The organism is Novosphingobium sp. RL4 (assembly GCF_035658495.1).
Taxonomy (GTDB): Bacteria; Pseudomonadota; Alphaproteobacteria; order Sphingomonadales; family Sphingomonadaceae; genus Novosphingobium.
In genome coordinates this window covers 3,389,548-3,499,935 of record NZ_CP141944.1, presented here as the reverse complement: position 1 = coordinate 3,499,935, position 110,388 = coordinate 3,389,548, and the positions used below count along the sequence as shown (strand labels likewise).

116 protein-coding genes, 1 tRNA gene and 1 riboswitch (2 of these 118 cut by a window edge) are annotated in these 110,388 nt (G+C 66.5%); of the genes, 78 read left to right on the top strand and 39 right to left on the bottom strand.

Annotated features, from left to right (window positions below; genetic code table 11):
• A protein-coding gene (locus tag U9J33_RS16805) for an NAD(+) synthase (RefSeq protein ID WP_324696871.1) crosses the window boundary here: on the top strand, positions 1 to 677 show its 3' portion. The gene continues 1,387 nt to the left of window position 1, outside the view; the window shows 677 of its 2,064 coding nt (coding positions 1,388-2,064); the start codon falls outside the window, past its left edge; its stop codon occupies positions 675 to 677.
• Positions 678 to 1,151: 474 nt separating this feature from the next.
• On the opposite strand, the gene U9J33_RS16800 is transcribed toward U9J33_RS16805, so the two are convergent.
• The 7 genes from U9J33_RS16800 to U9J33_RS16770 all read right to left on the bottom strand — a co-directional run bounded on the left by U9J33_RS16800 (position 1,152) and on the right by U9J33_RS16770 (position 4,011).
• Complete coding sequence (locus U9J33_RS16800; protein ID WP_185998657.1) at positions 1,152 to 1,391, bottom strand: hypothetical protein; 240 nt, start codon at positions 1,389 to 1,391, stop codon at positions 1,152 to 1,154.
• The gene (locus tag U9J33_RS16795; RefSeq protein ID WP_054434782.1) at positions 1,388 to 1,735 is read right to left on the bottom strand and encodes a hypothetical protein; all 348 of its coding nucleotides are present in this window, start codon (positions 1,733 to 1,735) and stop codon (positions 1,388 to 1,390) included. The genes U9J33_RS16800 and U9J33_RS16795 overlap by 4 nt, the downstream gene beginning before the upstream one ends.
• Before the next feature lie 19 nt (positions 1,736 to 1,754).
• Positions 1,755 to 2,051, bottom strand: coding sequence for a hypothetical protein (locus U9J33_RS16790; RefSeq protein WP_324696866.1), 297 nt, complete (start codon positions 2,049 to 2,051; stop codon positions 1,755 to 1,757).
• Positions 2,048 to 2,344 carry a hypothetical protein gene (locus U9J33_RS16785; protein ID WP_054434760.1) on the bottom strand — a complete coding sequence of 99 codons (297 nt, stop codon included), beginning with the start codon at positions 2,342 to 2,344 and terminating at the stop codon, positions 2,048 to 2,050. The genes U9J33_RS16790 and U9J33_RS16785 overlap by 4 nt, the downstream gene beginning before the upstream one ends.
• Positions 2,345 to 2,372: 28 nt before the next feature.
• Positions 2,373 to 2,798, bottom strand: coding sequence for a PspC domain-containing protein (locus tag U9J33_RS16780; protein ID WP_054434762.1), 426 nt, complete (start codon positions 2,796 to 2,798; stop codon positions 2,373 to 2,375).
• 161 nt (positions 2,799 to 2,959) lie between these two features.
• Complete coding sequence (pspA, locus tag U9J33_RS16775) at positions 2,960 to 3,814, bottom strand: phage shock protein PspA (protein WP_054434764.1); 855 nt, start codon at positions 3,812 to 3,814, stop codon at positions 2,960 to 2,962.
• Positions 3,811 to 4,011: a hypothetical protein gene (locus U9J33_RS16770; RefSeq protein WP_054434766.1), complete on the bottom strand. Its 201-nt coding sequence runs from the start codon at positions 4,009 to 4,011 to the stop codon at positions 3,811 to 3,813. The genes pspA and U9J33_RS16770 overlap by 4 nt, the downstream gene beginning before the upstream one ends.
• 162 nt (positions 4,012 to 4,173) lie before the next feature.
• On the opposite strand from U9J33_RS16770, the gene pspF reads away from it, so the two are divergent.
• From pspF to U9J33_RS16720, 10 genes are all read left to right on the top strand, one after another.
• A complete protein-coding gene (pspF, locus tag U9J33_RS16765) occupies positions 4,174 to 5,265 on the top strand; it encodes a phage shock protein operon transcriptional activator (RefSeq protein WP_324696861.1) in 1,092 nt (363 codons plus the stop codon).
• A gap of 205 nt (positions 5,266 to 5,470) precedes the next feature.
• Positions 5,471 to 5,947: a helix-turn-helix transcriptional regulator gene (locus U9J33_RS16760; RefSeq protein ID WP_243692638.1), complete on the top strand. Its 477-nt coding sequence runs from the start codon at positions 5,471 to 5,473 to the stop codon at positions 5,945 to 5,947.
• Between the two features lie 91 nt (positions 5,948 to 6,038).
• A complete protein-coding gene (locus tag U9J33_RS16755; RefSeq protein ID WP_054434772.1) occupies positions 6,039 to 6,371 on the top strand; it encodes a hypothetical protein in 333 nt (110 codons plus the stop codon).
• 18 nt (positions 6,372 to 6,389) lie between these two features.
• Positions 6,390 to 6,893 (top strand): hypothetical protein, encoded by a 504-nt coding sequence (locus tag U9J33_RS16750; RefSeq protein ID WP_132469148.1) that lies wholly within the window; start codon positions 6,390 to 6,392, stop codon positions 6,891 to 6,893.
• Entirely contained in the window at positions 6,890 to 7,240 is a 351-nt protein-coding gene (locus tag U9J33_RS16745) for a JAB domain-containing protein (protein WP_243692637.1), read from the top strand. Before U9J33_RS16750 ends, U9J33_RS16745 begins: the two co-directional genes overlap by 4 nt.
• A 358-nt stretch (positions 7,241 to 7,598) precedes the next feature.
• A complete protein-coding gene (gene rimP / locus U9J33_RS16740) occupies positions 7,599 to 8,159 on the top strand; it encodes a ribosome maturation protein RimP (protein WP_054438005.1) in 561 nt (186 codons plus the stop codon).
• A gap of 3 nt (positions 8,160 to 8,162) precedes the next feature.
• Positions 8,163 to 9,794 (top strand): transcription termination factor NusA, encoded by a 1,632-nt coding sequence (gene nusA, locus U9J33_RS16735; protein ID WP_132469146.1) that lies wholly within the window; start codon positions 8,163 to 8,165, stop codon positions 9,792 to 9,794.
• A complete protein-coding gene (locus tag U9J33_RS16730) occupies positions 9,775 to 10,503 on the top strand; it encodes a DUF448 domain-containing protein (RefSeq protein WP_132469145.1) in 729 nt (242 codons plus the stop codon). Before nusA ends, U9J33_RS16730 begins: the two co-directional genes overlap by 20 nt.
• Positions 10,504 to 10,526: 23 nt before the next feature.
• Entirely contained in the window at positions 10,527 to 13,415 is a 2,889-nt protein-coding gene (gene infB, locus U9J33_RS16725; protein ID WP_132469144.1) for a translation initiation factor IF-2, read from the top strand.
• 231 nt (positions 13,416 to 13,646) lie between these two features.
• Entirely contained in the window at positions 13,647 to 14,177 is a 531-nt protein-coding gene (locus U9J33_RS16720) for a DUF1697 domain-containing protein (protein ID WP_324696852.1), read from the top strand.
• 58 nt (positions 14,178 to 14,235) lie between these two features.
• Here the strand turns inward: U9J33_RS16720 and U9J33_RS16715 are convergent, their stop codons facing one another.
• Positions 14,236 to 14,595: an RcnB family protein gene (locus U9J33_RS16715; protein WP_324696850.1), complete on the bottom strand. Its 360-nt coding sequence runs from the start codon at positions 14,593 to 14,595 to the stop codon at positions 14,236 to 14,238.
• A gap of 109 nt (positions 14,596 to 14,704) precedes the next feature.
• On the opposite strand from U9J33_RS16715, the gene rbfA reads away from it, so the two are divergent.
• Positions 14,705 to 15,112, top strand: a complete 408-nt coding sequence (rbfA, locus tag U9J33_RS16710) for a 30S ribosome-binding factor RbfA (protein WP_054437981.1) — start codon at positions 14,705 to 14,707, stop codon at positions 15,110 to 15,112.
• Positions 15,113 to 15,147: 35 nt separating this feature from the next.
• Here the strand turns inward: rbfA and U9J33_RS16705 are convergent, their stop codons facing one another.
• Positions 15,148 to 16,743, bottom strand: coding sequence for a DUF1963 domain-containing protein (locus U9J33_RS16705; protein ID WP_324696847.1), 1,596 nt, complete (start codon positions 16,741 to 16,743; stop codon positions 15,148 to 15,150).
• 124 nt (positions 16,744 to 16,867) lie between these two features.
• Between U9J33_RS16705 and U9J33_RS16700 the strand changes: the two genes are divergently transcribed.
• From U9J33_RS16700 to pnp, 5 genes are all read left to right on the top strand, one after another.
• On the top strand, positions 16,868 to 17,458 hold the full coding sequence (locus tag U9J33_RS16700) for a thymidine kinase (RefSeq protein WP_054437978.1): 591 nt from the start codon (positions 16,868 to 16,870) through the stop codon (positions 17,456 to 17,458).
• 43 nt (positions 17,459 to 17,501) lie between these two features.
• Positions 17,502 to 18,188 (top strand): site-2 protease family protein, encoded by a 687-nt coding sequence (locus U9J33_RS16695; RefSeq protein WP_185998664.1) that lies wholly within the window; start codon positions 17,502 to 17,504, stop codon positions 18,186 to 18,188.
• 58 nt (positions 18,189 to 18,246) lie between these two features.
• On the top strand, positions 18,247 to 19,179 hold the full coding sequence (gene truB, locus U9J33_RS16690; RefSeq protein ID WP_324696843.1) for a tRNA pseudouridine(55) synthase TruB: 933 nt from the start codon (positions 18,247 to 18,249) through the stop codon (positions 19,177 to 19,179).
• 5 nt (positions 19,180 to 19,184) lie between these two features.
• Positions 19,185 to 19,454: a 30S ribosomal protein S15 gene (gene rpsO, locus U9J33_RS16685; protein WP_021232261.1), complete on the top strand. Its 270-nt coding sequence runs from the start codon at positions 19,185 to 19,187 to the stop codon at positions 19,452 to 19,454.
• Positions 19,455 to 19,621: 167 nt separating this feature from the next.
• A complete protein-coding gene (gene pnp / locus U9J33_RS16680; protein WP_054437972.1) occupies positions 19,622 to 21,937 on the top strand; it encodes a polyribonucleotide nucleotidyltransferase in 2,316 nt (771 codons plus the stop codon).
• 133 nt (positions 21,938 to 22,070) lie between these two features.
• On the opposite strand, the gene U9J33_RS16675 is transcribed toward pnp, so the two are convergent.
• Positions 22,071 to 23,348, bottom strand: a complete 1,278-nt coding sequence (locus tag U9J33_RS16675) for a sensor domain-containing diguanylate cyclase (protein ID WP_324696839.1) — start codon at positions 23,346 to 23,348, stop codon at positions 22,071 to 22,073.
• 332 nt (positions 23,349 to 23,680) lie between these two features.
• On the opposite strand from U9J33_RS16675, the gene U9J33_RS16670 reads away from it, so the two are divergent.
• The 6 genes from U9J33_RS16670 (at position 23,681) to paoC (ending at position 31,946) form a co-directional block, all read left to right on the top strand.
• Positions 23,681 to 25,960, top strand: a complete 2,280-nt coding sequence (locus tag U9J33_RS16670; RefSeq protein WP_324696837.1) for a TonB-dependent receptor — start codon at positions 23,681 to 23,683, stop codon at positions 25,958 to 25,960.
• Positions 25,957 to 26,517: a hypothetical protein gene (locus U9J33_RS16665; RefSeq protein WP_420719847.1), complete on the top strand. Its 561-nt coding sequence runs from the start codon at positions 25,957 to 25,959 to the stop codon at positions 26,515 to 26,517. Before U9J33_RS16670 ends, U9J33_RS16665 begins: the two co-directional genes overlap by 4 nt.
• Positions 26,517 to 27,986 carry a PepSY-associated TM helix domain-containing protein gene (locus U9J33_RS16660; protein WP_324696835.1) on the top strand — a complete coding sequence of 490 codons (1,470 nt, stop codon included), beginning with the start codon at positions 26,517 to 26,519 and terminating at the stop codon, positions 27,984 to 27,986. The genes U9J33_RS16665 and U9J33_RS16660 overlap by 1 nt, the downstream gene beginning before the upstream one ends.
• 152 nt (positions 27,987 to 28,138) lie before the next feature.
• A complete protein-coding gene (paoA, locus tag U9J33_RS16655; protein ID WP_324696833.1) occupies positions 28,139 to 28,804 on the top strand; it encodes an aldehyde dehydrogenase iron-sulfur subunit PaoA in 666 nt (221 codons plus the stop codon).
• Complete coding sequence (locus U9J33_RS16650) at positions 28,801 to 29,751, top strand: xanthine dehydrogenase family protein subunit M (RefSeq protein ID WP_324696831.1); 951 nt, start codon at positions 28,801 to 28,803, stop codon at positions 29,749 to 29,751. Before paoA ends, U9J33_RS16650 begins: the two co-directional genes overlap by 4 nt.
• A complete protein-coding gene (gene paoC / locus U9J33_RS16645; RefSeq protein ID WP_324696829.1) occupies positions 29,748 to 31,946 on the top strand; it encodes an aldehyde oxidoreductase molybdenum-binding subunit PaoC in 2,199 nt (732 codons plus the stop codon). The genes U9J33_RS16650 and paoC overlap by 4 nt, the downstream gene beginning before the upstream one ends.
• Here the strand turns inward: paoC and U9J33_RS16640 are convergent.
• The gene (locus tag U9J33_RS16640) at positions 31,943 to 33,223 is read right to left on the bottom strand and encodes a cobyrinate a,c-diamide synthase (RefSeq protein ID WP_324696827.1); all 1,281 of its coding nucleotides are present in this window, start codon (positions 33,221 to 33,223) and stop codon (positions 31,943 to 31,945) included. The two genes, paoC and U9J33_RS16640, sit on opposite strands and share 4 nt — an antisense overlap.
• A gap of 156 nt (positions 33,224 to 33,379) precedes the next feature.
• A riboswitch (cobalamin riboswitch) is annotated at positions 33,380 to 33,572 on the top strand.
• A 164-nt stretch (positions 33,573 to 33,736) separates the two neighbouring features.
• Between U9J33_RS16640 and U9J33_RS16635 the strand changes: the two genes are divergently transcribed.
• From U9J33_RS16635 to cobU, 9 genes are read left to right on the top strand one after another with little or no spacing between them, the layout of a single operon-like run.
• Positions 33,737 to 35,674: a TonB-dependent receptor plug domain-containing protein gene (locus tag U9J33_RS16635; protein ID WP_324696825.1), complete on the top strand. Its 1,938-nt coding sequence runs from the start codon at positions 33,737 to 33,739 to the stop codon at positions 35,672 to 35,674.
• On the top strand, positions 35,674 to 36,081 hold the full coding sequence (locus U9J33_RS16630; protein ID WP_324696823.1) for a DUF1636 domain-containing protein: 408 nt from the start codon (positions 35,674 to 35,676) through the stop codon (positions 36,079 to 36,081). Before U9J33_RS16635 ends, U9J33_RS16630 begins: the two co-directional genes overlap by 1 nt.
• Positions 36,078 to 37,124 carry a nicotinate-nucleotide--dimethylbenzimidazole phosphoribosyltransferase gene (gene cobT, locus U9J33_RS16625; protein ID WP_324696820.1) on the top strand — a complete coding sequence of 349 codons (1,047 nt, stop codon included), beginning with the start codon at positions 36,078 to 36,080 and terminating at the stop codon, positions 37,122 to 37,124. Before U9J33_RS16630 ends, cobT begins: the two co-directional genes overlap by 4 nt.
• Complete coding sequence (locus U9J33_RS16620; protein ID WP_324696818.1) at positions 37,121 to 37,702, top strand: histidine phosphatase family protein; 582 nt, start codon at positions 37,121 to 37,123, stop codon at positions 37,700 to 37,702. The genes cobT and U9J33_RS16620 overlap by 4 nt, the downstream gene beginning before the upstream one ends.
• Entirely contained in the window at positions 37,699 to 38,448 is a 750-nt protein-coding gene (locus tag U9J33_RS16615) for an adenosylcobinamide-GDP ribazoletransferase (protein ID WP_324696816.1), read from the top strand. The genes U9J33_RS16620 and U9J33_RS16615 overlap by 4 nt, the downstream gene beginning before the upstream one ends.
• Positions 38,445 to 39,416 carry a threonine-phosphate decarboxylase gene (locus U9J33_RS16610; RefSeq protein ID WP_324696814.1) on the top strand — a complete coding sequence of 324 codons (972 nt, stop codon included), beginning with the start codon at positions 38,445 to 38,447 and terminating at the stop codon, positions 39,414 to 39,416. Before U9J33_RS16615 ends, U9J33_RS16610 begins: the two co-directional genes overlap by 4 nt.
• Positions 39,413 to 40,351 carry an adenosylcobinamide-phosphate synthase CbiB gene (cbiB, locus tag U9J33_RS16605; RefSeq protein WP_324696812.1) on the top strand — a complete coding sequence of 313 codons (939 nt, stop codon included), beginning with the start codon at positions 39,413 to 39,415 and terminating at the stop codon, positions 40,349 to 40,351. The genes U9J33_RS16610 and cbiB overlap by 4 nt, the downstream gene beginning before the upstream one ends.
• Positions 40,339 to 41,793 (top strand): cobyric acid synthase, encoded by a 1,455-nt coding sequence (locus tag U9J33_RS16600; RefSeq protein ID WP_324696810.1) that lies wholly within the window; start codon positions 40,339 to 40,341, stop codon positions 41,791 to 41,793. Before cbiB ends, U9J33_RS16600 begins: the two co-directional genes overlap by 13 nt.
• The gene (gene cobU / locus U9J33_RS16595) at positions 41,790 to 42,296 is read left to right on the top strand and encodes a bifunctional adenosylcobinamide kinase/adenosylcobinamide-phosphate guanylyltransferase (RefSeq protein WP_324696808.1); all 507 of its coding nucleotides are present in this window, start codon (positions 41,790 to 41,792) and stop codon (positions 42,294 to 42,296) included. Before U9J33_RS16600 ends, cobU begins: the two co-directional genes overlap by 4 nt.
• Positions 42,297 to 42,354: 58 nt before the next feature.
• On the opposite strand, the gene U9J33_RS16590 is transcribed toward cobU, so the two are convergent.
• From U9J33_RS16590 to U9J33_RS16565, 6 genes are all read right to left on the bottom strand, one after another.
• The gene (locus U9J33_RS16590) at positions 42,355 to 44,223 is read right to left on the bottom strand and encodes a methyl-accepting chemotaxis protein (protein WP_324696805.1); all 1,869 of its coding nucleotides are present in this window, start codon (positions 44,221 to 44,223) and stop codon (positions 42,355 to 42,357) included.
• Between the two features lie 298 nt (positions 44,224 to 44,521).
• The gene (locus U9J33_RS16585) at positions 44,522 to 45,397 is read right to left on the bottom strand and encodes a flagellin (RefSeq protein WP_054437935.1); all 876 of its coding nucleotides are present in this window, start codon (positions 45,395 to 45,397) and stop codon (positions 44,522 to 44,524) included.
• 252 nt (positions 45,398 to 45,649) lie between these two features.
• Positions 45,650 to 46,426 (bottom strand): flagellar basal body L-ring protein FlgH, encoded by a 777-nt coding sequence (gene flgH / locus U9J33_RS16580; RefSeq protein WP_054437934.1) that lies wholly within the window; start codon positions 46,424 to 46,426, stop codon positions 45,650 to 45,652.
• Between the two features lie 43 nt (positions 46,427 to 46,469).
• Complete coding sequence (gene flgA / locus U9J33_RS16575; protein ID WP_054437932.1) at positions 46,470 to 46,907, bottom strand: flagellar basal body P-ring formation chaperone FlgA; 438 nt, start codon at positions 46,905 to 46,907, stop codon at positions 46,470 to 46,472.
• Positions 46,908 to 46,911: 4 nt separating this feature from the next.
• Positions 46,912 to 47,697, bottom strand: a complete 786-nt coding sequence (flgG, locus tag U9J33_RS16570) for a flagellar basal-body rod protein FlgG (RefSeq protein WP_054437930.1) — start codon at positions 47,695 to 47,697, stop codon at positions 46,912 to 46,914.
• A 40-nt stretch (positions 47,698 to 47,737) separates the two neighbouring features.
• Complete coding sequence (locus U9J33_RS16565) at positions 47,738 to 48,481, bottom strand: flagellar hook-basal body complex protein (RefSeq protein WP_054437928.1); 744 nt, start codon at positions 48,479 to 48,481, stop codon at positions 47,738 to 47,740.
• A 141-nt stretch (positions 48,482 to 48,622) separates the two neighbouring features.
• On the opposite strand from U9J33_RS16565, the gene U9J33_RS16560 reads away from it, so the two are divergent.
• The 4 genes from U9J33_RS16560 to U9J33_RS16545 are packed head-to-tail and all read left to right on the top strand — an operon-like array spanning position 48,623 to position 51,403.
• Positions 48,623 to 49,132 carry a flagellar basal body-associated FliL family protein gene (locus U9J33_RS16560; RefSeq protein ID WP_132469137.1) on the top strand — a complete coding sequence of 170 codons (510 nt, stop codon included), beginning with the start codon at positions 48,623 to 48,625 and terminating at the stop codon, positions 49,130 to 49,132.
• Positions 49,129 to 50,148 (top strand): flagellar motor switch protein FliM, encoded by a 1,020-nt coding sequence (gene fliM / locus U9J33_RS16555; protein ID WP_054437926.1) that lies wholly within the window; start codon positions 49,129 to 49,131, stop codon positions 50,146 to 50,148. The genes U9J33_RS16560 and fliM overlap by 4 nt, the downstream gene beginning before the upstream one ends.
• Entirely contained in the window at positions 50,145 to 50,756 is a 612-nt protein-coding gene (locus tag U9J33_RS16550) for a DUF6468 domain-containing protein (RefSeq protein ID WP_054437923.1), read from the top strand. The genes fliM and U9J33_RS16550 overlap by 4 nt, the downstream gene beginning before the upstream one ends.
• Positions 50,753 to 51,403 (top strand): MotE family protein, encoded by a 651-nt coding sequence (locus tag U9J33_RS16545; protein ID WP_292637052.1) that lies wholly within the window; start codon positions 50,753 to 50,755, stop codon positions 51,401 to 51,403. Before U9J33_RS16550 ends, U9J33_RS16545 begins: the two co-directional genes overlap by 4 nt.
• Before the next feature lie 110 nt (positions 51,404 to 51,513).
• On the opposite strand, the gene U9J33_RS16540 is transcribed toward U9J33_RS16545, so the two are convergent.
• Positions 51,514 to 51,945, bottom strand: coding sequence for a hypothetical protein (locus tag U9J33_RS16540; protein ID WP_324696799.1), 432 nt, complete (start codon positions 51,943 to 51,945; stop codon positions 51,514 to 51,516).
• Between the two features lie 89 nt (positions 51,946 to 52,034).
• Between U9J33_RS16540 and U9J33_RS16535 the strand changes: the two genes are divergently transcribed.
• Positions 52,035 to 52,310, top strand: coding sequence for a hypothetical protein (locus U9J33_RS16535; RefSeq protein WP_054437921.1), 276 nt, complete (start codon positions 52,035 to 52,037; stop codon positions 52,308 to 52,310).
• Positions 52,307 to 54,127, top strand: coding sequence for a hypothetical protein (locus U9J33_RS16530; protein ID WP_324696797.1), 1,821 nt, complete (start codon positions 52,307 to 52,309; stop codon positions 54,125 to 54,127). Before U9J33_RS16535 ends, U9J33_RS16530 begins: the two co-directional genes overlap by 4 nt.
• A gap of 108 nt (positions 54,128 to 54,235) precedes the next feature.
• Here the strand turns inward: U9J33_RS16530 and U9J33_RS16525 are convergent, their stop codons facing one another.
• The 3 genes from U9J33_RS16525 to flgE form a co-directional block, all read right to left on the bottom strand.
• On the bottom strand, positions 54,236 to 55,144 hold the full coding sequence (locus tag U9J33_RS16525; RefSeq protein WP_185998681.1) for a flagellin: 909 nt from the start codon (positions 55,142 to 55,144) through the stop codon (positions 54,236 to 54,238).
• Between the two features lie 10 nt (positions 55,145 to 55,154).
• Positions 55,155 to 57,251, bottom strand: a complete 2,097-nt coding sequence (flgK, locus tag U9J33_RS16520) for a flagellar hook-associated protein FlgK (RefSeq protein WP_324696794.1) — start codon at positions 57,249 to 57,251, stop codon at positions 55,155 to 55,157.
• 64 nt (positions 57,252 to 57,315) lie between these two features.
• Positions 57,316 to 58,632, bottom strand: coding sequence for a flagellar hook protein FlgE (gene flgE, locus U9J33_RS16515; protein ID WP_132469135.1), 1,317 nt, complete (start codon positions 58,630 to 58,632; stop codon positions 57,316 to 57,318).
• A 179-nt stretch (positions 58,633 to 58,811) separates the two neighbouring features.
• On the opposite strand from flgE, the gene U9J33_RS16510 reads away from it, so the two are divergent.
• The 6 genes from U9J33_RS16510 to U9J33_RS16485 all read left to right on the top strand — a co-directional run bounded on the left by U9J33_RS16510 (position 58,812) and on the right by U9J33_RS16485 (position 64,781).
• On the top strand, positions 58,812 to 59,249 hold the full coding sequence (locus U9J33_RS16510) for a flagellar biosynthesis repressor FlbT (protein WP_132469134.1): 438 nt from the start codon (positions 58,812 to 58,814) through the stop codon (positions 59,247 to 59,249).
• Between the two features lie 19 nt (positions 59,250 to 59,268).
• A complete protein-coding gene (gene fliI, locus U9J33_RS16505) occupies positions 59,269 to 60,630 on the top strand; it encodes a flagellar protein export ATPase FliI (protein ID WP_324696791.1) in 1,362 nt (453 codons plus the stop codon).
• Positions 60,627 to 61,055 (top strand): hypothetical protein, encoded by a 429-nt coding sequence (locus tag U9J33_RS16500; protein ID WP_054437911.1) that lies wholly within the window; start codon positions 60,627 to 60,629, stop codon positions 61,053 to 61,055. Before fliI ends, U9J33_RS16500 begins: the two co-directional genes overlap by 4 nt.
• A complete protein-coding gene (locus U9J33_RS16495) occupies positions 61,052 to 62,068 on the top strand; it encodes a peptidoglycan-binding protein (protein WP_324696789.1) in 1,017 nt (338 codons plus the stop codon). The genes U9J33_RS16500 and U9J33_RS16495 overlap by 4 nt, the downstream gene beginning before the upstream one ends.
• Positions 62,069 to 62,237: 169 nt before the next feature.
• Positions 62,238 to 63,116 carry an RNA polymerase subunit sigma-70 gene (locus U9J33_RS16490; RefSeq protein ID WP_054437908.1) on the top strand — a complete coding sequence of 293 codons (879 nt, stop codon included), beginning with the start codon at positions 62,238 to 62,240 and terminating at the stop codon, positions 63,114 to 63,116.
• Positions 63,117 to 63,350: 234 nt separating this feature from the next.
• A complete protein-coding gene (locus tag U9J33_RS16485) occupies positions 63,351 to 64,781 on the top strand; it encodes an alginate export family protein (RefSeq protein ID WP_324696786.1) in 1,431 nt (476 codons plus the stop codon).
• 101 nt (positions 64,782 to 64,882) lie between these two features.
• On the opposite strand, the gene U9J33_RS16480 is transcribed toward U9J33_RS16485, so the two are convergent.
• The 3 genes from U9J33_RS16480 to flaF form a co-directional block, all read right to left on the bottom strand.
• The gene (locus U9J33_RS16480; protein WP_054437906.1) at positions 64,883 to 65,503 is read right to left on the bottom strand and encodes a response regulator transcription factor; all 621 of its coding nucleotides are present in this window, start codon (positions 65,501 to 65,503) and stop codon (positions 64,883 to 64,885) included.
• Complete coding sequence (locus U9J33_RS16475; RefSeq protein ID WP_324696784.1) at positions 65,500 to 68,178, bottom strand: PAS domain S-box protein; 2,679 nt, start codon at positions 68,176 to 68,178, stop codon at positions 65,500 to 65,502. The genes U9J33_RS16480 and U9J33_RS16475 overlap by 4 nt, the downstream gene beginning before the upstream one ends.
• A 206-nt stretch (positions 68,179 to 68,384) precedes the next feature.
• Positions 68,385 to 68,747 carry a flagellar biosynthesis regulator FlaF gene (flaF, locus tag U9J33_RS16470; RefSeq protein WP_132469174.1) on the bottom strand — a complete coding sequence of 121 codons (363 nt, stop codon included), beginning with the start codon at positions 68,745 to 68,747 and terminating at the stop codon, positions 68,385 to 68,387.
• A gap of 192 nt (positions 68,748 to 68,939) precedes the next feature.
• Between flaF and motA the strand changes: the two genes are divergently transcribed.
• From motA to U9J33_RS16405, 13 genes are read left to right on the top strand one after another with little or no spacing between them, the layout of a single operon-like run.
• On the top strand, positions 68,940 to 69,824 hold the full coding sequence (gene motA, locus U9J33_RS16465) for a flagellar motor stator protein MotA (protein ID WP_054437902.1): 885 nt from the start codon (positions 68,940 to 68,942) through the stop codon (positions 69,822 to 69,824).
• Positions 69,808 to 70,146 carry an STAS domain-containing protein gene (locus tag U9J33_RS16460; RefSeq protein ID WP_185998687.1) on the top strand — a complete coding sequence of 113 codons (339 nt, stop codon included), beginning with the start codon at positions 69,808 to 69,810 and terminating at the stop codon, positions 70,144 to 70,146. The genes motA and U9J33_RS16460 overlap by 17 nt, the downstream gene beginning before the upstream one ends.
• Positions 70,143 to 70,508 (top strand): response regulator, encoded by a 366-nt coding sequence (locus tag U9J33_RS16455; RefSeq protein WP_324696780.1) that lies wholly within the window; start codon positions 70,143 to 70,145, stop codon positions 70,506 to 70,508. Before U9J33_RS16460 ends, U9J33_RS16455 begins: the two co-directional genes overlap by 4 nt.
• Positions 70,505 to 72,724: a chemotaxis protein CheA gene (locus tag U9J33_RS16450; RefSeq protein ID WP_324696778.1), complete on the top strand. Its 2,220-nt coding sequence runs from the start codon at positions 70,505 to 70,507 to the stop codon at positions 72,722 to 72,724. Before U9J33_RS16455 ends, U9J33_RS16450 begins: the two co-directional genes overlap by 4 nt.
• A complete protein-coding gene (locus tag U9J33_RS16445) occupies positions 72,721 to 73,212 on the top strand; it encodes a chemotaxis protein CheW (RefSeq protein WP_054437897.1) in 492 nt (163 codons plus the stop codon). Before U9J33_RS16450 ends, U9J33_RS16445 begins: the two co-directional genes overlap by 4 nt.
• The gene (locus U9J33_RS16440; RefSeq protein WP_324696775.1) at positions 73,212 to 74,099 is read left to right on the top strand and encodes a CheR family methyltransferase; all 888 of its coding nucleotides are present in this window, start codon (positions 73,212 to 73,214) and stop codon (positions 74,097 to 74,099) included. The genes U9J33_RS16445 and U9J33_RS16440 overlap by 1 nt, the downstream gene beginning before the upstream one ends.
• On the top strand, positions 74,096 to 75,127 hold the full coding sequence (locus U9J33_RS16435; protein WP_132469132.1) for a protein-glutamate methylesterase/protein-glutamine glutaminase: 1,032 nt from the start codon (positions 74,096 to 74,098) through the stop codon (positions 75,125 to 75,127). The genes U9J33_RS16440 and U9J33_RS16435 overlap by 4 nt, the downstream gene beginning before the upstream one ends.
• Positions 75,128 to 75,139: 12 nt before the next feature.
• The gene (locus U9J33_RS16430; protein ID WP_054437997.1) at positions 75,140 to 75,529 is read left to right on the top strand and encodes a response regulator; all 390 of its coding nucleotides are present in this window, start codon (positions 75,140 to 75,142) and stop codon (positions 75,527 to 75,529) included.
• A gap of 5 nt (positions 75,530 to 75,534) precedes the next feature.
• Positions 75,535 to 76,065, top strand: coding sequence for a chemotaxis protein CheD (locus U9J33_RS16425; protein ID WP_054437892.1), 531 nt, complete (start codon positions 75,535 to 75,537; stop codon positions 76,063 to 76,065).
• A 35-nt stretch (positions 76,066 to 76,100) separates the two neighbouring features.
• Positions 76,101 to 76,412 (top strand): hypothetical protein, encoded by a 312-nt coding sequence (locus tag U9J33_RS16420; RefSeq protein WP_324696768.1) that lies wholly within the window; start codon positions 76,101 to 76,103, stop codon positions 76,410 to 76,412.
• Between the two features lie 12 nt (positions 76,413 to 76,424).
• A complete protein-coding gene (locus tag U9J33_RS16415) occupies positions 76,425 to 77,291 on the top strand; it encodes a flagellar motor protein MotB (RefSeq protein WP_054437888.1) in 867 nt (288 codons plus the stop codon).
• Between the two features lie 27 nt (positions 77,292 to 77,318).
• The gene (locus tag U9J33_RS16410; RefSeq protein ID WP_324696765.1) at positions 77,319 to 77,756 is read left to right on the top strand and encodes a hypothetical protein; all 438 of its coding nucleotides are present in this window, start codon (positions 77,319 to 77,321) and stop codon (positions 77,754 to 77,756) included.
• A 13-nt stretch (positions 77,757 to 77,769) separates the two neighbouring features.
• Positions 77,770 to 78,402 (top strand): PilZ domain-containing protein, encoded by a 633-nt coding sequence (locus tag U9J33_RS16405; RefSeq protein WP_054437886.1) that lies wholly within the window; start codon positions 77,770 to 77,772, stop codon positions 78,400 to 78,402.
• 62 nt (positions 78,403 to 78,464) lie between these two features.
• Here U9J33_RS16405 and fliP read toward each other — a convergent pair whose 3' ends face one another.
• Genes fliP through U9J33_RS16390 form a run of 3 tightly spaced genes read right to left on the bottom strand, consistent with a single transcriptional unit; the run spans position 78,465 to position 79,771 of the window.
• Entirely contained in the window at positions 78,465 to 79,211 is a 747-nt protein-coding gene (gene fliP / locus U9J33_RS16400) for a flagellar type III secretion system pore protein FliP (protein ID WP_054437884.1), read from the bottom strand.
• A complete protein-coding gene (locus U9J33_RS16395) occupies positions 79,204 to 79,533 on the bottom strand; it encodes a flagellar biosynthetic protein FliO (protein ID WP_324696760.1) in 330 nt (109 codons plus the stop codon). The genes fliP and U9J33_RS16395 overlap by 8 nt, the downstream gene beginning before the upstream one ends.
• Positions 79,534 to 79,537: 4 nt before the next feature.
• Positions 79,538 to 79,771, bottom strand: coding sequence for a FliM/FliN family flagellar motor switch protein (locus tag U9J33_RS16390; RefSeq protein WP_054437881.1), 234 nt, complete (start codon positions 79,769 to 79,771; stop codon positions 79,538 to 79,540).
• A gap of 118 nt (positions 79,772 to 79,889) precedes the next feature.
• Here U9J33_RS16390 and flgC point away from each other — a divergent pair, with 118 nt between their 5' ends.
• The 8 genes from flgC to U9J33_RS16350 all read left to right on the top strand — a co-directional run bounded on the left by flgC (position 79,890) and on the right by U9J33_RS16350 (position 84,711).
• Positions 79,890 to 80,297 (top strand): flagellar basal body rod protein FlgC, encoded by a 408-nt coding sequence (gene flgC, locus U9J33_RS16385; protein ID WP_054437879.1) that lies wholly within the window; start codon positions 79,890 to 79,892, stop codon positions 80,295 to 80,297.
• A gap of 11 nt (positions 80,298 to 80,308) precedes the next feature.
• The gene (locus tag U9J33_RS16380) at positions 80,309 to 80,647 is read left to right on the top strand and encodes a flagellar hook-basal body complex protein FliE (protein WP_054437877.1); all 339 of its coding nucleotides are present in this window, start codon (positions 80,309 to 80,311) and stop codon (positions 80,645 to 80,647) included.
• 15 nt (positions 80,648 to 80,662) lie between these two features.
• The gene (locus U9J33_RS16375) at positions 80,663 to 80,926 is read left to right on the top strand and encodes a flagellar biosynthetic protein FliQ (protein ID WP_054437876.1); all 264 of its coding nucleotides are present in this window, start codon (positions 80,663 to 80,665) and stop codon (positions 80,924 to 80,926) included.
• Between the two features lie 4 nt (positions 80,927 to 80,930).
• Positions 80,931 to 81,716, top strand: a complete 786-nt coding sequence (fliR, locus tag U9J33_RS16370) for a flagellar biosynthetic protein FliR (RefSeq protein WP_324696754.1) — start codon at positions 80,931 to 80,933, stop codon at positions 81,714 to 81,716.
• 3 nt (positions 81,717 to 81,719) lie between these two features.
• Complete coding sequence (flhB, locus tag U9J33_RS16365) at positions 81,720 to 82,790, top strand: flagellar biosynthesis protein FlhB (RefSeq protein ID WP_185996708.1); 1,071 nt, start codon at positions 81,720 to 81,722, stop codon at positions 82,788 to 82,790.
• Positions 82,791 to 82,872: 82 nt separating this feature from the next.
• Positions 82,873 to 83,985: a flagellar basal body P-ring protein FlgI gene (locus U9J33_RS16360; RefSeq protein ID WP_324696751.1), complete on the top strand. Its 1,113-nt coding sequence runs from the start codon at positions 82,873 to 82,875 to the stop codon at positions 83,983 to 83,985.
• Positions 83,986 to 83,987: 2 nt separating this feature from the next.
• Positions 83,988 to 84,299, top strand: coding sequence for a rod-binding protein (locus U9J33_RS16355; RefSeq protein WP_324696749.1), 312 nt, complete (start codon positions 83,988 to 83,990; stop codon positions 84,297 to 84,299).
• Positions 84,289 to 84,711 carry a flagellar biosynthesis protein FlgN gene (locus U9J33_RS16350; protein WP_054437868.1) on the top strand — a complete coding sequence of 141 codons (423 nt, stop codon included), beginning with the start codon at positions 84,289 to 84,291 and terminating at the stop codon, positions 84,709 to 84,711. The genes U9J33_RS16355 and U9J33_RS16350 overlap by 11 nt, the downstream gene beginning before the upstream one ends.
• A gap of 84 nt (positions 84,712 to 84,795) precedes the next feature.
• On the opposite strand, the gene U9J33_RS16345 is transcribed toward U9J33_RS16350, so the two are convergent.
• The 5 genes from U9J33_RS16345 to U9J33_RS16325 form a co-directional block, all read right to left on the bottom strand.
• Positions 84,796 to 86,076: a bifunctional diguanylate cyclase/phosphodiesterase gene (locus tag U9J33_RS16345; RefSeq protein WP_324696747.1), complete on the bottom strand. Its 1,281-nt coding sequence runs from the start codon at positions 86,074 to 86,076 to the stop codon at positions 84,796 to 84,798.
• Between the two features lie 148 nt (positions 86,077 to 86,224).
• On the bottom strand, positions 86,225 to 87,343 hold the full coding sequence (locus U9J33_RS16340) for a helix-turn-helix domain-containing protein (protein WP_082370352.1): 1,119 nt from the start codon (positions 87,341 to 87,343) through the stop codon (positions 86,225 to 86,227).
• A 118-nt stretch (positions 87,344 to 87,461) separates the two neighbouring features.
• Positions 87,462 to 87,827: a hypothetical protein gene (locus tag U9J33_RS16335; protein WP_324696745.1), complete on the bottom strand. Its 366-nt coding sequence runs from the start codon at positions 87,825 to 87,827 to the stop codon at positions 87,462 to 87,464.
• A gap of 190 nt (positions 87,828 to 88,017) precedes the next feature.
• Positions 88,018 to 88,443 carry a flagellar basal body rod protein FlgB gene (locus U9J33_RS16330; RefSeq protein WP_054437862.1) on the bottom strand — a complete coding sequence of 142 codons (426 nt, stop codon included), beginning with the start codon at positions 88,441 to 88,443 and terminating at the stop codon, positions 88,018 to 88,020.
• Positions 88,444 to 88,455: 12 nt separating this feature from the next.
• Positions 88,456 to 91,137 (bottom strand): hypothetical protein, encoded by a 2,682-nt coding sequence (locus U9J33_RS16325; RefSeq protein WP_324696743.1) that lies wholly within the window; start codon positions 91,135 to 91,137, stop codon positions 88,456 to 88,458.
• A gap of 129 nt (positions 91,138 to 91,266) precedes the next feature.
• Between U9J33_RS16325 and fliG the strand changes: the two genes are divergently transcribed.
• From fliG to U9J33_RS16285, 8 genes are all read left to right on the top strand, one after another.
• Positions 91,267 to 92,295: a flagellar motor switch protein FliG gene (fliG, locus tag U9J33_RS16320; protein WP_054437859.1), complete on the top strand. Its 1,029-nt coding sequence runs from the start codon at positions 91,267 to 91,269 to the stop codon at positions 92,293 to 92,295.
• 230 nt (positions 92,296 to 92,525) lie between these two features.
• Positions 92,526 to 93,185: a flagellar biosynthesis protein gene (locus U9J33_RS16315; RefSeq protein ID WP_231635888.1), complete on the top strand. Its 660-nt coding sequence runs from the start codon at positions 92,526 to 92,528 to the stop codon at positions 93,183 to 93,185.
• A 96-nt stretch (positions 93,186 to 93,281) separates the two neighbouring features.
• Entirely contained in the window at positions 93,282 to 94,895 is a 1,614-nt protein-coding gene (fliF, locus tag U9J33_RS16310; protein ID WP_054437854.1) for a flagellar basal-body MS-ring/collar protein FliF, read from the top strand.
• A gap of 11 nt (positions 94,896 to 94,906) precedes the next feature.
• Positions 94,907 to 95,269 (top strand): flagellar motor switch protein FliN, encoded by a 363-nt coding sequence (gene fliN / locus U9J33_RS16305; RefSeq protein ID WP_054437989.1) that lies wholly within the window; start codon positions 94,907 to 94,909, stop codon positions 95,267 to 95,269.
• The gene (locus U9J33_RS16300) at positions 95,266 to 95,712 is read left to right on the top strand and encodes a helix-turn-helix domain-containing protein (protein WP_324696739.1); all 447 of its coding nucleotides are present in this window, start codon (positions 95,266 to 95,268) and stop codon (positions 95,710 to 95,712) included. The genes fliN and U9J33_RS16300 overlap by 4 nt, the downstream gene beginning before the upstream one ends.
• A gap of 23 nt (positions 95,713 to 95,735) precedes the next feature.
• Complete coding sequence (gene flhA / locus U9J33_RS16295) at positions 95,736 to 97,835, top strand: flagellar biosynthesis protein FlhA (protein ID WP_054437852.1); 2,100 nt, start codon at positions 95,736 to 95,738, stop codon at positions 97,833 to 97,835.
• Positions 97,836 to 97,935: 100 nt separating this feature from the next.
• A complete protein-coding gene (locus tag U9J33_RS16290) occupies positions 97,936 to 99,342 on the top strand; it encodes a flagellar hook-length control protein FliK (RefSeq protein WP_324696737.1) in 1,407 nt (468 codons plus the stop codon).
• A gap of 12 nt (positions 99,343 to 99,354) precedes the next feature.
• On the top strand, positions 99,355 to 100,026 hold the full coding sequence (locus U9J33_RS16285) for a flagellar hook assembly protein FlgD (RefSeq protein WP_185996716.1): 672 nt from the start codon (positions 99,355 to 99,357) through the stop codon (positions 100,024 to 100,026).
• A gap of 62 nt (positions 100,027 to 100,088) precedes the next feature.
• On the opposite strand, the gene U9J33_RS16280 is transcribed toward U9J33_RS16285, so the two are convergent.
• The 3 genes from U9J33_RS16280 to U9J33_RS16270 form a co-directional block, all read right to left on the bottom strand.
• Positions 100,089 to 100,301, bottom strand: a complete 213-nt coding sequence (locus U9J33_RS16280; RefSeq protein ID WP_324696733.1) for a hypothetical protein — start codon at positions 100,299 to 100,301, stop codon at positions 100,089 to 100,091.
• Between the two features lie 532 nt (positions 100,302 to 100,833).
• Positions 100,834 to 101,535, bottom strand: a complete 702-nt coding sequence (locus U9J33_RS16275; RefSeq protein WP_420719889.1) for a peptidylprolyl isomerase — start codon at positions 101,533 to 101,535, stop codon at positions 100,834 to 100,836.
• A gap of 13 nt (positions 101,536 to 101,548) precedes the next feature.
• A complete protein-coding gene (locus tag U9J33_RS16270) occupies positions 101,549 to 102,250 on the bottom strand; it encodes a GcrA family cell cycle regulator (protein WP_054437845.1) in 702 nt (233 codons plus the stop codon).
• A 96-nt stretch (positions 102,251 to 102,346) separates the two neighbouring features.
• Here U9J33_RS16270 and U9J33_RS16265 point away from each other — a divergent pair, with 96 nt between their 5' ends.
• Both U9J33_RS16265 and U9J33_RS16260 read left to right on the top strand, forming a co-directional pair.
• Complete coding sequence (locus U9J33_RS16265; RefSeq protein ID WP_054437843.1) at positions 102,347 to 103,252, top strand: ABC transporter permease; 906 nt, start codon at positions 102,347 to 102,349, stop codon at positions 103,250 to 103,252.
• Between the two features lie 197 nt (positions 103,253 to 103,449).
• On the top strand, positions 103,450 to 105,684 hold the full coding sequence (locus U9J33_RS16260) for a putative bifunctional diguanylate cyclase/phosphodiesterase (protein ID WP_324696727.1): 2,235 nt from the start codon (positions 103,450 to 103,452) through the stop codon (positions 105,682 to 105,684).
• 12 nt (positions 105,685 to 105,696) lie between these two features.
• Here U9J33_RS16260 and hspQ read toward each other — a convergent pair whose 3' ends face one another.
• Entirely contained in the window at positions 105,697 to 106,077 is a 381-nt protein-coding gene (gene hspQ / locus U9J33_RS16255) for a heat shock protein HspQ (protein ID WP_054434385.1), read from the bottom strand.
• Positions 106,078 to 106,230: 153 nt separating this feature from the next.
• On the opposite strand from hspQ, the gene U9J33_RS16250 reads away from it, so the two are divergent.
• Together U9J33_RS16250 and U9J33_RS16245 are read left to right on the top strand one after the other, a co-directional pair.
• A tRNA-Ser gene (locus U9J33_RS16250) sits at positions 106,231 to 106,320 on the top strand.
• Positions 106,321 to 106,693: 373 nt separating this feature from the next.
• Positions 106,694 to 108,469: a hypothetical protein gene (locus U9J33_RS16245; RefSeq protein WP_324696725.1), complete on the top strand. Its 1,776-nt coding sequence runs from the start codon at positions 106,694 to 106,696 to the stop codon at positions 108,467 to 108,469.
• 49 nt (positions 108,470 to 108,518) lie between these two features.
• Here U9J33_RS16245 and U9J33_RS16240 read toward each other — a convergent pair whose 3' ends face one another.
• Genes U9J33_RS16240 through U9J33_RS16230 form a run of 3 tightly spaced genes read right to left on the bottom strand, consistent with a single transcriptional unit; the run spans position 108,519 to position 109,762 of the window.
• Positions 108,519 to 108,980, bottom strand: a complete 462-nt coding sequence (locus U9J33_RS16240) for a c-type cytochrome (protein ID WP_324696723.1) — start codon at positions 108,978 to 108,980, stop codon at positions 108,519 to 108,521.
• A 19-nt stretch (positions 108,981 to 108,999) separates the two neighbouring features.
• Positions 109,000 to 109,326 carry a hypothetical protein gene (locus tag U9J33_RS16235; protein WP_324696721.1) on the bottom strand — a complete coding sequence of 109 codons (327 nt, stop codon included), beginning with the start codon at positions 109,324 to 109,326 and terminating at the stop codon, positions 109,000 to 109,002.
• A gap of 7 nt (positions 109,327 to 109,333) precedes the next feature.
• Positions 109,334 to 109,762 (bottom strand): DUF983 domain-containing protein, encoded by a 429-nt coding sequence (locus U9J33_RS16230; RefSeq protein WP_054438379.1) that lies wholly within the window; start codon positions 109,760 to 109,762, stop codon positions 109,334 to 109,336.
• 83 nt (positions 109,763 to 109,845) lie between these two features.
• Between U9J33_RS16230 and U9J33_RS16225 the strand changes: the two genes are divergently transcribed.
• Positions 109,846 to 110,388 carry the 5' portion of a PLP-dependent aminotransferase family protein gene (locus tag U9J33_RS16225; RefSeq protein WP_324696718.1) on the top strand. Its footprint extends 852 nt past the window's final position, so 543 of the gene's 1,395 nt are visible here — the first part of the coding sequence; its start codon is at positions 109,846 to 109,848; its stop codon lies beyond the right edge, outside the window.

The window sequence follows — 110,388 nt, the reverse complement described above, 5'->3', positions numbered from 1 at the left end:
TCGAGAACGTGCAGGCGGGCCTGCGCACCGATTACCTGTTCCGCCTCGCCAACCAGCACGACGGTTTCGTGATCGGCACCGGAGACTTGTCCGAACTGGCGCTCGGCTGGTGCACTTACGGCGTTGGTGACCAGATGAGCCACTACACGGTCAACGCGGGCGTGCCCAAGACGCTGATCCAGTACCTGATCCGCTGGTGCGCGACGACGGACCAGTTCGGCGCGGAGACCGAGGAGGTGCTGCTCGCCATCCTCGGCACCGAGATCTCGCCGGAACTGGTGCCGGCAGGGGCGGACGGCGCGATCCAGAGCACCGAGGCGAAGATCGGGCCTTATGAACTGAACGACTTTTTCCTGCACCACATCGTGCGCTTCGGACAGAAGCCCTCGAAAGTCGCCTTCCTCGCGCTCCATGCATGGCGCGATGCGGCGGCGGGGACGTGGCCAGCCGGCTTCGCGGAGGATCGCCGGAACGAATACGACCTCGCCACGATCCGGTCCTGGCTGGAGAAGTTCCTGCGGCGCTTCTTCGCCTTCAGCCAGTTCAAGCGCTCTGCCGTGCCGAACGGGCCGAAAGTCTCCTCCGGCGGCGCGCTGTCCCCACGCGGAGACTGGCGCGCGCCGTCCGATGCCAGCGCGGCGGTGTGGCTGGCGGAACTGGACGCGCGGGTTCCCTGAGCCCGGCAGGCCCGGACCGAAGACATGGCAATGCACCCGCTGGCGAATGCGGGGTAACGCCGGAAGGGGGAAGCCCCGTAAAGCCTGATGAACATCGGGCCGGCGAGGGATGCCCGTCTGTGGAAGACCGGGCGGGAGTTCTGCCTGCTCTTGCGAATGGCCGGATAGCGGCAATGCCAGTCCGGCTCGGCCCTGTCGGAACGGTTCGGGTGCGACGGCGCGGGGCTCGCGTCGGCCTCGACCCAGGGTGGTCCGGGAAACCGCTCCGGCTTGGGAGCGGCGGGCCGGGCACGCGGATGAACCGGTCCGGTCGGACGGAGGGGTGCCTGGCCGAGGCGGATGCCCGCGCCTTCCGGCTTCCCTGCGCCGACCCGATACACCGCTGGCCCTTGCGCTTCGGGCCGAACGGATGGGCCGGGGTTATAACCTATTTGGTTAAATTTGTCAAGATCGGCCCCGGATCGCCCGGCGGCGTCAATCCCGGAGCGCGTCGATCTCGCGCGCGAGATCCCTTTCGCGGCGGTCGTCCGTGGCGATACGTTCGAGCACGGCGATGCGCTTGCGCAGGTTCTCGACCTCGCTCTCCAGTTCGTGTTCGCGTTCGCTGTGGTCGTCCAGTCGGAAGCCCGGCTTTTCGCCCCTCAGCTTCTGCGCGCGCAGCCACGTGACCGAGGCTATCGCGAAAATGACGACTACGGCAGTCCAGAAACTCATTGCGTCACCTCGTGGCCGATCCCGTTGCGGGCTTCCCGCAGGCCTTCGATCTGGCGCGCTACATCATAACCCTGATCCGTGACAATCCGTTCGACGCTGGCGAGGCGGTCCTTTATCGAGCCGATCTCGGCACGAAGCTGGGCGTTTTCCTGGGTGAGGAGCTGCACCCGCGCCTGCGCCTCGCCGTCGTTCTTGGGATAGATCGCCTTGCCCCAGGAGTTTTCCAGCGGATAGCCGTGGCGCATGCGCAGCCAGTTGTTGAAGATCCATCCGCCCACGCCCAGCGCGGTGGCGGCAACGATCACCGGGGAGAGCACTTCCAGGGTTGCATAGTCGAGAGCCATGTCCGTCAGGTTCCCTTGTTCAGTTCGCGCGCGGCTCGCCGTCGGCGGTGCGCAGGGATTCGATCTGGCGCGCGGTGTCCCATGCGCCGTCGGTGATGATGGTTTCGAGCGCGCGCAGGCGCTGCTCGATCCCGGCATTATGCGTGGCGTGGCGGGCGGCCTGTTCGGCGGCGATCCGGGCGGACTGCCCCGCCGCGATCTCCAGCTTGCGTTCGAGGAAGGCGAGCCGCCGCTTGTAGGCCCCGGCAAGGATCGCGGAGATCGCGATCATGCTGGCCATGACGGCGGCAAGCCCCATGAAGTCCCCGAAGCTCACTGGCGGGTCGCCTTTTCCCCGGCGGTCTTCTCCACATCGCGCTTTTCCACTTCGCGAATGTCGCGCAGCGCCTCGATCTGGAGCGCGGTGTCGTAGCTGCCGTCGGTGATGATCCGTTCGAGCACGCGCACGCGCTCTTCCAGTTCCTTCGAGTGCGAGGCGTATTGCGCGGCCTTCTCGGCGGTTGCCTGGACCTGCAGTTCGGCCATCTTGCGCTGGTGGCGCGTCCAGATCGCAAAGCCGCCGATGATGAACGGTGCCAGCGGGATGAGCGCCCAGATCGAGTCTTCCATAATGGTGTCCCTGTTGCCCGTGCGCCTGTCAGCGCAGGCTGTCGATTTCGGCGGCGAGGCGCGAGTTGCTGCTGGTGTAGTGCGCTTCCATCTCGGCGACGCGGCGGTCGATGTCAGAGAGTTCGCTGCGCAAGTGGCCCGAACGGTTGAGGGCGGAACGGCCGGAGGTGCCGCGCATCAGGTTATGGCCGAAGCCCTGCCGGTTGCGGCGGCGTTCCATGCGGCGCAGCAGGCGCTCTTCCTCGTCCTCGCTGTAGAGGCTCATCGGCCGCTTGTCCGCCAGCACGGCGACCGCGATGTAGATCGGGATCGTCACGAAGGAGACGAAGAAGGTGAGCATCACGGCCGCGATGCGGATCCAGAGCGTGTCGACCCCGGTATAGTCGGCGATACCGGAGCAGACGCCGGCGAGCTTGGCGTTCGACTTGTCGAGATAGAATTGTCCGCGTGACACTGGTTTTCCCTTTCCCCTTGCGGCTGACCCCGGACCTGGCCGGGCCGCCGCCGATGACGCTGGTGAGGCCTGCCGTCCCTTCAGGTCCGGCTGTCCCCGTTTTCCCGGTCATGGCCCTTCGCGGGCGGCATGCACCTGCCGGGATGCCAGGTGCGCCGCTGTTATTCCGATGTCGCCTTGCCGGCGCCCATGGCGCGCTTCATCTCGGCGAGTTCGGCATCGATCCTGTCGCCATCCTCGAGCGCGGCGATTTCATCGGCGAGCGAGGGCTGGCGCTTGTCGGACAGGCTCATCGCCTCGGCTCGGCCTTCGGCATAGTCGACGCGGCGTTCGAGCTGTTCGAAGCGGACCAGCGCCTCGTCCACGCGCTCGCTGGACAGCAGGGTGCGCAGCTTGACGCGATTCTCGGCGCTCTGCAAGCGGGCGGCGATCGAGGACTGGCGGCTGCGGGCCTCGCGCAGGCGGTTCTGGAGCTTCTCGATGTCCTCCTCGTAAGCGCGCAGGGCATCGTCGAGCACGGCGATCTCGGTTCGGAGCTGTTCGGCCATCTCGGCGGCCTTCTTGCGTTCGAGCAGGGCGGCGCGGGCAAGGTCCTCGCGGTCCTTGCTCAGCGCGAGCTGGGCCTTGTCGCCCCAGTCGGCCTGGAGCTTGTCGAGCTTGCCGACGTGGCGGCGCAGTTCCTTCTGGTCGGCGATGGTGCGCGCGCTGCTGGTGCGGACCTCGACGAGGGTTTCCTCCATCTCCAGGATGATGAGGCGGATCATCTTGCCCGGGTCTTCCGCCTTGTCGAGCATGTCGTTGAAGTTGGCGGCGATGATGTCGCGAGTGCGGGAGAAGATGCCCATCCTGGCGGTTCCTTTGATCGAGGCGGCATTGAATGCACGATTGAAACTGGCGGCCCTGTAACCCGGGCCCGAGGAGCCCTGATCGAACCGGTAAGCGCGTCCGGCGCCGAATGCCGGTGCGTCCGGTGCCGGGTTCTGCAGGATTTCGATTTCCGCGTCGAGCCTGCTCACTGCAGCGGAACTCCGCAGATCGGCGCCGCGGCGTGAGCCTTGGTGGCGAACTGGTCGCTCATGACGGCGAGGTTCAGCGTGCCCATGGCGAGCACGGCGGCGATGACCGCCCAGTCAAGCTTGCTGCGTGTCCCGGAACCGGCCTGCTGGAAGCTGGCCTGCTTGCGGTCGGCGATGCTGGCTTCGTGGAAAGGCATGTTTTCAAGTCCTTGCTTCGGGTCGCGTTGAATTTGTCCTTCACATCGCAAGGGGCGTGCCAAATTGCGCAGAGGGCGGATTTCCGCGATTTCAGGGACTTGCGGTGCGCGCCTGCAAAAGATGAATTGCCAATGAATGGGAAATTTCGCTAATATTCGGGAATGGAGCGCGACGTTCAGTTCATCGGCCAGTCCATGGCCTTTCTCGATGCGGTGGAGCGCGCCAGCCGTGCGGCCGCGGTGCGGCGGCCGGTGCTCGTCATCGGCGAGCGCGGCACCGGCAAGGAACTGATCGCCCAGCGCCTCCACCACTTGTCCCCCCGCTGGGGAGAGCCGCTCATCACCATGAACTGCGCGGCCTTGCCGGAAACCCTGATCGAGGCGGAATTGTTCGGGCACGAGGCCGGGGCTTTCACCGGGGCTGTCCGCGCGCGGGCCGGACGGTTCGAGGAGGCCGACCGGGGCACGCTGTTCCTCGATGAGCTGGGCACGCTTTCGATGGCCGCGCAGGAGCGGCTGCTGCGCGCGGTCGAATATGGCGAGATCGCGCGGATCGGCGCCTCGCGGCCGGTGCAGGTCGATGTGCGGGTGGTGGCGGCCACCAATGCCGATCTCCCGCGGATGGCCGAAGAGGGCAGGTTCCGTGCCGACCTGCTGGACCGGCTCAGCTTCGAGGTCATCAACCTGCCGCCGCTCCGGGCGCGGGAAGGGGATGTCTACGAACTTGCCGACTATTACGGGCGGCGCATGGCAAGCGAGCTGGAGTGGGAGGCGTGGCCTGGTTTCACGCCCGGCGCCGTCGCCGTTCTGGAAGCCCATGCCTGGCCGGGAAACGTGCGCGAACTGCGCAATGTCGTGGAGCGTGCGGTCTATCGCTGGGGCAATGAGCATGAACCGATCGCCCGGATCGTGTTCGACCCCTTCGAGAACCCGTGGCGTCTGCCTTCGGCCGAAGCGCGGCCGTCCGCCGCTCCGGTGGCGGATGGGGATGTTGGCAAACCCGTGCTTCCGCCCACGCCTTCGTTTTCGTCCCCGCCTTCGTCTTCGCTTTCGCCCTCGCCCTCATCCGTGCCTTCGGGGGCGGGGTTGCGGGCCAGTGTCGAGGCGTACGAGCGCGGGCTGCTTGTCGAGGCGCTGGAGCGTCATCGCTGGAACCAGCGGCGCGCGGCGAGTGCGATCGGGCTGACTTACGACCAGTTGCGCCATTGCATGAAGAAGCATCGGCTTGCCGAGCCCGCCAGGACGCAGGACTGATCTCGCCCGGGACCGAATCGCACCAGTCCTCGTGCGGCGGCGAAGGTGAATCTGCCAGTTGATATTAAGTCGGATAATTCCCAACTTCACGGCTAATGTAATTTTACCTATAGATAAGTTCAGTATAGTGCGCCGAATGCGCAAATTGAGGGCAAACGTGCACGACGTAGCCGACGCTTCCGAAGCGACAGGGTTGTTGGAAAACTTGACGGCCAAGCAGGTCGAGGTGCTCGATCTGCTGGCGATGCACCGCACGACCAAGGAAATCGCGAGGGAACTGCGCATCGCCCCCAATACCGTGGACCAGCGCATCGCCGCGGTGCGTGACAAGTGGGGCACCGTCAACCGCAAGGATACCGCCCGCCTCTATGCCCGGCTCGTGGAGCTATGTGGCAAATCCACATATGACTTTTCCCGTATCGACGCAGGAGGCGGCGAGGGGGATGACGATGAACAGGATCTGCCGATCGATCCGGTTTTCGTCCTTTCCGATGCCAGGCCCATGGCCCGTCACCCGGACTGGTTCGACACCCGGATGCCAGAGCCGGTGGGACTGGAGGCTTTCGATGCGAAATTCGGAAGGGTGGGGCGCGTAGCGGCGGTTTTCGTACTGGCCTTGATGATGGCGGTGACCCTGGCGGCTACGCTGGCGATCGCCCAGGCTCTGGGAAAACTGCTCTGACACGCTCCGGCTGACCGGCTTTCGGGAAAGCCTTCGTTTTTCCGACAGCCGTTTTCCGACAGTGGGCCCCGAGGCCCGAGGAGCTTGATCGATGACACCCGAAATTGCCAGCCTGCGGATCGCGCGCAGCATCCGGTCGGTTGAGGACGACATGGACGAACTGCTCGCCAAGGCGGGTGAACTTCTCGCCGAAATCGCCCGTGCCCGCGTGGCCACCGATAACGTGGCGCATCTCGGCCAGCGCCCGATGGCGCGCGTCGCCAACATGCAGCGCAGCCTGATCGAGGCGCGCTCCGAACTGGTGCGGGCGCACGGCGACCTCTCGAAACTTGCCGAGACCATGGACATCCCCATCCGCTGCCCTGAAAAGAATATGGTCGACACGGATGAATCGGCCCGGACCGCTGCGATGGCGGCGGCCTGATCGCTGGCGGGGGTGCATTTGGAGAATACGGAACAGCAGGCATTCTTCCTGGTGCTCGTCCTGGCGGTTTCCTTCTCGTTGTGGAGGGGCGGCGGGCCGGAGCGCTGGGGCGCCGGAGTGATCCTGGCGATGGTGCTGTTGCAACTGGGCGGGGAAAGCCTGTTGCCCAGTGGTTTCACCAGTGTGGACCCGCTTTCGTTTCTGACGGATGCGGTGGGGGCGGCCGGCTTCGGCGCCCTTGCCCTTCAGGCGCGGAGAGTCTGGCCGATATGGGCAGCGTCGTTGCAGCTTCTGAGCCTGAGCGCGCATTTCGCGCGGTGGGCGGATATCGGGGTTCCTCCCACGGTCTACGCCGTCATGCGCGGGACTCCGACGTTCCTGGTCTTGCTGGCGATGGCGGTCGGTACGATCCTCCATGCCTCTCGCAAGCGGCGGAATGGCAGCGATCCCTCGTGGCAGGACTGGTCCCGGGTTGCAGCCGGGTCCGTCCGTTATCGCGGCGGTTACTCGAAACCCTGGTGACTCATCTGGGCTGCCTGCGCAGCGAAGTGATGCTGGAACTGCCGTTCGGGGAAGACGGTCGGCTGATCGGGCAGGTGGTCTGCACCGCCGGCGGCGTGGCCGCGATCCGCGCCGCCTGCCGCCCGCTGCTGCGGCGAACGCAGGCCTGCGGGGCGACGGGGCTGCTGCTGGTCCACAACCATCCTTCCGGCGATCCCCGCCCGAGCCGGGCGGACGTGATCGCGACGCGGGGGCTGTCGATGTTGTGCCGGAGCGCGCGAATCGAATTCTACGACCATCTCGTGATCGGCGGGCGCCGCGCGCTCTCGATGCGGCGGGCGGACCTGATGAACCGCGAGGTGGCATGACATAGGCGTTTCCGGCGGGCGGCCCTCCCCCCGCCGGACGCAGGCCGGGCGGGTCCCCCCCCACCCGAAACTCGCCCGGCCTGCACTTTCATGTACTTGCCGTCCCGCTCCCCGGGTGAGGGGCCATGGCGGCTGGGCCGCGTCCGCGAAATCCCGCAAGAGGCGGATTTTTCCGCCGCCGCCGGGGGCGCGCGCAGGGCCAAGACTCTCTCTTGCATTTTTCCGGCGATGGGCTTATCTGCGCCTCATCCCGACATTGGTGAAACAAGGTTCGGGCTGGCGCCGGAAGGGGCCGGCGCGAAACTGCGTGGCACCTGATGTCGCTTCGATCATCGCGAATCTTACCGGAGAACTGGGCTTGGCCGACATTGCACGCATTACCGAAGTCATCGAGCCGGAGGTAAAGGCCCTCGGATTCGATCTCGTGCGCGTGCGAATCTTCGGCAAGAGCGAAGTGGGCGATGACGAGATCGCGCTCCAGATCATGGCCGAGAACCCGGCGACGGGCCAGCTCGTGATCGATGACTGCGTGAAGCTCTCGCACCGCGTCTCGGACCGCATGGACGCGCTCGAGGAAGCCGGTGAAGTCCTGATCAGCGAAGCCTACCGCCTCGAAGTCAGCTCGCCGGGCATCGACCGTCCGCTCACCCGTCCGCAGGACTATGTGAACTGGGCCGGGCACGAAGCCAAGGTCACGCTGACGGCGCCGGTGGAAGGCAATCGCAAGACGCTCCAGGGCGATCTGGTGGGCCTCGAAGGCGAAGTGGTGACGCTGGACGATCGCAAGTCGGGCCGCGTGACCTTTCCGCTCAGTGATATTCATTCCGCAAGGCTTGTCCTCACCGACAGGCTGATCGCAGCAACCCGCCCGCTGGACGACAGCGGGGCCGACGAGATTGTCGAGGAACAGGAAGACTAAGCCATGGCCAGTGCGATTTCCGCCAACCGCGCCGAGCTGCTCGCGATCGCGAACTCCGTCGCTTCGGAAAAGATGATCGACAAGTCGATCGTCATCGAGGCGATGGAAGAAGCCATCCAGAAGTCGGCCCGCAACCGCTACGGTGCGGAAAACGACATTCGCGCGAAGCTCGATCCGCGCACCGGTGACCTGCGTCTCTGGCGCGTCGTCGAAGTGGTCGAGAACGTCGAGGACTACTTCAAGCAGGTCGATCTCAAGCAGGCCGACAAGCTCCAGAAGGGCGCGCAGCTCGGCGACTTCATCGTCGATCCGCTGCCCCCGGTCGATCTCGGCCGCATCGACGCCCAGTCGGCCAAGCAGGTGATCTTCCAGAAGGTCCGCGACGCCGAGCGTGATCGCCAGTACGAGGAATTCAAGGATCGCGCGGGTGAAGTCATCACCGGCGTCATCAAGTCGGTCGAATTCGGCCACGTGATCGTCAATCTCGGCCGCGCCGAGGGCGTCATCCGCCGCGACCAGCAGATCCCCCGCGAAGCCGCCCGCGTCGGCGAGCGCGTCCGCGCGCTGGTCATGCGCGTCGAGCGCCAGAACCGCGGTCCGCAGATCTTCCTTTCCCGCGCGCACCCGGACTTCATGAAGAAGCTCTTCGCGCAGGAAGTGCCCGAAATCTACGACGGCATCATCGAGATCAAGGCCGCTGCCCGCGATCCGGGCTCGCGCGCCAAGATCGGCGTGATCAGCAACGATCACTCGATCGACCCGGTCGGCGCCTGCGTCGGCATGAAGGGCAGCCGCGTGCAGGCCGTCGTGCAGGAACTGCAGGGCGAGAAGATCGACATCATCCCCTGGAGCGAGGATACCGCGACTTTCGTCGTCAACGCGCTCCAGCCCGCGACCGTCAGCCGCGTCGTCATCGACGAGGAAGAAAGCCGCATCGAAGTCGTCGTGCCCGATGACCAGCTTTCGCTGGCAATCGGCCGCCGCGGCCAGAACGTGCGTCTGGCCTCGCAGCTGACCGCTTCGCAGATCGACATCATGACCGAGGCCGAGGCTTCGGAAAAGCGCCAGAAGGAATTCACCGAGCGCTCCAAGATGTTCGAGGAAGAGCTCGACGTCGACGAAACCCTCTCGCAGCTGCTGGTGGCCGAAGGCTTCAGCGAGCTGGAGGAAGTGGGCTACATCGAGCTGAACGAACTGGCCGCGATCGAGGGCTTCGACGAGGAACTCGCCGAGGAACTGCAGAGCCGCGCCCTCGAAGCGCTCGAGCGCCGCGAGGAAGCGAGCCGCGAGGAACGCCGCGCGCTCGGCGTCGAGGACGCACTGGCCGAACTGCCGCACCTCACCGAGGCCATGCTGGTGGTTCTGGGCAAGGCGGGCATCAAGACGCTGGACGACCTGGCCGATCTCGCCACGGACGAGCTCATCGCCAAGAAGCGCTCCGAGCAGCGCCGCCGCGACGGTTCGGTGAACCGCCGCGCGCGTGACGAAGACAAGGGCGGCGTACTCGGCGAGTACGGCCTGAACGAAGAACAGGGTAACGAAATCATCATGGCAGCTCGCGCCCACTGGTTCGAGGACTCGGAAGAGTCCGAACCGCAGACCGAGGAGGCCGCCGATGCGGAATCCTCGCAATGAGCGCGTAAGCTCCGACATTGACGGCGCCGGCCCGGAGAGGAAATGCATTCTCTCCGGTGAGATCGGTGCGCGTGAGGACTTCATCCGTCTGGCGATCTCGCCGGACGGATTGGTCCTTCCCGACATCCACGCGCGTGCCCCCGGGCGCGGCGCGTGGATTGGCGTTTCTCGTTCGGACCTTGAAAAATCGCTCGAGAAGGGCAAATTGAAAGGGGCGATGGCGCGTGCCTACAAAGGCGCGCCGCTGGCCATCCCCGAAGACCTTGCCGATCGGATCGAACAGGCGCTTGTCCGCGCACTGGCCGATCGGCTGGGCCTCGAACTGAAATCGGGCAGGCTGCTCATGGGCTCGGACCGCATCGCGCAGAACGCGCGTGAGGGCCGGGTCGCTTGGCTTGCCCACGCCGCCGATGCGAGCGAAGACGGCTCGCGCAAGCTCGACCAGGCCTGGAGAGTCGGGAGCGAGGCGGAAGGAAGCGGTCTAAAGGGCATACGCTTGCCTCTGGACCGGGAGACGCTGTCTGTGGCATTGGGCCGCGACAACGTCGTTCACCTGGCGCTGAACGATCGCGGAGCGGCTCAACGAGTCGCATCGCTGCTGCAGCGCCTTCTGCATTTCCAGGGGCAGCCCCGCACCGAGACGGACGGGGACGGTATGGATGGTGGCAACGGGCCGGCACGCAGCGCCGCGCCCGAGGCGACGAATTGAGACTGAAGGGCACGACGAGAGATATGAGCGAGACCGACAACAAACCGACCCTGGGCCGCAAGCCATTGGGGCTTAAGCGTTCCGTGGAAGCCGGTGAGGTCAAGCAGACCTTCAGCCATGGCCGGACCAACAAGGTCGTGGTCGAGGTAAAGCGCCGCAAGGTGCTCGGCAAGCCGGGCTCCGAAGGCGCCGTCGAAGCCGCGCCCCAGGCCGCACCCGCACCTCAGGCCGCACCTGCTCCGCAGGCCGCCGCGCCTCAGCCTGCCCCGCAGCGCGCGGCTCCGCCGCCGCCGCCGCGCAAGCCGATTCCCTCGAACGAGACTCCGCAGGAGCGAGTCGCCCGTCTTCAGCGCGAGGCCGAGGAAGCCCGACTCGCCGCGCTCGAGGAAGCGAACCGCCGTGAACACGAAGAAAAGGTTCGTGCTCACGAGGAAGAGAAGCGCCGCGCCGAAGACAATCGCCGTGCCGAAGAAGAAGCCAAGGTTCGCCAGGCAGAGGAACAGGCGGCCCAGTCCGCTGCGCCCGAGCCTGTTGCTCCTGAGCCTGCCGCTGCCCCGGCGCCGGAAGCCCCGGCCGCAGCTGCTGCTCCGGTGGAACCGGCTGTTGCCGCTCCGGTCGCCAAGGCTGCCGAAAGCGCGCCTGCCGAAGTGAAGGCACCGGAAGCCAAGGCTGCCGCTGCTCCGGCCCCGGCGCCGGTCGCAGCGCCCGTGGCCCCGGCCCCGGCGCCGCGTCGTTTCACCCCGGTGAAGCGCCCCGAACCCATCCGCAAGCCGGAACCCGTGGCTCCGGCCGCTGCCAGTGCCGCTTCGGGCAATGCCAATGCCGGCAACGCCGGTTCGGGCAATGCGCCTGCCGCAAACGCTGGTTCGGCGGGTGCCGCCTCGGGCAACACCTCTTCGGGCAACACCTCGGGCGGCAACACCGCCGCGAAGGGCCCGGCCGCAGCCAAGAAGGGCGCTCCGGCTCCCGCTCCGCGCCCCGGCGACCGCGACCGCAAGGGTGGCGATCGCCGCCAGTCGGGCAAGCTCACGGTCAACCGTGCGCTCAACGAGGACGAAGGCGCCCGCGCCCGCTCGCTCGCCGCGCTCAAGCGCGCCCGCGAGAAGGAACGCCGTGCACACTTCGGCGGCTACACGCAGCAGCGTGAAAAGCAGGTCCGCGACGTGGTCGTCCCCGAGGCGATCACCGTGCAGGAACTGGCGAACCGCATGGCCGAAAAGGGCGCCGACCTGGTGAAGGCGATGTTCAAGATGGGCATGATGGTCACCGTCAACCAGACGATCGACCAGGATACCGCCGAACTGCTCGTCACCGAATTCGGCCATAACATCCAGCGCGTGTCCGAAAGCGATGTCGACATCGACACTTCGGCCGACGTCGATGCGGTCGAGACCCTGAAGTCGCGTCCCCCGGTCGTGGCGATCATGGGCCACGTCGACCACGGCAAGACCTCGCTGCTCGATGCGCTGCGCGGTACGGACGTGGTTCGCGGCGAAGCGGGCGGCATCACCCAGCACATGGGCGCCTACCAGATCAAGACCAAGGGCGGCGATCTCGTCACCTTCCTGGACACGCCCGGCCACGCTGCCTTCACCCAGATGCGCATGCGCGGTGCGAACGTCACCGACATCGTCATCCTGGTGGTCGCCGCCGACGACGGCATCATGCCGCAGACGATCGAGGCCATCAATCACACCAAGGCCGCCGGCGTGCCGATGATCGTGGCGATCAACAAGATCGACAAGCACGAAGCCAATGCGCAGCGTGTCCGCGAGCGTCTGCTGGAGCACGAGATCGTCGTCGAGGCGATGTCGGGCGACGTGCAGGACGTCGAGGTTTCGGCCAAGACGGGCGCCGGTCTGGACGAGCTGATCGAGAAGATCCTGCTCCAGGCTGAACTGATGGAGCTCAAGGCCAACCCCGACCGCGAGGCCGAGGCGACCGTGATCGAAGCCAAGCTCGACAAGGGCAAGGGCCCGCTGGCGACCGTGCTGGTCAACCGCGGCACCCTGAAGGTCGGCGACATCCTCGTCGTCGGCACCGAGAGCGGCCGCGTGCGCGCCATGCTCGACGACAAGGGCCGTCAGGTGAAGGCGGCGCCGCCGTCGATGCCGGTCGAAGTGCTGGGTATCGGCGGTGTGCCGATGGCCGGTGACAAGCTGACCGTCGTCGACAGCGAGCAGCGTGCCCGCGAGGTTTCGGCCTACCGTCAGGAACAGGCGACCGCCAAGCGCACCGCCACGGCTCCCGCCAGCATCGACACGATGTTCTCGGCGCTTGCCGCCAAGCAGAGCGTCATCGAGTATCCGGTGGTGGTCAAGGCGGACGTGCAGGGCTCAGTCGAGGCGATCAACGCCGCGCTCCATGCCCTTTCGAACGACGAGATCAAGGTTCGCATCCTGCATTCGGGCGTCGGTGCCATCACCGAAACCGACGTGGCCCTGGCTTCGGCCTCGGGTGCGCCGATCGTGGGCTTCAACGTCCGCCCGAACGCCAAGGCGCGCGAGCAGATCGAGAAGACCAAGACGCCGATGATGTACTACGACATCATCTATGAACTGACCGCCGAAGTCGCCAAGCAGATGGCCGGCATCTGGGGTCCGGAACGCATCGAAACCGTCGTCGGCCGCGCTGAGGTCAAGCAGGTCTTCCCGGCCGGCAAGCGCGACAAGGCAGCAGGTCTGCTCGTTGTCGACGGCTTCATCCGCAAGGGTCTCAGCGCGCGTCTTACCCGCAACGATGTCATCGTTTCGGCGACCACGATCTCCTCGCTGCGCCGCTTCAAGGACGACGTGGACGAAGTGCGCGCCGGTCTGGAATGCGGTGTCGTGCTGGCCGATACGAACGACATCAAGGCGGGCGACCACCTCGAAGTCTTCGAAGTCAGCCACCGCGAGCGTACTGTCGGCTAAGGTCCGCAGGACCAGGCTTGCAGGGCTTCGGCTCCTGAGTATCGGACGGCCACCGTCGGGCATGAAGCCCGGCGGTGGCCGTCGGTCTTTGGGGAGCCGGGCCGCCGCAAGGCGCAGGGCGGAAATGCCGATGCTTCCCTTGCCGAGCTGTTTGAAACGTCGGGATGTGGGTGGATACCGGGGCCGCTCTTCGGCCTGCTGCCCGCATTCCCTGGCCATGATGGTGAACCGATGACCCGCTACTGCGCCTTTTTTGCCTCGCTGATCGTCGGCGGGGATCGCCTGTCGATGGCGGATCTGCGCTATGCCTTCGAGCGCGAGGAACTGGAGAATGCCGAAACGGTGATCTCCAGCGGCAATGTCCTGTTCGAATACGAGGAACGCCCGACCGAGGGGCTGGAGGATCTGCTCTCCTACGTGATGCGTGACCGCTTTGACATGTCGGCCTACACGGCCGTCCGCAATCGCGACGAAATTCGCGCGGCGGTGGAGGAAAATCCCTTCGTGGGAAGTGACGACGCCTTCGTCCATACCGTGCTGCTGGAGCGGCAGCCGACCAAGCAGCAGTTCGGCCGCCTGGTCGGGGATCACGGCAGTATCGGCGCGGAGCGGCTTGCGCTCGGCGATCGCTGCCTGTTCGTGGATTTCGGCGGGCCGATGGGGGAGAGCCCGCTGACGATGGAATTCATCGAGAAGCGGCTCGGCTGCCGGGGCGCGGCGCGCAACGTGCGCACGCTGGCGCGGATCGTGACCAAGATGTGAAAAGGGGCGCCGTGCCTGGTCCGGCACGGCGCCCCGTCATTCGCGATCCGTTACGCGATCAGCGGAACATGCCGCTGGTCACGGCGGCGACGATGCCGCTGGTGATGCCGACCAGCAGCAGGTCATTGCCCGAGCGCACATAGTGGTAGCCGCGCGGCGGCGCCTTCACGTTGCGGTACTTGCGATAGTCGACGACCTGGTAGTTCGAGGCGCGGTTGAGGTCGAACTTCTCGCCCTTGCGGAACTGGTGCGGACCCTTGTTCTGCTGCGGGGCCTTCCTGGCCGGCGCGTGGCTCGACTGCTGCGAATGGGCCTGCGAACGGTCAGGCTCGTGGCTGCCGGGGGCGGCCATGGCCGGCGCCGCCACGGTCGGCGCGAGCAGGGCGGCGGCGAGCAGGGCAGCGGTGAAATTCCTCATTCGGTAGCTCCTCGAAGTATGACTTGCAGGAGCTAAACCACACAAAGCGGCTTTCGAGCCGTAATCAATTGTTGCAAATTGTCGTCGTCAGCCCACATGGGACAAAGCCATGGTACGCCAGCAAGTAACTCCCGAGCAGCACGCCGTCCGCCTCCTGAAGGTGGGCGAACAGGTGCGTCACGTCCTTTCAGAGATTCTCACCCGCCAGCAGGTGCACGACCAGACGCTCAGCACGCATGCGGTGTCCGTTACCGAAGTGCGCATGACGCCCGATCTGCGACATGCGAACGTTTTCGTGAAGCCCCTGCTGGGCGAGGACGAGGAAGCGGTGCTCAAGGCGCTGCGCACGCACACCGCGTTCTTCCAGCGCGAGGTCGCCCAGCGGCTCAAGCTGCGCTACGCGGCGAAGATCCGGTTCCGCGCCGACGAGACCTTCGACGAGGCCAGCCGTATCGATTCGTTGCTGAACGACCCGCGCGTGAAGCGCGATCTGCAGGACAGCGCTGGCGAGGAATGACCTGGCCCGCCTGAGCGCGGGTATCCGTGATCGCCTCAGCCCGCCTCGAAAGTGAGTGCGACCTTGTCCCACCGGCCTTCGGCAAGGTCATGCGGGGCGATCCAGAACTGGTAGAGCCCAAGCTCGCCCCAGTTCCATTCCATCATGTCGTCATGGCCGAGCTGCAGCAGCAGCACGTCGCCGCGATGATCGTCGCGCGCGGCGTGGTGGCGGCTGCCGGGGCCGAAGACCTGGTGCTGGTGCAGGTTGGCGAGGCGGAAGCCCGCGTTGATCCGCGCCAGTTCCGCATCCGGGATCTGCGGCAGCGCTTCCGGCGGTCCCGAAACCATCGCCCGCAGTGAAAGCGCCGCCAGTTCCGCAGGGCTGCGGGGCGCGTGTTGCCGGACCAGTTCCCCGCAGTCCCGGTGGACGTGAGAGAGCACGTCCCGCACCACCGCCAGTTCCTCCGCGCCCAGCGGCGCCCAGGGATCGCGGCCGTCGACGAAGCCGTCCATCGCGGCGATGACCTGCGGGAGGGCTTCGTACTGCGCCCGGATGGACCGAAGCCGCGCATCTTCCCGATCCAGCGCGCGCCGCGCCGCTTCGAGCTGGAGCGGGGTGGTCGAGGGATCGTCTTCCAGCATGTCGAGATCGGCGCGGGCGGCCGCGGTGCGGTCCTCTCGCAATGCGATCAGGCGCGGGGCGCGGTCCATCGCGGCGCGGAACTCCGTGGCCAGATGGATCGCGCCGTGCCACCACATCCAGGTAACCGGCTCTTCCACCGTGAATGGCCCGGTCCGCAGGGGATAGCGGGCGCGCAGGCGATCCAGCATGGCCTGTTCGATCGCCTCGTCGTTTCCGATCTCGCGGTAATCGTTCAGTTCGTCAGGCAGGGTGATGGCGACCGGCTCCACCGGCCAGTATGGAAAGAAGCTGTGGCCGAGACGGGCGGCATCAGTGGGAAGCGCATGGCCGCCTTCGTCATCGGCAGGAGGCAGCTGGGCAGGCGGGGCGGAGAAATCGCCGCTGCCCGGCGGCACCGGGATGACCGCGCCCGGACCGGCGAAGAAGGCAAGCGAACCCTGATGCGGCAGCGGGCTTTCCGGGCATGCCGCGGCGAGTTCCGCCAGATCGATCTGCGCGGCGAAGGGCAGCGGCACGCCGTTCTCGTCTCTCGGCCACGGGGTCTTGCCGAGCCGGGGCAGGCCGCCGAGCCAGCTTCCATCGCCGAACCAGTCGCGCTCGCGCTCGCGCGGCTTGCGGACAAGGACGACGGGGCGCGGCGGAGGAGCGAAGTCTGCGAGTTCGCCGGTGGTTGGCGGCGAGGGCGCGAACCGGCCGTGCGGCCCGGCGATGCGCTGTTCGTCGGTCAGCGGTTCGGGCCGCCAGACCGGACCGGGCGCGGGCTTGCGGCGCGCGAAGCGGGCGGCGAGGAGAACGGCCAGCGACAGCACGAGAGCCAGCGCGAGCGGTGCGATCAGCGCGCCGGTATGGCCAAGGAGCGAAACGAGATCGGCGGCGCGCTGGTCCAGCGGGTCCAGCAATTGCCGCAGCGAGCCGGTGGCATGGGCGGCACGCGGAGCGAGCGCCAGATACCCGGTGGTCAGCCCGGCCAGCGCGAAGATCACGATGACGGCGATCCATCTCTTCATGCCCAACTCCAACCACGGTTGTCGTTCGAGCGGGATTAGATAGCGGCGGAACAATTCATTCAAGCGGGGACAATCGCCGCGTGTGCCGTGCAGGCCGGGAATACGCATGTTATCCCCAGTCGCGATGGCCAAGCTCTATTTCTACTATGCCAGCATGAATGCCGGGAAGTCGGCGACTTTGCTTCAGGCGAATTTCAATTACCACGAACGCGGCATGCGCACGATGCTCTGGACCGCGGGGCTGGACGACCGCAGCGAGGCGCGGGGCGAGGATCACGCGATCGAAAGCCGCATCGGCCTCCATGCCGAAGCGCGCCGTTTCCTGACGGACACCGACCTGGTGGCACACGTGAAGGCGGTCCACGCGGTGGAGCCGCTGTCCTGCGTGCTGGTCGACGAGGCGCAGTTCCTGACGCCCGGGCAGGCCTGGCAATGCGCCCATATCGCCGACCGGCTGAACATCCCGGTGCTGTGCTACGGGCTGCGCACCGATTTCCGGGGCGAACTGTTCCCCGGTTCGGCGGTATTGCTGGGTATCTCCGATGCCCTGATCGAACTGAAAGCCGTGTGCCACTGCGGCCGCAAGGCGACGATGAACTTGCGGGTCGATGCCGCGGGCGGCGCCGTCCACGAAGGCGCGCAGACCGAGATCGGCGGCAACGATCGCTATGTGGCGCTGTGCCGCAAGCATTTCGGCGAAGCGCTCGGGCGGTGACGGGCCCATTGCGGGCGAGCGCCTGCGCACCTAGATCACGGGCATGAACCAGACCCTGCTGCAGGCCGCGGCGCTCGTCATTCCCCTGATCCTTGCCATCGTCTTCCACGAAGTGGCGCATGGCTGGACCGCGCTCGCGCTGGGCGACCCCACCGCGCGGGAGCAGCGGCGGCTGTCGCTCAATCCGCTGCGCCACGTCGATCCTGTGGGCACGGTCATCCTCCCCGGCGCGCTGGCGCTGGGGGGCGCGCCGATCTTCGGATGGGCCAAGCCGGTGCCGGTCAACCGCTGGCGCCTGCGCGATCCGAAGCGGGGGATGATGGTGGTCGCGGCGGCGGGGCCGGTTTCCAATCTCGTGCTGGCGGCGATCGGCGCGGTGCTGCTGGGACTGCTGGTGAGGCTGGCGGGGTCGTCCGAGAGCGATGTGCTTCAGTTCGCCGGGCAGAACCTCAACAACTTCATCATGATCAACGTCTTCCTCGCGCTGTTCAACCTCCTGCCGATCCCGCCGTTCGACGGATCGCACATCGTCGAGGGACTGCTGCCGCGCGGGCTGGCGGAGCCCTATGCACGGCTTCGCCCCTATGGTTTCCCGCTGTTGATCGTGCTCCTGCTCGTCGTTCCCTACTTCTTCCCGCAGTGGGGGCTGGTCGGCCGCCTTGTGGTGCCGCCGGTCATGTGGGCGACGGGGCACTACTACGCCCTCGCGCAGTTCGTGGCAGGATACTGAGCCGCCGTTTCGGCGGACGATCGTTGACAAACCGGCCCGGCGCGACTTGGGGAGAGGGATGAATGCACCCGCCCAGACTCGCCCGGCTCCGCATGGCTGGATCATCCTCGACAAGCCGCTGGGGCTAGGCTCGACGCAGGCCGTCGCCGCCGTGAAGCGCAACTTGCGCGAGGCGGGCTATGGCAAGAAGGTGAAGGTCGGCCACGGCGGCACACTCGATCCGCTGGCTACCGGCGTGCTGCCGGTTGCGCTGGGCGAGGCGACCAAGCTGGCCGGGCGCATGCTCGATGCCAGCAAGAGCTACCTTTTCACCGTGCGCTTCGGTTCGGAAACCGACACGCTCGACCTCGAAGGCAAAGTGATCGCCACAAGCGACGTGCGCCCGGCGCTTGAGCAGGTGGAGGCGGTGCTGCCGCGCTTCACCGGCCCGATCGAACAGGTGCCGCCGATCTATTCCGCCCTGAAGGTCGATGGCGAGCGGGCTTACGACCTTGCGCGTGCCGGGCAGGAGGTCGAGCTGAAGACCCGCGCGGTCACTATCCTCGATTTGCGCCTCGAACGATTCGATCCGGAAGAGGGGGCGACATTGCTCGCCCACGTCTCCAAGGGAACCTATATCCGATCCCTGGCCCGGGACGTCGCGCAAGCTCTTGGAACGCGCGGAACAGTGACCATGCTGCGCCGCGTGAAGGCCGGCCCGTTCGACCTGTCTCACGCGATTTCTCTGGACAAATTGAACGAAATCGGCAAGGGCGCACCGCTTGAACAGATACTCTTGCCACTTGAGGTGGGGCTGGACGACATCCCGGCCATCGACCTCGGTCCGGAGCAGGCAAGGGCGGTCCGACAGGGCCGCGTTCTGACCGGACTGCCCCATGATGACGGGCTCTGCTGGGCGCGAGAAGGGATCATTCCCGTCGCGCTCATGGAGCTTTCGGGCGGCGAAGCCCGCGTTGTCAGGGGGTTCAACCTATCGGATGTCGCGGAGTAAAGTTTATGTCGGTTACCGCTGAAAAGAAGCAGGACATCATTTCGGACAACGCACGCGTCGCTGGCGACACGGGCAGCCCGGAAGTTCAGGTCGCGATCCTCACCGAGCGCATCCGCAACCTGACCGAGCACTTCAAGGCTCACCACAAGGACAACCACTCGCGTCGCGGTCTGCTGGCCATGGTCAACAAGCGCCGCTCGCTGCTCGACTACCTGAAGAAGAAGGACGTCGCGCGGTACAACGCCCTGATCCAGAAGCTGGGTCTGCGTAAGTAAGACTAACGGGAGGCGGCCCCTAGCGGGCCGCTTCTTGCATCAGGGGTCGGTCCGCAATTCGGCGGCAGACCCAGGGGCCCCACAGCGGCTCCATACCGGACCGGGACGGCATACCCGGCAGTAAACCCCGCCGTGCAATAGGGCCGGTGGGCTGAGGAAAACCTCTTATGTTCGACGTCAAAACCGTAAGCATGGAGTGGGGCGGCAAGACGCTCACTCTGGAAACCGGCCGCGTTGCCCGTCAGGCTGACGGCGCGGTCCTCGCCACCTATGGCGAAACGGTCGTGCTCTGCGCGGTTACCGCCGCCAAGTCGGTGAAGGAAGGCCAGGACTTCTTCCCGCTGACCGTGCACTACCAGGAAAAGTTTTCGTCCGCAGGACGCATCCCGGGTGGCTTCTTCAAGCGCGAACGCGGCGCCACCGAAAAGGAAACGCTGACCAGCCGCCTGATCGACCGTCCGGTCCGTCCGCTGTTCCCCGAAGGTTTCTACAACGAAATCAACGTCATCTGCCAGGTCCTGAGCTATGACGGCGAAACCGAGGCCGACATCGTTGCGATGATCGCCGCTTCGGCCGCTCTCACCATCTCGGGCGTGCCCTTCATGGGCCCGATCGGCGCCTGCCGCGTCGGCTTCGTCGACGGCGAATACACGCTGAACCCGAAGCAGACCGCCGCGCTGGCCGATGGCCGCCTCGATCTCGTCGTCGCCGCTACCGGCAACGCCGTGATGATGGTGGAATCGGAAGCCAAGGAACTGACCGAGGAAGAGATGCTCGGCGCCGTCATGTTCGCGCATGACGAATGCCGCAAGGTCGTGAACCTTGTCATCGACCTCGCCGAGCAGGCCGCCAAGGACCCCTGGGAAATCGACCTGTCGGACAATACCGCCGACATCAAGGCGAAGCTCAAGAAGGCCGTCGGCAAGGACGTTACCGCCGCCTACAAGCTGACCGACAAGTCGGCCCGCGCCAATGCGCTGAACGCCGCCCGTGCCAAGGCCAAGGAAGCCTTCTCGGACGAAACGCCGCAGACGCAGATGGTCGCCATCAAGACCATGAAGAAGCTGGAAGCGGAAATCGTTCGCGGCGCCATCCTCAAGGACGGCAAGCGTATCGACGGCCGCAAGCTCGACCAGGTCCGCCCCATCGAATCGATGGTCGGCTTCCTGCCGCGCACCCACGGTTCGGCGCTGTTCACCCGCGGTGAAACGCAGGCGATCTGCACCACCACGCTGGGCACCAAGGACGCCGAGCAGATGATCGACGGCCTCGAAGGCCTGTCGTACTCGTCGTTCATGCTGCACTACAACTTCCCGCCCTACTCGGTCGGCGAAGTGGGTCGCTTCGGCGCTCCGGGCCGCCGCGAAATCGGCCACGGCAAGCTGGCATGGCGCGCGCTGCACCCGGTGCTGCCCGCCAAGGAAGACTTCCCCTACACGATCCGCATCCTGTCGGACATCACCGAGTCGAACGGCTCGTCCTCGATGGCGACGATCTGCGGCGGCTGCCTTTCCATGATGGACGCGGGCGTTCCCGTGATCCGTCCGGTTTCGGGCATCGCCATGGGCCTGATCCTGGAAGGCGAAGACTTCGCCGTCCTCTCGGACATCCTGGGCGACGAGGATCACCTCGGCGACATGGACTTCAAGGTGGCTGGCACCGAACTCGGCATCACCACGATGCAGATGGACATCAAGATCGCCGGCATCACCAAGGAAATCATGGGCAAGGCGCTCGAGCAGGCGAAGGCCGGCCGCGCGCACATCCTGGGTGAAATGACCAAGGCCCTCGGTTCCTCGCGTACCGAACTGTCGGCTCACGCCCCGCGCATCGAGACGATCCAGATCGACAAGTCGAAGATCCGTGACGTCATCGGCACCGGCGGCAAGGTCATCCGCGAGATCGTCGCCGAAACCGGCGCCAAGGTCGACATCGACGATGAAGGCGTGATCAAGATCTCGTCGTCCGACATCGCCCAGATCGAAGCCGCCAAGAAGTGGATTCTCGGCATCGTCGAGGAAGCGGAAGTCGGCAAGATCTACAACGGCAAGGTCGTCAACATCGTCGACTTCGGCGCTTTCGTGAACTTCATGGGTGGCAAGGACGGTCTCGTCCACGTCTCCGAAATGAAGAACGAGCGTGTCGAAAAGCCGACCGACGTCGTGAAGGAAGGCCAGGAAGTCAAGGTCAAGGTCCTCGAGATCGATCCGCGCGGCAAGGTTCGCCTGTCGATGCGCGTCGTCGACCAGGAAACCGGTGCCGAGCTGGAAGACACCCGTCCGGCCCGCGAACCGCGCGAACCGCGCGGCGATCGTGGTCCCCGCGACGATCGCGGCGGTGACCGTCGTGGTCCGCGCCGTGACGGCGGCCGTGGCGGCAACGATCGTGGCCCGCGCGGCGATCGCGGTCCCCGTGGTCCGCGTGATGGCGGCAACGGCGGCGGCGATCCCGACCACCTGCCGGCGTTCCTCAAGGAGGACTGATCGCGGCGCGATCGGCCTTTCAGGACCCGAAAAGACGAAGGGGCCGCAGCGATGCGGCCCCTTTTTCGTGTCCGGGACAGGACAGGACCGGGCGGCGGCTTTCAGGTGGTGGCTATCAGGTAGATGGCGGCGATCAGGCCGAGGCGGTCAGGCGCAGGGCGCTCTTGTCCTCGGCCTTGCCGCGGCGGGAGGCGATGACGACGCGGTTCTTGCCGGCCTGCTTGGCGGCGTAGAGCGCATTGTCGGCCATGGGTACGAGGTCGGCGGCGCCGGTTGCCGTTTCGGGCACGGCGGCCACACCGAAAGAGGCGCTGATCTGCGCGGCATGGATCTCGGAAAGGCCCTCGATCCGCTTGCGCAGGATTTCGGCCTTGGCGGCGGCATTGTCGATGCTGCACTTGGGCATGATCACCAGCAGTTCCTCGCCGCCGTAGCGGGCCACCACGTCGGACGGCCGCAGCGTTCCCACCAGTTGTCCGGCAACGTCGCGCAGAACCGCATCGCCCTTGGCGTGGCCGTAATCGTCGTTCAGGCGCTTGAAGTTGTCGAGGTCGATCATCAGCACCGAGGTTGCCGTGCCGGTGCGCTGGGCAAGGCTGATGTAGCGTTCGAGCGCGTCTTCCATGTAGCGGCGGTTGTAGAGCCCCGTCAGCGGATCGCGCAGGGACTGCGTGCGCAGCTTTTCGCGCAAGGTGATGTTGGACAGCGCGAGCGACATCGAATCCGCCAGCGCGCGTGCCACGCGGAGCAGGTCCGTCAGCCGTTCGAGCGCGTCCGGCGCCTCGCTGGCGAACACCAGCAGCCCGAATACCTGCCCCCGCGCCATCATCGGCACTTCGATGGTGGAACTGCCGCCGATCGGATGGAGGCAGCACAGCGTGCCGCTGCGCGCGTCGTTGATATGGGGCTTGCCACGCTTGAGTGCCCAGCAATTGTCAGGGAACAGCGTGCAGGGCGGCTCGAAATCCTCGCTCCGGCTCCATGACTTGGCCAGGTCCAGCCGGTCTCGGGAATTGTTGAAGACGTAAAGCGCGCCGCTGAAGCCCGGCAGCAGGCGTTCCGCGCTTGCCCGCAGGACGGCGCCGGCATCTTCGTGGTTTTCCGCCGCCTGTAGCATGTCGGTCATCGCGAAGAGTTCCTCAAGCTGGCGCCGGGCCTCTCCGGCTTCGTCGATCAGCTTGAGGTGGGAATCGAGTTCGGCCACCGCGCGGCGTCCGTAGCGGATGCCGACGGCAAGAGTGGCAATCGCGCCGATCGCCGCAACGGCGGCGAAGCCATGCGACACCGCGCGCTCGGTGAAGATGCTGGCCACGGCACCGGCCGCGCTTGCCGCCTGAACGAGATGAACCGAGGCGCGGCGAGCGCTGGTCAGTTTTCTGTTCGGCGAAAGTATACTTTCAATCGGCACCATGGCCCGCGCCCCCTGTGACGGGATGAAAGAGTACCGCCTGCGTACTAACAAACGATAACGGGTAGGGTTACGACGGGGTAAACACGCCGCTTATTCAACAATATATCACGGAATCTGCTTGTTAAATTTGCGCAATCGCATCGATAGCGCCGCCGCGTCGACAAATTCATCGCCGGGGCATTCGTGCGCTCGCCCGGCCTCGTGGTCTCCGCGCGGCGCGGCGAGACCCGGGCCGGACATGTCGCGGAAAATGCGGCGTGGTAAAATGAGAATGCGATTGACTCGCAATATCGATGAAATCTATGCCCCCGCGCGAAGGAACAGGGGGTTTCATGTTCAGGTTTTCCGCATTGCTTTCGAGCGTCGCCATGGCTGCGCTCGCCGTTCCCGCCCACGCGCAGGGCGCTCCGGTCGACGAGGTTTCCGGGCCTGACGACATCATCGTCACCGGCGAGAAGAGCGCCCGCACGCTTCAGGAGACGCCGACCAGCATCGCCGTCACCACATCCGAGAAGATCGAGCGGGAAAACCTGATCACCATTCAGGACGTCTACAACCGCACCGCGAACCTTTCCGAGACCTATGGCTCGTCGGGCTTCACCATTCGCGGCGTCAGCAATACCGGCGTGGGCGCCGGCGGTCAGGCCGATGCGGCGAGCGTCTACGTCGATGGCGCGCCGATCCCCAAGTGGGCGCTCTATGGTGGCCCGACCGACATGTGGGACGTGCAGCAGGTCGAAGTCCTGCGGGGGCCGCAGTCCACCATCCAGGGGCTCAATGCGCTGGCGGGCGGTATCGTCATCACCAGCAAGAACCCTGCTCTCGACCGTTGGAGCGGCGATGCGCGCGTGCTCTGGACCGAGCATGACGATCGCACTTTCTCCGCCGCGATCGGCGGTCCGATCATCAGGGACGAACTGGGCGTGCGCCTTTCGGCCGAGCGGCGGGCGGATCGCGGGCTGGTGCGCAACGTCACGCGCGGCGGTTATGACGACGCGCTGAAATCGCTGAACCTGCGCGGCAAGGTCATGTGGACGCCGAGCGCGATTCCCGGTCTCGAAGCGGTGGCCAGCTATAACCGCGTGCGGCGCGACGGCGGCTATCTCTACGAATATTCGCGGACCGACGTGCCGGACTACTTCGATCACCGCATCTCGACCGGCGATCAGCCCAGCCGCGGCAAGATCGACAGCGATCTGGCGGTGCTGAACCTCAGCTATCCGCTGGCAGGCGGGCTCAAGCTGTCGAGCGTGACTTCGTGGAACCGTTCCAAGGTCCACTCGGTGATCGACACCGACGGTACGCCGGAAGATATCCAGGCGATCGACAACCGCTACCTTTACAGGACGCTGACGCAGGAACTGCGCCTCAATTACGAGGACGAACGGCTGAGCGGGCTGCTGGGCGCGTGGTACTATCGCCGCACCGGCGCGATCGACCAGAACAGCCGCGTCAACATCGCCACGCCGACCGCGACGATCGCGGGGCTGCTTCAAGCCAACGGTTTCAACGCGGCAACCGCGCAGTCCATCGCTACGGCTTATGCGGCCCAGCTTCCGGTCATCCCGGTTGCCTATAGCGCCGAGCAGCCCGAGAAGGTCGAGACGATGGCCCTGTTCGGCGATGCCCGCTTCAAGCTGACCGACCGGCTGACGCTGATCGGAGGCTTCCGCTTCGATCACGAGCGCAACCGTTACGCGGCGGAGACCGTGGCCGCCTTCAACGGCACCCTGCCGGACGTGAACTTCATGGGCACGGCCTATGCGCCGGTCATCTCGGTCATCAACCAGGGCGTGCTCGGCCTCGTTTCCGATGCTTCCTCGCCGCTGGCCTCCAACAGCCGCACGTTCAACGCTTTCCTGCCCAAGGCCGGGATCAGCATGGACTGGACGCCCGACCTCACCACCGCATTCACAGTGCAGCGGGCCTACCGCTCGGGCGGGTCGAGCCAGAACCCGGCGCGCGCCGAACTGGTGCCCTACGATCCCGAATTCAGCTGGAACTACGAAGGCTCGCTGCGCTCCAAGTGGCTGGGCGGCCGCCTGACGCTCAACGCCAACCTCTTCTACATGGAGTGGAAGGACCAGCAGGTCACCGCCTACTTCGGGCTGAACGCCTATGACTACAACACCGTCAACGCAGCGGGATCGCACCTCTACGGGTTCGAGGTGGAGGCGAACGCCGCCGTGGCGACGGGTATCGATCTCTATGCCTCGGTCGGGCACGTTCGCACCCGGTTCGACGATTTCACCCTGCCGACGGGCGCCACCAGCACGGTCGATCTCCAGGGCACGCAGTTCCCCTATGCCCCGCGATGGACGCTTTCGGGCGGCGCGAACGCGCAGTTCGGCGGCGGGTTCACCGCGAACGTCAACGCCAATTACCGCACCTCGGTCTATACCGGGGTCGGGCAGGACCAGGCGCAGTACAAGGTTTCGGCCCGTACCGTGGTGAACGGCAAGCTCGGCTACGAGACCGGGAACTGGTCGCTCTTCGTCTTCGCCCGCAACATCTTCAACGAGAAGTACAAGCAGTACGAATATGCGGCGATCCACCAGGCGATCCTGGGTGAGCCGCAGACCTTCGGCCTGGGCGCCGGGGTCCACTGGTGATCTGGCCGGCAAGCCTCCTGCTGATGGCGGGGGGCGCGTCCGGCGCCTTCCTGCTGCGGCGCTCGTGGCTGCGGCGTGACGGTTCGGCGCTCGGCCTGGTGGCCGGGGGCTGGTTCGTCCTGCTCGGCTTCCTGCTGGCGGCGGCATTCGCGATCGGCCCGGTGAAGGGAACCGCGCTGGCGCTCGTCATGGAAGGCATCGGGGCGCTCGTCGTGATCTGGCTGGGCCGGGTCCGGCGCAAGGCCGCGCGCCTGCGCGAGGCGGACACCGCGCCCGAACCGCTGGAGGAACCGGGCCGCTTCTGGCGCGGCGCCCTGCGCACGCTGCTGGCCGGGCCGCTCGGCATGACCGCGGCGATGGCGGTGGCCTTCTGCGTGACCGTCTACCTGCCGGGTGACCCGCGGACCCGGATCGTTCTGGGCGGGCTGCTGATGCCGGTGCTCTGGGGCCTTGCCATGACCTGGACCCTCGCGGACCGCCGCATCCTGCGCGCCGCGGCGGTGCTGGTGGGCACCAGCGTGATCGGCTTCGGCCTTGCCCATCTGGGAGCCTCGTGATGAGCAATACCCGCAAGAAACAGTGGCGCTGGCCGATCTCGCCCGAGACGGTGCGTTCGGTGCTCAGCAGCCATTCGATCCTCGGCCTCGCCTTTGCGGCGGTGATCTATCTCGTCTGCGTGACCGGGACCGTGGCCGTCCTTGCGCCGGATCTCGAACGCTGGGAAGTTCCCGCCACGCCGGTGGCGCGGAGCCTGAGCGATCGGGCTGCCGCACGCGCCATCGCCGAGGGCGCGAAGGAGACGCCCGCCGACGCCGCGTTGTACCTGACCCTGCCGAGCGCCGCCAGCGAGGGGGGCACGCTGGTCGCCTATAGCCCGACGTTCGAGCGCAAGTGGGCGGTGGCGCAGGACGGTTCGCTTTCGCGGCTCGAAGCGGTCTGGACCGAGTTCCTGATCCACCTTCACGTCAACCTGCACCTGCCGCGAAGCTGGGGCGAGTTCATCGTCGGGCTGACCGGCGTGGCGCTGCTGTCCTCGCTGGTTTCGGGGATTCTCGCCCATCCGCGCGTCCTGCGCGATGCCTTCCACTTGCGCCTCGGCGGTTCGCGGCGGCTGCAGGAGGCGGATCTGCACAACCGGCTCGGGATCTGGGCGCTGCCCTTCCACTTCACCCTGGCACTGACCGGGGCGCTGCTGGGCCTCAGCACCATCATCGTCGCGGTGCTGGCCCTGCTGCTCTACCCGCAAGGCGGGATGAAGAAGGTCTACGAACTGTTCCTCGATGCGCCGCCCCCCGTCGATACGCGCGCCGTTCCGCTGCCGGATATCGCTGCCCTCATGGCCGAGGCGCGCGCGCATTCGCCCGAGGCCCGGCCGCAGAGCGTCGTGGTTGAACGGCCCGGCCGCGCCGACATGCGCATTGCGGTTCACGGCGGACGGGACCGGCTTCTGGTCCAGCAGGACGAGACCCGCTTCGATGCCGCCGGCAAGGCCATCGCGCAGGAGCATCCCGAAGACATCGCCACCGGAACCCGCATCCTTGGCGGTATCGGCCAGTTGCACTTCGGCTGGTACGGCGGACTGCCGGTGCGGATCGCCTATGCCTTGCTGGGCGCGGCGCTTTGCGTGGTGACGTCGAGCGGGGTGACGATCTGGCTCGCCCGTCGCCGCGACCGGGGCCGTCCCGCGCCGCAGTGGGAGCGGATCTGGGCCGCCGTCTGCTGGGGGCAGCCCGCGATCCTCGCCATGACCGCGCTGCTGGCGAGATTCGCGCCCGAAGCGCCACTTCCGCAGGCATGGCTGGGGCTCACCGTCCTGTCGATAGTGGCCTCGGCGCTGGCAAGGTCGGTTTCCGGACCCCGGCTCGCACGGGGCTGGCGCTGGGCCTTGGCGGGGTTGCTGGCGATGCTGGCCCTGATCCACGGCGCGGCGGCCTTGCCCGGCGGCGGATCGCTGCTGATCGATGTCCTGCTGCTGGCGGGCGGAGCGGGCCTGCTGGCCTCGCTCCTGCGCGGCCGCGCGGCCTAGGCACCTCGCCCCCCGGGACGCCCCTCGGGAACAGTTGATCATGAGCCCCGTTCATGACGGCATGCGATTTAGCGCAGTGCCGTTTGGCGCGCCTGTGCGTTATCGTGCCAGATGGACGGTCATGCGTCCCCATGGTGCGAAAAGGACGGGCAATGAGCGAAACGGCGCATTTCGAGGTATCCAGACGGGCGGTTCTGGCGGGCGGCGCGGCAAGCGTCGGAATTTCCGCCATTCCTTCCGTCGCGGAAGGAGCGGCACCCATGGCACAGCAGCCCCCGTCGATGGCAGTCACGTTCAAGGTCAACGGCAAGCCGCAGGCGCTCATGCTCGATACGCGCACCACGCTGCTCGATGCGCTTCGCGACCATATCGGCCTGATGGGCACCAAGAAGGGCTGCGACCACGGACAGTGCGGTGCCTGCACGGTGCTGGTGGGCGGCACGCGCATCAATTCCTGCCTGAGCCTGGCGGTCATGCACGAAGGCGACGAAGTCACCACGATCGAAGGGCTCGGCACGCCGGATGGCCTGCATCCGATGCAGGCGGCCTTCGTCAAGCACGACGGTTTCCAGTGCGGTTATTGCACGCCGGGACAGATCTGCTCTGCGGTGGCGGTGCTGGACGAGATCAGGGCGGGGGTTCCCAGCCATGTGCAGGCCGATGTCGGCAGCGCGCCGGAGATTACCGCGCTTGAAATGCGCGAACGCATGAGCGGCAATATCTGCCGCTGCGGCGCCTATTCCAACATCGCCGAGGCCATGGCCGAAGTGGCGGGCGTGCGGATCGCCGAAACCCACGGCGCGGAGGTCGAAGCATGAGGGCCTTCACTTATGAGCGGGCGCGGACGCCCGCCGCTGCCGCCGCTGCCGTCGCCGCGAACAAGGGCGCGAAGTTCATCGCGGGCGGCACCAACCTGCTCGACCTGATGAAGCTGGAGATCGAGACGCCGACCCATCTGGTCGACGTGCAGGACCTCGGGCTGGACCGAATCGAGGAGACGAAGGACGGCGGCCTGCGCATCGGCACGCTGGTCAGCAATACCGCGCTGGCATCGGACCGCAGGGTGCGCAAGGACTACGGCGTGCTGACGCGGGCCATCGTCGCGGGGGCATCGGGCCAGCTTCGCAACAAGGCGACCACCGGCGGCAACCTGCTCCAGCGCACGCGCTGCCCCTATTTCTACGATACCAACCAGGCCTGCAACAAGCGCCGGCCCGGCTCGGGCTGTGCCGCGATCGGCGGCGTCAACCGCCAGCTCGGTGTGATCGGCACGAGCGACGCCTGCATCGCCACGCATCCCAGCGACATGGCCGTGGCCCTGCGCGTGCTCGATGCCTCGGTGGAAACCGTCGATGCGGGCGGCAAGACGCGCAGCATTCCGGTGGCGGAATTCCACCGCCTGCCCGGCGATACCCCGCATGTGGAGAACGCGCTCCAGCCCGGCGAGCTGATTACCGCCGTGACCCTGCCCGCCCCGATCGGCGGCAGCCACTTCTACCACAAGGTTCGCGACCGTGCTTCCTATGCCTTCGCGCTCGTCTCGGTAGCGGCGGTGCTGAAAGCGGACGGCAGCGGCCGGGTCGCCTTCGGCGGCGTTGCGCCGAAGCCGTGGCGGGTGGAGGCTGCCGATGCGCAATTGCCTGCCGGTGCCGGCGCGGCGGCACGCGCGGCTTTCGCAGGCGCTCGCCCCACGCACGAGAACGCTTTCAAGATCACGCTGGCCGAGCGCACGCTGGCGGCTCTCATCGCGGAGAACAGGGCATGAAGTTCGAAACGCCCGCAGGCACCAATCCCATCGATGCGATGAAGGTGATCGGCAAGGCCGTCGACCGCGTGGACGGCAGGCTCAAGACCACCGGACAGGCGCCCTATGCCTATGAGCACCGGGAGGTGCCGGGCAAGCCCGCCTATGGCTTCGTGATCGGTGCCGGGATCGCCAAGGGCCGTATCGCCACGTTCAACGCGGACGATGCGCGGCGGATGCCGGGCGTTCTGGCCATCGTGTCGGCGGAGAACGCGCAGCCGCTGGGCAAGGGCAGCATGAACACCGCCAAGCTGCTGGGCGGGCCCAATATCGATCATTACCACCAGGCCCTTGCCGTGGTGGTGGCGGAAAGCTTCGAACAGGCGCGCTCTGCCGCCAATGCGGTGCGGATCACGTATGAGCGCGCGGCGGGACGCTTCGATCTCGCCAAGGAGAAGCCGGGCGCCCAGCCGCTGACCGGCAACGATGCCGATACCCACACCGGAGACTTCGCGGGTGCTTTCGCCGCGGCTCCCGTGCAGATCGACCAGACCTACACCACGCCCGATCACAACCACGCGATGATGGAGCCGTTTGCCACGATCGCCTGGTGGGAAGGCGATGCGCTCACGCTCTGGACCTCGAACCAGATGATCGCCTGGAACAAGCGGGAACTGGCGGCGACGTTCAAGATGCCGCCGGAGAAGGTGCGCGTGATGTCTCCCTATGTCGGCGGCGGCTTTGGCGGAAAGCTGTTCCTGCGCGCCGATGCGGTGATGGCCGCGCTGGGCGCCAAGGCTTGCGGAAGGCCGGTTAAGATCGCCTTGCCGCGCCCGTTCATGGTCAACAATGCCACGCACCGTCCGGCGACGATCCAGCGTATCCGCCTCGGCGCGACGAAGGACGGCAAGCTGACCGCCATCGGCCACGAAAGCTGGTCCGGCGATCTGCCCGGCGGCGGGCCGGAAGGGGCGACGCAGCAGACCAAGCTGCTCTACGCCGGTGCGAACCGCCTCACCGCCCTGCGGCTGGCCGAACTCGACCTGCCCGAAGGCAACGCCATGCGCGCGCCGGGCGAGGCGCCGGGGCTCATGGCGCTGGAGATCGCGGTGGACGAGATGGCCGAGAAACTGGGCATGGACCCGGTGAAGTTCCGCGTGCTCAACGATACGCAGGTCGATCCCGAGCATCCCGAGCGGCCGTTCTCGCAGCGCAACCTGGTGCGCTGCCTCGAGGACGGCGCGCGGCGTTTCGGCTGGGACCGGCGCAGCGCCAGACCGGCGCAAGTGCGTGACGGGCGCTGGCTCGTCGGGCTCGGCGTGGCGGCGGCGTTCCGCAACAACATCAACATGACTTCGGCGGCACGCGTGCGCCTGTCGGGTGACGGCATGGTCACGGTGGAGACCGACATGACCGACATCGGCACCGGCTCCTACACCATCATCGCCCAGACCGCGGCGGAGATGATGGGGCTGCCGGTGGAGAAAGTGCGCGTGAAGCTGGGCGATTCCTCGTTCCCGGCCTCGGCGGGCTCGGGCGGGCAATGGGGCGCCAACAGCGCGACTTCGGGGGTCTACGCGGCCTGCGCGAAGCTGCGCGAGATGGCGGCGCAGCAACTCGGCATGGACCCGCAGGCGGCCGAATTCGCCGATGGCGAGATTCGCGCGGGCAACCGTTCGGCACGGCTGGCCGATGCCGCGAAATCGGGCGAACTCGTTGCCGAAGAGACGATGCAGTGGGGGGATCTCGCCAAGAAGTTCCAGCAATCGACCTTCGGCGCGCACTTCGTGGAAGCGGCAGTGGATTCCTATACCGGCGAAGTCCGCGTGCGGCGAATGCTGGCGGTCTGCGCGGCCGGGCGCATCCTCAACCCCAAGACCGCGCGCAGCCAGGTGATCGGCGCGATGACCATGGGCGTGGGCGGCGCGTTGATGGAGGAACTGGCGGTGGACAAGCGTTTCGGCTTCTTCGTCAACCACGACCTTGCCGGATACGAAGTGCCGGTCCACGCCGACATTCCGCATCAGGAAGTGGTGTTCCTGGACGAGGCGGACGACAAGGTCTCGCCGATGAAGGCCAAGGGCGTGGGCGAACTCGGGCTTTGCGGCGTGGGGGCGGCAGTGGCCAACGCGGTCTACAACGCGACGGGCGTCCGCATTCGCGACTATCCGATCACGCTGGACAAGCATCTCGCGAAGCTGCCGGCGATTGCCTAGCCGAAAAGTGCCGCGATCAGTTCCGGCGCCGACGGGAAATAGAAGTGCATGTAGCTCGCGGTGAGCGAGCCCTGCCGGAATATCCGCTCGCCCTTGCGCCCGTCCGGCGTGCGGGCGAGCGCTGCGGGTTCAAGGCCGGTTTCCAGCATGGAGTAATGGAACGTGTGGCCGCGGACTGCGTGGCCGCCGAGTTCGGCTTCCTGCATGCCCAGTGCGGCAAGCCGGGGCTGCATCCTGGCCTGCGCAGGCAGCAGGCCCAGCATCGGCGCACTCGTGCCTGATGCGTCCTCCAGCCGTTCGCAGGCGTAGAGCATGCCGCCGCACTCGGCGAGGATCGGGCGTTCGGCCAGGAAATGCTCCCGTATGGCCCCGATCATCGTCCGGTTCGCGGTGAGCGCACAGAGGTGAAGTTCGGGATAGCCGCCGGGCAGCCAGAGCGCGTCGCATTCCGGCAGCGCCGTGTCGCGCAGGGGCGAGAAGAATGACAGCCGGGCGCCCGCGCTTTCGAGAAAGGCGAGGTTGGCCGGGTAGATGAACCCGAACGCCTCGTCCCGGGCCACGGCGATGCGCCGGCCCGCCAGCGAGGGCGGCGGAGCGGCGCAGCGGGGCGCGGCCGGAAAGGACACCGGTTCCGGCAGCCACAGGGCGCTTTCGGGCAGGAGATCGGCGGCGCGGTCTATCCGCGCTTCGATATCGGGGACTTCACCGGCCTGTACCAGTCCGAGATGACGTTCGGGCAGGCCGGCACCCTCGTCGCGTCGCATCGCGCCGAGCCATTGCACGCCTTCCTTCAGGCCGCGTTCCAGCAGTTCGGCATGGCGTTCGCTGCCCACGCGGTTGGCGAGCACGGCGGCGAGGGTCACATCCTCGCGGTAAGTCGCCAGACCGTGGACGAGCGCGCCGAAAGTCTGCGCCATGGAGGAACCATCCATCACCGCCATCACCGGAAGGCCGAAATGCCGGGCGAGGTCGGCGGAGGACGGGGTGCCGTCGAACAGGCCCATCACCCCTTCGACAAGGATCAGGTCGGCCTCCAGCGCCGCTTCGTGCAGCAGCGCGCGGCACTGGTCTTCGCCGCACATGAACAGGTCCAGCTGGTGGACGGGCGCGCCGCTGGCGATCTCGTGGACCATCGGGTCGAGGAAGTCCGGCCCGCACTTGAACACCCGCACCCGGCGCCCGGCACGGACATGGCGGCGGGCGAGGGCGGCGGTCACCAGCGTCTTGCCCTGTCCCGAGGACGGCGCGGCGACGAGCAGGGCGGGGCAGGCGGTCATCGGGCAGCCACCGCGCGGAGGCACGGATATCGCCCGGACGGAAAGGCTCGGCAGTGGTGCATGATGGTTCGGTTCCCCCCTTCCGGCGGCCGGACCTATGGCACTTCGCAAGGCTGCGCAAGCAGCGCGCTCTTGCACGCCAGACCGCCACCCGATAGGGCCGCCGCTGCGACAGGTTCCCCGCGAGGGGATCAAAAGGGAACGCGGGTTCAAGACCCGGGCTGCCCCTGCAACTGTAAGCGGAGAGCCGTGCGGCCATTTCGCCATTGGGGGTGCAAATCCCTGAGAAGGCGGCCGAAACGGCATTGACCCGTGAGCCAGGAGACCTGCCTGCCGCAGTCGTTCTTCGACCGGACAGGGTGAGCCGGGCGAACGGGGCTATCCTCGCGCAACGACAGCCACTGCCGTGCCGGCTCCCGGCGCGAAAGGGCCTGTCGTCGCCTGCCGAACGACTGCCGCCTTTCGCGTGAGTGCCGACCCGGCCGGGTTCGACGCTCGCTTGAAGGACATGCCGTGAACTGCCGAATACCCGCCGCCAGCACCCTTGCTCTTGCGCTGGCCTGTCACCCTCTCGCGGCGCTGGCCGAGGAGGCCGATGCCGCGTCCTCCGGCGAGCGCATCGTCGTTACCGCGCTGCGCACGCCGGTTGCGGCCGACCGCGTGGCCGATACTGTCACCGTGCTGGACGAGGCGCAGATCGTCGCCGCCCAGCCCATCGCGCTGACCGACGCGCTGCTGCGCACGCCCGGCATCAGCCTGTCGCGCAACGGTGGCTACGGCACCACCACCTCGCTGCGCATTCGCGGCGCCGATGCCGGGCAGACCGTCATGGTGATCGACGGGATGCGCCTGTCCGATGCCTCCTCGACGGCGGGGGGATACGGTTTCGCCAACCTGTTCGTCGACGATATCGACCGCATCGAGATATTGCGCGGCCCGCAGTCCATCCTGTGGGGCAGCGATGCCATCGGCGGGGTCGTCAATGTCAGCACTCGCCGTCCCACCGAGCCGCTGGAAGGCAGCTTCGCGCTGGAGGCCGGAACCCACGATACCGTTTCGGCCCGCGCCGGGATGGGAGGCACCTCCGAGGCGATCGACTGGCGGATTTCGGCCTCCCGCTTCACCACCGACGGCATCTCGGCCCGCTCCAACGGCACCGAGGACGATGGCTACCGGCGCAGTTCCGCAAGCGGCACCATGACCTTCCGCCTTGCGCCGGGCGTCTCGCTGGACCTGCGCGGCTACTGGTCGGATTCGAAGAACGATTTCGACGGCACCTCGGGCGATTCACGGGCCTATGGCCGGACCGGGGAATGGTCGGGCTATGCCGGGCTCAATTTCGAACTGGCGGGCGGCAGGCTGGCCAACCGCGTCGCCGTGCTCCAGACCGAGACCGACCGCGAGAACTACGACCCCGCGCGGACGATCCGCCCCATCACCTTCGACGCCCATGGCCGCGTGCGCCGCTTCGAGTACCAGGGCACTTACGCGTTCGCGGACGAGGTGCAGGTCGTGTTCGGCGCCGAGCGCGAGGAGCAGCGGATGACCACCGCCTCGCCCTCCAACAGCACGGCGGCCTATGTTCTCACCCCCACCACGGCGGATACGGACAGCGTCTACGGCGAACTGCGCCTGACACCGCTGGCCGGGCTGACGCTCAACGGGGGCGCGCGCTACGATCACCAGTCGCGCTTCGGCGGCAGCACGGTGTTCAGCGCGGGCGCGGTCTATACGCCCAACGCCGGCGCCACGGTGCTGCGCGCCAGCTATGACGAGGGTTTCAAGGCGCCCTCGCTCTATCAGCTGTTCAGCCTCTATGGCGCGGCGGATCTCAGGCCCGAGAAGGCCAGGGGCTGGGAAGTGGGCGCGGAACAGGGTTTCGGCGAAGTGCTGCGCCTTTCCGCGACTTGGTTCGAGCGGGACACCGACAACCTGATCGATTTCGCCTATTGCCCGACCAGCGGCGCCCTGCCGGACGTGTGCTACGTTCCCGGCACCACGACATCGCGCTTCGGCTATTACGCCAACGTCAAGGCGAGCCACGCGCGCGGGCTGGAACTGGCGGCTTCGGCCAGATGGGGAATCCTCTTCGCCCAGGGCAACTACAGCTTGATAGAGGCGGAGGACCGTACAGCGGGCAGCAGCACTTACGGCCGCCAGCTCCAGCGCGTGCCCCGGCACCTCGCCAATGCCGAGGCCGGCGTGGACCTGCCGCAGGGCCTGCGCGCCAGCGTGGCCGCGCGCTATTCGGGCGAGAGCTACAACGCCGCCACCGGCACCGCCATGCTCGGCGACTACTGGCTGGTGGACCTGCGCGCGCAGTGGCAGGTCAGGGAAGGCCTGATTCTTCAAGGACGTATCGAAAACGTGGGCAACGAGAATTATGAGACCGTGAGCGGCTACGGCACGCTCGGCCGCACCTTGTACCTCGGGCTGAGGAGCCGGTTCTGATGCTGCGCCCCGTCGAACCCGGTCCCGCCGTGCTGGTGTGCAGCACATGCCGCCACTCCGCCGAGACACGCGATGACGAAAACGGCCAGCGCGGCGGTGCGCTGCTGGCCGAGGCCATGCGCGACGTGCAGGCGGCGGAGCCCGACCTGCAGGGCGTTGCCGTCCACGAGATGCCCTGCCTCTTCGCCTGCCAGCGCCATTGCACCGTGGCGATCCGGGCGCCGGGCAAGCTCGGCTATGTGCTGGGTGACTTCGCGCCGGACGAGCAGGCTGCCCGTGCGATCCTCGAATATGCCGTACGCCATGCCGCCAGCGAGGAAGGCCAGGTGCCTTATCGGGAGTGGCCGCAGGGCGTGAAGGGCCACTTCATCACCCGCACTCCGCCTGAAGGTTTCATCTGCTCATGATCCGTTTCGCCGATCCTGCCGCCTTCGCGGCGTCACTCGCCCGGCTTCCCGCGCCCGATGCGGCGGCTACCGAGGCCGCCCGCGCGCGCCAGTCGGAACTGACCAAGCCGCTGGGCTCGCTCGGCCGGCTGGAGGAGATCGCGGTGTTCATGGCCGGCTGGCAGGGCCGCGAACGTCCGCGCGCCGATCTGATCCGCGCCGTGATCTTCGCAGGCAACCACGGCGTCGCCGCACGCGGGGTGAGCGCCTATCCGCCCGAAGTGACGGTGCAGATGGTCGCCAACTTCCGAGCCGGAGGCGCGGCGATCAATGCGCTGACCGCGGCCTGCGGGGCCGAACTTGCTGTGGTTCCGCTCGATCTTGACCGACCGACCGGCGACATCACCTGCCTGCCCGCCATGAGCGAGGCGGATTGCCTGGCCGCGCTCAACGCCGGTGCGGCTGCGGTAGCGGCGGATACCGAACTGCTGTTCGTGGGAGAGATGGGCATCGGCAACACCACGCCTGCCGCCGCGCTCGCCGCGCAGGTCTTCGGGGGCGAGGCGGCGGACTGGATCGGGCGAGGCACCGGGCTCGACGATGACGGGCTGGCGCGCAAGGCCGCGGCGGTGGCGGCCGCGCTTTCGCTGCACGGCCGGCATTGCGGCACCGCCTTCGAGACCTTGCGCCGTCTCGGCGGACGGGAGATCGCCGCCATGGCGGGCGCGGTGCTGGCGGCGCGGCACTTGCGGGTGCCGGTCCTGCTCGACGGGTTCATCACTTGCGCGGCGATGGCGCCGCTGCTCGCCGACAATGACGCGTTTCTGGCGCACTGCCTTGCCGCGCACTGTTCGGCCGAAGCGGGCCATGCCCGCCTGCTCGATCGTTTCGGCCTCGATCCTTTGCTTCAACTGGGCATGAGGCTGGGCGAAGGCTCGGGCGCGGCGGTGGCGGCGCAGATCGTGCGTTCGGCGCTCGCCGCGCACAATGGCATGGCAACTTTCGCCGAAGCGGCGGTTGCGGGCAAAAATGCGGGCAGGGACGCGGAAACGGCGCAGGCGTGAGCGGGATCCTCGTCCACCTGATGCGGCATGGGGCGCCGCAGGAGCCGGGCCTGCTGCTCGGCCACCGCGACGATGCGCCGACCCCGGCGGGCGTGGCGCGCTGCGTCACGCGTTCGGGCGGGCTGGCGTTCGATCGGGTGATCTCTTCGGACTTGCGCCGGTCCAGCATTCCTGCCGCGCAGATCGCGGTCAGCCGCCGCCTGCCGCACGAACGCGATCCGCGCTGGCGCGAGATCGATTTCGGTGAATGGGACGGCCTTGCCCCCCAGCAGCTCGATCCGGCGGTGCAGGCACGGTTCTGGGACGATCCGGAAGCCCATGCCCCGCCCGGCGGCGAGCGCTGGTCGCAGCTTTGTGCCCGCGTCGGCGAGGCGCTGACCGGGATCGACGGCGCCAGCCTGATCCTCACGCATGGCGGCGCCATGCGGGCGGCTCTTTCGGTGCTTTTCGGGTTCGACCATCGGCAGGTCTGGGCATTCGAACTGCCCTATGGCGCGCTCGTCAGCCTGCGCATCTGGCCGGGGGAGAACCTGCCCGCCGCGCAGATCATCACGCTCGACAGCGGCAAGCCGGCATGAGGGGGCTGGTCCTCGCGCTCCAGTTCCTGACCCGGCTGCCGCTTCCGGCGGTCCAGGCCGATGCCGGTGATTTCGCGCGGTCCATGCGCTGGTTCCCGGTGGCGGGGCTGGCGGTCGGCGCGGCGGTGGCGGCGGCGTGGCGGCTGGGCATGTACACCGGCGACACCTGGCTGGCGGCGCTGTTCGGCCTGGCCGGCTGGGCCGCGATAACCGGCGCGCTCCATCTCGACGGCCTTGGTGACGTTGCCGACGGCGCGGGCGCAGCGCACAAGGACCGGGCGCGCATTTCCGCCGTGATGGCGGACCCTCATGTCGGCAGCTTCGCGGTGGTCGCGGTGGTGCTCCAGCTGCTTGCCAAGCTGGTCCTGCTTCACGCGCTGGCGGCAGGGCACATGGCGGGGCAGATGACGGGGCAGGTGGGCGGAGCGGTGTGGGCGCTGGTGCTTGTCCCGCCGCTTGCGCGTATCGCACCGCTGGTGTGGACGCTCACGCTGCCGCCGCTGCACGAAGGGCTCGGCAGCCGGTTTCGCAGCGCCGTCGGCTGGGGCCATGTCATCGGCTGGAGCGTGGCGGCATTGGCCGCCGGGCTGCTGGTCGCGCCCGCACTGCTGGCGGTGTTCCTTGCGGTTCCGGCGTGGGGCTGGTGGCTGAAACGCCGGATCGGCGGCATTTCCGGGGACGGGCACGGGGCCGGGATCGAAGTGGTGGAAACCGCCTTGCTCCTCGCACTGGTGGTGGTGCGATGAGCGGCGCCTTCATGTTCCACGGCGGCCGGGTGAGCGAGGCCGCCAGACTCTACGGCGGCGCGCCGGAGGACTGGCTGGACCTTTCCACGGGCCTCAATCCATCGCCCTGGCCCGCGCAGGCGCCGGTAGACTGGACCGCCTTGCCCGATCCCGATGCGCTGGCCCGCCTCGAAGCTGCCGCCGCCCGCCATTTCGGCGTGGAGCCCGGCCTGTGCTGTGCGGTGCCGGGCAGCGAAACCGCGCTGCGCCTGCTCGGAAAGGCGCTGGCGCTGCCGGGCCGGGCGCTCGTTCCGGCCTATCGCACGCACAAGGAGGCGTTCTTCCCGTCGCGTCCGGCACACTTCGGCGAAGTGCCACGGGGGCAGGAGGTCTTCGTCATGGCCAATCCGAACAACCCTGACGGCGTGCTGCGCGCGCCCGAAGCGGTCATCGAATGGGCGAGGCACATCCACGAGGCGGGCGGATTCCTGATCGTGGACGAGGCTTTCGCGGATTGTCAGCCCGAGGCCAGCGTAGCCGGCGCGGTGGCACCCGGCTTCAGGATGATCGTGCTGCGCTCGTTCGGGAAGTTCTTCGGGCTTGCGGGATTGCGGCTCGGCTTCGTGCTCGGCCCGCCCGCGCTCATGATGCTGCTGCGCCAGATGCTGGGTAGCTGGCCGGTGCATTCGGCCGCGCTGGCGCTGGGCGAGGCGGCCTATGGCGACAGTGCGTGGATCGCCGAGACGCGGCGCCAGCTTCCGGTCCGCGCCGCGGCGCTCGATACGGTGCTGCGCCGTCACGGCCTTTCGCCCGAGGGTGACTGCCCGCTATTCCGGCTGGTGACGGGATGCGAGGGCAAGGCGCTGTTCGAGCGGCTTGCCCGTGCGCGCATTCTCGTGCGGCCTTTCGCGGAACATCCCGACTGGGTGCGGCTGGGCGTGCCCGCCGATCCCGCCGCGCTTGACCGGCTCGGGGAGGCGCTGGCGTGATCGAGCCGGTGGGCTTTGCGGCCATGGTGCTGGAAGGCGGGCTGGGCTGGCCGGGGCGGCTCTACGGCCTGATCGGCCATCCCGTGGGCCTTTTCGCAAGGGTCATCACCGGCTGCGAGCGGAAGCTGAACCGGGCGGACTGGTCCGACATGGCGCGCCGGATCGCAGGGCTTGCGGCGATGCTCGGCCTGATCGGCATGGTATGGGCGGGCACCGCGTTCATCGTCTGGATCGTGCGCGGCATGGCGGGGGACTGGGCCTGGCTGCTGCTGGCTATCCTCGCATGGCCGGCACTCGCGGCGCGCAGTCTCGACGATCACGTTCGCCCGGTTCTCTCCGCGCTGGAGGCAGGGGATCTGGCCGAGGCCCGCCATGCGGTCGGCATGATCGTCGGCCGTGATACCGCAGGGCTCGACGAGGCGGGCGTGGTTCGCGCCGCGATCGAGAGCCTTGCCGAGAGTTTCTGCGACGGTGTGGCCGCGCCGCTGTTCTGGCTGCTGCTGGGCGGTGTGCCGGGGGGCTGGGCTTACAAGGCGATCAACACGGCGGACAGCCTGATCGGCCATCCCGAGCCGCCGCTGCGTGCCTATGGCTGGGCGGCGGCCCGGATCGACGATGCGGCGAACCTGATTCCGGCGCGGCTGGCGGGGGTGCTGATCTGTCTCGCCGGTGGCGGCGGGTGGCGAGGCATGGCGCGCGATCACGGACGCCATGCCTCGCCCAATGCCGGGTGGCCGGAGGCGGCGATGGCGGGCGTGCTGGGTGTGCGGCTCGCCGGGCCGATCATCTACGACGGTGTGCTTGCGGCCAAGCCCTGGATCGGGGAGGAGGGCCGGGAAGCGGGCGCGCGCGATCTGCGCCGGGCGCTGGGCATTTATCGCAGGGCCTGCGCCTTGCTGGGAATTATCGCGTTGGGAGTGGCATGGCTGGCTTGATGTTGCAGGGAACCGGCTCGGACGTGGGCAAGTCGGTCATGGTGGCGGGGCTGTGCCGGGCGCTGGCCAACCGCGGGCTCAGGGTCCTGCCGTTCAAGCCGCAGAACATGTCCAACAATGCCGCCGTCACGCCGGAAGGCGGGGAGATCGGGCGGGCGCAGGCGCTTCAGGCCCTGGCCGCGCGGGCGCCGCTCCATGTCGACATGAACCCGGTCCTGCTGAAGCCGCAGGCGGACCGAACCTCGCAGCTGGTCGTCCACGGCGAGGTGCGCGGCACGCTTGGCAGCGCCAATTTCCGGGAGGCGCGGCGGACCCTGCTGCCCGAAGTCATGGCAAGCTATCGCCGGCTTGAGGCGCGCTGCGATCTCGTGGTGGTGGAAGGCGCGGGCTCTCCGGCGGAGATCAACCTGCGCGCCGGGGACATCGCCAACATGGGCTTCGCGCGTGAGGCCGGGGTGCCGGTGGTGCTGGTCGGCGATATCGACCGGGGCGGGGTGATCGCGGCCGTGGCAGGCACGCGGGCGGTGATCGAGCCTGACGATGCCGCACAGATCCGGGGCTTCCTCATCAACAAGTTTCGCGGCGATCCGGCGCTGTTCGCAGATGGTTACGCCGCTATCGAGCGTCTTTCCGGCTGGCGCGGCTACGGAGTCATGCCCTGGGCCGGCGCGGTCGGCCGGTTGCCGAGCGAGGACGCCGTAGTGCTCGAACGCGGGCTCGGCGGCGCTGGGGGCAAGCTGCTCGTCGCCTGCCCGATCCTGCCGCGTATCGCCAATTTCGATGACCTCGACCCGCTTCGGCAGGAGTCCGGCGTGGACGTGGCGATGATCCCGCCCGGCACGCCGATTCCGGCCGAAGCGGCGCTCATCGTGATTCCGGGCTCCAAGGCGACGATGGCGGACATGGCATTCCTGCGGGCCGAGGGCTGGGACATCGACGTGCTTGCCCATCACCGGCGCGGGGGCATGGTCCTGGGGATCTGCGGGGGCTACCAGATGTTGGGGCGCAGCATCGCCGATCCGCTCGGTATCGAGGGCGCGGCGGGCGAGATCGCCGGTCTGGGCCTGCTCGACGTGACGACCGTGCTCGGGGATCGCAAGGCCCTGCGCGAGGTTTCCGGCACCGCGCTGGGCAAGCCGCTGACCGGGTTTGAAATGCACCTGGGGGTGACTGAACGACACCGGGCCGAACCTTTCGCCATGCTGGGCGGCAACCGGGCCGACGGCGCTGTCGATGCAAGCGGAATGGTGATGGGAACGTACTGCCACGGCCTGCTCGCCTCCACCGATCTGCGCGCCGAACTGCTTGCGCGCCTCGGCGCGAAAAGCGACCGGCGCGATCATGGAGCCGGTGTCGATGCCGCGCTCGACGAACTGGCAGCCGGGATGGAGCGCCATCTCGATATCGACGGCCTGCTGGCCCTTACGGAGTATCGCGCATGACCAGTACATTCGTTCTCGGGGGCGCGCGGTCGGGCAAGAGCCGGCACGGGCAGGCCCTGGTCGAGGGGGTTCCCGGCCGCCTGGTCTACATCGCCACCGGGCAGGCGCTCGATGACGAGATGGAGGCGCGGATCGCCCGGCACCGCGAGGATCGCGGTCCGCGCTGGTCGACGCTGGAGGCGCCGATGGAACTTGTCGAGGCGATCGGGAAGGCGGCAGGGGAAGCCGACGCCGTGCTGGTCGATTGCCTGACGCTCTGGTTGTCGAACCTCATGCTGGCGGAAGCGGCATTGCAGCCGCGGTTCGATGCGCTGTGCCGGGCTATCGCCGACTGTCCCAAGCCGCTGGTGCTGGTGGCGAACGAGGTCGGGATGGGGATCGTCCCCGAGACCTCGCTGGGCCGGCGTTTTCGTGACGAGGCGGGGCGGCTCAACCAGCAGGTCGCGGCAACCGTGGATCATGCCGTCCTGGTCGCGGCGGGGCTGCCGCTGGTGCTGAAGTAGCCGGCAAGGAAAAAGCCGCCCCTTTCGGGGGCGGCTTTCCGGTTTTCAGGCAGGCTTTTTAGAAGTCCATCCAGTCATCGGCGGTGGCGAGCGCTTTCAGCGGCTTTCGCGAGGCCATCGTCTGGATCGGCGCGCTGGCCGGGATGTTGGCCGAGCTGCTGACAGGCACGGGGCGGAGCGCCGGGCGCAGGCCCTGCGGTTCGTTGCCGATGCGGAACATCGCGGCGCGGTCCGACAGCGAGGTGACCTCGCTGTTGAGGTTGCGCGCCGCCGCGGAGGTCTCCTCGACCATCGCGGCGTTCTGCTGGGTGGCCTGGTCCATCGTGCCGATCGTGGCGCTGATCTGGGTGATCGTCGAGGACTGGGCCTGGTTGTCGCTGGCGATGTTGCTCAGCAGCGAGTGCACTTCGGTGACATCGCCCGAGATGTTCTGCAGGGCACCGTCCACGCGCTGGACCGCTTCCACGGCGGTGCCGATGTCGGTCTGGGTCGCGGTGAGCTGTTCGCGGGCGCGCTTGGCTTCCTCTTCCGAGCGCATGGCGAGCGCCGAGACGAGATCGGCCACGACCGCGAAACCGCGACCGGCATCGCCTGCGCGGCCCGCTTCTACAGCGGCGTTCATGGCAAGGACGCGGGTCTGGAAGGCGATCTTGTCGAGCCCCTCGATCACCGAATCGATGCCCTTGGCGCTTTCGCTGACGCGGCCCATGGCCTGCACCGCCTCGTCGGCGATGTCGCGGCCGGAACCGACCACGGTCATCGCCCCGTCGGCGCGCTGCACGGTGCGTCCGGCGGCGGCGGCGGTGGCGCGCAGGCGCTCGTCCATCTGGGTGATCGCGGCCGAAGTCTCTTCGAGGCTGGCGGCGTTGCTCTCGGTGCGGCGGGCGAGATCTTCGGATGCCTGGGCGATCTCGCTCGAGCCGGTGCGGATGGCGACGGCGCTTTCGGCGACGGCGCCGATGAGGTCGCGCAGGGCACCGAGGGCGGAGTTGAAGTTGCTCTTGAGTTCGCCGTAAGCGGGGGGGAACTCGGCGGAGATGGTCTGGGTGAGGTCGCCCTCGCTGATCGCCTGGAGGCTGCCGCGCAGGGTGGAGGTGACGACTTCCTGTTCGCGGGCGGCCTTGGCGTCGATCTCGGCGCGGGCCTCGGCGGCGGCGCGGAACTGCTCGACGGCGCCGGCGATCTCGCCGATCTCGTCATGGCGCTCGCGATAGGGAACATCGGCGCGCCCGCCTTCCGCCAGCGTCGTGGTGACATCCGCGATACGGCTCATCGGCGCGGCGACGGTGCGGTTGATGAGCAGCCAGATGAACACGATCAGGCCCATGCCGACAATGGCAAGAGTGGCCGAAAGGTAGATCGCCACGTCCGCGGTGTGCGCGCCTGCCTCGGCGGCAATCTTGGACCGCTGGCGCGACTTCTCGATCAGGCCTTCGGTCTGGGCGATCATGTCGTGCGAGGCGACTTTGCCCTCGTTCTTGATGAGGCCCATCGCACCGTCGAAATCACCCTTGGTGCGCGTTTCGAAGATATGGTCGTTGATCTTGTTGAGCGCCACGGCGCGTTCGCGCATCTGGTCGACGTCGGCCTTGAAATCGTCTCCGGCCACTTCGGCATAAGCGTTCACCGAGCCGATCAGCTTGTCCTCGCCTTCCTTGAGGCGGTCGCGCAGCTTGGCGGCGTCCTCGGCGGAATTGGCGTTGTAGTAGCTGTAGACGACGATCCGCAGTTCCTTCACGTCGCTGATGAGATCGGCGAGGCGGGACATGCCTGCAAGACCGCGCTCGACATGCTGCTGCGCGATGGAATTGAGTTCACGGGTTGCGAAGAACCCGTTGATGCCGACCACGGCAATGATGATGTTGATGATCGAAAAGGCCGCCCACAACTTCTTGGGCAACCGCCAATTGTTCAGAAAATCAAGCATTTGTATTCCAGTTCCTGCTTGGGGGGTCGGTCCCGCCATGGGCGCGCCATTATCATTATAGTTCGGCGGGTGAATCGCTGGTCCCGGATTCCCGGAAAACTGCGGGTTCCGGGCTATCTCCAGGGTCCGCCTGGCTGCCTGTCCATGGTGTTTGCCGATCTCAGGAATTCTGGCTCCTGCGCTTTCGACCTCACCCCGGTTCATGCTCCCCGAAACGACAGAAGGCCGGGATGGTGAACCATCCCGGCCTTCCTGACGATTGGCCTCCCGGCGAACCGGGAGACCATCGATCCTCCGATTAACGGAAGAGCGACAGGATCGTCTGCGGCGCCTGGTTGGCGATCGACAGAGCCTGCACGCCCAGCTGCTGCTGGACCTGAAGGGCCTGAAGGGTCGCCGATTCCTTGGCGAGGTCGGCGTCGACGAGGTTGCCCACGCCGGTCGTGACCACGTCGGTCAGCTTGCTGTTGAAGGTCTGCTGACCTTCGAGCTGGCGCGAAGCTGCACCCAGATCGCTCAGGCTGTCCTTAACTTCGTCGAAGAAAGTGTCGAGCTTGGTCGAAAGGGCGGTGGCTGCGGCAGCGCCGGTTGCCGAGTCGGCATCGTTCAGGGCAGTGATGTCGGTGTCGGTACCGGACGCACCGAAGGCCGTGTCGGCCTTGGTGGTGAAGCCCTGGTTCGCAACCGTCAGGGTAGCTGCACCCGAAGCGATCGACTGGAGAGCGCTGACGTTGCCGTCGGTGGCTGCGGCAGTGCCCTTCAGCAGGTTGGTGCCGTTGAAGTCCGAACCGTCGATGATCGTGCCGATCTGGTTCTTCAGCGAAACCAGGTCCTTCGAGATCGCGGTACGGCTTTCGACGTCGAGACCAGTGTCCGAAGCCTCGAGGGTCTTCGACTTCATCTCGTTGAGCAGGTCGGAGATCTGCTCTGCACCGGCAACCGCAACGTCCGTGACGCTCTTGGCGTTGTTGAGCGAGGAGGTAACCGCGCTCAGCTTGCCGAGGTCGCCGCGAAGGGTCTGGGCCACGGTGTACTTCGCCGAGTCATCCTTGGTCGAAGCAACGTTCAGGCCGGTGTTGATGCGGCTCTGCGTGGTTTCCATGCCGCGGTTGGTCGAGTTGAGGCTCTGCAGAGCCGCCATTGCGCCAGCATTGGTGTTAACCGAAAACGCCATTGTATCATTTCCTTCTAGAATTACAGGCCGGTTCTGCGGCCAGACGGCAGATCACGCTGCCATGCGTGCAGCAGGAAATCTTCCGGCTGCGATTTCATTCTAGGAAGTTCGAAAACAACTGCGGACGATGTGCCGAAAATATTTTCGGAGTTTACAGTGAATATAGGGTCGGTTTGAAAGCGTTATTGCAGATGTGCGAAAACCCCTCCGGCCAACGCCGGAGAGGCCATGTATTTTCGCAATGGACTGCGCTCAGAACGGGAAGAGCGCGTCGTAGATCTGTTGGCCCCAGCGTGCCTGCTGTGCATCGGTAAGCTGGCCGCGTCCGCCGTAGCTGATGCGGGCCTCGGCGATCTGGGAGTGCTTGATCGAATTGTCGCGCGCGATGTCCTCGGGCCGGATCACGCCGGTGACGACGAGTTCGCGCAGTTCGTAATTGACGCGCACTTCCTGCTTGCCGCGAATCTGGAGATTGCCGTTGGGCAGCACGCCGACGACGGTGGCGGCGACCGTCATGTTGATCTGTTCGCTCCGGGTGGTGTTGCCGATGCCGGTGGCGCTGGACTTCGAGTCCGTGCTGACGAGGTTCCCCGGATCGGGGCTGCCGGGCAGGATCTTGGGAATCTGGCTTTCGAGCCCCAGCAGCGCGGCAATCCCGCCGGTCTCGCTGCCGTTGCGGGTGCGGGTGGTCGAATTGGCGACCTGGGCGTTGTCCGCGATGTTGATGCGGATCGTCACGATGTCACCCACGCGGGAGGCGCGCTGGTCGCGGAAGAAGGCGCCGCCACCGGTGCGGAACAACGAGGCGCCGCGCGCCGCGTCCGCCTGCGGGGCATCGCCGCCCGCCAGCGCCCGGTCATCGACGGAGTGATTGCCGAGCGAGGGCTGGAGGCGCGGGGCGACCGGGCTTTCCGCTTCCGACATCTTCGGCGCCTTGCCGACGTTCTTGAGCCGTCCGATCGAACCGCAGCCTGACAGCAGGCTGGCGGCGAGCAGCGCGGAAACGAACGGCGTGAAACGCGATTTCATGAGCTTGCCTCCTTGGGCGCGGGGTTGGGTGCCGCTGCGCCGCTTATTGGACCGACATGCGGACATCGCCGCTGCCTTCGGCCACGGCATCCAGCGTGCGGTTGGTGGCGAGGTTGAGCACGCGCACCTGTTCGCCCTTGGCGCCGTCGCTGAGCGCGCGGCCCGCCGAGGTGATCTTGAGGCCGCCGGAAATGAGCGAGATCGTCACCGCCTCGCCGCGCCGCACGAGGTGCGGGGCGGTGAGATCGGTGGCGCGCACGGGCGCTCCGGCGTTGAGACGGCGCACCGCTTCCTGCCCCGCCGCTTCGGCCGGGCTCAGCGCGTTGCGGGCCACCGCCGGCAGTACCGGCGCGGTGACGAAGTCCGCCTTCGAGAGCACTTCGCCGCGCTCTACGGTGCGGGCGAGAACCGGCGCGGGTTCGCCGGCCGGAAGCGCCGGGGCACTGGCCAGCGCGGGGGCGAGGAGGAGAGCGGTGAGCATGGTCTCAGCTTATCTGCGTGGAGGTCTGGAGCATCTCGTCGGCGGTCTTGAGCACGCGGCTGTTCATCTCGTAGGCGCGCTGCGCGGTGATCAGCGAGGTGATTTCCGAGACCGGGTTGACGTTCGAGGCTTCGACGAAGCCCTGGCTCAGGGTACCGAAAGCGGGCTGGCCCGGCGTCGAGACGGTCGGCTGGCCAGAAGCGCTGGTTTCGAGGTAGAGGTTGGAGCCGATGGCTTCGAGGCCGGCCTCGTTGATGAAGGTCGCCAGTTCGAGCTGGCCCACGGTCTGCAGTTCGGTCTGCCCGGCGATCTTCACCTGCACTTCGCCCGACTTGGAGACGGTGACGCCCAGCGCACCCTGCGGGATCGTGATATCGGGCTGGACGCGGTAGCCGTCGGTGGTGACGAGTTCGCCCTGGTCCGAAAGCTGGAACGAGCCGGCGCGGGTATAGGACAGGTCGCCCGAGGGCATCATGACCTGGAAGTAGCCCGGGCCGTCGATCGCCAGGTCGTAGCTGTTGCCGGTGTTGGTGAGGGCACCCTGCTCGGTGATGCGGTACACGCCGCCGGTCTTCACGCCGGCGCCGATCTGGATGCCCGAGGGAACCCGCGTGCCGTCGGCGCTGGTCGCCGCGCCGGGGCGCGAGACCTGCTGGTAGAGCAGGTCCTGGAATTCCGCGCGCTGGCGCTTGAACGCGGTGGTGTTCATGTTGGCGATGTTGTTCGAGATGACATCGACGTTGGTCTGCTGCGCGAGCATGCCGGTCGAAGCGATGGAGAGCGAACGCATGATGGCTCCTTCGTGAAAATGAGGTGGGACTGTGCGGGGGTCAGCTTACGCGGCTGAGCCGGTCGATCGCGCGCTTGCGCATGTCGTTGAGGTCGGCGGAGAGGCGCTGGCTGGTCTGGTACGAGCGGAGGATCTCAACCATGTTGGTGGTCTCCTTGATCGGCTCGACGTTGGATGCCTCGACCCCGCCGGTCTTGAGCTTGGTCTGCGCGGCGGCGAGGAAGCGGCCGCCGGTGCCGGTAAGCATCCCGTCGCCGCGCGGTTCCAGCATGTTCTCGTCGGCGAAGCTGGTGACGGCGAGACGGCCGACCTGGGCGCCCGCGGCCATGACCGAACCGTCCTCGGTGATCGACACCTGGTTCATCTGGTCGGCCGGGATGGTGATCGGCTGGCCGTTCTGGTCCAGCAGGCGCTGGCCGCCGGAACTGGCCAGTTCACCGGTGCTCAGGATCTTCACGAAGCCTGCCCGCGTATAGGCGACGCCGCCTTCGGGCGTTTCCACGTTGAGGTAGCCCGGCCCGTCGATCATCACGTCGAGCGGGTTGCCGGTAGACTGGAACGCGCCTTGCGCGGTGTCGTGCACGGCGCCGAAGTCGAGCACGAAAGAAGTCTTGCGCGCATCCTGGACGGGCGCATCCTTCACGGTCTCGACATATTCGTGGAACAGCGCCTGCTCACGCTTGTAGCCCACGGTATTGGTGTTCGCCATGTTGTTGGCGGTGATGTCGAGCTGCCGGCGCAAGGCCTGCTCGTGGCTCAGCAGAACGAAGGAGGATACGTCCATTCCAGCACCTTGCGAAAAAGTTCTCGATATTCGGCGCTAGGCAGATTTTGCCGCGCGGCTTTCCTATAATAGAGGCGAAATCGCGAAAGCGGATGCGCGGACACCATTTCGGTGAGGGGGCGCATCCCGACAGCCAAGGGGATGAAAGTGTCCAGCGACGACGTGATCGACGTGACGCCGGTCGATGTGCCGGAGCCCAGGAAGCCCGGGCGGAAAATGCTGGTGATCGGCGGAGCCGCGGTCCTGGCCCTGCTGGCCGGTGGCGGCGGGGCCTGGTGGTTCATGCGCGGCGGCGACGACGGCGCCGAACATGAGGCCGCCGCAGAGGCGCCGGCGGGTGAAGGCGGTGCTTCATCCTATATCGAAGTGCCGCCGATGATCGTGAACCTGCGCGGCGGAGACAGCCAGGCGCGCTTCCTCAAGCTGCGCTTCATCATCGTCGCCGCCGAGGGCAAGGCCGACAAGGTCAAGGAAAAGCTGCCGGTCGTGCTCGATGCGCTGCAACCGTTCCTGCGCGAACTGCGGCCTGACGATCTCAACGGTTCCGCCGCGGTGTTCCGCATCAAGGAAGAGATGATGACGCGTTCGACCCAGGCGCTTGGCGCCGGCATGGTCAAGGACGTGCTGATCCAGGACCTCGTTCAGCAATGATGGACGATTTCGACGACTTCATCCTGCCCGATCCGCCCAAGATGGGCGCGATCAACGACGATACTTTCGATCAGGCCGGCATCGACGCCCTGTTCGGGTTCGACGGTGACGCGCCGGTCCAGCCCAAGAGCGGGCTGAAGGCGGTGATCGAATCCAACGTCATCAGCCATGAACGGCTGCCGATGCTGGAAGTGGTCTGCGAACGCATGGTGCGCGCTTTCGCCACCAGCATGCGCAACCTCACCTCGGATGCGATCGACGTCAGCCTGGAGGAAATCACCTCCACCCGCTTCGGCGAGTTCATGAACCACGTGCCGCTGCCCGCCATGTTCGGCGTGTTCCAGGTGACGGAGTGGGAGAACTACGGCGTCGTCACGGTCGATTCCGGCCTGATCTACGCGGTCGTCGATGCCCTGCTGGGCGGGCGCAAGGGTACGCGCCCGATGCGGGTGGAAGGCCGCGCCTTCACCACCATCGAGACCATGCTGGTCTCGAAGATGGTGCAGCTCGCGCTTGACGACCTGTCGCAGGCGTTCGAGGCGATCGAGCAGGTGAACATGGTGGTCGAGCGCATGGAATCGAGCCCGCGCTTCGCCGCCATCGCCGGACCCAGCAACATTGCCGCTGTCGCCACTTTCCGTGTCGACATGGAAGGGCGCGGGGGCAAGTTCTCGGTCCTGCTGCCCTATGCCACGATCGAGCCGGTCCGCAACAAGCTGCTCCAGCGCTTCATGGGCGAAAAACTCGGCCGCGATCGCATGTGGGCCACGCATATGGCCAGCGAGCTCTATAATACCGAAGTCACCGTCGATGTCGTGCTGGGCGAAAAGCTGATGAGCCTGCGCGACGTGATGAACCTCAAGGTGGGGCAGACGATCGCCCTCAGCCACAGCCCGAACGACGCGCTCCAGGTCCATTGCGGCGGCGTGCCGCTGGGCCGCGCTCACATCGGCCAGCGTTCGAGCAATATCGCCATCCGCATGGCCACCGACATTTCCAAGGGGTATCCGAAATGACCTTCACCACCGTGATCAACGTCGCGCTGATCCTGCTCTGCGTCTCCGTGCTGGTGCAGAGCGCCCGCATGAGCCGCCGCCTGCGGATCATGCGCGATACCCAGCTTGCCGACAGCGTGACCCAGATCGACCGTGCGACCAACCAGGCCCGCATCGTGCTGGGCGATCTCAAGCGCGTGCTGGCGACCGACGGCAAGGCCCAGGCCAGCGCCATCGCCGCCGCCGAGGAAATTCGCGACGAACTCTCGCTGATGGTGGGTATCGGCAATGCCGTGGCCGACCGTATCATGGATGCCGCCGCGCAGACCCCCAGGGTCGAGGAAAAGGCGCCGAAGAAGCGTGCGCCCGCCAAGCCGCGCACGGCCGCCAAGACCGCCGCCAAGCCGGCCAGCCGCGCCAAGGCCGCCGGTCGCACCGTCAAGACCGATGCCGAGAAGGTCGTTGCCGGCATCCTCGAGGCCGAGAAGATCGCGGCGCCCGCTCCGGCCCGCACGCGTTCGCGCCGCAAGGTCGCAGCGGCCGCCAACGATGCGGTTCGCGGCGACACCACCGGCGTGGTCCGCGACATCGCCACGGCGCGCGCTTCGCGTGAAAGCGCGGTTGCATGACGCTTTCCGCCCGGCTTGGAGGCGCGCTGTCGCCTCTTCGCTCGCTCACCCAGCCATCGCGGCTGATCTTCGCGGTCGCCGGGGCGGCGGCGGTGGCCAATGCCATCGCCCTTGCCGCGCCGCCGGCCGATGCGGGGAAGGGCGATTCCGGGCGTCTCGGCGCCTCGCTTCAGGACGCGACCTCGCAGCGCGACCGCGTGCTGGCGGCCGAACGCCGCAAGCTCGAAATGCGGGAGCAGGCGGTCAAGGCGGGCGAGACGCGCCTTGCCGGCCAGATGCAGCAGAACCAGGCCGCGCAGGCCGGGCAGCAACCCGCCGGGCGTAACGGCGCGGCCGAGCCCGATGTGCCTTACGACAATCTGGCGCGCATCTACCAGACGATGAAGCCCCAGCGCGCCGCGCCGATCCTCGAGAAGCTGGACATCGAGGTCCAGACGCAGGTGGCAAAGCGCATGCGCGAACGCGCCACCGCGCAGATCATGGCTTACATGACCCCCAGCGCGGCCGTGGAGCTTTCCATGGCGATGGCGGGGCGCAAGGTCATCAAGGCACCGGCCGCCGCCGCCGCGCCGATGCGCGGAAAGCCGCGTCCGCAGGCGCTTGCTTCGGGCGGGAAGCCGCAAGGGGCGGGACCAGCCGCACAGTAGGACGGCTCCTCCCTTTTTCGAAAGCCGCTCCGAAACACGAAAGCCCCCGTCCGGTCTGACCGGGCGGGGGCTTTCGTTTGTGGGTCAGGCGGTGCGGCCGGGGGCGGGCTTCAGGATTCGGTGGCTGAAACCTTCACGATCAGGACCTTCTCGATCCCCGCGTCGAGCCGCTTGATCGGGGGGGACATCATCGCCGAGAGCCGCGCGACGTTGACGGGCGTGAACGGCGAGGCATGGAGCCGCGCGAATTCGATCGCCGCCGCCAGCGAGGCCGCACGCAGTTCCGGCATTCGCTTCGCCAGTTCGGCGGCGCTTTCCGCCGATTTGGTCTTCACCACGATCGAGACGTGCAGCACGCCGTCGATGCGGCCGCTGTCGATGATCGGGGCGTCGATGTCGTCCATCGGAAGAAACGAGGGGTCCGGTGGGGGGAGAGGATCGGCCTTCTTGTCCTCTGCATGAGCGGAGGCGGCAAGGCCGAGCGTCACCGCAAGCAGTGCCGCGAGGGTCGTTGCACTGCGGCAGGAGGCGGGACGGGGCATTCGGCAACTCCAGATCGGGTCCGGCGCGCGCGGACCGCCTTGCGGTTTGTCCTTCTATAATAGGATGAAACCTCAGGAGTCAGGTCCAGATGAGCAGCGATCAGCGTCCGGCCAAGGTCAGGGTGTTCTCTTCCGGCGTTCCGGAGCGCAATCCTGCGGCTGCGAACGCGCCGGGCGCCTCGCCTGCGCGCCGTCGGACGGACAATGTCCAGCTTGCCGGAGTAGACAGCGGCACGGCGGCCAGGCCGCGCGAGGGCGGCGGGCTGCTCTGGGCGGCCGGCGCGGCCCTGCTGTTCCTGCTCGGCTGCCTGCTGGGCGGGGCCCTGTTCACGATGTCGGTCATGTTTCCCGGAGCCTTGATGTGATTCTTACTCGCCTGCTGGCGTCTGCCGCGCTCATCCCGGGCGCGGCGCTCGTGGCCGCGCCCACCGTGAACGCGCCCGTTACCAGCGCCACGGCCGCACCCATGCGCGTGCCCGAGCCCGCGCGGCCGGCACTGCCGCGCCCGCCGCGTCTGCCGGGCTTCGCCGCCGACCTCGCGCAGCAGCCCGCCATCGTCGGTCCCGCCGCCTGGGGCAGGATTTCGCAAGACGATGCGTGGATGCGCCTCTCCCGCGCGCCGCAGCCCGAGCGGCAGCAGGCGCGCTGGAACTATGCCCGAAGCCTGATCGGGCAGGAGCGCGGGGCAGAGGCGTTCGGCGTGCTGGAAGTCATGCGGCAGGACGATCCCGACCTGGAGATGGTCGATACCTACCGGCTGGCGCAAGGGGCGGCGCTGACCCTGCTCGGCCGTTATCCCGATGCGCTCGCCTCGCTCGGCGCGGCGGGGCTCGGCACCAATCCCGAAGCCTGCGCCTGGCGCCTGAGGGCGCTGGCGCAGAGCGCGCTGGCCGATCAGGCGCTGGGGCAGCTCGACTGCGCGCGGGGCGCGCTGACCACGCCCCGGCCCAAGGCTTTCGTGCTTGCCGCCGCCCGTGCCGCTGTCGAGGGCGGGGCACCGGCCAAGGCGATGCAGTGGCTCGCCCCGCTGCCGGATCGCGATCCGGCGGCGAACCTCTACCGTGGCCGTGCCGAACTGGCGCAGGGCCATGCCGACGAGGCGCGGCTGCGCTTCGCCCGTGTCGAGAAATCGGGCACGATGGAGCAGCGCATGGATGCGCGGCTGAGCGAGGTGGAAGCCGAAGTGGCGCACCACACCGTCGGCCCCGAGGCGGCGCTCAAGCGGCTCGATGCGATCCGCTACGCCTGGCGCGGCGATGCCATCGAGGAGCGGGCGCTGCGGCTCACCTACAAGCTCTACGATGCGCGCGGAGACCTTACCGGGGCGCTGGCGGCGGGTTCGGCCCTGTTCCGCTATCATGATGCAGGGCAGCAGGGCGCGGACTTCCTTCCCGGCCTGCGCGCCAAGCTGGCGACCGCGCTGGACCCTGCGCGCAAGCTCCCGCTCGACAAGGCGGCCGGGCTTTACTGGGACTATCGCGACATCGCGCCGGGCGGGGCCGAGGGCGACCTCATGGCCAGCCACCTGGCCGAGCGGCTCCAGCAGGCAGGGCTTTACGAGCGCGCGGCGGACCTGCTGTCCTACCAGCTCTTCGTCCGTGCCGGCGATCTGGCGCGCGGCCCGCTCTCGGCCCGCGTGGCGACGCTGTTCATCCTTGCCGGACGGCCCGACCGTGCGCTCGATACCCTGCGCAAGTCCGAGGATCCTTCGCTGCCGGATGCCATGATCGCCGCCCGCAAGCGCGTGGAGGCTGCGGCGCTCAGCCAGATCGGCCGCATCGACGAGGCCATGGCGGTGCTTCAGGACGTGCCTTCCGCCGATACCCTGCGTGCCGAGATCCTCTGGAAGCAGCGGGACTGGGCCCGTTATGCCGAGGCTTCGGCGGGCTCCCTGCCAAGCGGCCGGGCGCTGGACACAGTGGGCCAGGCGGTGGTGCTGCGTCATGCGATCTCGCTGGCCATGCTCGGCCGCGAGGAAGGGCTTGCCGGGCTTCATGCACGCTATGCGGCGGCGTTCCGGGGCCTGCCCGCCGCGCCGGTCTTCGAGATGCTGACAGGGCGCCCGGAGGAGGCAACCGGGCCGAACCTCGCGCGGGCCATGGCCGCCATGCCTTCGGCCAGTCCGGCAGGCGAGTTCGCCGACCTGCTCGAACGCGCGCCGGGAAGCGCGACCAAGGGATAGGGCGCGCCGGTCTTTCCGCGTGACGTTGATCGCGCAGGACGGGCAAACGAAAAAGGGCGCCGGGATCGAAATCCCGGCGCCCTTTTTGCTGTCCGCGTTCCTGCCCGATCAGGTCAGGAATTTCGCCAGGGACATGCTGGAGAGCTGCGCGAAGACCGAGTAGCTCGCTTCCAGGATCGTCTGGCGCTGGGTGATGTCGATCGCCACCTGGCCGAGGTCGGCGTCTTCCACCGAGCCGATCACTTCGGTCAGGAGGTTGGCGCGGTCGACGGCGCGGTCGTTGAGGGTTTCCACCTGGTTCTGCTTGCGGCCGTTCTCGGCATTCACCGCGCGCACGCTGACAAGCCCGGTGTCGAGCTGGTCGATCGCCTGCTGGATCGCCACTTTCTGCGCATCGGTGAGCTTGTCGCCATAAGGCCCTGCTTCGGCGAGCGTGCGGAAGGCGGGGATCAGGCCGGTGCCTACGTCGCTGGCGACGATGCCGTATTCCACGTCCACGCCGTCACCCATGCGGCTGGACTGGCGGACCTGGTCGTTGGTGAAGGCGTCGGCCGCGTCGAGGCCGATGGTGTCGTTCAGCGTCTTGGGCGCGAAGGGCTCGTCCGAGGTCTGCGACCCGGCGAACAGGGGCACGCCTGCCTCCTTGGCGTTGAGCGCGGTGCGCACGTCGTTGAAGGCGCCTTCGATCATCGACTGGATGCCGGGGGAATCGCCGGTGCCGATCGCCGTCATCAGCTGTTCCTGAAGGTCGGAAAGCGAGCTGTCGATCTGGTTGAGGTTGGCATCGTACATCTGCAGCGTGGTGGTCACGCGGCTGGAGATGTTCTTGTAGGACTGTTGCTGCGCCAGCATCGAGCGCGCCGAGAGCGTGCGCACCGCGTCGAGGCCGAGGCCGGCGTAGTCGGTGGCCTTCTTGGTCGATGCGAGCTGGAGCTGGCTGTTTGCAAGGCTCGCCTGCGAGCGCTGGATCGCGCCCGAAAGCGTTCTCTGCAGGGGGATGGTCGCAACGCGGGTCATCTGGAGGTCCTTATCTCAGCATACCGATCAGGGTATCGTACATTTCCGAGGCGGTGGTCATCACGCGCGCCGCAGCAGAATAGCTGTTCTGGAGGATGACCATCTGCGCCAGTTCCTCATCGACGTTGACGCCGGAGTAGCTGTCGCGGCGGTCGAGCGCGTCGCTCAGGCGCGCGGAGGCATCGGTTGCGGCGGTCTTGGCCAGCGAGGCTTCGGAGCCCGCGCTGCCCAGCAGGCGATTGGCGAAAGTGTCGATCGTCGCAGTGCCGTTCTTGCCGAAATCGACAAGGCCGGAAAGCGCGTCGACGAACGCGGTGGCGCCGCGGATATCGCCCGAACCGATCGCCTTTTCGCCAACGGCCGCATCGAGTTGCAGGCGCGCCAGCGGCAGCTTGGTGGTGTCGGACAGGACGCCGGGGCTGACTTCGGCCTTGTTGAGGCCGCTGGCCGCGCCGGTCAGCCCGGACAGCGCCGAGAAGGACAGGCCGGTGCCGTTGCGGTTGGTCGAATCCGAGGGGATCGAGATCGTCGAGCCCGAAGCGCTGGCGGTCGGCGTGAAGGCCATGCGGCCCTTGTCGTCGAGCGCGAAGCTGCCGAATGCCGCGAGCGGGCTGGCATTGAGTTCGGTGACGAGGTCGCCGAACGTCGAGCCGACCGATCCGGTCATGGTATAGTTGGCGAGGATCTTGCCGGTCGGGTCGCGCAGCACGATCTGCGCGGTTTCGCCGGTGCCGAAGCCGTGGGGATCGCTTTCGGTGAAGCCCGAAGGCGCCAGTGCGCTGCTGTCCGAGCGGACCAGGTTGTTGAGCCCGAAGAACTGGGAGAATCCCACGCCCGCACGGTCGCTGGGGGTGTCGGCATCCTGCGCCACCGCCACGCCGTTGGCGCTCGATGTGGCGCTGAACGAAAGGACGCCGTTCACGAAGCTGGCGGTGGCATCGGGCGAAAGCTGGGCGTTGATGGCGGCAACCGCGTCATCGACGGTGGCAGTGGGGCCGAGCGCGTCGAAATCGATCGTCGTCTTGGAAACGAGCGTGCCGTCCTTGGCGACAACCGCGAAGGTCGCCTTGCCGGTGAAGCCGAGCCGGTCGCTGCCGATCAGGCCGTTTTTCTCGCCGGTCAGCGTCTGCGGCGGCGGCATCGTCGTGCCTTCGTTCGAGGCCTTGTTCAGCGTTTCGGCGAGGCCGGAGAACAGCTGTCCGAGCTGTTCGGAGAAATTGGGAAGCGCGCGGTCGCGCATGTCGATGAGGCCGCCCAGCTTGCCGCCGATCGCGGTGGAATCGATCTTTTCGCCGGTGGAGGCGCCCATGGTGCCGTTGTCGGAGGCGAAGCGGATGTCGATCGCGGGGTAAGTCGCCTGCGACGCGCCTGCGCCGGACGGATAGCTGAGCTGGCGCAGCCGCTTGTCGAGCAGCACCTGGCCGGATGCGGTATCGATGGTGACGCGTCCGTCCGACTGCTCGCGCACGGTGACGTTCATCAGCCCGCTGAGTTCTTCCAGCGCCGACATGCGCTGGTCCGCCGGACCCGCGGTGCTGCGCCCCAGGCCCTGAAGGCTGGCGACTTCGTTGTTGAGGTCGTGAATGCTCTGGAGCAGCACGTTCACGCGGTCGACGGTGTAGCCGACTTCGGTCTCGACATCGCCGCGCAGGTTCGAGACATCGTCCTGCAACTGGTTGAGGGTGTCGATCGTGTCGGCGACATTGCCGGTGAACAGCGCGACCGATTGCGCCGAGCCCTGGAGGCCGGCGATCTCGTTCACCGAGGACGTGATGGCGCTGAGGCGGGCGGAAAGTCCGGACGAGGAATCGGAGGAGCCGAGCAGCGCCTGCAGGCGGTCGAGATAGCCGGACACCGCTTCGGTGCGACCGGCATTGCCCGCGCGCTGGTAGACCGCGTTCTCCAGGAACTTGTCCGCCACGCGCGAAGGCTCGCCGATGATGACGCCGCTGACACGGCCGCCGGCCACGCCGGTGCTGAGCGAAACCGCCTCGCGGGCATAACCGGCCGTGCCGACGTTGGCGACGTTGTTCGAAACCGAGCGCATCCCCGCCTGAGAGGCCGCAAGACCGGACATGGCGGAATTGAGGATTTCATTCAGGGACACTGGCTCGGTTTCCTATCAAGTCGTCGTTCTGGGATTATGGGGCGCCGGAACCCGGCGCGCCCGGTCAGCGCTTCAGGTTGCTGACTTCCTGGAGCATGTCGTCGACCGTGGTGATGATCTTCGACGAGGCGCTGTAGGCGCGCTGGAACAGGATCATGTTCGAGAATTCCTGCGCCAGGTCGACGTTGGAAGCTTCGAGCACGCCCGAGGAGATGTTGCCGCCGCCGAATGCGCCGGGCTCGTTGATGGCCACGTTGCCCGACTGCTGCGAGGCGACGTAGGCATTGCCGCTGACGCGGGTCAGGCCGTCCGGGTTCTGGAAGGTGGCGATCGGAAGCTGGTAGATCGCGCGCGTGGTGCCGTCATCGAAGACGGCGCTGACGATGCCGGTGTCCGAGATGTTCACCGAGGCCACCGTGCCCAGCATGCCGCCGTCCACGCTGGACGAGAGCAGGGCGGAATCGCTGCCGAACTGGGTCAGGCCGTCAAGCCCGTCATCCGAGCCGAGGTTGAGGCGGATCGGGCTCGAACCCGCGCCGTTGGTCCAGCCGATATCGAGGTTGGAGAACAGCGAGGCGTCCGAACCGGCAAGGTCGAGGCTGCCGTCGGCGTTGAACTTCACCGTGCCGCTGGCCAGCAGGCCGTCAGTGACGGCGGCGCCGCCGATGGTGGAGATCTCGGACGGATCGCCCGAGATTTCGGCGGCCCATTCGTTGGCGGCGGTCTTGACGAAGTTGAACGTCAGGGTGTGCGAGGTGCCCTGCGCGTCGAAGACTTCGACCGAGCGCGAGAACTGCGGCGAAAGCGCGCCCGAGGTCATCGAACCGGCGACATAGGTGCCGGTGATCGGTTCCGCGGTCGACTGCAGGTTGGCGCGCAGCTGGATCTTGGTGGTGGCCTGCGCCGCGCCGGTCAGCGCGCCGGGACGGATTGCCTCCATCGCGCCGGTGCCGCCGTTGTTGACGTAGTTGCCGTCGGAATCGAGCGGCCAGCCCATCAGGTAGTAGCCTGCGGTGTTGCGCAGGTAGCCGTCCGAGTCCGGCGTGAACGAACCGGCGCGGGTATAGGCGATGGCGCCGCTGGCGTCGGCGCTCGAACGCACGACGAAGAAGCCGGCGCCGTCGATGCCGATGTCGGTGAGGCTGCTCGAAGCCTGGAGCAGGCCCTGCTTGGAAATGAGAGCCTTGGGGGCCGCGGTGACGCCGCCCGCCGAATAGCTGCTCTTGATGTTGCCGTCGGTGACGAGGGTCTGGAACTGTGCCGAGACGCCCTTGTAGCCGATGGTGTTCACGTTGGTGATATTGTCCGCAACGGTCGCCATCGCGCTCGCCTGCGCGCCGAGGCCCGATACGCCTGCATAGAGAGCGGAATAAAGGCTCATGTCATTCTCCTGTGCGTGTCGGCCGGGAGGTCAACGCATTGGACCGGCCACCGAACAGTGCCATTGTAGGAAGAAACGGAGGGGCAACCGTGCGTGATGGCGTGAAAAATTGTGCCGACTGCCGCCGTACTGTCGCAGGTCATCCTATAACGGAGAAAGATGTCACGGGGGCTTTCGGCATGACTCTTCGCATTTCGCTTCGCAATGGCGAGCCGGTTATCGTCAACGGTGCGGTTCTGCGCGCGGTTGGCCGTACCGATCTCATGGTCGAGAACGGGGCGACGATCCTGCGCGGGCGCGACGTGATGAAGCCCGAGGAGGCAGACACCCCGGCGCGCCAGCTCTACTTCGCCTGCATGATGGCCTATATCGACCAGGCCGACCTGCCGCGCCACCAGCAGGCGCTGCTGGAGCGGCTGGAGACGCTGATGGACGCCTTGCAGTCGCACGAGGCGAAAGCGGTGTGCATCCGTTTCGCGCAGAAAGTGGCGACCGGGCAGTTCTATGCGGCGCTGGCCGACTGCCGTTGGCTGATCGGCTACGAGACCGACGCCCTGGCGCGGCTCGAATCGACGGCGCAGGCCGCCGCCGAGCCCGTTTCCGTTTCCGCCGCCTGACCGGCGCAGGACCCGCCCCATGGCCAGTCTTGCCGCCGCCGCCGCCGGTTTGCGCCTGCTCACGCCTGACCAGCGCTATGGCCGCGTGGTTGCCGTGCGCGGGGCGCTGATCGAGGTGGAGGGGCTTTCCGGCGCCGCCCAGATCGGTTCGCGCGTCACTCTGAATTCGCCCACCGGCACGGTCGAGGCGGAAGTGACCGGGCTCGACCGCGGGATCGCCCATTGCATGCCTTTCAGCGAGCCGCAGGGCATCGCGTCCGGTTCCCGCGCGGACCTTTCCGCCAGCCAGTTCGCCCTGCGTCCCTCCAGCCAGTGGCTCGGCCGCATGGTGGACGGGCTCGGCCGGCCGATCGACGGCAAGGGGCCGCTGGAACAAGGGGCGATGCTGCGCAAGATCAAGGCCTCGCCGCCCCCCGCCTCCGCGCGCGCGCGCGTGGGCTCGCGCCTTTCCACCGGCGTTCGCGCGCTCGATCTGTTCGCGCCGCTGTGCCGGGGCCAGCGCCTCGGACTTTTCGCCGGTTCCGGCGTCGGCAAGTCGGTGCTGCTCTCGATGCTGGCGCGCTGGACGGAATGCGATGTCGCGGTGATCGGCCTGATCGGCGAGCGCGGCCGCGAGGTCCAGGAATTCGTGCAGGACGATCTCGGCGAGGAAGGCCTTGCCCGCAGCGTCGTCGTCGTCGCCACTTCGGACGAGCCTGCGCTGATGCGCCGCCAGGCTGCGTGGACCACGCTGACCGTGGCCGAGCATTTCCGCGATCAGGGGCTCAACGTGCTGTGCCTGATGGACTCGGTCACCCGCTTCGCCATGGCGCAGCGCGAGATCGGCCTGGCCAGCGGCGAGCCGCCCGCCACCAAGGGCTATACGCCTACCGTCTTCGCCGAACTGCCGCGCCTGCTGGAGCGCGCCGGGCCCGGACTGCCGGGGCAGGGCGCGATCACCGGCCTGTTCACTGTGCTGGTAGACGGCGACGATCATAACGAGCCGGTCGCCGATGCCGTTCGCGGCATTCTCGACGGGCATATCGTCATTACCCGCAAGATCGCGGAGCGCGGTCGCTATCCGGCGATCGACGTGCTCAAGTCGGTCTCGCGCACCTTGCCGCACGCGCTGGGCGATGAGGAAAATCGCATCCGCCTTGCCGCGCGGCGCGAAATGGCGACGTACAACGACATGGAGGAAATGGTCCGGCTGGGCGCTTACCGCGCCGGATCGAGCGCCGAGGTGGACCGCGCCGTCGCGGTTGCCCCGATGATCGAGGAACTGCTCAAGCAGGGCAAGGGAGAGCGGGGCTTCGCGCAGGAGAGCTTCGAGATGCTGGCATCGCTCATGGTCCCGCCCGGTGAAGCCTCCGAAGACGCGCCCGAGGAAGAAATCGCATGAAGACCCCTTACGACGCCGCGCTGCGCGTGCAGCAGCGCGAGATCGACGAGATGAGCAGGGCGATCAGCACCCAGGCCGGCGCGCTCGGCGAAGTCGAACAGGCGCGCGAGCGGGTCTCGGTGTCGATGCGGCGCGAGGCCGATCTGGCGGCGGGTGACCTTGGCGTCTGTTCGCACGCCTATCTCCAGCGCATGCGCGGCGAGCGGCGGCAGCTTTCCGTCAGGCAGGCCGAACTGAAGGCCCGGCTCGAACAATTGCGCGACATGGCGGTGGATGCCTATGGCACGTTCCGCGCCATCGAGACGGCGGCGGACGGCTATCGTCAGGATGCCGAGCGCGTGATCGCCAATGCCGAACAGGCCGGGATCGACGATTTCTCCGCGATTTCGTTCATCAAGGCCCGGCGGCGCGGGCGTCCGGCATGATCGAAGGTATGGCGCTTCAGGGCGCGGCGCTTCAGGGGCTTACGCCCGCGCAGAAGGCGCAAGTGATCTATACCCAGGCCCGCAGCGAACTGTCCGGCCGGCTCTGGCGTGCGGCGCTGGGCGGCGGCGACGACGAGAAGGCCGCCGGCCTGGTCGACAAGCGCTCCGATCCATTGGGTCTCGACGGGCTTCTGGCCCTGCTGGACGAACGCACGAAAGCGGCGACGCAGCCTGTGGCCGTGCCTGCTGCGGAGCGGCAGCCTTCCTGTTCCGGCGCTTCCGAAGACTGGCAGGACGGGGAGCGCGGCCCGCGCCGCGATGGCGGCGGGGACGGCGCGGATGCGGGTTCCGACGGCGGCGGCCCGCTGGCGATGCAGGGCGGACCGAACGCCCGATATTCCGGTATTCTCGGGGCGGCGGCATCGCGCACCGGCATACCGGCGGCGGCGCTCGCCACGATCGTCAACGCCGAAGCGGCCAAGGGCGCGGACGGGCGCTGGTTGCCCTATTCCCGCAATCCCCGCTCCAGCGCGGCCGGTCTCGGGCAATTCCTGAATGGTACCTGGGAGGGGCAGGCCGAACGCGAAGGGACCTGGCTCCACGCCATGGCGCAGCAGAACGGCTGGCTCAACGAGCGGGGCCATGTGCGCGGCGAAAGTCGCGGCGCGCTGCTGGCGCTGCGTTACGATCCGCAGGCCGCGATCGAGACGACGGCGGACTATGCGCGGGCCAACCTGGATGCCCTGCGCGGCTCGGGCGTGCGCATCGGCGGCAGCGTCGTGGAACTCGCACAGTCGGCCTATCTCGGCCACCACCTGGGGCTGGGCGACGCGGTTCGTTTCCTCAAGGGCGGCCTCGATCCCGAGCGTGCGCGCAAGCTGCTCAATGCCCAGGTCGGCACGACCAGCGCGACTCACCGAATCGAGATGGCCGGAAGCGCGGTTGCCGCGCACCGCTCGTGGTTAATGGATTATGTAGGGCGCAACATCAGGCCGGAAAAGTTTGCCGGTTGACGCCTTTCCCGGCTGCGCCGTGCTCCGGTTGCGGCAGAAAATATAGGAAATATAGGAAAACTGATATAGGATTAACCTCTCGTTCAGAAATTCACGAGACAACGGTCTCGTTGAAGGGGCAGCGGCGGCGATGGGCGCCCGGCGCTTCCCGACTGACCGGGGGTTCACCATGTCGAAGATCACTGTTGCTCTGGAAGCCGCGGTTGCGACCGTCCGGGACAATATGCCGGCCGAGGGCGAGGCGCAGTCACCGCGCCAGCGGGTCGTCGTCGATCGCGCCTTCGGGCGGATCATCAAGCTGATCGCACCGCGCATCCGCCACTTCATCCGCCAGTACGGCCTCGTCGCTCACTGGGACGATGCCGAACAGGTCTGTGCGATCGCCGTTCACCGCGCGATCCAGGCCTATGAACCGGAAAAGGCGCAATTCACCACTTTCGTGAACTGGCAGATCCGGGGCGAACTCCAGAGCCTGCGCTTCCGCCTGATGACCGACCAGCGCCCTTCGGCTCGGAAGGTGGAGGCGACCACGGTTTCTCTCGACGCGATCAGCGTGGGCGAGGACGGCGAAGGCCAGTCGATCGTCGCCTCGATCGAGGATGAGGACGCGCTGAACCGCACCGAAGCCGGTGCGTCGGACTATCTCGCGCGCTCGGCCATGGCCTCGCTGACGGAAAGCTACGTCGAGCATCTGCGCAATATCGGCATCGAGCGCATCCAGCGCCGCGCCCAGCCGAAGAAGGCGGTGCGGGCAGAAGCTGGCACCCGGCGTTCGGTCTGGCGCACGGGCAAGGCGGCGATCGATCCGGTGGAACTGGCCGAACTCGAGGAACGTCTGGAGCACAACCGCAAGGTCGTGGAAGGGCGCCTGTTCGACATCGCCACGCTGGACATGATCGAGGACGAGACCGGCGTTGCCAAGGAGCGTGTCCGCCAGATCGCCAAGCGCGCGGCCAAGACCATGAGCGACCTTGCCGGCGCTGATCCGCGCTTCCTGATGATGGCGGAATACCGCCAGTCCATGGTGGCACCGGCTTCCGCGCACTGATGGATTTCCCGCGAGATCCGGCAAGGCCGGATCTCGCCGCCGCGCAGAAGTGCGGCCTTGTACGGGGCGCTTACGCCGCCTGCAAACTATTGGTTCCATGCAAGTAACTGGGATCAGGCCGGAATTTCGGTTCTATACTCAGACCTTCCATGGATCGGGACAAAATTGCGCTTTCCAGCCCGGTAGATGATCGTCCATTCTCTATAATGGACCGCAAGTATCGGGAGGTTTTTCATGATTTTCGGTTTCCCCGACCCGGTCCGCAAGGGCCGGGTTTCCTTTCTGCTGTCCGGGGCCGGCCGCACTGCGCTGGCGGTGGTCGGCGGCGGTGTGCTGCTGGCCGGGAACGCCGGTGCCGCGCTGGCGCAGGGGTGGCTGGAAACGGCGCTCGGTGCGCCCGAAGGGCTGACGGTCAAGGGCGAAGTGCGCGCCCGCGTCGAAGGGATCGACGGGCAGTTCCGCCCCAACGCGGCGCAGGACGATGCGCTGCTCGCGCTCAAGACCACGCTCCAGGTGGAATATGACGGCGGCCCATGGCGTGTTGGCGGGGAACTGTGGGATGCGCGCGCCTATGGCGAAAAGTCGAACTCTTCGGCGGGCACCAACGAAGTCGATGCGATGGAACTGGTTCAGGCCTATGTCGGGCTGGACTTCGATATGGCGGGCGGCACCAAGGGACAGTTGACTGCCGGGCGCTTCACCATGAACGTGGGTTCGCGCCGGCTGGTTGCGCGGCAGGCCTTCCGCAACACCACAAATGCTTTCACCGGGGCGAACTTCCAGTGGAAGGGCCACGGCGGCGATCAGTTCACTGCATTCTGGGCGATGCCGCAACTGCGCCTGCCCGATGATCGCGAAGGCATCCACGAAAATTCGGTCAAGTGGGACAAGGAGACCACCGGCCTCCAGTTCTACGGCGCCAGCTTCACCAAGGGCGGGGTTCTGGGCGGTACTCTTGAAGTCTACGCCTATGGCCTCGACGAGCGCGACGGAGCCGACCGGCCGACCCGCAACCGCCATCTCTACACGCCCGGTCTGCGGGCATGGCGCAAGCCGACCGCCGGCAAGTTCGACTACGACCTGGAAGGCGCCTACCAGTTCGGCTCCACCCGCCTGACGACCTCCGGCGCCGACGTGACCGACCTCGACGTTTCCGCCTACCTGATCCATGCCGAGTTCGGGCGCACCTTCGGCGGCGGCTGGCAGCCGCGCCTTTCGGCGGACTTTGACCTGGGCAGCGGCGACAAGGCGGGATCGAAAAGCTACAACCGCTTCGACACCCTGTTCGGCGCGCGTCGCTTCGATTTCGGCCCCACCAGCCTCTATGGCGCGATCGGCCGCTTCAACCTGATGTCGGGCGGCGTGCGCGGCGAAGTGAAGCCGGACAAGGTTTCCGATATCATGGTCATGTATCGTGCGCTCTGGCTGGATTCGAAGACGGACAGCTTTTCCTCGACAGGCGTGCGTGACGCGGCGGGAGAGAGCGGTCGCTTCGGCGGGCATCAGATCGAGGCGCGCTATCGCCGCACCCTGATCCCCGATGTGCTGCGTGTGGATACCGGTGTGGCCTATCTCGCCAAGGGGCGTTTCCTGAAGGAGGCGCCCAATGCACCGAAGAGCGGCGACACGAAATATGGCTACGTCGATCTCTACTTCGATTTTTGACCTATAATAGAACCGTACCCCGAGCATTGCTCCGCCCGTCACTCTCCTGAGCCGGGCGGAGCAGGCGCTTCCGCGGTTCCTCTTGAGCCGGCGCTGCCGCCTCAGTCCATCGGTACGAGCCCGGCCGCGAAAGCGATACGGAGCACTTCGGACAGGCTGCGCACCTGGAGCTTTTCCATCAGCTTGGCGCGGTAGATTTCCACCGTGCGCGGACTGATGTCGAGATCGTGGGCGATGACCTTGTTCGACTGACCGTCGATCAACCCCTTGAGCACGTCCAGTTCGCGCGGTGAAAGCTGCTCCAGCAGGGAGATCGCCTTTTCCTTGCGGCGCTCCTCCACAGTGGAGGCCGCCTGCTGGGAGAATGCCGATTCCACCGCCCCCATCAACTTGAGATGGTCACAGGGCTTCTCGATGAAGTCGACCGCACCCAGCTTCATGGCCTGGACCGCCACCGAGACGTCGCCTTCCCCGGTGAGCACGATCGGCACGAAGCGCGTGGGGCGCCCGCCCACGGTGCTCAGGACCTGGATGCCGGTGGTGCCCGGCATGTGCAGGTCCAGCAGCAGGCACCCCGGTTCGAGCGTGGCCGCCGCCTCCAGAAAGGCGTCGCCGGAATCGAAGCTGGTGATCCGGCTGTTGCCGATCATCGACAGCAGGTATTCGAGCGAGGTCCTTACGGCGAGATCGTCGTCGACGATGTAGATGCGTCGCGACGTCATCCGGTCTTCAGCTCCAGCTCTGAATAAGTGGGCAGGGTGACGTCGACCGCCGCGCCGCCGCCCGCGACATTGCGCACCGAAAAGCGCCCGCCATGCGCTTCCACGATACGTCGGCAGATCGAAAGCCCCAGTCCCATGCCGTTGGCCTTGGTGGAGGCAAAGGCTTCGAAGGGGCGGCTGATGATGGCCTCGGGCATTCCGGGGCCGTTGTCGGCTACACTGACCATGATGTGGCCATCATGCAGTTGGCGGGTGGATATGGTGATTTCGGGCGACTCGTTGTTATGGCCTTCGAGGGCGTCGAAGGCATTGTTGATGACGTTGACCAGAACCTGCTGAATCTGGATGCGATCGGCAAGGATGCAAGGTGCCGCGCCGAGAGGAAGGTAGTGCAGGCGAACGCCCGGCGCACGGCTACGGGCCCGGGCGAGCTGGAGCGTCTCGGCTATCACGTCCTCCAGCGGTTCGGCGCGGATATCCAGTTCTCCCCGCGTGACGAAGGCGCGCATGCGGCGGATGATCGCGCCGGCGCGCAGCACCTCCTGCCGTGCGAGGTCGAGCATGTAGCGAAGCTGCCGGGGATCGCCGTCACGCTCCATCAGGAGGTCCACGGCGCCCAGCAGGTTAGACGTCGCGGTCAGCGGCTGGTTGAGCTCATGCGCAAGGCCGGCCCCCATCTCGCCCATCGCACTGACCCGCGAGGCGTGGAGGAACTGTTCGCGCAGTTCGTTCAGGCGCGCCTGTGTCGCCAGCTGCTCACGCAGGTTGCGGATGAAGGCGATGGCGATGCGCTCGTTGCCGATGTTCGCGGCGCCGACCGCGATCTCGATCGGAAGTTCGTTGCCTTCGCGGTCCAGCCCCGCGGTGATCCGGGGCGGCGTCGGGGGCGTGAGGCTGCGCAGCGCCGGTTCGGGCGAAGGACGGACATATTGCGGCAGCAGCATCCGCACATCCTTGCCCAGCACCTCATGCGCGGCATAGCCGAAAAGTGTTTCCGCCGTGGCCGAGAAGGAGCGGATCTGCCCGTTCCCGTCGATGGTGATCATCGCTTCCGGCACGGTCTCCAGGATCGAGCGCAGCTCGGATTCGCGGGAGCGGAGCATTTCCGCATGCCGCTCTCGCTCGCTGGCATCCATCACGATGCCGATCATCGAAACGTCCCATGCCGCTTCGCCCCGGTGGATGTGGACAGTGCCCTCCACGATGTCGGGCATGTCCGGCCGGATCGAGCGGAAGCGGAAGGCGTGGCGTCCCGGTTGCCAGTGCTCGGGCGTGGCGGGCGGCAGGAATGTCGTGTCGAACGTGGTGGCGAGGTGGCCGATCCAGTCCGACATGCCGCCCTGGAAGGCGCCGGGCTCCACTCCGAACAGGCGCTCCGCATGGCCGTGGAAGACGAAGGAATCGGATTTGCTGGACCATTCGAAGATGCCCAGCTCATGCAGGTCCACCGCCAGAGAAAGGCGGGCATCGCTGGCCAGCATGGCATCCTCGGCCTGCTGGCGGGCGGTGATGTCGGTCATCGACAGGACCACCATTGCCGGCAGGTCCGAGCGGGGCTGCACGGCCTGACGCCCCAGCAGGATGCGCAGGGATGTGCCGTCCGCGTGGAAGGCGTTGATTTCGCACTCCTGCCGCTGGCCGCCGAGCAGGCTCTCCTCTTCCCCGGGCGAAAGCGGGGGCGCGCCGGTCAGCTCGTGTTCGAAACGGCCGAGCGCCTGTTCGGACGACCAGCCGTAGAGACGCTCGCAGCCGCGCGACCAGCGCAGGATCTTGCCGTCAGGATCGGTGATCGCGATCGGGGCTTCGTCCAGCGCGAGATTGACGGCCCAGCGCGCTCCGCTTTCGCGCGCGATCCGCATCCAGGCCCAGGCGATCAGCGCGCAGGACAGCGTGACTTGCGCCACGACCTGGACGATCTGGGCAAGCTCCGGCCCGATCTGGCCCGAGCGTTCCCCCAAGAAGCGGAGCAGCGCGGAAATTACCGGCACCGAGACGCACAGGATCAGGCACCACTGGAGCGTGCCCGAACCGAACCCGCAGGCGGGGTTGCGGGGCCAGGCGTACTGGCGCCGCAGCGCGATGATGCCGATGGCCAGCATGCTGAGGGCAAGAGCAGTCGGGATCGACATGAGCGCATGGCGGGTGGCGGGCGCGAGGTTGCTGATGCCCAGCGGGACCAGGCTTCCGGCGATAGCGGCGATGGCGATCGCCACGCAGGCGAACGTGACGGTCATCCGGCGGAACATGCCGCTGCGGGAGGCCACTGCCATGGCGGCCAGGCAGACCAGCACGATCGTGATGGCGGGCAGCATGCCGGGGCGGCCGGGGAAGGGGCGCAGCTGGTGGCGGATGCTCTCCGGGAAGAGCAAGGGGTCGGTCCCGAAGGAGTACCCTGACAATTCCTGTACGAGGGCCGCCGATCCTATAAGCAGGGGAAGCACCAGAACCCAGCGGCTGGCGTCGCGCCTGCCCAGGCCGGCGAGAATAACGGATATGCCGATGACAAGGCAGGAAACCGCCGTCTGCGGCTGCATCAGGAAGTCGCTTCCGCCCAATCCGGCAAGGCCCGGTTTCCCGAGATACCAGCCGGACAGGACGATCACGCAAACAAGGTGCGCCACGGCGACGAAGACGGGAACGGCCGGAACCATCCTTACAGGAAGCGACCCGCCCATGCGCTGTGGCGGAGGATTCAATTCCTGCATTCCGACCCGCTTATTGCGCCCTGACTTTCCAGTATCAGGACGTTCGGGCCATTAAGGGTTTGGACGTGTTTGTAAATAGACGGGGTAGACGGTCCTCGGCCAATCTCCCCGGGGCAGGCAGTAAGCGATTGATAATCTTTTCGAAAAAATTACTAACCGCGGATAAGTATGATTCCTTAGTTGCCGGTCCCGTTCTCGTTTGCAAGTCCTTCGATAATCGCGCGATTAACGACAATGAGATCGTCGATGGTATCGCGGCCGGTAATGACCTGCGATGTGTACTTCTCTACCCACATTCCGATAGAAATGATCCGGGCGCGCAAGTCATCGGGAAGTTGATTGCCTTCGGTTGCACACATCGTCGAAAACGTGGTCCACGCCTGACGGTTGCGGTGCAGGGACGGCGCGAGCGCCGCGCCGCGAAGGCCGGCATCGCGCGCGGCGATCATCTCGCCGGTGATCTGGCTCATCAGCCGGTATTCGTTCCGGCGTGGCGTGGCCGCGATCTGCTGCACGCGCTGATAGGCATTGAGTGACATGTTGGCTCCCGCGAGGACGACTGCCTTCTCCATATAGGACGAAGCGGGGCAAAACGGTCGCGGGTTTGCGGTGAGCCGCATGGCCTCGGGAAAATCCGGTGGTGTGGCACCGGCCCCGGCGCAAGCATCCTATAACTAACGCAAGGCGAGAGCCTCCTAACCTTTTGCGGCCACCATTCGCGGACCTTTTTCATGCTCAACGCCATCGGCCTCGTCGTCATCCTGCTGTGCGTATTCGGCAGCTTCCTGATGTCGGGCGGCAATATCATGGTCATCTTCCATGCCTTGCCGCACGAAATGCTGGCGATCGCCGGCGCGGCGGTCGGCGCCTTCATCCTGGGCAATTCGATGACCACGGTGAAGAAGACCTGGGCCGGCGTGAAGCGCGTGTTCCAGGGCGGTCGCTGGACCGAAGTGGACTTCCGCGACCTGCTGGCGCTGCTGTTCGCGCTGCTTGCCACCTTCCGCAAGGAAGGCGCGAACTCGATCGAGAAGCATCTCGACGCGCCGGAGGAAAGCCCGATCTTCATGCGCTATCCCCGTCTGCTGGACGACCGGGGCCTCATTGAATTCACATGCGACTACCTGCGCATGATGACGGTCAACTTCGAGGACCCGCACCAGCTTGCCGAAGCGATGGAAGGCGATATCGAACGTCACCACGCCGAGGAAATGGCGCCGCAGCACGCGCTCCAGATGATGGCCGACGGCCTGCCCGCGCTGGGCATCGTGGCCGCCGTTCTCGGCGTCATCAAGACCATGAGCTCGATCGACCAGCCCACCGAGATCCTCGGCGCGATGATCGGCGGCGCCCTGGTCGGCACCTTCCTGGGCGTTCTTCTGGCCTACTGTCTCGTCGGCCCGATCGCGCAGAAGCTGCAGCAGATCATCGATTCCGATTTCAAGCCATATCTCATCGTCAAGACCGCCATCGTCGGGCACGCGCAGGGCCAGCCTACGGAAGTCGCCATCGAACTGGCGCGCCGCATGACCCCTTCGCCTTACGCGCCCTCGTTCACGCAGCTCGAGACCGCGCTCGACGAAGTGAAGGATCAGCTCAATGCCAAGCCTGCCTGAAACCGTCAGCCCCGAAGCCGGGCTGGCCAGCGAGGATCGCTCGCTGCAACTGCCTGTCCATGGGTCCACCGTGACCGCGGAGGACCTGCGGGTCCGCATGGTCCTTGCCTGCGACTTCGATGGCGCGATGCACATCGATGCGAGCCAGGTCGAGACCGTGGGACAGGCGGTGCTTCAACTGCTTGTCGCCGCCCGCGCCGAAGCGCGCGAGGCCGGCCATGAATTCGAGATCGTCAATCCCAGCACGGCCTTCGTCGAGCGCGTGCAGGCCTGCGGACTGGCAGAAGCCGTCGGCCTTTCTGAAGAGGAATTTCCGTCGTGAGCAAACTCATCCTGACCGTCGATGACTCCGCCTCGATGCGGATGCTTCTAAAGGCCTCGCTGGCTGCGCAGGGCTTCCAGGTCGAAGTCGCCGATGACGGCGAGCACGGCCTCGAGCGCATGCATGAAGTGAAGCCGGACCTGCTCATCACCGATATCAACATGCCCAGGATGGACGGCTTCGAACTGATCGAGGCGGTGCGCGCGGTGCCGGAATTCCGGGGCACCCCGATCCTGGTGCTGTCCACCGAATTCTCGGACGAGAAGAAGACCCGTGCGCGCGAAGCAGGGGCCACCGGCTGGATCACCAAGCCGTTCGAAGCGGCCAAACTGGGGGCGGCGGTGCGCCGCGTCTGCCCGTGAGCGACGAACTCGACGAAATCCAGGGCATCTTCTTCGAGGAGTGTGTCGAAGGTCTCGCCGTGGCCGAGCAGGGTCTTTCGGCCATGGCCGAGGGCGATGTCTCGTCTGAGACGATCGCCGGCGTGTTCCGCGCGGTCCACTCCATCAAGGGCGGTTCGGGCGCCTTCGGCCATGCCGCGCTGCTCGCCTTCTCGCACCGGTTCGAAAACGTGCTCGACGAAGTGCGCGGTGGGCGCATTCCGGCCAGCGCCGAAGTGACCCAGATCATGCTGGGCGCTTTCGATATCCTGTCGGACCACGTTACCGCCGCGCAGAGCGGCACCGAGCCGCCGGCGGACGCCGCGATGCTCGAGCAGCTCGACGCGGTGCTGGAAAGCAAGGGTGCGGTCGCGGCGGCAGAGCCGGTCGCGGCACCCGTTCCCGCCGCGGAGGCGGATGATTTCGGCTTCACTCCGGTTGCCGCGGTGATCGAGGACTTCGATCCCTTCGGCTTCGAGCCGGTGGCGGTCGACCTTGAGGACTTCGCCCCGGCCGAGCCCGCCGAACCCGCCGGATGGACGGTTCGCTTCGGCCCGTCGCGCGGCGCGCTGGCCAATGGCGGCGAGCCGATGCTGGTGATCCGCGAACTGGAGGACATGGGCGCCGCCGTTACCGGTGTCGAGATGGACACGCTGCCCGGCCTGCGCGACCTCGACCCCGAGGACAGCTATTTCGTCTGGACCCTGCACGTTCCCGGTACCGTGGGCGAACAGGACATTCGCGACTGTTTCGACTTCGTGGCACCGGACTCGCTGATCGAGATCGAGCGCGAGGAAGCGGTCGTTACCATGGTGGTGGTGGAACAATCCGTCGCCGCTGAATTCGACGGCTTCGGCGTGTTCGAACCGCTGCCCGCTCCGGAAGAGCTGCTGACGCTCGTGCCGGTCGAACCGGCCCCCGTGGTGGCTGCTGCGGTGTCTCCGGCGGCGGCGGTTTCGCCGGCGGCAGCGCCGGGGAAGCCGAAGGCGGAAGCGCGGCAGGCCAGCGTCGAAGTGGCGCAGTCCATCCGCGTCGATCTGTCCAAGCTCGACCAGTTGCTGAACCTCGTGGGCGAGCTGGTGATCCGGGGATCGATCCTGTCGGACCGGCTTTCGCCCGCCGACCAGGAACGTGTCGAGCTTCCCGAACTGTCGCGCCTGACGCGCCAGATCCAGGACAACGTCATGTCGCTGCGCGCGCAGCCGATCAAGCAGGCGTTCTCGCGCGTGCCCCGCATGCTGCGCGACCTTTCGGCCGAAACTGGCAAGAAGGTCGTGCTCGAAACCATCGGCGAGATGACCGAGGTGGACAAGGGTGTGATCGAGAAGATCGGCGATCCGCTGACTCACATGATCCGCAACGCGGTGGACCACGGCATCGAAAGCGCCGAGGAGCGGATCGCGGCCGGCAAGCCCGCCGAAGGCACCATCCACCTTTCGGCCGAGCAGAAAGGCGCGCGCATCATCGTGCGCGTGCGTGACGACGGGCGCGGCATCAACCGCGAACGGGTGCGCGCCAAGGCGATCGAGCGCGGCATCATCGCGGCGGACGCCCAGATCTCCGACGAGGAGATCGACGGCCTGATCTGCGCGCCGGGGTTCTCAACGGCGGAGACGATCTCGAACATCTCGGGTCGCGGCGTCGGCATGGACGTGGTCCGCTCGAACGTCGAGGCGCTGGGCGGCCGTCTGGAAATCCACTCGGTGCCGGGAGAGGGGACGACCTTCTCGATGGGCCTGCCGCTGACGCTGGCGATCCTCGACGGCATGATCGTGCGCCTGAGCGACCAGCGCTTCGTGCTGCCGCTCGCCAACGTGGTGGAAACCGTCCAGCCCGAACCGGGACAGGTGCAGGCGACCTCGCCGACCTCGGAGGTCATCGAACTGCGCGGCCAGTACCTGCCGGTGCGCCGGGTCGGAGAGATGTTCGGCGTCGGTTCGAACCGACCGCCCGAGGAATCGCTCGTCATCATCGTCGAAAGCGAGACGGCCGGGAACGTCGGCCTCATGGTCGACACGATCGATAACCGCCGCGAAGTCGTGATCAAGAGCCTGGAGGACAACCTCCACCCGATCCGCGGCCTCGGCGGCGCCACCATCCTCGGCGACGGCTCGATCGCGCTGATCCTCGACATCGATGCCCTGGTCGCGCCGACCGGCGGCTCTTCCAAGTATGCGCTGAAAGGAATGGCAGCATGAGCACCGAAGACACCGAACTCGACGAACGCAAGATCGTCACCTTCACGCTGGGCAGCCGCCTGTTCGGCATCGACATGCGTTCGCTGCTGGAAATCCGCGAGTGGGAAGAACCGACCCCGCTGCCGAGCGTCCCGCCTTACGTGAAGGGCGTGACCAACCTGCGTGGTTCGGTGGTTCCCGTGGTCGGCCTGTCCGAGCGCCTGGGCTGGGCGCCGAGCGAACTGCATTCGCGCTCGTGCATCCTCGTCGTCACCATTGCCGGTCGTCACGCCGGCTTCCTGGTGGACGAAGTGCAGGACATCGTCGTGATCCAGGGCAGCGAGATCCAGCCTGCGCCGGATGTCGAGATCAACGAGCAGGGCGCCATCGCCGGTCTCGTCAAGATCGAGCGCCGCACGCATGACGCGGCCAATGCCGAAGCCATGTGCCTGCTGCTCGACCTCGACGCGCTGAGCCTGACCCGCCAGGTCCCGGACTTCGTGGCCTGATGAGCACGCTGGCTGCCCCTGAAGGAATGAGCGGGAGCGCACTGTCCGGCACGGCCGAACTGCGTCCCGCGCAGTTCCGCGACATCGCCGCGATCATGCAGCGGGAGGCGCGCATCCATCTGGTCGAGGCCAAGATGACGCTCGTCCACTCGCGCCTGAGCCGCCGCCTGCGCGAGCATGGGTTGTCCAGCTTCGTGGACTACGTCGCGCTGGTCCAGCGCGATGCCGTGGAACGTCATGCCATGGTGGTGGCGCTGACCACCAACCACACGCATTTCTTCCGCGAGAACCACCACTTCGACCACTTGCGCCGCGAAGTCCTGCCGATGCTGCAGGACCGCGCGCGCCGGGGCGAAAAGGTGCGCATCTGGTCGGCCGGCTGCTCCAGCGGTGAGGAAGTCTATTCCATCGCCATGTGCCTCGCCGGAGACGGCCCGACCAGCGCGGCATGGCTGCGGCAGGGCGATGTGCGCCTGCTGGCCACCGATATTGCCCCGCATGTCGTGCAGTCCGTGCAGGAGGCGCGCTATCCCGCCGCCACGGTCGAGCCGATCCCGGAAACCTATCGCAAGCGCTGGATGCGCGAGGAAGCCGGCGGCGAGCACGTCGTGGTCGAGCCGCTGCGCGAGCTGGTGGCGGCCCGCGTGCTCAATCTGTTCGAGCCCTGGCCGATGCGGCGCAAGTACGACGTGATCTTCTGCCGTAACGTGATGATCTATTTCGACGATACCGCCAAGGCCGAGCTGGAGGCGCGCTTCGTCGAGATGCTGGCGCCCGGCGGCTATCTCTATATCGGCCATTCGGAACGCCTGATCGGTCCCGCCGCGCGGCTGATGAAGCCTGTCGGCCAGACGATCTACGCCCGCAACGACGGAGGCGCCGCATGACGGTTGCGCCCGAAAAGACCCGTGTCCTCATCGTCGACGACAGCGCCGCGATGCGCGCGCTGCTGAACAAGCTGCTGAGCCAGGATCCGGGCATCGAGGTCGTGGGCATGGCGCCCGAGCCCCATGCCGCGCGCGAGATGATCAAGTCGCTCAATCCCGACGTGGTCACGCTCGATATCGAGATGCCGGGGATGGACGGCCTGTCCTTCCTCGAACGCATCATGCGCCTGCGCCCGATGCCGGTGGTCATGTGTTCGACGCTGACCGCGCGCGGGACGGAAGCGACCATCGAGGCCATGCGTCTCGGTGCGGTGGACTGCATCGCCAAGCCTTCCGGCAATCCGCTGGAAATCGCGCAGGACGGTGCGCTGCTGCGCAAGATCGTCAAGGCCGCGGCGCGCTCCTCGGTGCGCCGCACGGCGAGCCCGCCCACGCCTGTCAACGCGGCGCAGGGCAGCTTGCGCGATGTGGTGATCGCGGTGGGTGCCTCCACCGGCGGCGTGGAAGCGCTGTTCTCGATCATCGGCGCCCTGCCGCCGGATTGCCCGCCGGTGCTGGTGGTCCAGCACATGCCCGCGATCTTCACCGGCAGCTTCGCCGTGCGCCTGGACAAGGCAGCGCGCGTGCAGGTCGTCGAGGCCCAGAACGGCATGAACCTGCGCCGGGGCACGGTCTACCTCGCCCCGGGCGGCGGTCAGCACATGGAACTGCTTGGCGGCACCAGCGGCCAGGTCAAGCTGGTCGCGGGGGATACCGTCAGCGGTCACCGGCCTTCGGTCGACGTGCTGTTCCGGTCGGTTTCGCGGCTCGGTTCGCGCGCGGTCGGGGTGATCCTCACCGGAATGGGATCGGACGGCGCCCTTGGCCTCAAGGCCATGCGCGACGCCGGGGCCCGCACGCTCGGCCAGAGCCGGGAAACCTGCGTGGTCTACGGAATGCCGCGCGCCGCCTTCGAGGCGGGCGCGGTCGAGAAGGAATTCAGTTTGTCCGCCATGCCCGAGGCTATCCTCGGCGCGTGTCGGCGGTAAATGGAGCGGTTCATGCCGGCAGCGTCTGCAATAAAAGTAATGGTGGTCGACGATCAGACGAGTATGCGCGCGATGATCCGTCGCACGCTTCAGGATCTGGGTTTCAAGGATATTCGCGACAAGGCGGGGCCGGCGGAAGCGCTGGCCGCGATCAAGTCCGACCGGGTTCACCTCATCATCTCGGACTACAACATGCCCGACATGGACGGGCTGGAGTTCCTGGAAGCGGTTCGTCAGGACCCGGTGATCGGCAAGACGGTGTTCATCATGCTCACCGGCTCGGCGGACAAGGAAGTCGTCCAGAAAGCCGCGGCGCTGGGCGTGAACAACTACGTCGTGAAGCCTTTCGCGCCTGCCGCGCTGAAGGAAAAGATCGAACGCGTCTTTGGTGAACTGGTCTGACCGACATGCGCCGCGTTGCCATCGTCCAGGGTGAATATCATGTCGTCAACCAGCCCGGCGTCGTCATCTCGACGCTGCTGGGATCGTGCGTATCGGCTTGCCTGCAAGACCCGGTCGCGCGGGTGGGCGGCATGAACCACTTCCTGCTGGGGGAGCCGGGCGCCGATGCGCCGGTGAATCCGGCGGACATGCAGCGCTATGGCGTTCATGCGATGGAACTGCTGATCAATGCCCTGATGAAGCGCGGCGCACAGCGTTCGCGCCTGCGGGGCCACCTTTACGGCGGCGCCAACATCGTGGCCGGACTGGGCGGGATCGGCACCAAGAACGGGCAGTTCGCGCGGAACTTCATGCAGACCGAAGGGATCGCGCTCGATCACTGCGATCTTGGCGGCACGCAGGCGCGCAAGGTGGAATTCATGCCTTACGAGGGCCGCGTACGCGCGACGCTGGTGAAGGACCAGCCGCTGCCGCCGGTCGTCCGTCCCAAGCCCATGCCGGTCTTCCAGCCGACCGGCGAACTGGAGCTGTTCTGACCATGGCACAGCGGACGGAAATTCAGGGGGAAGCAATGACAATGGATAATCAGGGGCTGGCGGCAGGATCGGTCGAAGGGCCGGCCGCGCCGCTCTGGCAGGCCGTGGCGCGCGAGATGCGCGTGGCCCGCGAACTGCTGGAGCAACTGGCCGGGGTGCTCGTGACCGATGAGCGTTTCGTCCTCGACTATATCGACCAGCTGCAGGCCTTCGACCTGATCGCCCAGCACGTGGACGAGAGCGCCGCGCTGCTCGACCGCGTGGCGGGCGGGCAGAGCGTGGGCGACGCGGTTGGCCAGGTACGCCTGAGCGTGATGCAGGACCGGCTTCGCGCCGCTCTCGACTGAGGAATTCGGAGCGTGGCACGGGGCAACGACGAACATCCCACTATCGTCATCCGCAAGGTCAAGAAACACGCGCATGCCGGCCATCACGGCGGTGCGTGGAAAGTCGCCTATGCCGACTTCGTGACCGCGATGATGGCCTTCTTCATGCTGCTCTGGCTGCTGGCCAACCCGGACAAGGAGCAGCTCAAGGGGCTGGCGGAATATTTCTCGCCCAATGCCGAAAAATCCTCCCCGGCCACGACGCTGACCAGCCTTCCCGGTTCGCAGGCCGGGCTGGGCGGGCACAGCCGCCGCAACCAGTCCTCCGACAGCGAGGCCTTGGGCGAACCCTCGGCCGAAGCGGGCACCAAGGGCGCGGCCCGCGGCGGCACCGCCGACATTCCCGAGGCGGCGCTGCGCGTCATGGCCCAGGAAATGCAGCTCTCGCTCGACCCGCCGGTCGATCCTTCGCAGGGCAAGCGCAACATCGACGTCGAGCCTGATCGCGACGGTTTCCGCATCCACCTCATGGACAATGCCAACCGCTCCATGTTCAAGGGCGGCACTGCCGAGCTCAACGACTATGCCCGCAACCTGCTTGGCCGGATCGCCCGCAAGCTCGCCGGAACCGGCGCTCAGGTCGCGATCGAGGGCCATACCGACAGCACCGGCGGCCAGAGCGAGGCCAACTGGACCCTTTCCGCCCAGCGCGCGCTATCGGCGCGCGCGGCGATGGTCGCCTCGGGACTGCCGGCGGATCGCTTCGCCGAAGTGGTCGCCAAGGCGGGGACCGAGCCGGTCTATCCCGACCGTCCGGACCGCCCCGAAAACCGCCGCATCACCATCGTCGTCATGGCCGAGCCTTCCGCGCTTCCGCGCGATGCGAGCTTCAAGTTCTGACGTGATGGGCAAAGACTGGAGATTACCGTGATCAAGCGGATCGTGATCGGCCTCGTCGCCCTTGTCGTGGGCACCGGGGTCGGCGTGGGCGGCGCCTATGCCGCCAGACAGTTCCTCCCGCAGGTCATGCCCGATCTCGGCCCGGTGAAGGTGGAGACCGAATTCGTGCCCACCGGCACCATGCTTGCGCCGCTCACTTTCCCGGATGGCCGGCTCGCCGGCTATGTCTCGTTCGAGTGCCAGGTGGAAGTCGTCAAGGGCAAGGCCGAGGATGTGACGGGCCAGCTTCCGCTCCTGCTCAACGCGGTCAACATGCGGACCTACCGCACGCCGCTCGCCAGCGGGCCGGACGGCATGATCCCGAGCGTCGACGCTTTCCGCCGGGTGGTGATGGATGCCGCCGTCGAGGTCTATGGCAAGGATCTGGTGCGGCGCGTCGTCGTCACGCAGGCCGCGCCGGTCTGAGGGGGAAGCGGAAATGCCGAATTCGTCCTTCGCGCTGTCGCCATCGGCGGGCGCGGCGAACCCGATTGTTCCACGTGGACCACGCGTCACCACGATCCTGCTGATCGGCAAGCTCGCCAGCGAGAACGGCGAGACGATCTGCCGTATCCGCAACATTTCGGACAACGGCCTCATGGCCGAGGTTCATGGAGTCTACGCGGCAGGCCAGGCCGTGGCCATCACTCTCAAGGCGGGCGACGTGCTGCGCGGTGAGGTGCGCTGGTCGCTGAACGGACGGATCGGCGTGGAGTTCGGCGAAGTGGTCCATGTCAGCGCGCTTCTTGCCCATGTCGCCAACCGCATGGGGCCGGAAGGCGTGGCCCGTGGCCCGCGCTTCGATGTCGATTGCGGCGCGGAAGTCTTTGCCCGGCACCAGTGGCACGAGGCCCGCCTGCAAGACCTTTCGCAGGGCGGTGCACGCCTTTCCTGCGCCGCGCCGATGGAGCGAGACAGCCTGATCGCCCTTGCCGTGCCGGGACTGGGCGAACGCAAGGCCGCGGTGCGCTGGGTAGGCGAGGGCGCCCACGGCCTTTCGTTTCTGGAGCCGCTGTCCTTCGCCGAATTCGGCCCGTGGCTGATCGACCATCGTCAACGCTACCGCGCGTGACACGAAAAAGGGCGCGCCCGGTTTCGGACGCGCCCTTCCAGCGTTGCCGGGGGAAGAAGGAATTACCCCGGCCCGCCGAAACTCTTCACCAGCGATCCGGCGATCAGCGCCCAGCCATCCACCAGAACGAAGAAGATGATCTTCATCGGCAGCGAGATCGTCGCCGGTGGCAGCATCATCATGCCCATGGCCATCAGCACTGCCGCCACGGCCAGGTCGATCACCAGGAACGGAAGCAGCAAGAGGAAGCCGATCTCGAAGGCGCGGCGCAGTTCCGAGATCATGAAGGCCGGCATCAGCGTGGTCATCGGCAGTTCCGCGCGCGAGGCGGGAACTTTGCCGGAAAGCTGGACGAACAGCTTCACGTCGTCGTCGCGGACCTGCTTGAGCATGAAGGTGTGGAACGGCTTGCTGGCCCGCTCCAGCGCCTGCGTCTCGTTGATGCGGCCCTGGTTGTAAGGAACCATCCCGTCCTTCCAGGCGGCGTCGAAGGTCGGCGCCATGACGAAGAAGGAAAGGAACAGCGCAAGGCTGATGACCACCGGGTTCGGCGGCACGCCCTGCACGCCGAGGCCCGAGCGCAGCAGCGAAAGGGCGACGATGATGCGCGTGAACGAGGTGATCGTCATCAGGATACCCGGCGCGAGGCTGAGCACCGTCATCAGCAGGACGAGCTGGATCACCCGGCCCGACATCGCGCCTTCGCCAAGCGGGCCGGCGGCGGCCTTTTGCGCCATGGCCGCTTCGGGCAACACGGCAAGAATTGCCGCCCCGGCCAGTGCGGCGAGGACTGCATAACGCTTAGGCATCAGTGGGAGCTTTCGGGTTTGCGGGGGCGATGCAGGGCGCTGAATCGAGCAGGACCACGCCTTCGGGCGAGATGAGCAGGCTGAACTCGCGGTAGTCACGCCGGATCAGGACGACGGAGCGGCGCGGATCGATGGCGAGGCGTTCCACCAGTTCGAGGCGGCGCTCCGAACCCGATTGGCCAAGCCCTGCGAAAAGCTGGCCGTTCAGCCACTTCTGCGGAAGCCGGAGATCGTAGCGGCGCACGACCCAGAGCGCGCCGACCAGCATGCCGAGCACCAAGCCCAGCGCGCCGATCGTGCGCAGGAGGGAAAGCAGGTCCATGGCCTCAGCGCTCTCGCTCGACGACCCGGGTGATTTCCAGCGACATGATCTCGCCGTCCACCAGGATCTTGCCTTCGGCAACGAGCTGGTCGTTGACGTAGATGCGGGTGGGATCGCTGTGCCCGGTGTCGAGCGGGATCATCGCGCCGCGGCTCATCTTGAGGACCTGCCGGATGGGGATGCTGGTCGATCCGAGAACGATCGACAGCTCGATGGGAATGCCTTCGAGGACGGACATGGCGCGTCTCCTTTCAAGCCTGCTTATAGGAATTAAATTTATAGGATCATGCCGCCGCTAGGCAAAAAATGCCTATAAGGATGCTGTCCCCCGCAGAGGCGGGGCAGGAGCAGACTTGATGGAACTTCAGAATTCGATCGGCGTCTCGGCCTCGGGCCTTCGCGCCCAGTCGCTGAGGATGCGCGTGATCGCGGAAAACCTCGCGAACTCCGATTCCGTGGCGACCACGCCGGAAGGTGATCCCTATCGCCGCCGCGTCGCCACTTTCACCGCCGAAGTCGACCGCGCATCGGGCGCGACGCAAGTGGCGGTCAAGTCCATCGAAGGCGACAAGAGCCAGTTCCCGCGCATCTACCAGCCGGGAAGCCCCGCTGCCGACGCGCAGGGCTATGTCGACCAACCCAACGTCAATCCGCTGATCGAGGCGGCCGACATGAAGGCGGCGCAGCGCTCCTACGAAGCCAACCTCAACGCCATCGAATCCGCGCGCGGCATGACCATGCGCACCATCGACCTGCTCAAGTAAGGAAACACTTCATGGCAATCGGAGCACTCGACGCCGCGGCCGCCTATGGCCGCGCGATGAAGACGGCTGGCCCCTCGATGGGCGGTCTGGGCGACATGGCGAGCGCCGGTTCGGGCGCGGCTGGCGGCGCTGGCGGCAGCTTCGGCAGCATGGTGGAATCCATGGTGACCGATGCCTCGTCCTCGCTGCGCACGGCGGAAGCCGAAAGCGCCAAGCAGGTGGCCGGCAAGGGCGACCTGATCGACGTGGTCACCGCGATGGGCGCCGCCGAGACCGCGCTCGATACGGTCGTTGCCGTGCGTGACCGGGTGGTGAGCGCCTACTCCGAAATCATGCGCATGCAGATCTGACGGGAGCCGCGCGTCATGACCTCCTCCGAAGCCATCGAGATCGCGCGCGCCGCGCTGGTACTGGTTCTGACCATCGCCGGCCCGATGCTGATGGCGGCGCTGATCGTCGGCGTCGTCATCGGCCTGTTCCAGGCGCTTACGCAAGTGCAGGAAATGACGCTGACTTTCGTGCCCAAGATCCTGGTTCTCGGCGTGGTCATGCTGTTGTCCCTGCCGATGATCGGCCATGCCCTCGGTGCCTTCATGGACCGCATCGCCGACGCCATCGTTTCCGGATAGCGTCATGAACGCCGCCGCTCTGGACATGGCTGCCCTGGCCGCACTGCCGATCGATGCGGCGACGTTCCTGATCCTGTTCTGCCGGGTCGGGGCGGTCATCATGCTGCTGCCGGCCTTCTCCGAGGATTCGGTGCCGCCGCAGATCCGGCTGGTGATGTCGCTGGGCTTCACCGCGGGGCTTTACGGCATGTTGCAGGGCCACGTCGCACCGGCGGTGAAGTCCGACGTTTCCCTGCCGTTGCTGGTGATCGGCGAAACGCTGGTGGGCATCGCCATGGGCATGATCGTGAAGATCCTGTTCAGCGCGGCTGCCATTGCCGGCTCGATCGCCAGCCAGCAGGTCGGCCTTGCATCCGCCCTCGTTTCCGACCCGTCGATGGGCGGGCAGGCCCCGCTGCTGTCGCGCCTGTTCGGCATCGTCGCGGTGATCGTCTGCATGAGCCTGGGCGTGCATCACTTGTGGATCGCCTCGATCTTCCAGTCCTATGGGGTGTTCCCGGTGGGCGGGCTTCCGCCCTCCGCCCAGTTCGCGGATCTTGCCGTGAAGGTGACCAGTCAGGCGATGTCGCTGGGCGTCAGCCTTGCTGCGCCGCTGATCCTTTACGGAGCGCTGTTCAACGTCGGGCTCGGCCTTGCCGCCCGCGTGGCGCCTTCGATCCAGGTCTTCTTCATTACCCAGCCGCTCAACCTGCTGCTCGGCCTCTCGGTGCTGGCGATGACGCTCGGCACGATGCTGACGGCCTTCGCCACCGCCATGGGCACCTTCATGCAGAACGGATGGAGCTTCTGAGCCATGGCCGAGAGCGACAAGGACCAGCGGACCGAAGAGCCCACCCAGAAGAAGCTGGAAGATGCCCGCAAGCGCGGCGAAGTGGCGATGGCGCCGGAGGTGCGCCACGCCACGATGATGACCGGCGCGCTGATTGTCACCGGCTGGCTCGGCATTACCGCGATCCGTCATCTCGGCACCATGCTCATGCGGCTCTGGGGCAGTGCCGAGGACTATCCGCTCGATTCCGGCGGCGCGCAGAACCTGATTACCGGCGTGATGCGCCATGCCGCCTTTTCGTTGCTGCCGATCTTCGGCGTGCTCCTGCTCTGCGCGCTGGCCACGATCTTCCTGCAGAGCCGCGCCACGCTGAGCTGGTCGCGCCTGGCGCCCAAGTGGTCGAAGCTGTCGCCGGCAAGCGGGCTCAAGCGAATGTTCGGGCAGCGCGCCCTGGTGGAATTCGCCAAGACGCTCGCCAAGTTCAGCGCCATCGGCATCGTGGTCTTCATGGTCCTGAAACCGCGCCTCACCGGGTTCGACCAGCTTGTCGGCTATGCGCCGGGGGCGGTGGGGGCGGCGGCGGGGCAGATGGCCTACGAGGCGATCCGCGCCGTCGTGCTGCTGGTGGTCGCGCTGGCGCTGTTCGACTTCATCTACCAGCGGCGAGCCTTCCTCCAGCGCATGCGCATGACGCTTCAGGAGGTGAAGGACGAGCACAAGCAGAGCGACGGCGATCCCAAGATCAAGGCGAAGATCCGCCAGATCCAGATGCAGCGCTCCCGCAAGCGCATGATGGCGGCGGTTCCCGAGGCCAGCGTCATCATCACCAACCCCACGCACTATGCCGTCGCGCTCAAGTACGACCACGGCGCCATGGCCGCGCCGGTCGTGGTGGCCAAGGGGGTGGATGCTATCGCGCTGCGCATCCGCGCGATCGCCACCGAATCCAACGTGCCGATCGTGGAGAGCCCGCCGCTGGCGCGTGCGCTGTTCGCCGCCGTGGAGATCGACCGCCCGATCCCGATCGAGCATTACGCCGCCGTCGCCGAGATCATCGGCTACGTCATGCGCCTGGCGCGCGGCGCCCGGAAGTAGCGCGAAAATGCCTGCCCGCACCGCCGCCCGCAGCCTCTTTCTTCCTATAAGGACAGTGATGCCCAAGCCTTTGAAATCGAGGATGCAAGGTCCGATTTTCGCCTCCGCGCTCGCTTTCGCGGCGGGGCTGGTCCTGCTGTCGCCCACGGCGGCGCTCGCCGGGCCGCAGCCGCGCATCAAGGACATCGTCGATGTCGAGAACGTGCGGACCAACCAGCTGGTCGGCTACGGTCTGGTCGTGGGCCTTCAAGGCACGGGCGACCGTATCCGCAACATCCCCTTCACGGAGGAAACGCTTCAGGCGATGCTGGAGCGCATGGGCGTGAACATTCGCGGCACCCAGATGCTGACCCAGAACGTCGCGGCGGTAACGGTGACGGCGACGATGCCTCCTTTCGCGCGCGCGGGCTCCACCATCGACGTGCAGGTTTCGGCCCTGGGAGACGCCTCCAGCCTTCAGGGCGGCATCCTGCTGGTTTCCTCGCTGCGCGCGCTAGACGGCGAGATCTATGCGGTGGCGCAGGGCCCCGTCGCGGTTTCCGGCTTCAAGGCGCAGGGCGCGGCGGCGAAGCTCAGCCGGGGCGTGATGACGACGGCGCGGATCGCGGGCGGGGCCATCGTCGAACGCGAGGTGGCCTATGACCTGCGCTCGGCGCAAAGCCTCAAGCTGGCGCTGAAGAACCCGGATTTCACCACCGCCCGGCAGATCGCGGCGACCATCAACCGCGAGGCGCCCGGCTCGGCGCAAGTGCTCGATCCCGGCACCGTCGAACTCACCCCGAACGGCGGTACGGTGATCGATCTCGTCACCCGAGTGGAGAACCTCCCCGTGCAGGTGGATCAGCCCGCGCGGATCGTCATCAACGAGGCGGCGGGCACCGTGGTCATGGGGGCGGACGTGCGCGTCAGCCCGGTGGCCATCGCACAGGGCGGGCTGACCATCAGCGTCACCGAAACGCCCGTGGTTTCGCAGCCCGCTCCGCTTTCCAACGGCCAGACGACGACCGTGCCGCGCACCCGCATCGAGGCGGACGACGGCAGCGGCGCCTCGCTGGCCCTGCTCACCGGCGGCACCTCGCTGCAAACGCTGGTTGCCGGCCTCAACGCGCTGGGCGTCAGCCCGCGCGATCTCATCACCATCCTCCAGGCGCTCCGCACGGCGGGTGCGCTCCAGGCGGAAATAGCGGTACAGTGACGATGGCAGATTCCGTTCTTCCCAAGGGCCCGGCCTCGCTGCCGGCGCGAACGACGGTCCAGACACCCGATCGCAGCCCGGCTGCTGTCGCACGCCAGTTCGAGGGTGTCTTCGCCGGGCAGGTCACCAAAATCATGCTCGAAACCGTGGAGCAGGGGGAAGAGTTCTCCGGCGGCCACGGTGAGGAGATGTTCCGCGGCGTGCTGGCCGAACAGATCGGCAACCAGATCGCCAATGGAAAGGGCCTCGGCATCGCATCCGCCGTCGAGGCGCAGATCATCCGCCTGCAGGGAGGTAGCGGCCGTGCCGAATGAAATGATCGAGATCATGACCTCGCTCTCGATGGTGATGCGCGAGGAGACGGAACGGCTGGAAGGGCGCGAGCGGGCGCTTGACCTTGCTGAACTGGCGGCGGCCAAGGCCCGTCTGGTCGGCTCGCTGGAGGAAGTTCTGGCGCGCCGGAACCGGCTAGAACCCGAATGGACGGATCAGATGGACGACGAGACGCGGGAGCGTTTCGCAGAAGCGCTGGGCGAACTGCGCGCCGCGTCGCTGGTCAATTCGGCCCTGCTCGAACGTCAGATCGAACTTTCGATGGAAATGATGGGGGCCATCGCCAACGAGGCCAAGCGGCTCTCGGGCAACCGTGCCTACACTTACGGCGCCAAGGGCGATCTCGCGCGGATCGACCTGACGACGCCGATCTCGTTCAACACCGAATACTGATCGGCCGAGATCGAAAAAGAGGGGGGGAGGGGCCATGCGCTCCTGCCCCCTTTTCCATGCCCGCCGCAGGGGCGGAAAGCGAATTCAGGACGCTATGGCGAGCGGGGCTGCCCCGGCCAGACGCGCGGCCAGCGATGCCGGTGCGGCGCGGCCGAACAGGTAGCCCTGACCGAAGATGCAGCCGATCTCGTTCAGCAGGCGCGCCTGCCGCGGGGTCTCGATGCCTTCGGCGGTGACCGGCATGGAAAGGCTCTGCCCGAGGTCCACGACCACCTTGACCAGCTTGCGCCCGGCGTCGGTATCCAGCGACTGGATCAGCGAACGGTCGATCTTTATCATGTCGAGCGGTAGCTGGCAGATGCGGCTGAGGCTGGTGTAGCCGGTGCCGAAATCGTCCAGTGCGATGCGGATGCCCGCTTCGCGCAAGGTGGATACGGTCTCCTGCGCGGCGACGACATTGTGCATCATCGCATCCTCGGTGATCTCCACCGTGAAGCGATCCGGTCGCATGCCGCTGGCAAAGACGATCCGCAGCAGGCGCAAGGCCACGGTGGGGTCGCAGACCTGACGGGGCGTCATGTTGATCGACAGGCCCAGCCGGCCCTCCCATTCGCCCGCGTTGCGGCAGGCCTGGCGGACCATCGAGAACAGGAGATCGTCGTCCAGCCCGGCTTCCTCGGCGATCGTCAGGAACTGGTCCGGTCCCAGCAGGCCGCGATGGGGGTGGTGCCACCGCACGAGCGCCTCGAACCGCGCGATCTTCCGCGAGCCGAGCGACACGATGGGCTGGTAATAGGGAAGCAGCTCTCCGCGCAGCAATCCGCCGCGCAAGTCGTCTTCCAGCGTCGCCCGGTCGCTCAGGTCTGCGAACATGGCCGGACAGAAGCGCTGCACCGTGCCGCCGCCCGCCTGCTTGGCGTGGGACAGTGCGATCGACGCGCCGCGCAGCAGTTCCTCGGGCGAAAGCGTTCCGAAACGGTCGGTGGCGATGCCGACGGACGCTGTGGGGTGGACGATGTGGCGGCCAAGGCTGACCGGATCGCCGACCGCTTCCTGAAGTCGCTCGGCGATCCTGTCAGCGATGCGGTCTCCCTCGCCGGAATCGAATGCGGTGACGGGGAGCAGGCAGGCGAATTCGTCCGCGCCGATATGAATGACCTGAAGGTTCCGGGAAGACCGCGCGCAGCGATCGCGGATGTGCTCGATCAGGCGATCACCTGCGGCATGTCCGCACAAGTCGTTGACCAGCTTGAAGCGATCGACGTTCACGATCAGCAAGGAGATCGGCAAGGCACGGTCGCGGCCGGCCTGTGCCCGAAGATGCGCGATTGCATGCTCGATGAGACGCAACGGGGGGACGCGCATGGAGGCTGCGCGGGACGGGCCCGCTCGCTTTCCGATCGATTTCACAAGGCTGGGTATGAGCATCCTGCCTTCCGGGCATATTACTCATACCATTATATCGGGATAATCGGGCGAACGGCCCGACTGTCACACTATTTGTATTTTTACGTCATTCGAATACGGCGGCCAGTACTGTGGCGACATTGGCAGGGTCCAGTCCGTCGATCTCGATTTCGAGATCGGGATTTTCGCTGTAGCCGAGCATCCGGCCATGGCGGTCGAACGTGACGGACAGTACCCGCAGGCCCTGTTCGTTCGTGATGACGGCCAGCCCACCGGCTGACGGGAACCGGTCTGGATCGACGATCAGCGTGGCCCGCCCCGGCAGGCCCGCGCCCAGCGTCGGCCGGCCCATGCGCAGCCCGTAGGCCCTCGGGCCGGCATTGCGGGGCGCTTCGACATGGGCATCGACGGGCGTCCTGGCGATCAGGCCATCGGGAAGCGGCGTGCCGAAAACGGCGACCATGCGATGTCCGGCAGCATCGTCGGCAAGAACGGCCGGCGCGGCGTCCTGGACCGGTATGAGGCGTTCGCCCAAGGGGTGAGGAATGTTGAGCCTGCGCGGCCGGGCGATGATGGAACCCGAACCGGCATCCAGTTCATCGCGCAGCGAGGCGACCCGCACGCGGGTCTTGCCGATCCGCAGTTCGGGATTGGCGATCATCGGCAGGACGGCGTCGAGTTCGCCGCGCGAATGCACGGCGGCAATGTGTTCGGCGAGCTGCCTGTCGTTGGACACATCGAACAGGCGGCGCAAGGTTGCGCGCACATCGTCGTTCCAGCGGTTGTAGGGCTTCAGCGCGTTTTCGATCCGCGAAAGGATCACGGGCGCAAGCCCATGCTCGTGTTCGAGGGTGGCGATCGTCAGGGCAGGATCGCCCGCGCGGCGCACGCGCAGGGCCGCGGCGAGCAGGACGGCAAAGCGCTCCGCCTCGGGATCGGAGCGGTCGGCGCCGTGCAGCGGTTCGGCCCAGGCGGCAATATCGAACTCGGGGTCGTCGACATCGATCAGCAGGTCCTGCGGATCGATACCCAGCGCCCGCGCGATTTCGCGAAGCTCACCGGCCCGCGCGAAAATCTCGCCCCGCTCGATCTTCGAGAGGCGAATATAGGTTATTGTCGGAAGCTGTTCCGACAATTCCAGCAGCGATCCGATATTCAGCTGCTTGCGATATTTCCTGATCCGGTTGGGAAAGACCAGCGTGCGGTAAGCATCGATCTCGATCATGGTCTCTGCCGCGGCAGGGCCCTTCCCAGTCCGCTTTTGCGATCTAAGCGGTTTTTGGGTCATTGAAGCTCTTGTTTAGCTAAGGTTGGCGAATTTGTTCCATGGAATTGCCATTTGGTCAATATTCCATGATCCATGTCGTACCAAAGTGGGTCGGAATAATGCATGCGGCAATAAATTCCGATGTTATTGCTCCTACTTTTACGCCGGAACGGTTAAGCTTGTCATGTTTCCAGCGAATTTCAGCTTCATTGCAGGCAAATTTTTCCCACTTCGGCCATGCAACTCGCCTCGCTGCTGCTCTAAAAGGAGCGGAGTTAAATTTTTGAAATACATATAGTTTTGTATTTCCCATTGCCCTGTGATCGCGATCACGGGGCAATTGCCTCGGGATCGGAGCATTTTTCGGGATGAAGCAGGATGTGTTTGAAGCGAGGATGAACGGCTTTTCGGGTAAAGAGCCCGGAAAGAGGCTTTTCATCATGCCGTTGAGCATGGAACGGCTGTGCTTTTCACCTTTGGATCCTCCCGTTTATCCTTGAACGACGATGCGGCGATTTCGTTCCTGTAAATCAGTCCAATAATTTAGCCTGCCGCCAGGCATCCTTCAACGAAAGGGGGGCACGCCCCGCCTTGGAGCGCGCCCCCCTTGTCGAGCCGGGCTGAAAGCGCGATCAGCCCCGGCCGAGGGCGGCCTTCATCAATCCGATCTGCTTGCGATAGAGATTGGTCATGGCCGCGAAGTCCGCCTGGACTTCGCCGAGGTTGAGAAGCTGGTCTTCCAGCGTGACGTTGTTGCCGTCGGGCTTGGTCTCGCTGGTGTCGCTGTCCAGCACGATGTGGCTGCCGGCCTGCGGTGGACGGGCGCCGAGCGCGGTCATGCCGCCCGACAGTTCGACTTTGGGTCGGGACACGCGCGGGGCGCCGCCCGCCTCGCCATATTGCGCGACGAGGGAGGAGAAGTCGGGCGCCTCGACGGTGCGGGCCTTGAAGCCCGGCGTCTCGTTATTGGCGATGTTCTCGGCGATCACGCGCTGGTGCTCGGCCATGAACTTCATCGCCTGTCCCATGCCGTCGAAGATCGGGGGAAGAGAGGACATGCTTGCGATCCTTTACGAGCCGGTCAGGCGCGACAGGGCGGCCTGGTAATTGGCGAGTTGCTTCTGCTGGTAGGCGGTACCGCCCCCGGTTACGGTGCCGTCCACCAGCGAGGCCTTCGTGGAGTCCCAGTAGAGCGAGCGATAGGCGGTCTGCGTCATCGAGAGCGCGGACTTGATCTTGGAGAGCGCGACCGCGGCGGTCTTGGCATCGGACAGGTTGAGGGTGTCCGAAAGCGCGAGGCTGTAAGTGCCGCCCGGGGTGACCTTGGGCGCGTCGGGATCGGCCGCCTTGGAGGCCACGAGGCGGACGGGATCGATACCGAGCTTGGAAAGGGCATCCTTGCCCTCGGCTCCGGCGCCGAGTTCGATCTTGTAGCCCGATTTGACCTGGATCTTGAGCGTGGTCTGGCCATCGATCTTGGGTGTGGTGATGGTCGCCTTGGTGCCGGTGATCCGCTGGATCTTCAGCGACAGCGACGCCATCGTCTCGTCCTTGTCGATGGTGATCGTGCGCGTTGCGCCGCCGTCCACGCGCAGGGTGAACTGGTCCCCGGCGCGAAGGCTGGTCTGCGAGGTGAGGGTGGTCGATTCCTGCTGGTTGAGCGTCCCCCGGCTGAGGCCGAGCGCGCCCAGCACGGTGGAGCCGCCCGAAACGGCCGAGATCTTCACCGGCTCGGTGGTCGAGGTGCGCATGCCCCATTGCGAGATCTTTTCGATCTCTCCGGTCGTAGCGTCGATGCGGGCGACGAAGCCGTCGACGGAACCGGTCTTCGCGCCTGACAGGTCGCCGGCCGTGCGGCCGCCGACGTAGAGCGTGCCGTTCAGGTACGTGACGCTGTCGGCCTGATCGGTGGCCGAGGTGCCGATATAGGTCGTGGTGGCAGAGGACATCGCCGCGTCGATGCGCGTGACGAAGGCGTCCTGACCGCCGTTGATACTGTTGACCTGCGCGCCGTTGACCGCGTTGGCGGTGGTGCCGACGACCGCGATTTCGCCGGTGTCCGAGACCGCGATGGCGCGGGCGGTGACATTGCCGAGCGAGATCGAGCCAAGGTCCGAGGACAGGGACGAGGAATCGATCCGCCGGATCGTGGCCACGCCGTTTTCGCTGGTCAGGGCCAGCAGGTTGCCGGATTCGTCGATGGCCAGCGATGTGACGGAATCGGCGCCGCCGCTGTCGATCGTGCGACGTTCCACGAACTTGCCGGTGGCGTCCAGCTTGGCGATGAAGGCATCGCCGCCGCCGGTGGAGGCCTTGCCCGCGACATAGATGCTGCCGTCGTCGCCTACGGTGACCGCGCTGGCCGTTTCATTGCCGACCTGGCGGATGACTGTGGCCGAGAGTTCCTCGCCCTTCACGTTGTATCGCGCGACGAGCATGTCGGTCTGGCTGTCGTCGCCGCCGTTGAAGGCGCCGCTGACGGTGCCGGCCACGACGATATCGCCATTGGCTGCAATCGTCACCGCCGCGCCCTGCGCGCTGCCGGCGGCGCCGAGGCTGCGCTGCCAGACGACGTTGCCCTCGCTGTCGACCTTGGTGAGGAACAGGTCGTCGGAACCGTCAGTGAGATGCGTGCCCACGTCGCCGGCGGTCGTGCCGACGACATAGCTGAAGCCTTCGGCGTCAGTGGCGATGGCCTTGGCCTGGGTCGCCGAGGAGACGGTGTAGTCCTTGTCCTCGTAATCGTCGGCCGAGGCGGAAGCCACTGCGGTTGCGGTGGCGGCGCCGTCCACGGCGTTGATCTTGCTGAGGCGCTGCCAGGACAGCGACGCGTCGAGGTCGTCGATGCGGTATACCCGCGCGGCGGTCACCGCGGAGGATGCGGTTTCGCCGCTGGCGACCATCAGCGCGTCACTGCCGCCGATCTGGTCGATCGCGACCTTTTCGCTTCCCGCCGGATTGAAGACGAGGCCCCATTTGCCGTCGTTCTTCTCGACCGTGAAATTGGACTTCCACTTGCTGACCGGATTGCCGTCGGCATCGACGACCGGATTGCCGCTGGTATCTGTCGCCTGGCTGGCGCCGATCGCGGCGTTGATCGCGGCGGCCACGGAATCGAGCGTGGGCGGCTGCGTCGTCTGCGACAGGTCCACCGTGACCGTCTGTGCGGCGCTGCCCTTGGTCAGCTTGATTTCGAGCACTTCGCTGCCGGTCATCCCGGCGATGGCGGCATCGCGCGAGGTGGACACCCCTTCGCCGATCACCGCGCCGCTGGAATTGGCGGCCTTGATCGCCACCGAGGTCGCATTGCTGGACGGCGTGCCGAAGTTGAGCGTGACAAGGTCGGTGTCAGCCGAACCCAGGTAGGTCTGGAGATCGGCCAGGCCTTTCGCGAAGGCCTTCTGGAGCGAGGCGCGCTCGGTCGAGGAGGTGGTGGTCTTGGCCGCGCTTTCGGCAAGGATGCGCAGTTTGTCGAGTGCCTTGTAGGTGGTGAAGGCGGTCTGGACGTCCGGCAGGTCCTCCAGCGAGCTGTCCTTGGTGGTGTCCACGATCGACAGCATCTTCTTGATCGCGAGGATTTGCGAACTGACGGAACTGGTGTCCGCGTCCTCCTGCCAGGGAGGCGTGGTATCGGGCACCTCCAGCGTGAAGTTCTTTTTCGCAGCCATAACCGCCGCACTGTCCATGGAGGCGAGGGACGACGACAGGGCGGAATAGGCGCTCGATCCGCCGAGAACCGACAGGCCTATCAACCCATTGTTTAAATTTATCGCCAATTGTGTCTCCATCGGGCGGTTGCGCTGACCTTGCTCCTATAAATAGAAGGAACGAGGCCCTGACCGTACGGGACCGAGCAATTTTTCGGGGGTATCGAAGTGACGATGATGGCCGCGGTGGGTGAGCCGCCGGAGCTCAAGAAGTATTCGGGCATGCAGCGCGCTGCCGCGCTGATGCTCGCGCTCGGCCGCGATCATGGCGGTCCGATCTGGGAGCAGCTCACCACCGAGGAGATCAAGGAGCTGTCCTCCACGATCGCCCAGCTCGGCCGGGTGCCGTCGGTCGTCGTCGAGCATCTGCTCGTCCAGTTCTCGGGCGAAGTCTCGAGCATGGCGACGCTTCACGGTTCCTACGAGACCACCGAAAGGCTGCTCGAAGGCATCCTTTCGGCGGACCGGGTCAAGGAAATCATGGAGGACATCCGTGGTCCTTCCGGCCGCACGATGTGGGACAAGCTGTCCAACGTCAGCGAGGCGGTGCTCGCGGGGTATCTCAAGAACGAATATCCGCAGACGGTGGCGGTTATCCTCCACAAGCTGCGGCCGGATCACGCCGCGCGCGTCCTGTCCGAGCTGCCGCGCGAATTCGCCACCGATGTCGTCATGCGCATGCTGCGCATGGATACGGTGCAGAAGGACGTGATCGTCCAGGTCGAACAGACTCTGAAGAGCGAGTTCATGACCAACCTCTCACGCGCGCAGCGCCGCGATCCGCACGAGACCATGGCCGAAATGTTCAACGCGCTCGACCGCTCCACCGAGGAAGCGATGCTCGGCGCGCTGGACGAGAAGGCCCCCGAATCGGCCGAGCGCATTCGCGCGCTGATGTTCACTTTCGAGGATCTGGCGAATCTGCTGCCGGGTGCGATCCAGACGATCGTGCGCAATTGCAACAAGCGCGAGCTGGCGCTGGCGCTGAAGGGCGCGCCGGACGAGATGAAGAAGATCTTCTTCAACGGCATGACCGAACGCGCCGCCAAGCTGATGCGCGACGACATGTCGGCGATGGGCCCCGTGCGCGCACGCGAATGCGAGGAGGCACAGACCGCGCTGGTCCGCCTTGCCAAGTCGCTCGGCGATCGCGGCGAAATCATGCTGGTCGATCCCAAGAGCGACGATGCGATGATCTATTGATGAAATGTCCGATTTTGTACGCGCGTCATATTCCTGAAGAGTTCTTCGCGGAAACAGGTGCTTGCCTGTTCCGCCGCGGGGAAGTCCGGGCGATGTCGTAAACTCGCCAAGAGGCCGTCGAGGTTTGGGGCAGAACGGATCAGCGCAAGCCTCGCTGGCGTCATTAATGAGTTTACGACCTGATGAAGACGTATAGAGATTCCGAGGGTGCGGCGATGATGGAGGATCCCATGACCATTCAGCCATTCGGTTTCGACAGGGTGTTTCGATTCCCGACCAATGAGCCCGTGGACGAACGGCGGCACGAGGAACTGCGCGAGCATGTCGCGGAGCTTCAGGCGCGCATCGAACGTCTTCACGAGGACCATGTCGCCGAACTCGCAAGGGCCAGGTCCGACGGCTTCGACGCCGGGCTGGAGCAGGCGCGGGGCGAGCGTGCGGAGGCGATGCTGGCGGCGACCGACGCGCTTCACGCTTCGGTGGACGAAGTGGAACGACGCTTCGATGCCGTGATGGACCAGGTCATTTCCGAGGCCGGGGCGATTGCGCTCCAGGCCGCCGAACTGCTCGCCGGTCATGCCATCGCCGCCGAGCCCGCGCGCGCCATCGATGAAGCGCTGACCCGCGCCCTCGATCAGGTTTCCCGCGATACCGCGCTTTCGATCCGGGCCAATCCCGCCATGCGCGAGGATATCGAGCGCCTGGTGGAGGAGCGCCGCAGCCGTGAACGCCGCGCGCTTGCGATCGTCGTGATCGACGACGAGACGCTGCCGATGAACGATGCCCATATCGGCTGGGCCGAGGGCGGCCTCAACGTCGATTCCGCTTCCCGCCGCGCCGCCGTCATGGGCGAACTCGCGGGCGTCCTCGCGCCGGAAGGCGCTGCGTAAACTTTTCCTGTTACCGGCAAGAGTTGCCTAGCCGATTATCCTATAATGTCAGCAGCGACGCCAGGGGGGTGCCGCTGCTGATGTAAGAGGCGACTTTTGAACGCGTTGCGGAACTTTATCGAGCAGATCGGTCCGCGCCGGGCCCTGCTGATGGGGGGCGTGGCCCTTGCCATGCTGGCGGGTCTCGGGTGGATGGCCTTTCGCAGCCCCACGACCGAGATGGGCTACCTCTATACCGATCTCGATCCTTCGGCCGCGCAGTCGATCACCGAGAAGCTGAAGGGGCAGAACGTGCCCTTCCAGCTTTCGGCGGACGGCACGTCGGTCATGGCGCCGGTCGACAAGCTGGCCGAACTGCGCATGTCGATGGCGTCCGAGCAGCTCGGCGGCAAGATCGGCTATGAGGTGCTCGATGCCGAGGAGCCTTTCGGCATCTCGTCCTCGCGCGCCAAGCTCAACGAGACCCGCGCCATCGAAGGCGAACTGGTCCGTTCGATCGAGAGCCTTGAGAAAGTGGCCAAGGCACGCGTCCATGTCGTAATGCCCGACCGCGCGATGTTCGAGACCGAACCGCGCAAGGCCAGCGCTTCCGTCACGGTAAAGACCAATGGCCGTCTTTCCGGCGAGCAGGTCCAGGCGATCCGCTATCTCGTGTCTTCCGCCGTGCCCGATCTCAATCCCGAGGCTGTGTCGATCGTCGACCAGACCGGCGCGCTTCTGGCGCGTGCGGGTGAGGGCGGCGATGCGGGCGCGGGCAATCTCGAGGATCGCCAGAACGCCGTCGAGGCGCGCCTGCGCAACGAGATCGAATCGATGATCGAGCCGATCGTGGGCCAGGGCAAGGTGCGCGCCGAAGTGGCCGCCGTGCTCGAACGCGATCAGGTACGCGAGGAATCGGAAGTCTTCGATCCCGATACCCAGGTCGTCGCCCATCAGGTGACGGTGGAATCCAACAACCAGAACGACGAGAACTCCGCCGGCGCGCAAGGCGTGACCGTGGGCGCGCAGTTGCCGGACAACCAGGGCAACGTGGCCGGCAACGGCGGCGAAAACCGCCGTTCGGCGCAGAACGAGACGTCTGAAGACACGACCTACCAGAACAGCCGGACCCAGAAGGTCGCGGTCCGCACGCCCGGGCAGGTCAAGCGCCTGACCGTTGCGGTCATGGTCGACGGCGGTCCGCAGGGCCTTCCTGCCGCGCAGGTCCAGCGCCTGCAGCGGCTGGTCGAGAACGCCGTGGGCTTCGATGCCGATCGCGGCGACAGCGTGGTGGTCGAGAACATGGCGTTCAACGCGCCGACCGATCTCGATGGCGCCGATTCCGGCCTGCCCTTCGGCATCACCACCGACCGCATCTTCGACGTCCTGAAGATCCTGCTGGTGGGCGGCATTATCCTCTTCGCCATCCGCATGCTGAAGCCCAAGCTCGGCGAACCGCCGCTGGTGGAAGGCGTGGTGGAACAGCGCCTGCCCGCTCCGGATGCCGAGATGATCTCGCTGAGCGAACGGGCGGCCGACGGCGACGAGGACGCCATGCGGCAGCTCGAGGAAATGCGGGCTGGAGAGGGCGAACCCCTGCTCGACCAGGAGATCGCGCTTGCTCAGGTCGATGGCCGCATCAAGCTTTCCGCCCTGCGCCGCATCGGTGACGCCATCTCGGCCAGTCCCGCAGAATCCGCATCCGTAATCCGTCAGTGGATGAACAGTTGAAAGGTATGACCATGAGCGACGAGCTCGAGCCGCGCCAGCTGGCGCCTGCTCACCTGACCGAAGAGAACCCCGCTGACATGGGCGGCGAAGGAACGACCGAACGGTCCCCGCGCCCGACCACGCCGCCCACGCCCGACGACCTGCACGCCGTGTTCGACGTGCCGGTGAAGGTCCAGGCCGTGCTTGGCCGTTCGCGCATGGACATCGGCGAACTGTTGCGCCTCAAGCCCGGCATGGTCGTCGAACTCGACCGCCGGGTGGGTGAGCCGGTGGACATCTTCGTCAACAATCGCCTGATCGCTCGCGGCGAAGTTGTCCTGATCGACAGCACGCTGGGCATCACGCTGACCGAAATCGTGCGGCAGGAGGCATGATGCCCGTGTCCGATCACGATCCGACCCGTCTGATGCTGGTCGGCGACCTTGGCAACGCCATGGGCCTCGCGGTCGAGATGGTGCGCGGGTCGGCCGCGAGCATCGCGGTGGGAACCGCGAACCCGGCCGTGCTCGAAGCGTGGCACCGTGCCAACGGCGATATCGTCGTGGTGGATATCGCGGTGAACCTTCAGGATGTCATGGCGCGCCTGCGTGGTGAACGGGCCGGTAATCAGTCCGTCACCATGGCGGTGTCGGAACTGGTGGGCCAGAACATCGCCGAAGTGGAGCGCGAGCTGATCCTGCAGACGCTCGAACGCTGCCGCGGCAACCGCACGACCGCAGCGTCGATGCTCGGCATCTCGGTGCGGACCATGCGCAACAAGCTGCGAACCTTCCTGTCCGACGGCCTCGTGGTGCCGCCGGGCCTGATCCGCCACTGAAGCTTTCGGAACCCGGTGAAGCGATGAACGCACTCGTCTCTGCAAGGCTCGACCAGTTCCTGACGCGCCTCGGCCCCAGCCGCGACCTGGCGCTGGCGCTGGGCGTCAGCGCGATTATCGCCATGCTGATCCTGCCGATGCCGGGCTGGATGCTCGACATGGGTCTGGCGCTTTCGATCACGGCCTCGGTCCTGATCCTGATGACGGCGCTGTTCATCGAAAAGCCGCTCCAGCTTTCCAGCTTCCCGACGATCCTGCTGATCGTGACGATGCTGCGGCTGGGCCTGAACCTTGCCTCGACGCGCCTGATCTTGGGGCACGGGCACGAAGGCCATCACGCGGCGGGCGGCGTTATCGCGGCCTTCGGCGAGTTCCTGATGGGCGGCGAGACCGTCATCGGCCTCACCATCTTCGCGATCCTGATCGTCATCAACTTCGTGGTCATCACCAAGGGCGCGGGGCGCATCGCCGAAGTGGCGGCGCGCTTCAGCCTCGATGCCATGCCCGGCAAGCAGATGGCGATCGACGCCGATCTCAATGCGGGCACCATCACCGAGGCGCAGGCCCGCGAACGCCGCGCCGAGATCGAGGCGGAAAGCGGCTTCTACGGCGCGATGGACGGTGCCTCGAAGTTCGTTAAGGGCGATGCCGTTGCCGGCCTGCTCATCACCGCGATCAACATCGTCGTCGGCCTCATCATCGGCGTGGCCATTCACGGCGTGCCCTTCGGCGAGGCCTTCACCACTTACACGATCCTGACCGTCGGCGACGGTCTGGTCAGCCAGATTCCGGCGCTGATCGTCTCGACGGCGGCGGGCCTGCTGGTCTCGAAGGGCGGCGTGGTCGGCAAGACCGGCGCCGCGCTCGGCGAGCAGCTCGGCCGCTATCCCAAGGCATTCGGCATCGTCGGCGTGCTGATGGGCGTGCTGGCGCTCATGCCCGGCCTGCCGTTCTTCCCGTTCGCATCGCTTGGCGCGGCCTGTGGCTGGCTGGCCTGGTCGATGTCGCGCAAGGCCGAGGCAAAGGCCGCGCAGGAGCGGATGCAGGAAGCGCTCACGCACCAGCAGCAGATGGAGGCGCAGGCCGAGGAGCCGATCTCGCGCACGCTTGCCATCGATTCGCTGCGCATCGAGCTGGGCTACGGCCTGCTGCCGCTCATCAACGATTCGCAGGCCGAGCCGCGCCTGGACGACCAGGTGCGCGCGCTGCGCCGGCAGATGGCGATCGACTACGGCTTCGTGCTGCCCTCGGTCCGCATTCTCGACAACATGGCGCTCAAGCCGAACGAATATATCGTCTTCGTCAAGGAGACCGAGATCGCGCGCGGCGAACTGCGCATCGGCAAGCTGCTGGTGATCAACGCTTCCGGCCAGGACATGGGCATCCGGGGCGAGGCCACCAAGGAGCCGGTGTTCCAGCTTCCGGCGCTCTGGATCGACCGGGACATGCGCGAGGAAGCCGGATTCCGCGGCCTTACCGTGGTCGATTGCGGCACCGTGGTGACGACGCACCTGACCGAGATCGTCAAGGACAACATCGCCGACCTGCTCTCCTATACCGAGACGCAGAAGCTGCTGAACGAGGTCCACAAGGAATCGGAGAAGCTCATCTCCGATATCATTCCCGGCAAGATCTCGATCTCGGGCGTGCAGCGCGTTCTCCAGAACCTGCTGTCCGAGGGCGTGTCGATCCGCGACGTGCCGACGATCCTCGAAGGCATTGCCGAGGCAACCGCGATGTCGGGCAACCTCACGCAAGTGACCGAGCACGTCCGTGCCCGCCTTTCGCGCCAGATCTCCGCCCAGCAGACGTTCGACGGGACGATCCCCATCGTCACGCTCAGCGGGCAATGGGACGAGGTTTTCGGGGAGGCCATCGTCGGCCTGGGCGACGACCGCCACCTCGCCATGGCGCCCTCGCATCTCCAGGCCTTCATCACCGCCGTCCGCGAGGGTTACGACCGCCTCGCCGCGCAGGGCGAAATTCCCTGCCTGCTCACCAGCCCGCCGCTGCGGCCGTTCGTGCGTTCGATCATCGAGCGCGTCCGCCCTGCAACGGTAGTGCTCTCGCAGAACGAAATCCATCCGCGCGCGCGCCTGCGCAGCCTCGGCACGATCGGCTGAAGCGGCAGGCCCGCGTGAAGGCGAGGGTGCGACCGGGACCGGTGCAAACCCTCTATGATAACAACATGGCCGCGTATCGCCGGCCGGAGGATGCTCCATAATGCCGGTTTCCATGAATGCCCTGTTTCCCACCTCCGCACCGGCGGCAGGCGCCGCAACGAGCGCCGACAGCCTGGCCGCAAGCGGACAGAAGGCGCCGGTCGCGTTCGGAACCCTGCTCGGCGCGACCCGCAAGACCGCGCCTGCCGCTTCTGCCATGATCGCGGGCGAGGCGGCGGGGACCGGAGCGGAAACCGTTCCCGCCGCCGACCCGGCATTGGCCGCTCCCGCTCCCGCTGACGCTGCCGAGAACGGCAAGCTCGTCCAGCAGCCGTGGACCGCGGCGACTTCGCTTGAAGAGGCAGCAGCGACACCGGGCGCGGCGCTCGCCGGGAAGCCGGAACAGGGCGCCAAGCCGGTGGCCGCACACAAGACGGTGGCCGACAAGCTCGTTCCGCAGGCGGAGACGGCAAAGACCACGCTGGCGCAGCTTGCGGCGCAGGCCGCCGCTTCGCAGGTTCCCTCCGGCACCGACACGGCAGTACCGGCCGATGGCGCGGCGGCCGATGCGCCGGTTGCCGAGGACGGCAGCGCGCCGGATGCCGGCGATGCGGACGTGGATCCGGCGAGCCTTGTCCAGACCGCGCAAGTTCAGAACATGCCCGTGCCCGCTGCGACGCAGCCTGCGTTGGCGGTGGCGCCGCAGGCGGTCCCGGACGTGAAGGCCGAAAAAACCGAAGGTGGCGCCAAGAGCGGCGAAATTGGCGGCAAGTCCGGCAGCAAGCTGGCGAGCAGGGCATCCGCTGCCGATCGTTCGGCGGGCAGTGCCGACCGCCTCGCCCCGGAGCCGGCGGCAACGCGCGGACAGGGCGCCGGCCCGGCGGCGATGCAGCAGGCCGATTTCACACCGGATCAGTCCTCCGCGCAGGGCGACGGCAATCTTTCGACCCCGCTGCTGTCGCAGACGCTGACCGGCACGGCCGCGCGCCCGGCCGCGCTGCCTTACCCGGCAACGCAGTCGGCGACCCAGAGCGCAGCGGTATCCGTTCAGGAGGGCCAGTTCGGCGCCGATATCGGCGTGGAGATCGCCCGCGCCCTCGACAAGGGCAGCGACGACCTGCTCATCCGCCTCGACCCGCGCCACATGGGCCGGATCGACGTGCGCCTATCCTTCGACCACGAGGGCGTTCTGCGCGCGGTCATGTCGGCGGACAGTTCTTCCGCGCTCGACATGCTGCGCCGCGAAAGCACCGATCTCAATCGCGCGCTGGCCGACGCCGGTATCCGTGCCGACGGCCAGTCCCTGCGCTTCGACAGCCGCTCAGGCGGGCAGGGCGGACAGCGCTGGCAGGGTGACCAGCAAGGGCAGCGGCAGGCGCAGGGCAGCCTGTCCGACACATTCGGCGGGAGCGACGACCCGATCTACCGACCGCTCAGGAGCAGCGGTCATGTCGATCTCATGGCATAAGGCACAAGAGCAATGACCACGGTTTCAAGCACGACGTCGACCACGAGCGACACCACGGCGGCCTCCACTTCGGGGCTGCTGACCGACTACAACCTGTTCCTCAAGCTGCTGACGACGCAGATGACGAACCAGGATCCGCTCGATCCGATGGATACCTCGGAATATACGCAGCAGCTCGTGCAGTATTCGCAGGTGGAGCAGTCGATCCAGCAGACGGGCAAGCTGGAGGACATCCTCAGCCAGCTCACCTCGCAGCAGATGGCGCAGGCATCGAGCTACATCGGGCGCGAGGCGCGTTTCGATTCCCCGGTTGCCGGGCTCGGCAACGCACCGGCCCACTGGACCTATTACGTGGACGGCACGCCTTCCACCATCACCGCCACGATCAAGGATTCCTCGGGCACCGTGGTGAACACCGTGACGCTCGATCCCACCACGCAGGGCTCCTACGAGTGGGACGGAACCAAGGCTGACGGCACGAAGGCCGCGGACGGCGCCTATACCCTGTCGATCACGGCCACCAATGCCGCCGGCAATGCGCTGGATACGACGATCAACTCGGTGGCGATCGTGGATGACGTGGTGACCGACGGCACCAACATCATGCTGGGCGTCAACGGTATCCGCATGTCCGCCTCCGGCCTCGTCGCCCTCGCGGCTGCCGGCGCCAGCACCGATAGCTGACCGGAACGGCCCCGAAAACGAGAAAGGCCCCTGAACCGGCTGGTTCAGGGGCCTTTCTCGTTTCAGGCCTGGCCGACCGTGCTGTGACGGTTGGCATTTCCGATGCCCGTTGCCGGCTCCACGCTCTCCGCCGACTGGAGGGAGACGTCGAGCCTGGTGCAGCCCGGAATACGTTCGGGCAACGCCAGGATCATCAGGCAGTCCGCGATCGATGGATCGTCGATCGGACCGATCAGTTCGTCCACCTCCTCATAGGAGACGTCCGATTGACTCATGCAGCGAAGCGCGGCCGCCTGCCAAAGCTGAGAAGTTGATTCAACTCTCAACTTGAGCGAGAACCAGAACTCTTCGTGCGACACGACAGTTGGACCGGCCTCGCCGGCGCAATTCCAAGGTAAATTTTCTATCATCGCACTCTCAAAAGTACATCGAACCGAATAGATGCAGTCCGTGCCCCCGGACCTGAGAGGGAGTCCCACAACCCCTGAAAGTTCAATGGCTCCCGTGGTCACTGGGACCAACTAAGGGATTTCCCGTATTCGATTTGGCGATTGGGTAAATGTTCTCTTACCGTGGAAGGCGAGACAGTTGGTCTGGCAAACCGGGAGCGCCGAATAAGGGCGGAAACCCGCGGATTATGAGCGAATCGACAGGCGGCGGCATTACCCAAAGCTAACGCCGATGTGGTTGTGTTCAGGGAGATGCCAGAAATTTAATCCACAATCTTCGGCAGGCTGCCGGCTTTACGCGCTAGGGCGACGCACAGCGCTATTGTCTTTGTGGAAATGGCGGCCGGCGCCGGAAGTCTCAGGGTGTGGCGGGCGGGGGAACGCGGCGCGCGCTCACGATCTTCACCTGCGGTTCGAGCATCTGGCCCTTCATGACGCCTTCGCCCTTGGTGGGCGAACGGGGCTGGTCCCAGATCCTGCGCACCACGTCCATGCCCGAGACGACATGACCGAAGGCGGCAAAGCCTGCGCGGGCTTCGGGATTGTCCGAAGCGGGCTGCGCATTGAGGGACGGGATGTCACTCAGCATGATCGTGAAGTCCGCCGTGGCGCTGCCGGGCGCGTAGCGGGCCATGGAGATGGTGCCGGCCTTGTGCGTGATCCCCGTGACGCTGGTGGGCTCATGAGGCACCGGCGGCAGCACGTTGATGCCCTGCAGGCCGCCTTGCAGCAATCCGTTGGGCTGGTCGCCCCAGTCGAGATGCATGGCGCGGTAGAAGTTGGCACCGTCGAACCTGCGGCTGTCGACGTACTTGAGGAAGTTCGCGACCGTGAGCGGGGCGTGGGCCTTGTCGAGATCGAGGGTGATTGTCCCGGCGCTGGTCGTCAGCGCAACGTAGACATGTTCTGCAGGCTTGGGCTCGGCAGGTTTGGGCTCGGCAGGCTTCGGTGCGGCGGTTTCGCCGGAGGGCGGAGCGTTCTGCGCGAGGGCAGGGGCGGCGAGCGCCAGAACGAACGGTGCGGCGATGAGCCAGGCATTCAGGGCCCGTCGCCGCACCATCGTCTTCATCGGATCAGCGAACCCGCGGGCCGCCGAAGGGAAGCGGCGGAGGAGGACGGCGCGCGCCGCGCGGCAGCTGTGCCTGATAGGCCCGGCCGCAATGCTCGACGCAATAAGGGAACCCGGGGTTCACCTTTTCTCCGCAGAAGTGGAAGTCCGGTTCGCCGGGGTGGCCCATCGGCCAGCGGCACACGCGGTCGCTGAGGTCGAGGAGGCTGGTCTTGTCGGCGATTTCCGCGCTCGGCTTGGCAGGCACCAGGCGGCGGGGCGGCGCGGGCGGAATCGGCTGCTGCTGATCGCCGGGGCCCTGGCGCAGGAAGCCGCCGGGGCCGACAGAGACGACGCGCGGGCCCTTCGGCGCGGCCGGGGCATCTTCGCTGGCGGCGACCGGCGGTGCCACCGGAGCGGGGCTGCGGGGCGCCGGCGCCACGGGCGGCTGCGGCGCGGCGCGCACGACGGGCGCTTCGACCTGCGGCGCGGGCGCGGCTGGCGCGGCCTCGGCAACGGGCTTGGGCTTCTTCGGGGCGGGTGCCGGGCGGGCCGGCTTTTCGTTGGCCTTGACCGGGGAAGGGCGTGCCTTGAGCCCGAGGCGGTGTGCCTTGCCGATCACCGCATTGCGGCTGACGCCGCCAAGCTCGTCCGCGATCTGGCTGGCGGTGGCTCCGCCCTCCCACATCTTGGTCAGCTTCTCGATCCGCTCGTCCGTCCAGCTCATTCGGTGTTCCATCTCTTCATCGGGCGAACCAAGAATCGCCCCAAAATTCCGTGGCGCGGCTTGCCTTGGAAAGCCGCAGCCGATACTCGCCGGTCCATGCCCGATCAAACGAATTCGACCGAACTGCCGACACAGGACGGGAGCGTGTCAGAACACATCGTGCCCCGGACGATCCCGGCCCGCCATTTCCCGGCGAAGGGAGAACCCCTGATCCACCAGGTGAACTGGGAGGGGCTCAAGACCCTTTATATGAAGGAGGTCCGCCGCTTCTTCAAGGTCCAGACCCAGACGATCTGGGCACCGGCGATCACTACCCTGCTGTTTCTGGTGATCTTCACCGTGGCGATGGGGCGCGGCGGCCGTGAAGTGCTCGGCGTCAACTTCGCGACTTTCGTGGCGCCCGGCCTGATCGTCATGGGCATGATGCAGAACGCGTTCGCCAATTCCAGCTTCTCGTTCCTGGCGGGCAAGATCCAGGGAACGATCATCGATTACCTGATGCCGCCGCTGAGCGAAGGCGAACTCATGCTGGCCATGGTCGCCGCGGCGGTGACCCGCGCGGTTCTGGTCGGGCTCGCGCTGTCGGGCGCGATGCTGCTGTGGCCGGGTGTGAGCCTTTCGATGGCGCATCCCTGGGCCGTGATCTGGTTCGGCCTCACAGGTTCGGTATTCCTCGCGCTGCTCGGCTTCCTGTCGTCGATCTGGGCCGAGAAGTTCGATCACAACGCCGCCGTCACCAACTTCGTGATCGCGCCGCTCTCGCTGCTTTCCGGCACGTTCTATGTGATCGACAACCTGGCGCCCACCTTCCAGGCGATCAGCCGCCTCAATCCGTTCTTCTACGTGATCTCGGGCTTCCGGTTCGGTTTCCTGGGTGTCAGCGATATCGGCGATACCAACATGGCCGTGCTCCACAGCGCGATCGGGATGGGTCTGCTGGATGCCGTGCTGGCGGGCATCATCTATCTGGTCCTGCGTTCGGGCTGGAAGCTCAAGGGCTGACATCCTTTCCCCTTCGCAGTTGCAGACGCCCCGTTCGGACATCCGGCCGGGGCGTTTTCGCATGTGGCGAAGGCGGAGGTGAAGGCCCTTGTCACATGGTTGACGCATTGTGACGCTTATGGCCGCGCTTTCGCTTGTGGTCGGCCTGCTGTTGCCTTCTAATGCTCTGGTATCCCTCGAAGGCTAAGGATTTCCGCGTGTTCGCTCCGATCCACACGCGCAAGGTTCGCAAGTCGGAAGCGGCCAGATTTGCGCCGCATATCGTCGTGGCCGCGCTCTTCATCGTCATGCTGATCGTCGGCTTCCTCATCTGGTCCGGGCGCGAGATCGACCGCATCGCAAGCGAGCGAGACCGTTCCATCGTGTCGCTCGTCCTCGCCCAGAGCATCGAGCGGGTCGGCCATGCGCAGGAATCGTCGACCGTGTGGGACGATGCCTTGCGTGAAGCGCGCAGGCGCCCGATCGATCAGGACTGGATGGATCTCAACCTCGGCATCTGGTTCGATCAATATGCCGGGTTCAACGAGGTCTATGTCCTTTCCCCCGAGAGCGTGCCGATCTACGCCATGCGCGGCGGCAAGCGGAAGGTGCCGGAAACCTACATCGCCATCGAAGACGTGGCCGACCCGCTGGTGATGCGGCTGCGCCGCACGCGGGGTAGCGGAAAAGTGGGTGTCGGCGGCGTTCCCATGATCTCGCCCGGCGCCTCGGACCTTGCGATCCTGCGCGGCCGTCCGGCGATCGTCAGCGCGAAGCCGATCCTTTCGGACAGCGGCTCGATCGTCCAGAAGCCGGGAAGCGAGCCGGTGCATATCGGTGTCGTCTATCTCGACAACGACTTCTTCGCCCGCCTCGGCAGCAACTACGGCCTCGCACAGGCGCGCTACGAGATATCGCCGAGCAGGGCCTGGGGCGAAGCCTCGGTGCCGCTCCGCTCGCGCGACGGCGATGTCATCGGCTACTTCGTATGGCATCCCTTCGCGCCGGGGAGCGAGGTGACCCGGTCGGTCGGGCCGGTCGTGCTGCTGGTCCTCCTGCTTTCGGCCGTGGTGATCTACCTCCTGGCCGGCCGGCTCGCCAGCCGGACGCTCGATCTAGAGGAAAGCCGGAGCGAGGCGCGCCACCAGGCGCTGCACGACGCCCTGACCGGACTGGCCAATCGCGCCATGTTCGAAGGGCGGCTGGACGCTGCCCTGTCCCGCTGCCGCCGGGAGGGCGGCCTTGTCGGGCTGCTCTACATCGACCTCGACCGCTTCAAGCAGGTGAACGACAGTCTGGGCCATCCCGCCGGCGATGCGCTGATCCGTCAGGTCGCCCGGCGGCTGACCTCGGAAGTGCGCGGCTACGACATGGTCGCGCGCCTTGGAGGAGACGAGTTCGCCGTGCTCGTCGTCGAGCCGGAATCCCGCGAGGCGATCGGGCAGATCTGCGAACGCATCGTAGCCGAGATCGAGCGTCCGTTCGACGTGGCCGGCGCGCAGGCGTTCATCGGCGCCAGCATCGGCGTTGCCGTCGCGCCGGACCACGGCACCGACCGCACCGAGCTGACGCGGCGTGCGGACATCGCTCTCTACAAGGCGAAGATGGAAGGGCGGAGCCGCTTCACCTTCTTCGAGGCGAGCATGGACGAAGTGGTGCGGCTGCGGGAGACGACCAATCGCGAGCTGCGCCAGGCGCTTCTGGATTGCGACGAGCAGCTCAAGGTCTTCTACCAGCCGGTCTACTCGACGGTCAGTGGCCGGATGGTCGCGGTGGAAGCGCTGCTGCGCTGGAACCATCCGGTGAACGGTCTCGTCAACCCTGCCGGCTTCATCCAGCAGGCCGAAGAGTCCGGCCTCATCGAGGTGCTTGGCGGCTGGGTGCTGCGCAAGGCGGTGGACGATGCCATGGCCTGGCCCGACCTGCGGATATCGGTGAACGTCTCGCCGGTGCAGATGCGCAGCAGGGCCTTCGTGGACAATGTGCGGGCGGTCCTGAACGAGACCGGCCTCGATCCGCGCCGTCTGGAACTGGAGCTGACGGAAACCGCGCTGATGTCTGCTTCGGAAGAGGTCTCCGCGTCTCTCAAGGCGCTGCGCCGGATCGGGGTGGCCTGTGCGCTCGACGATTTCGGAACGGGCTATTCCTCGCTCAGCCACATCCGCGACATTGCGGTGGATCGCATCAAGATAGACCGTTCCTTCGTCCATGCGGTGAACACCGGACCGGGCGCGGCCCTGGTGGAGGCGATCGTCAACGTTGCCCGCGCCAATGGCCTGAACCTGACTGCCGAAGGCGTGGAGACCGAGGCCCAGCTCTCGCACCTGCGGTCACTGGGATGCCACGAAGTACAGGGCTACCTGCTTTCACGCCCGGTTCCGTACGGCGAGATCACGCGCCTGCTGGAAGGCGGCGCGCATTCCTTTTCAGAAACAGGTACCGAATCGTCCTGAAAAAGCGCGGGTTCAGTGCGCGAGACCGCGCCGCAACCGATAGCGCCCGTTGCCGAAATCATCGAACATCTGCGACAAAGAGGGGTGGTCTACCGGCCCGCCCTCGGCATCGGCGAGCAGGTTCTGCTGGCTGACATAGGCAACGTAGCTGGATTCCTCGTTTTCGGCGAGGAGGTGGTAATAGGGCTGGTCGCGTTTGGGGCGCACGTCCACGGGAATGGATTCGTACCATTCCTCACTATGGGCGAACACCGGATCGATATCGAAGATGACGCCCCGGAAGTCATGATTCCGGTGGCGGACCACATCGCCGATAGCGAATCGCGCACGGGTCTGGCGAGGCGCATCGATGATGCGTCCGGCCGTGGGTGAAAAAAAGTGCGCCCTGTTCATGCGAGAAATATAGGTTTCCTGCGGGGTGCAAACAAGCAACCCCTGTGGACAATCCCCATTTTTGAAAACAGGGGGTTGGCAAGGTCGAAATGCTGGGCTAACGGCGCGCTTCCCGACCCGATGGAGACCTTCCATCGCTATCGCATCTCTAGCGGAGAGGTGGCAGAGTGGTCGAATGCGCTGCACTCGAAATGCAGTGTACGGGAAACCGTACCGTGGGTTCGAATCCCACCCTCTCCGCCAAGAGCCCTTCCGGGACCATCCAGAACTGATCGCAGGAAATCGAAAGATTTCCTTGGCTTCAGGGCGATCCGGCTCAATTTCCTTTATCGTGGCTGGACGTTGGCTCGACGAAAGTCGTCTCTTGCGAATTTCGCGCGGAATGTCCGGGAATTCTCCTCACCGACCGGGGCTTTGTTCTCATGTGCGTGATTGCCGGCAGCGCTTGAACGTATTTCGGGCGGAAGCCGGTTTTTTCGTTCGCTGAGGTCACGTCCGGTGTCATGTTGACAGATATCGGCGGCGCGAGCAGCTTGTTCCGGTTGAAGATGGCGGCTCGGAGAGTCGGTGTGAATTAGCGCTTTTTCGGCGGCTACCTCGGTCAAGGGTCGGGTGCATGCAGAGGGTGTTGAGCAGCATTGCTTTGGCGGCGCAGGGCTTTGTTCTTGCCAGTTTTTCGACTGGCGCGGGCATTTCGCCGGTGACTCTGGCCATGCTCGATCCGTCAGGGCTTGCCGCTTCGATTTGCGGCGCAAGGGCTGAGGCGGCGGTGCTGGCGCACGAGCTTGTGCTTGCCGCAGCCGTTACGGGTCCGGTCGGTGCCGCATCCCAGGCGATACCGCTCTATCGCGATCTCGTTGCCGATCGTTTGCCGATCACCACTTCAAGCGAGCAGGCGCGGCGCTATTTCAATCAGGGTCTCCTGCTGGCCTATGGCTTCAATCATGCAGGGGCGGTGCGCTCTTTTCGCGAGGCGCAGCGGCTCGATCCGGCTTGCGCGATGTGCTGGTGGGGCGAGGCGCTTGCGCTGGGGCCGAACATCAACGCGCCCATGGACGATCGCGATCGCAATGCGGCTTTGGCGGCGATGGACAGGGCCGCAGGGCAAAGCGTGCATGCGTCCCCGCTGGAGCAGGCGTTGATCGGTGCGACGGCGCGCCGCTACACGCGCGATGCGAAGGCCGATCGCTCTGCACTGGATGCCGCATATGCCGATGCCATGATCGGCGTTGCCCGTCGCTTTCCAGCGGATGACGATGTGGCCGTGCTGGCGGCCGAAGCGGTCATGGATGTCAGCCCGTGGAGCTATTGGGAGGCGGACAAGCGAACGCCGACAGGCCGAAGCGGCGAGGCGGTTCGGCTGATCGAGGGCGTGCTAATGCGTGACCCGGGCAACCTTCAGGCCGCGCATCTTTACATCCATCTCATGGAGAACAGCGCGGAGCCGCGCCGCGCGGAAGCTGCGGCAGACCGGCTGGCGCGGGAAGGCGCGCCGAGCGCCGGCCATCTCGTCCACATGCCGGGGCACATCTATCAACTGGTCGGCCGCTACGCCGATTCCATCCGGGTCAACATTGCGGCCGCGCGTGCAGACGAGGCTTTCATCCGCAGCACGAACGATCGCAGCCTCGTCCGCTTCGGCTATTACCCTCACAACGTCCACTTCATCGTGACATCCGCGCAGATGGCAGGTGACATGCGCACGGCGATCACCGAGGCGCAGCGTCTGCGGAAACTGCTGGATCCCGGCACCTCCGCGCGGATCGCCTGGATACAGGCGATCGATGCCGCACCCTTTCTGGCGATGGCGCAATTTGCCGAACCCGAGGCGATCCTGGCCATGCCGCCGCCCGACCCGCGTTTGCCCTATGCCGCTGCCATGCGGTTCTATGCGCGCGCAGTTGCCCGGGCGCAGGGGCGGGACCGCGCCGGAGCCGAGCGTGAAATCGCCGCCATCGTGGAAATCCGCAAATCCGGCACCCTGGCCGGCATGACCGAACAGGGCGTGCCCGCAGCGGACCTTCTCCAGCTTGCCGAAGCGGTGGCGCGCGGCAAGCTGGCCTTTTCGGAAAAGCGCTACGAAGAGGCCGCGCGCCTCTATCGCCGGGCAATCGTGCTGGAGGCGAAGATACCCTATCAGGAGCCGCCATACTGGTATTATCCCGTGAGCCAGTCGCTTGGCGCGGCCCTGTTCAGGGCCGGGCATTATGGCGAGGCGGCGCAGGCTTTTCGTGCCGCGCTCGTGCAGTCTCCGAAAAGCGGCTGGGCACTTTACGGACTTGCCGAAAGCGAGAAGGCGCAAGGGCGCGGTGTTGAAGCGGCCGCCGCCCGCCAGGCGCTCGGGCAGGCGTGGCTGGGCGACGATGCCTGGCTGCGGATGGACCGCTTGTGAATCTCGTCCACGCCCGGGCGCTGCCCATTTTCCCGCAGCCGCGCGGTGGTTATCGGGGGTCTCTTGCCTGCGTGCGCAGGTAGGCGATCAGGTCGGCTCGGTCCAACGGGTCCTTCACGCCGGGGAACTGCATGGTCGTGCCCGGCACGACCGAGGCGGGGGCGGCGATCCATGCGTCGAGCGCCTTTTCGTCCCATCTGCCGCCGATGCCGATCAGAGCCGCAGTGTAGCCGTAGCGCGACCTGTTGGTGCCGGGGGGCTGGCCGAACACGCCGAACAGGTTCGGTCCGCCGCGATCGCTCGCGCCTTCGATGATGCTGTGGCAGGCGGCGCACTGCCGGAATTTCCGGGCGCCGCTTTCCACGTCGGCAACTTTCATAAGCTCTTGCAGGGTCGGGTCTTGCCCCGCTTTCCGCAGGCGCTCGTCATGACGGTCATCGCGGCATCCGGCGAGTCCGATCAGGAGAGCCATTCCGGCAAAGGCCGCGCGGGCCGATATCCATGCTTTCACGGTTCGCGGGTCCGATGCATCAATCGCGATGGAAGAACGCGGGCCTGCCCTTGAGCACGTTGCGCGCCATGTCGCCGCCATCGTGAAGGGCGAGCGGGCCGCCGGGCAGGGCATCGTCCCAGAAACCGTGGTCGGCATATTGATCGAGCGCCTCTTCATACCGGGCGATCTTGGCGGCCTGCGATGCGAGCAGCCTTGTTGCGCTGTGCATTTCGGCAAAGTCGTCGCCCGATCCCGCGCGCACCATCCGGGCGAGATCGGGGCGTTCCAGTGCTTCGAAGTATTCGGCAACGAAGTCCCGGGCGGATTGCAGCGGGGTTGCGTGACCGGCAGTCGGCATGGTCATGGGCAGGTCAATCGCCGTTGCGCGGGGCGCGGGCATTGAGATCGGCCCAGAGTGCCTCCGTGCCCGCTTCCTGCGCCTTGTTCACGTATTGCGAGGCCACGAGCCAGCCCTTGATATACTGCAGCGGCAACACGCAGCCCAGCCCGACCAGCGGGAACGAAGTGAGCAGATGGACCCAGAACGGCGGGTCGAACTTCACCTGCAGCCATACGGCGAAGAACGTGAGCGGGAAGGCGACGATGCAGAGCGAGAAGAAGGCGGGGCCGTCGTCAGGGGCGGCGAAGCCGTAATCGAGCCCGCAGGCCGGGCAGGTATCGTTCAGCTTGAGCCACTTGCGGAACATGGCGCCTTTTTCGCAACGGGGGCAAAGTCCTTTCAGGCCGCACCTGAAAATACGGCGGGCCTTGTCGCCGGGCTCCATATTGTTGTCTGACATGATGCAGGTCCGCCGTTGATCGCGAGGATTCGTCTGTTGCTCAATATGGATATTGTATGCATACAAAGTCAATGCAAACAGTGATGCAAAATTGGCTGCCGGACATCCGCAATGCTCAAGGGCCGCTCTATCTGGCGATCTGCGCGGCGATCGGCCGGGATGTGGAGGAGCGTCGGCTCAATCCGGGGGATCGCCTTCCGCCCCAGCGCGAACTGGCCGAAGCGCTGGGCGTGGATACCGGCACGGTCACGCGCGCTTATGCCGAGGCGCGCAGGCAGGGGCTGATCGACGCGGAAGGGCGGCGCGGCAGCTTCGTCCGGGGGAAGGCGGCGTTCGATGCGTCCAGCCAGGTGCCGCCGTTCGACACCGGCATGAACCTGCCGCCGATTCCCTCCAACAGTTCCTATGCCGCCAGTTTCGCGAATGCCCTGCAAGCCGTGCTCGAAGGCCCGGCCGCGGCGAACCGGTTGCAGTATCAGCCTGCGGGCGGCGCTCCGGAAGACCGCGCGGCCGGCGCGCAGTGGCTGGCGGCTTCGGGAATGGAGGCGACGGAGGACAACGTCATCGTCACCAGCGGTGCGCAAACCGCGCTGCATGCGGTTGTCAGTTCCGTTCTGGCGCCCGGC

Coding starts and splice junctions, on each gene's coding strand:
- U9J33_RS16800 (WP_185998657.1), bottom strand. CDS start 1,391: ATGAGTTTCTGGACTGCCGTAGTCGTCATTTTCGCGATAGCCTCGGTC.
- U9J33_RS16795 (WP_054434782.1), bottom strand. CDS start 1,735: ATGGCTCTCGACTATGCAACCCTGGAAGTGCTCTCCCCGGTGATCGTT.
- U9J33_RS16785 (WP_054434760.1), bottom strand. CDS start 2,344: ATGGAAGACTCGATCTGGGCGCTCATCCCGCTGGCACCGTTCATCATC.
- U9J33_RS16770 (WP_054434766.1), bottom strand. CDS start 4,011: ATGCCTTTCCACGAAGCCAGCATCGCCGACCGCAAGCAGGCCAGCTTC.
- pspF (WP_324696861.1), top strand. CDS start 4,174: ATGGAGCGCGACGTTCAGTTCATCGGCCAGTCCATGGCCTTTCTCGAT.
- U9J33_RS16755 (WP_054434772.1), top strand. CDS start 6,039: ATGACACCCGAAATTGCCAGCCTGCGGATCGCGCGCAGCATCCGGTCG.
- nusA (WP_132469146.1), top strand. CDS start 8,163: ATGGCCAGTGCGATTTCCGCCAACCGCGCCGAGCTGCTCGCGATCGCG.
- U9J33_RS16730 (WP_132469145.1), top strand. CDS start 9,775: ATGCGGAATCCTCGCAATGAGCGCGTAAGCTCCGACATTGACGGCGCC.
- infB (WP_132469144.1), top strand. CDS start 10,527: ATGAGCGAGACCGACAACAAACCGACCCTGGGCCGCAAGCCATTGGGG.
- U9J33_RS16720 (WP_324696852.1), top strand. CDS start 13,647: ATGACCCGCTACTGCGCCTTTTTTGCCTCGCTGATCGTCGGCGGGGAT.
- U9J33_RS16715 (WP_324696850.1), bottom strand. CDS start 14,595: ATGAGGAATTTCACCGCTGCCCTGCTCGCCGCCGCCCTGCTCGCGCCG.
- rbfA (WP_054437981.1), top strand. CDS start 14,705: ATGGTACGCCAGCAAGTAACTCCCGAGCAGCACGCCGTCCGCCTCCTG.
- U9J33_RS16705 (WP_324696847.1), bottom strand. CDS start 16,743: ATGAAGAGATGGATCGCCGTCATCGTGATCTTCGCGCTGGCCGGGCTG.
- U9J33_RS16700 (WP_054437978.1), top strand. CDS start 16,868: ATGGCCAAGCTCTATTTCTACTATGCCAGCATGAATGCCGGGAAGTCG.
- U9J33_RS16695 (WP_185998664.1), top strand. CDS start 17,502: ATGAACCAGACCCTGCTGCAGGCCGCGGCGCTCGTCATTCCCCTGATC.
- truB (WP_324696843.1), top strand. CDS start 18,247: ATGAATGCACCCGCCCAGACTCGCCCGGCTCCGCATGGCTGGATCATC.
- rpsO (WP_021232261.1), top strand. CDS start 19,185: ATGTCGGTTACCGCTGAAAAGAAGCAGGACATCATTTCGGACAACGCA.
- pnp (WP_054437972.1), top strand. CDS start 19,622: ATGTTCGACGTCAAAACCGTAAGCATGGAGTGGGGCGGCAAGACGCTC.
- U9J33_RS16675 (WP_324696839.1), bottom strand. CDS start 23,348: ATGGTGCCGATTGAAAGTATACTTTCGCCGAACAGAAAACTGACCAGC.
- U9J33_RS16670 (WP_324696837.1), top strand. CDS start 23,681: ATGTTCAGGTTTTCCGCATTGCTTTCGAGCGTCGCCATGGCTGCGCTC.
- U9J33_RS16660 (WP_324696835.1), top strand. CDS start 26,517: ATGAGCAATACCCGCAAGAAACAGTGGCGCTGGCCGATCTCGCCCGAG.
- paoA (WP_324696833.1), top strand. CDS start 28,139: ATGAGCGAAACGGCGCATTTCGAGGTATCCAGACGGGCGGTTCTGGCG.
- U9J33_RS16650 (WP_324696831.1), top strand. CDS start 28,801: ATGAGGGCCTTCACTTATGAGCGGGCGCGGACGCCCGCCGCTGCCGCC.
- paoC (WP_324696829.1), top strand. CDS start 29,748: ATGAAGTTCGAAACGCCCGCAGGCACCAATCCCATCGATGCGATGAAG.
- U9J33_RS16640 (WP_324696827.1), bottom strand. CDS start 33,223: ATGACCGCCTGCCCCGCCCTGCTCGTCGCCGCGCCGTCCTCGGGACAG.
- U9J33_RS16630 (WP_324696823.1), top strand. CDS start 35,674: ATGCTGCGCCCCGTCGAACCCGGTCCCGCCGTGCTGGTGTGCAGCACA.
- cobT (WP_324696820.1), top strand. CDS start 36,078: ATGATCCGTTTCGCCGATCCTGCCGCCTTCGCGGCGTCACTCGCCCGG.
- U9J33_RS16615 (WP_324696816.1), top strand. CDS start 37,699: ATGAGGGGGCTGGTCCTCGCGCTCCAGTTCCTGACCCGGCTGCCGCTT.
- U9J33_RS16610 (WP_324696814.1), top strand. CDS start 38,445: ATGAGCGGCGCCTTCATGTTCCACGGCGGCCGGGTGAGCGAGGCCGCC.
- U9J33_RS16600 (WP_324696810.1), top strand. CDS start 40,339: ATGGCTGGCTTGATGTTGCAGGGAACCGGCTCGGACGTGGGCAAGTCG.
- cobU (WP_324696808.1), top strand. CDS start 41,790: ATGACCAGTACATTCGTTCTCGGGGGCGCGCGGTCGGGCAAGAGCCGG.
- U9J33_RS16590 (WP_324696805.1), bottom strand. CDS start 44,223: ATGCTTGATTTTCTGAACAATTGGCGGTTGCCCAAGAAGTTGTGGGCG.
- U9J33_RS16585 (WP_054437935.1), bottom strand. CDS start 45,397: ATGGCGTTTTCGGTTAACACCAATGCTGGCGCAATGGCGGCTCTGCAG.
- flgH (WP_054437934.1), bottom strand. CDS start 46,426: ATGAAATCGCGTTTCACGCCGTTCGTTTCCGCGCTGCTCGCCGCCAGC.
- flgA (WP_054437932.1), bottom strand. CDS start 46,907: ATGCTCACCGCTCTCCTCCTCGCCCCCGCGCTGGCCAGTGCCCCGGCG.
- flgG (WP_054437930.1), bottom strand. CDS start 47,697: ATGCGTTCGCTCTCCATCGCTTCGACCGGCATGCTCGCGCAGCAGACC.
- U9J33_RS16565 (WP_054437928.1), bottom strand. CDS start 48,481: ATGGACGTATCCTCCTTCGTTCTGCTGAGCCACGAGCAGGCCTTGCGC.
- U9J33_RS16560 (WP_132469137.1), top strand. CDS start 48,623: ATGAAAGTGTCCAGCGACGACGTGATCGACGTGACGCCGGTCGATGTG.
- fliM (WP_054437926.1), top strand. CDS start 49,129: ATGATGGACGATTTCGACGACTTCATCCTGCCCGATCCGCCCAAGATG.
- U9J33_RS16550 (WP_054437923.1), top strand. CDS start 50,145: ATGACCTTCACCACCGTGATCAACGTCGCGCTGATCCTGCTCTGCGTC.
- U9J33_RS16545 (WP_292637052.1), top strand. CDS start 50,753: ATGACGCTTTCCGCCCGGCTTGGAGGCGCGCTGTCGCCTCTTCGCTCG.
- U9J33_RS16540 (WP_324696799.1), bottom strand. CDS start 51,945: ATGCCCCGTCCCGCCTCCTGCCGCAGTGCAACGACCCTCGCGGCACTG.
- U9J33_RS16535 (WP_054437921.1), top strand. CDS start 52,035: ATGAGCAGCGATCAGCGTCCGGCCAAGGTCAGGGTGTTCTCTTCCGGC.
- U9J33_RS16525 (WP_185998681.1), bottom strand. CDS start 55,144: ATGACCCGCGTTGCGACCATCCCCCTGCAGAGAACGCTTTCGGGCGCG.
- flgE (WP_132469135.1), bottom strand. CDS start 58,632: ATGAGCCTTTATTCCGCTCTCTATGCAGGCGTATCGGGCCTCGGCGCG.
- U9J33_RS16510 (WP_132469134.1), top strand. CDS start 58,812: ATGACTCTTCGCATTTCGCTTCGCAATGGCGAGCCGGTTATCGTCAAC.
- fliI (WP_324696791.1), top strand. CDS start 59,269: ATGGCCAGTCTTGCCGCCGCCGCCGCCGGTTTGCGCCTGCTCACGCCT.
- U9J33_RS16500 (WP_054437911.1), top strand. CDS start 60,627: ATGAAGACCCCTTACGACGCCGCGCTGCGCGTGCAGCAGCGCGAGATC.
- U9J33_RS16495 (WP_324696789.1), top strand. CDS start 61,052: ATGATCGAAGGTATGGCGCTTCAGGGCGCGGCGCTTCAGGGGCTTACG.
- U9J33_RS16490 (WP_054437908.1), top strand. CDS start 62,238: ATGTCGAAGATCACTGTTGCTCTGGAAGCCGCGGTTGCGACCGTCCGG.
- U9J33_RS16485 (WP_324696786.1), top strand. CDS start 63,351: ATGATTTTCGGTTTCCCCGACCCGGTCCGCAAGGGCCGGGTTTCCTTT.
- U9J33_RS16480 (WP_054437906.1), bottom strand. CDS start 65,503: ATGACGTCGCGACGCATCTACATCGTCGACGACGATCTCGCCGTAAGG.
- U9J33_RS16475 (WP_324696784.1), bottom strand. CDS start 68,178: ATGGGCGGGTCGCTTCCTGTAAGGATGGTTCCGGCCGTTCCCGTCTTC.
- flaF (WP_132469174.1), bottom strand. CDS start 68,747: ATGTCACTCAATGCCTATCAGCGCGTGCAGCAGATCGCGGCCACGCCA.
- motA (WP_054437902.1), top strand. CDS start 68,940: ATGCTCAACGCCATCGGCCTCGTCGTCATCCTGCTGTGCGTATTCGGC.
- U9J33_RS16460 (WP_185998687.1), top strand. CDS start 69,808: ATGCCAAGCCTGCCTGAAACCGTCAGCCCCGAAGCCGGGCTGGCCAGC.
- U9J33_RS16445 (WP_054437897.1), top strand. CDS start 72,721: ATGAGCACCGAAGACACCGAACTCGACGAACGCAAGATCGTCACCTTC.
- U9J33_RS16440 (WP_324696775.1), top strand. CDS start 73,212: ATGAGCACGCTGGCTGCCCCTGAAGGAATGAGCGGGAGCGCACTGTCC.
- U9J33_RS16435 (WP_132469132.1), top strand. CDS start 74,096: ATGACGGTTGCGCCCGAAAAGACCCGTGTCCTCATCGTCGACGACAGC.
- U9J33_RS16430 (WP_054437997.1), top strand. CDS start 75,140: ATGCCGGCAGCGTCTGCAATAAAAGTAATGGTGGTCGACGATCAGACG.
- U9J33_RS16425 (WP_054437892.1), top strand. CDS start 75,535: ATGCGCCGCGTTGCCATCGTCCAGGGTGAATATCATGTCGTCAACCAG.
- U9J33_RS16420 (WP_324696768.1), top strand. CDS start 76,101: ATGACAATGGATAATCAGGGGCTGGCGGCAGGATCGGTCGAAGGGCCG.
- U9J33_RS16405 (WP_054437886.1), top strand. CDS start 77,770: ATGCCGAATTCGTCCTTCGCGCTGTCGCCATCGGCGGGCGCGGCGAAC.
- fliP (WP_054437884.1), bottom strand. CDS start 79,211: ATGCCTAAGCGTTATGCAGTCCTCGCCGCACTGGCCGGGGCGGCAATT.
- U9J33_RS16395 (WP_324696760.1), bottom strand. CDS start 79,533: ATGGACCTGCTTTCCCTCCTGCGCACGATCGGCGCGCTGGGCTTGGTG.
- U9J33_RS16390 (WP_054437881.1), bottom strand. CDS start 79,771: ATGTCCGTCCTCGAAGGCATTCCCATCGAGCTGTCGATCGTTCTCGGA.
- flgC (WP_054437879.1), top strand. CDS start 79,890: ATGGAACTTCAGAATTCGATCGGCGTCTCGGCCTCGGGCCTTCGCGCC.
- U9J33_RS16380 (WP_054437877.1), top strand. CDS start 80,309: ATGGCAATCGGAGCACTCGACGCCGCGGCCGCCTATGGCCGCGCGATG.
- U9J33_RS16375 (WP_054437876.1), top strand. CDS start 80,663: ATGACCTCCTCCGAAGCCATCGAGATCGCGCGCGCCGCGCTGGTACTG.
- fliR (WP_324696754.1), top strand. CDS start 80,931: ATGAACGCCGCCGCTCTGGACATGGCTGCCCTGGCCGCACTGCCGATC.
- flhB (WP_185996708.1), top strand. CDS start 81,720: ATGGCCGAGAGCGACAAGGACCAGCGGACCGAAGAGCCCACCCAGAAG.
- U9J33_RS16360 (WP_324696751.1), top strand. CDS start 82,873: ATGCAAGGTCCGATTTTCGCCTCCGCGCTCGCTTTCGCGGCGGGGCTG.
- U9J33_RS16355 (WP_324696749.1), top strand. CDS start 83,988: ATGGCAGATTCCGTTCTTCCCAAGGGCCCGGCCTCGCTGCCGGCGCGA.
- U9J33_RS16345 (WP_324696747.1), bottom strand. CDS start 86,076: ATGCGCGTCCCCCCGTTGCGTCTCATCGAGCATGCAATCGCGCATCTT.
- U9J33_RS16340 (WP_082370352.1), bottom strand. CDS start 87,343: ATGATCGAGATCGATGCTTACCGCACGCTGGTCTTTCCCAACCGGATC.
- U9J33_RS16335 (WP_324696745.1), bottom strand. CDS start 87,827: ATGATGAAAAGCCTCTTTCCGGGCTCTTTACCCGAAAAGCCGTTCATC.
- U9J33_RS16330 (WP_054437862.1), bottom strand. CDS start 88,443: ATGTCCTCTCTTCCCCCGATCTTCGACGGCATGGGACAGGCGATGAAG.
- fliG (WP_054437859.1), top strand. CDS start 91,267: ATGATGGCCGCGGTGGGTGAGCCGCCGGAGCTCAAGAAGTATTCGGGC.
- U9J33_RS16315 (WP_231635888.1), top strand. CDS start 92,526: ATGACCATTCAGCCATTCGGTTTCGACAGGGTGTTTCGATTCCCGACC.
- fliN (WP_054437989.1), top strand. CDS start 94,907: ATGAGCGACGAGCTCGAGCCGCGCCAGCTGGCGCCTGCTCACCTGACC.
- U9J33_RS16300 (WP_324696739.1), top strand. CDS start 95,266: ATGATGCCCGTGTCCGATCACGATCCGACCCGTCTGATGCTGGTCGGC.
- flhA (WP_054437852.1), top strand. CDS start 95,736: ATGAACGCACTCGTCTCTGCAAGGCTCGACCAGTTCCTGACGCGCCTC.
- U9J33_RS16290 (WP_324696737.1), top strand. CDS start 97,936: ATGCCGGTTTCCATGAATGCCCTGTTTCCCACCTCCGCACCGGCGGCA.
- U9J33_RS16285 (WP_185996716.1), top strand. CDS start 99,355: ATGACCACGGTTTCAAGCACGACGTCGACCACGAGCGACACCACGGCG.
- U9J33_RS16280 (WP_324696733.1), bottom strand. CDS start 100,301: ATGAGTCAATCGGACGTCTCCTATGAGGAGGTGGACGAACTGATCGGT.
- U9J33_RS16275 (WP_420719889.1), bottom strand. CDS start 101,535: ATGGTGCGGCGACGGGCCCTGAATGCCTGGCTCATCGCCGCACCGTTC.
- U9J33_RS16270 (WP_054437845.1), bottom strand. CDS start 102,250: ATGAGCTGGACGGACGAGCGGATCGAGAAGCTGACCAAGATGTGGGAG.
- U9J33_RS16265 (WP_054437843.1), top strand. CDS start 102,347: ATGCCCGATCAAACGAATTCGACCGAACTGCCGACACAGGACGGGAGC.
- hspQ (WP_054434385.1), bottom strand. CDS start 106,077: ATGAACAGGGCGCACTTTTTTTCACCCACGGCCGGACGCATCATCGAT.
- U9J33_RS16245 (WP_324696725.1), top strand. CDS start 106,694: ATGCAGAGGGTGTTGAGCAGCATTGCTTTGGCGGCGCAGGGCTTTGTT.
- U9J33_RS16235 (WP_324696721.1), bottom strand. CDS start 109,326: ATGACCATGCCGACTGCCGGTCACGCAACCCCGCTGCAATCCGCCCGG.
- U9J33_RS16230 (WP_054438379.1), bottom strand. CDS start 109,762: ATGTCAGACAACAATATGGAGCCCGGCGACAAGGCCCGCCGTATTTTC.